The sequence below is a fragment of the Pseudomonas sp. 30_B genome, from assembly GCF_017491605.1.
Lineage (GTDB): Bacteria > Pseudomonadota > Gammaproteobacteria > Pseudomonadales > Pseudomonadaceae > Pseudomonas.
This window is the reverse complement of record NZ_JAFGYY010000014.1, coordinates 1-115,343: the sequence shown is the minus strand read 5'-3', so window position 1 is coordinate 115,343 and position 115,343 is coordinate 1. Positions and strand designations below refer to the sequence as shown.

General features: G+C 65.1%; 92 protein-coding genes, 4 tRNA genes, 1 other RNA gene and 1 pseudogene (1 of these 98 running past the window's edge). 45 read left to right on the top strand and 53 right to left on the bottom strand.

The features are described 5' to 3' along the window. Both J5M67_RS16950 and ftrA read right to left on the bottom strand, forming a co-directional pair. Positions 1 to 1,128, bottom strand: partial view of an acyl-CoA dehydrogenase family protein gene (locus J5M67_RS16950; RefSeq protein ID WP_207886499.1) — the 5' portion only. The gene continues 12 nt to the left of window position 1, outside the view; only the first 1,128 of its 1,140 coding nucleotides appear in the window; its start codon is at positions 1,126 to 1,128; its stop codon lies off the left edge, out of view. Between the two features lie 76 nt (positions 1,129 to 1,204). Then, on the bottom strand, positions 1,205 to 2,173 hold the full coding sequence (gene ftrA / locus J5M67_RS16945) for a transcriptional regulator FtrA (protein WP_207886498.1): 969 nt from the start codon (positions 2,171 to 2,173) through the stop codon (positions 1,205 to 1,207). Positions 2,174 to 2,266: 93 nt separating this feature from the next. Between ftrA and J5M67_RS16940 the strand changes: the two genes are divergently transcribed. Together J5M67_RS16940 and J5M67_RS16935 are read left to right on the top strand one after the other, a co-directional pair. After that, a complete protein-coding gene (locus J5M67_RS16940; protein ID WP_207886497.1) occupies positions 2,267 to 2,710 on the top strand; it encodes a rhodanese-like domain-containing protein in 444 nt (147 codons plus the stop codon). Then, positions 2,698 to 3,177, top strand: a complete 480-nt coding sequence (locus J5M67_RS16935) for a GNAT family N-acetyltransferase (protein WP_207886496.1) — start codon at positions 2,698 to 2,700, stop codon at positions 3,175 to 3,177. Before J5M67_RS16940 ends, J5M67_RS16935 begins: the two co-directional genes overlap by 13 nt. On the opposite strand, the gene recR is transcribed toward J5M67_RS16935, so the two are convergent. The 3 genes from recR to dnaX all read right to left on the bottom strand — a co-directional run bounded on the left by recR (position 3,174) and on the right by dnaX (position 6,507). Beyond that, entirely contained in the window at positions 3,174 to 3,773 is a 600-nt protein-coding gene (gene recR / locus J5M67_RS16930; RefSeq protein WP_015477774.1) for a recombination mediator RecR, read from the bottom strand. The genes J5M67_RS16935 and recR overlap by 4 nt on opposite strands. 220 nt (positions 3,774 to 3,993) lie before the next feature. Continuing rightward, the gene (locus J5M67_RS16925) at positions 3,994 to 4,320 is read right to left on the bottom strand and encodes a YbaB/EbfC family nucleoid-associated protein (RefSeq protein WP_017516839.1); all 327 of its coding nucleotides are present in this window, start codon (positions 4,318 to 4,320) and stop codon (positions 3,994 to 3,996) included. A 39-nt stretch (positions 4,321 to 4,359) separates the two neighbouring features. Next, positions 4,360 to 6,507 (bottom strand): DNA polymerase III subunit gamma/tau, encoded by a 2,148-nt coding sequence (gene dnaX / locus J5M67_RS16920; protein WP_207886495.1) that lies wholly within the window; start codon positions 6,505 to 6,507, stop codon positions 4,360 to 4,362. A gap of 153 nt (positions 6,508 to 6,660) precedes the next feature. Here dnaX and J5M67_RS16915 point away from each other — a divergent pair, with 153 nt between their 5' ends. Then, complete coding sequence (locus J5M67_RS16915; RefSeq protein ID WP_207886494.1) at positions 6,661 to 7,383, top strand: ABC transporter substrate-binding protein; 723 nt, start codon at positions 6,661 to 6,663, stop codon at positions 7,381 to 7,383. A gap of 110 nt (positions 7,384 to 7,493) precedes the next feature. On the opposite strand, the gene ffs is transcribed toward J5M67_RS16915, so the two are convergent. From ffs to J5M67_RS16880, 7 genes are all read right to left on the bottom strand, one after another. Next, positions 7,494 to 7,590: signal recognition particle sRNA small type (gene ffs / locus J5M67_RS16910), an RNA gene on the bottom strand. A 107-nt stretch (positions 7,591 to 7,697) separates the two neighbouring features. Further along, on the bottom strand, positions 7,698 to 8,075 hold the full coding sequence (locus J5M67_RS16905; protein WP_207886493.1) for a hypothetical protein: 378 nt from the start codon (positions 8,073 to 8,075) through the stop codon (positions 7,698 to 7,700). A 70-nt stretch (positions 8,076 to 8,145) separates the two neighbouring features. Continuing rightward, a complete protein-coding gene (locus J5M67_RS16900) occupies positions 8,146 to 8,448 on the bottom strand; it encodes an HU family DNA-binding protein (RefSeq protein ID WP_368735937.1) in 303 nt (100 codons plus the stop codon). A 29-nt stretch (positions 8,449 to 8,477) separates the two neighbouring features. Further along, positions 8,478 to 10,871: an NAD-dependent DNA ligase LigA gene (gene ligA / locus J5M67_RS16895; protein WP_207886491.1), complete on the bottom strand. Its 2,394-nt coding sequence runs from the start codon at positions 10,869 to 10,871 to the stop codon at positions 8,478 to 8,480. An 87-nt stretch (positions 10,872 to 10,958) separates the two neighbouring features. Continuing rightward, a complete protein-coding gene (gene zipA / locus J5M67_RS16890) occupies positions 10,959 to 11,852 on the bottom strand; it encodes a cell division protein ZipA (RefSeq protein WP_207886490.1) in 894 nt (297 codons plus the stop codon). A 296-nt stretch (positions 11,853 to 12,148) separates the two neighbouring features. Beyond that, positions 12,149 to 15,637 (bottom strand): chromosome segregation protein SMC, encoded by a 3,489-nt coding sequence (smc, locus tag J5M67_RS16885; RefSeq protein ID WP_207886489.1) that lies wholly within the window; start codon positions 15,635 to 15,637, stop codon positions 12,149 to 12,151. Positions 15,638 to 15,655: 18 nt separating this feature from the next. Then, positions 15,656 to 16,315 (bottom strand): GntR family transcriptional regulator, encoded by a 660-nt coding sequence (locus tag J5M67_RS16880; protein ID WP_207886488.1) that lies wholly within the window; start codon positions 16,313 to 16,315, stop codon positions 15,656 to 15,658. 182 nt (positions 16,316 to 16,497) lie between these two features. Here J5M67_RS16880 and J5M67_RS16875 point away from each other — a divergent pair, with 182 nt between their 5' ends. The 5 genes from J5M67_RS16875 (at position 16,498) to guaD (ending at position 24,313) form a co-directional block, all read left to right on the top strand. Beyond that, a complete protein-coding gene (locus J5M67_RS16875; protein ID WP_207886487.1) occupies positions 16,498 to 17,631 on the top strand; it encodes an alkane 1-monooxygenase in 1,134 nt (377 codons plus the stop codon). A gap of 368 nt (positions 17,632 to 17,999) precedes the next feature. Further along, on the top strand, positions 18,000 to 19,463 hold the full coding sequence (gene xdhA, locus J5M67_RS16870; RefSeq protein WP_207886486.1) for a xanthine dehydrogenase small subunit: 1,464 nt from the start codon (positions 18,000 to 18,002) through the stop codon (positions 19,461 to 19,463). Continuing rightward, the gene (gene xdhB, locus J5M67_RS16865; RefSeq protein ID WP_207886485.1) at positions 19,456 to 21,846 is read left to right on the top strand and encodes a xanthine dehydrogenase molybdopterin binding subunit; all 2,391 of its coding nucleotides are present in this window, start codon (positions 19,456 to 19,458) and stop codon (positions 21,844 to 21,846) included. Before xdhA ends, xdhB begins: the two co-directional genes overlap by 8 nt. 227 nt (positions 21,847 to 22,073) lie before the next feature. After that, entirely contained in the window at positions 22,074 to 22,925 is an 852-nt protein-coding gene (xdhC, locus tag J5M67_RS16860) for a xanthine dehydrogenase accessory protein XdhC (protein ID WP_207886484.1), read from the top strand. Between the two features lie 83 nt (positions 22,926 to 23,008). Then, on the top strand, positions 23,009 to 24,313 hold the full coding sequence (gene guaD, locus J5M67_RS16855) for a guanine deaminase (protein WP_207886483.1): 1,305 nt from the start codon (positions 23,009 to 23,011) through the stop codon (positions 24,311 to 24,313). A 314-nt stretch (positions 24,314 to 24,627) separates the two neighbouring features. Here the strand turns inward: guaD and J5M67_RS16850 are convergent, their stop codons facing one another. After that, entirely contained in the window at positions 24,628 to 25,404 is a 777-nt protein-coding gene (locus J5M67_RS16850; RefSeq protein ID WP_152224415.1) for a GntR family transcriptional regulator, read from the bottom strand. A 398-nt stretch (positions 25,405 to 25,802) separates the two neighbouring features. Between J5M67_RS16850 and J5M67_RS16845 the strand changes: the two genes are divergently transcribed. After that, positions 25,803 to 27,149, top strand: coding sequence for an NCS2 family permease (locus J5M67_RS16845; RefSeq protein WP_207886482.1), 1,347 nt, complete (start codon positions 25,803 to 25,805; stop codon positions 27,147 to 27,149). Positions 27,150 to 27,247: 98 nt separating this feature from the next. Here the strand turns inward: J5M67_RS16845 and J5M67_RS16840 are convergent, their stop codons facing one another. Both J5M67_RS16840 and uraH read right to left on the bottom strand, forming a co-directional pair. Continuing rightward, positions 27,248 to 29,041, bottom strand: coding sequence for an ATP-binding protein (locus J5M67_RS16840; RefSeq protein WP_207886481.1), 1,794 nt, complete (start codon positions 29,039 to 29,041; stop codon positions 27,248 to 27,250). Positions 29,042 to 29,203: 162 nt separating this feature from the next. After that, positions 29,204 to 29,557: a hydroxyisourate hydrolase gene (gene uraH / locus J5M67_RS16835; RefSeq protein WP_152224418.1), complete on the bottom strand. Its 354-nt coding sequence runs from the start codon at positions 29,555 to 29,557 to the stop codon at positions 29,204 to 29,206. 410 nt (positions 29,558 to 29,967) lie between these two features. Between uraH and puuE the strand changes: the two genes are divergently transcribed. From puuE to J5M67_RS16810, 5 genes are all read left to right on the top strand, one after another. Beyond that, on the top strand, positions 29,968 to 30,903 hold the full coding sequence (puuE, locus tag J5M67_RS16830) for an allantoinase PuuE (protein ID WP_207886480.1): 936 nt from the start codon (positions 29,968 to 29,970) through the stop codon (positions 30,901 to 30,903). Further along, the gene (gene uraD / locus J5M67_RS16825; RefSeq protein WP_207886479.1) at positions 30,900 to 31,415 is read left to right on the top strand and encodes a 2-oxo-4-hydroxy-4-carboxy-5-ureidoimidazoline decarboxylase; all 516 of its coding nucleotides are present in this window, start codon (positions 30,900 to 30,902) and stop codon (positions 31,413 to 31,415) included. The genes puuE and uraD overlap by 4 nt, the downstream gene beginning before the upstream one ends. Positions 31,416 to 31,496: 81 nt before the next feature. Then, positions 31,497 to 32,003, top strand: a complete 507-nt coding sequence (locus J5M67_RS16820) for an ureidoglycolate lyase (RefSeq protein ID WP_207886478.1) — start codon at positions 31,497 to 31,499, stop codon at positions 32,001 to 32,003. Positions 32,004 to 32,055: 52 nt separating this feature from the next. After that, positions 32,056 to 33,381, top strand: coding sequence for a urate hydroxylase PuuD (locus tag J5M67_RS16815; RefSeq protein ID WP_207886477.1), 1,326 nt, complete (start codon positions 32,056 to 32,058; stop codon positions 33,379 to 33,381). A gap of 437 nt (positions 33,382 to 33,818) precedes the next feature. Then, positions 33,819 to 35,165, top strand: coding sequence for a nucleobase:cation symporter-2 family protein (locus J5M67_RS16810; RefSeq protein WP_207886476.1), 1,347 nt, complete (start codon positions 33,819 to 33,821; stop codon positions 35,163 to 35,165). A gap of 244 nt (positions 35,166 to 35,409) precedes the next feature. Here J5M67_RS16810 and J5M67_RS16805 read toward each other — a convergent pair whose 3' ends face one another. After that, positions 35,410 to 36,969 carry a methyl-accepting chemotaxis protein gene (locus J5M67_RS16805; RefSeq protein ID WP_207886475.1) on the bottom strand — a complete coding sequence of 520 codons (1,560 nt, stop codon included), beginning with the start codon at positions 36,967 to 36,969 and terminating at the stop codon, positions 35,410 to 35,412. Positions 36,970 to 37,226: 257 nt separating this feature from the next. Here J5M67_RS16805 and dusA point away from each other — a divergent pair, with 257 nt between their 5' ends. Together dusA and tal are read left to right on the top strand one after the other, a co-directional pair. Then, the gene (gene dusA / locus J5M67_RS16800) at positions 37,227 to 38,231 is read left to right on the top strand and encodes a tRNA dihydrouridine(20/20a) synthase DusA (RefSeq protein ID WP_207886474.1); all 1,005 of its coding nucleotides are present in this window, start codon (positions 37,227 to 37,229) and stop codon (positions 38,229 to 38,231) included. Between the two features lie 62 nt (positions 38,232 to 38,293). Next, on the top strand, positions 38,294 to 39,214 hold the full coding sequence (tal, locus tag J5M67_RS16795) for a transaldolase (RefSeq protein ID WP_207886473.1): 921 nt from the start codon (positions 38,294 to 38,296) through the stop codon (positions 39,212 to 39,214). A 61-nt stretch (positions 39,215 to 39,275) separates the two neighbouring features. Here the strand turns inward: tal and rssC are convergent, their stop codons facing one another. The 4 genes from rssC to J5M67_RS16775 form a co-directional block, all read right to left on the bottom strand. After that, the gene (rssC, locus tag J5M67_RS16790) at positions 39,276 to 39,758 is read right to left on the bottom strand and encodes an anti-sigma factor antagonist RssC (protein WP_207886472.1); all 483 of its coding nucleotides are present in this window, start codon (positions 39,756 to 39,758) and stop codon (positions 39,276 to 39,278) included. After that, positions 39,755 to 40,939, bottom strand: a complete 1,185-nt coding sequence (gene rssB, locus J5M67_RS16785) for a two-component system response regulator RssB (protein ID WP_207886471.1) — start codon at positions 40,937 to 40,939, stop codon at positions 39,755 to 39,757. The genes rssC and rssB overlap by 4 nt, the downstream gene beginning before the upstream one ends. A 182-nt stretch (positions 40,940 to 41,121) precedes the next feature. Further along, positions 41,122 to 41,826: a VacJ family lipoprotein gene (locus J5M67_RS16780; RefSeq protein WP_207886470.1), complete on the bottom strand. Its 705-nt coding sequence runs from the start codon at positions 41,824 to 41,826 to the stop codon at positions 41,122 to 41,124. Positions 41,827 to 41,996: 170 nt separating this feature from the next. Next, entirely contained in the window at positions 41,997 to 42,713 is a 717-nt protein-coding gene (locus J5M67_RS16775) for a UTRA domain-containing protein (RefSeq protein WP_207886469.1), read from the bottom strand. A 112-nt stretch (positions 42,714 to 42,825) separates the two neighbouring features. On the opposite strand from J5M67_RS16775, the gene J5M67_RS16770 reads away from it, so the two are divergent. The 3 genes from J5M67_RS16770 (at position 42,826) to J5M67_RS16760 (ending at position 44,487) form a co-directional block, all read left to right on the top strand. Continuing rightward, complete coding sequence (locus J5M67_RS16770; protein ID WP_207886468.1) at positions 42,826 to 43,569, top strand: HAD family phosphatase; 744 nt, start codon at positions 42,826 to 42,828, stop codon at positions 43,567 to 43,569. Beyond that, positions 43,566 to 44,147 carry a phosphonate degradation HD-domain oxygenase gene (locus tag J5M67_RS16765; RefSeq protein WP_207886467.1) on the top strand — a complete coding sequence of 194 codons (582 nt, stop codon included), beginning with the start codon at positions 43,566 to 43,568 and terminating at the stop codon, positions 44,145 to 44,147. The genes J5M67_RS16770 and J5M67_RS16765 overlap by 4 nt, the downstream gene beginning before the upstream one ends. A gap of 76 nt (positions 44,148 to 44,223) precedes the next feature. Continuing rightward, a complete protein-coding gene (locus tag J5M67_RS16760; RefSeq protein ID WP_207886466.1) occupies positions 44,224 to 44,487 on the top strand; it encodes a DUF4404 family protein in 264 nt (87 codons plus the stop codon). Between the two features lie 82 nt (positions 44,488 to 44,569). Here J5M67_RS16760 and queF read toward each other — a convergent pair whose 3' ends face one another. The 4 genes from queF to J5M67_RS16740 all read right to left on the bottom strand — a co-directional run bounded on the left by queF (position 44,570) and on the right by J5M67_RS16740 (position 48,912). Then, positions 44,570 to 45,400, bottom strand: coding sequence for an NADPH-dependent 7-cyano-7-deazaguanine reductase QueF (gene queF, locus J5M67_RS16755; protein ID WP_207886465.1), 831 nt, complete (start codon positions 45,398 to 45,400; stop codon positions 44,570 to 44,572). A 518-nt stretch (positions 45,401 to 45,918) separates the two neighbouring features. Further along, positions 45,919 to 46,626, bottom strand: a complete 708-nt coding sequence (locus tag J5M67_RS16750) for a copper resistance protein B (RefSeq protein ID WP_207886464.1) — start codon at positions 46,624 to 46,626, stop codon at positions 45,919 to 45,921. 9 nt (positions 46,627 to 46,635) lie between these two features. Further along, positions 46,636 to 48,345: a copper resistance system multicopper oxidase gene (locus J5M67_RS16745; protein WP_207886463.1), complete on the bottom strand. Its 1,710-nt coding sequence runs from the start codon at positions 48,343 to 48,345 to the stop codon at positions 46,636 to 46,638. 15 nt (positions 48,346 to 48,360) lie between these two features. Then, the gene (locus J5M67_RS16740) at positions 48,361 to 48,912 is read right to left on the bottom strand and encodes a plastocyanin/azurin family copper-binding protein (RefSeq protein ID WP_207886462.1); all 552 of its coding nucleotides are present in this window, start codon (positions 48,910 to 48,912) and stop codon (positions 48,361 to 48,363) included. 262 nt (positions 48,913 to 49,174) lie between these two features. On the opposite strand from J5M67_RS16740, the gene J5M67_RS16735 reads away from it, so the two are divergent. Together J5M67_RS16735 and J5M67_RS16730 are read left to right on the top strand one after the other, a co-directional pair. Next, the gene (locus J5M67_RS16735) at positions 49,175 to 49,858 is read left to right on the top strand and encodes a heavy metal response regulator transcription factor (protein WP_207886461.1); all 684 of its coding nucleotides are present in this window, start codon (positions 49,175 to 49,177) and stop codon (positions 49,856 to 49,858) included. Further along, positions 49,852 to 51,168 carry a heavy metal sensor histidine kinase gene (locus J5M67_RS16730; RefSeq protein ID WP_207886460.1) on the top strand — a complete coding sequence of 439 codons (1,317 nt, stop codon included), beginning with the start codon at positions 49,852 to 49,854 and terminating at the stop codon, positions 51,166 to 51,168. Before J5M67_RS16735 ends, J5M67_RS16730 begins: the two co-directional genes overlap by 7 nt. 182 nt (positions 51,169 to 51,350) lie before the next feature. Here J5M67_RS16730 and J5M67_RS16725 read toward each other — a convergent pair whose 3' ends face one another. The 4 genes from J5M67_RS16725 to J5M67_RS16710 form a co-directional block, all read right to left on the bottom strand. Further along, a complete protein-coding gene (locus J5M67_RS16725; protein WP_207886459.1) occupies positions 51,351 to 52,130 on the bottom strand; it encodes an ABC transporter permease in 780 nt (259 codons plus the stop codon). Next, positions 52,127 to 53,059: an ABC transporter ATP-binding protein gene (locus J5M67_RS16720; RefSeq protein ID WP_207886458.1), complete on the bottom strand. Its 933-nt coding sequence runs from the start codon at positions 53,057 to 53,059 to the stop codon at positions 52,127 to 52,129. Before J5M67_RS16720 ends, J5M67_RS16725 begins: the two co-directional genes overlap by 4 nt. A gap of 106 nt (positions 53,060 to 53,165) precedes the next feature. Then, positions 53,166 to 53,783 (bottom strand): glutathione S-transferase family protein, encoded by a 618-nt coding sequence (locus tag J5M67_RS16715; RefSeq protein ID WP_207886457.1) that lies wholly within the window; start codon positions 53,781 to 53,783, stop codon positions 53,166 to 53,168. A gap of 115 nt (positions 53,784 to 53,898) precedes the next feature. Then, positions 53,899 to 54,570 carry a transglutaminase family protein gene (locus J5M67_RS16710; RefSeq protein ID WP_207886456.1) on the bottom strand — a complete coding sequence of 224 codons (672 nt, stop codon included), beginning with the start codon at positions 54,568 to 54,570 and terminating at the stop codon, positions 53,899 to 53,901. Between the two features lie 232 nt (positions 54,571 to 54,802). Here J5M67_RS16710 and J5M67_RS16705 point away from each other — a divergent pair, with 232 nt between their 5' ends. The 3 genes from J5M67_RS16705 (at position 54,803) to J5M67_RS16695 (ending at position 58,426) form a co-directional block, all read left to right on the top strand. Then, complete coding sequence (locus J5M67_RS16705) at positions 54,803 to 57,238, top strand: acyl-CoA dehydrogenase (RefSeq protein ID WP_207886455.1); 2,436 nt, start codon at positions 54,803 to 54,805, stop codon at positions 57,236 to 57,238. Positions 57,239 to 57,365: 127 nt separating this feature from the next. After that, on the top strand, positions 57,366 to 57,806 hold the full coding sequence (locus tag J5M67_RS16700; RefSeq protein ID WP_207886454.1) for a PA2816 family glutamine-rich protein: 441 nt from the start codon (positions 57,366 to 57,368) through the stop codon (positions 57,804 to 57,806). A 209-nt stretch (positions 57,807 to 58,015) separates the two neighbouring features. Next, positions 58,016 to 58,426 (top strand): PA2817 family protein, encoded by a 411-nt coding sequence (locus J5M67_RS16695; protein WP_207886453.1) that lies wholly within the window; start codon positions 58,016 to 58,018, stop codon positions 58,424 to 58,426. Between the two features lie 67 nt (positions 58,427 to 58,493). Here the strand turns inward: J5M67_RS16695 and J5M67_RS16690 are convergent, their stop codons facing one another. Both J5M67_RS16690 and J5M67_RS16685 read right to left on the bottom strand, forming a co-directional pair. Then, on the bottom strand, positions 58,494 to 59,534 hold the full coding sequence (locus J5M67_RS16690; RefSeq protein ID WP_207886452.1) for a TerC/Alx family metal homeostasis membrane protein: 1,041 nt from the start codon (positions 59,532 to 59,534) through the stop codon (positions 58,494 to 58,496). A 54-nt stretch (positions 59,535 to 59,588) separates the two neighbouring features. Further along, positions 59,589 to 60,257, bottom strand: a complete 669-nt coding sequence (locus tag J5M67_RS16685; protein WP_207886451.1) for an HAD-IB family phosphatase — start codon at positions 60,255 to 60,257, stop codon at positions 59,589 to 59,591. 463 nt (positions 60,258 to 60,720) lie between these two features. Here J5M67_RS16685 and J5M67_RS16680 point away from each other — a divergent pair, with 463 nt between their 5' ends. Further along, positions 60,721 to 67,131: a DUF5801 repeats-in-toxin domain-containing protein gene (locus J5M67_RS16680; protein WP_207886450.1), complete on the top strand. Its 6,411-nt coding sequence runs from the start codon at positions 60,721 to 60,723 to the stop codon at positions 67,129 to 67,131. 280 nt (positions 67,132 to 67,411) lie between these two features. Further along, the gene (locus J5M67_RS16675; RefSeq protein WP_207886449.1) at positions 67,412 to 73,747 is read left to right on the top strand and encodes a hypothetical protein; all 6,336 of its coding nucleotides are present in this window, start codon (positions 67,412 to 67,414) and stop codon (positions 73,745 to 73,747) included. Between the two features lie 75 nt (positions 73,748 to 73,822). Here J5M67_RS16675 and J5M67_RS16670 read toward each other — a convergent pair whose 3' ends face one another. From J5M67_RS16670 to J5M67_RS16640, 7 genes are all read right to left on the bottom strand, one after another. Then, positions 73,823 to 74,596 carry a response regulator transcription factor gene (locus tag J5M67_RS16670; protein ID WP_207886448.1) on the bottom strand — a complete coding sequence of 258 codons (774 nt, stop codon included), beginning with the start codon at positions 74,594 to 74,596 and terminating at the stop codon, positions 73,823 to 73,825. Between the two features lie 627 nt (positions 74,597 to 75,223). Further along, positions 75,224 to 76,603 carry a TolC family protein gene (locus tag J5M67_RS16665; RefSeq protein WP_207886447.1) on the bottom strand — a complete coding sequence of 460 codons (1,380 nt, stop codon included), beginning with the start codon at positions 76,601 to 76,603 and terminating at the stop codon, positions 75,224 to 75,226. 2 nt (positions 76,604 to 76,605) lie between these two features. Next, the gene (locus J5M67_RS16660; RefSeq protein WP_207886446.1) at positions 76,606 to 77,919 is read right to left on the bottom strand and encodes an HlyD family type I secretion periplasmic adaptor subunit; all 1,314 of its coding nucleotides are present in this window, start codon (positions 77,917 to 77,919) and stop codon (positions 76,606 to 76,608) included. After that, positions 77,900 to 79,717, bottom strand: coding sequence for a type I secretion system permease/ATPase (locus J5M67_RS16655; protein ID WP_207886445.1), 1,818 nt, complete (start codon positions 79,715 to 79,717; stop codon positions 77,900 to 77,902). Before J5M67_RS16655 ends, J5M67_RS16660 begins: the two co-directional genes overlap by 20 nt. Before the next feature lie 260 nt (positions 79,718 to 79,977). Beyond that, positions 79,978 to 80,053 (bottom strand) — tRNA-Gly (locus J5M67_RS16650). Positions 80,054 to 80,139: 86 nt separating this feature from the next. Beyond that, a tRNA-Gly gene (locus J5M67_RS16645) sits at positions 80,140 to 80,215 on the bottom strand. Positions 80,216 to 80,217: 2 nt separating this feature from the next. Beyond that, positions 80,218 to 80,293 (bottom strand) — tRNA-Glu (locus J5M67_RS16640). A gap of 215 nt (positions 80,294 to 80,508) precedes the next feature. Between J5M67_RS16640 and J5M67_RS16635 the strand changes: the two genes are divergently transcribed. Together J5M67_RS16635 and J5M67_RS16630 are read left to right on the top strand one after the other, a co-directional pair. Continuing rightward, entirely contained in the window at positions 80,509 to 81,282 is a 774-nt protein-coding gene (locus tag J5M67_RS16635; protein WP_207886444.1) for a hypothetical protein, read from the top strand. 46 nt (positions 81,283 to 81,328) lie between these two features. After that, positions 81,329 to 81,991 carry a glutathione S-transferase family protein gene (locus J5M67_RS16630; protein ID WP_207886443.1) on the top strand — a complete coding sequence of 221 codons (663 nt, stop codon included), beginning with the start codon at positions 81,329 to 81,331 and terminating at the stop codon, positions 81,989 to 81,991. A 385-nt stretch (positions 81,992 to 82,376) separates the two neighbouring features. Here the strand turns inward: J5M67_RS16630 and J5M67_RS16625 are convergent, their stop codons facing one another. Both J5M67_RS16625 and J5M67_RS16620 read right to left on the bottom strand, forming a co-directional pair. Further along, on the bottom strand, positions 82,377 to 82,859 hold the full coding sequence (locus J5M67_RS16625) for a GAF domain-containing protein (RefSeq protein ID WP_207886442.1): 483 nt from the start codon (positions 82,857 to 82,859) through the stop codon (positions 82,377 to 82,379). Beyond that, positions 82,856 to 83,752, bottom strand: coding sequence for an ATP-binding protein (locus J5M67_RS16620; protein ID WP_207886441.1), 897 nt, complete (start codon positions 83,750 to 83,752; stop codon positions 82,856 to 82,858). Before J5M67_RS16620 ends, J5M67_RS16625 begins: the two co-directional genes overlap by 4 nt. 110 nt (positions 83,753 to 83,862) lie before the next feature. Here J5M67_RS16620 and J5M67_RS16615 point away from each other — a divergent pair, with 110 nt between their 5' ends. Then, positions 83,863 to 86,184 (top strand): ATP-binding protein, encoded by a 2,322-nt coding sequence (locus tag J5M67_RS16615; RefSeq protein ID WP_207886440.1) that lies wholly within the window; start codon positions 83,863 to 83,865, stop codon positions 86,182 to 86,184. Positions 86,185 to 86,186: 2 nt separating this feature from the next. On the opposite strand, the gene J5M67_RS16610 is transcribed toward J5M67_RS16615, so the two are convergent. The 3 genes from J5M67_RS16610 to msrB all read right to left on the bottom strand — a co-directional run bounded on the left by J5M67_RS16610 (position 86,187) and on the right by msrB (position 87,773). Beyond that, positions 86,187 to 86,657, bottom strand: a complete 471-nt coding sequence (locus tag J5M67_RS16610; protein ID WP_207886439.1) for a MarR family winged helix-turn-helix transcriptional regulator — start codon at positions 86,655 to 86,657, stop codon at positions 86,187 to 86,189. After that, on the bottom strand, positions 86,657 to 87,139 hold the full coding sequence (locus J5M67_RS16605) for a glutathione peroxidase (RefSeq protein ID WP_207886438.1): 483 nt from the start codon (positions 87,137 to 87,139) through the stop codon (positions 86,657 to 86,659). The genes J5M67_RS16610 and J5M67_RS16605 overlap by 1 nt, the downstream gene beginning before the upstream one ends. A 238-nt stretch (positions 87,140 to 87,377) precedes the next feature. Next, entirely contained in the window at positions 87,378 to 87,773 is a 396-nt protein-coding gene (gene msrB, locus J5M67_RS16600) for a peptide-methionine (R)-S-oxide reductase MsrB (protein ID WP_017516978.1), read from the bottom strand. Positions 87,774 to 88,084: 311 nt separating this feature from the next. Between msrB and J5M67_RS16595 the strand changes: the two genes are divergently transcribed. From J5M67_RS16595 to htpX, 3 genes are all read left to right on the top strand, one after another. Continuing rightward, positions 88,085 to 89,296, top strand: a complete 1,212-nt coding sequence (locus J5M67_RS16595) for a pyridoxal phosphate-dependent aminotransferase (protein ID WP_024766955.1) — start codon at positions 88,085 to 88,087, stop codon at positions 89,294 to 89,296. Positions 89,297 to 89,324: 28 nt separating this feature from the next. Beyond that, the gene (locus tag J5M67_RS16590; RefSeq protein ID WP_207886437.1) at positions 89,325 to 89,777 is read left to right on the top strand and encodes a hypothetical protein; all 453 of its coding nucleotides are present in this window, start codon (positions 89,325 to 89,327) and stop codon (positions 89,775 to 89,777) included. Between the two features lie 150 nt (positions 89,778 to 89,927). Next, positions 89,928 to 90,803 (top strand): protease HtpX, encoded by an 876-nt coding sequence (gene htpX, locus J5M67_RS16585; RefSeq protein WP_207886436.1) that lies wholly within the window; start codon positions 89,928 to 89,930, stop codon positions 90,801 to 90,803. Between the two features lie 58 nt (positions 90,804 to 90,861). Here the strand turns inward: htpX and J5M67_RS16580 are convergent, their stop codons facing one another. After that, a complete protein-coding gene (locus tag J5M67_RS16580) occupies positions 90,862 to 91,518 on the bottom strand; it encodes a thiopurine S-methyltransferase (RefSeq protein ID WP_207886435.1) in 657 nt (218 codons plus the stop codon). 407 nt (positions 91,519 to 91,925) lie between these two features. Between J5M67_RS16580 and J5M67_RS16575 the strand changes: the two genes are divergently transcribed. Beyond that, positions 91,926 to 92,696, top strand: a complete 771-nt coding sequence (locus J5M67_RS16575) for a class III extradiol ring-cleavage dioxygenase (RefSeq protein ID WP_207886434.1) — start codon at positions 91,926 to 91,928, stop codon at positions 92,694 to 92,696. Between the two features lie 134 nt (positions 92,697 to 92,830). Here J5M67_RS16575 and J5M67_RS16570 read toward each other — a convergent pair. Then, a pseudogene (locus J5M67_RS16570) lies at positions 92,831 to 94,563 on the bottom strand (DEAD/DEAH box helicase). 303 nt (positions 94,564 to 94,866) lie between these two features. On the opposite strand from J5M67_RS16570, the gene J5M67_RS16565 reads away from it, so the two are divergent. From J5M67_RS16565 to J5M67_RS16555, 3 genes are all read left to right on the top strand, one after another. Next, positions 94,867 to 95,658, top strand: coding sequence for a crotonase/enoyl-CoA hydratase family protein (locus J5M67_RS16565; protein WP_207886432.1), 792 nt, complete (start codon positions 94,867 to 94,869; stop codon positions 95,656 to 95,658). A 255-nt stretch (positions 95,659 to 95,913) separates the two neighbouring features. Further along, positions 95,914 to 97,458, top strand: coding sequence for a collagen-like triple helix repeat-containing protein (locus J5M67_RS16560; RefSeq protein ID WP_207886431.1), 1,545 nt, complete (start codon positions 95,914 to 95,916; stop codon positions 97,456 to 97,458). Between the two features lie 80 nt (positions 97,459 to 97,538). Beyond that, positions 97,539 to 99,206 carry a ShlB/FhaC/HecB family hemolysin secretion/activation protein gene (locus J5M67_RS16555; protein ID WP_207886430.1) on the top strand — a complete coding sequence of 556 codons (1,668 nt, stop codon included), beginning with the start codon at positions 97,539 to 97,541 and terminating at the stop codon, positions 99,204 to 99,206. 215 nt (positions 99,207 to 99,421) lie between these two features. On the opposite strand, the gene J5M67_RS16550 is transcribed toward J5M67_RS16555, so the two are convergent. Beyond that, a complete protein-coding gene (locus J5M67_RS16550) occupies positions 99,422 to 100,168 on the bottom strand; it encodes a spermidine synthase (protein ID WP_207886429.1) in 747 nt (248 codons plus the stop codon). A 193-nt stretch (positions 100,169 to 100,361) separates the two neighbouring features. Here J5M67_RS16550 and J5M67_RS16545 point away from each other — a divergent pair, with 193 nt between their 5' ends. Further along, positions 100,362 to 101,702 (top strand): NAD(P)/FAD-dependent oxidoreductase, encoded by a 1,341-nt coding sequence (locus J5M67_RS16545; protein ID WP_207886428.1) that lies wholly within the window; start codon positions 100,362 to 100,364, stop codon positions 101,700 to 101,702. 42 nt (positions 101,703 to 101,744) lie between these two features. Next, entirely contained in the window at positions 101,745 to 103,091 is a 1,347-nt protein-coding gene (locus J5M67_RS16540; protein ID WP_207886427.1) for a class II 3-deoxy-7-phosphoheptulonate synthase, read from the top strand. 36 nt (positions 103,092 to 103,127) lie between these two features. Here J5M67_RS16540 and J5M67_RS16535 read toward each other — a convergent pair whose 3' ends face one another. The 3 genes from J5M67_RS16535 to J5M67_RS16525 form a co-directional block, all read right to left on the bottom strand. Continuing rightward, entirely contained in the window at positions 103,128 to 104,348 is a 1,221-nt protein-coding gene (locus tag J5M67_RS16535; protein WP_207886426.1) for a winged helix-turn-helix domain-containing protein, read from the bottom strand. A gap of 60 nt (positions 104,349 to 104,408) precedes the next feature. Beyond that, positions 104,409 to 104,879: a DUF3291 domain-containing protein gene (locus J5M67_RS16530; protein ID WP_207886425.1), complete on the bottom strand. Its 471-nt coding sequence runs from the start codon at positions 104,877 to 104,879 to the stop codon at positions 104,409 to 104,411. A gap of 73 nt (positions 104,880 to 104,952) precedes the next feature. Beyond that, positions 104,953 to 105,183, bottom strand: a complete 231-nt coding sequence (locus tag J5M67_RS16525; protein WP_207886424.1) for a DUF1127 domain-containing protein — start codon at positions 105,181 to 105,183, stop codon at positions 104,953 to 104,955. A 97-nt stretch (positions 105,184 to 105,280) separates the two neighbouring features. On the opposite strand from J5M67_RS16525, the gene J5M67_RS16520 reads away from it, so the two are divergent. From J5M67_RS16520 to J5M67_RS16510, 3 genes are all read left to right on the top strand, one after another. Continuing rightward, positions 105,281 to 106,132, top strand: coding sequence for a LysR substrate-binding domain-containing protein (locus J5M67_RS16520; protein WP_207886423.1), 852 nt, complete (start codon positions 105,281 to 105,283; stop codon positions 106,130 to 106,132). A 151-nt stretch (positions 106,133 to 106,283) separates the two neighbouring features. Next, the gene (locus tag J5M67_RS16515; RefSeq protein WP_207886422.1) at positions 106,284 to 106,733 is read left to right on the top strand and encodes a MarR family winged helix-turn-helix transcriptional regulator; all 450 of its coding nucleotides are present in this window, start codon (positions 106,284 to 106,286) and stop codon (positions 106,731 to 106,733) included. Between the two features lie 147 nt (positions 106,734 to 106,880). After that, positions 106,881 to 107,309, top strand: a complete 429-nt coding sequence (locus J5M67_RS16510) for an organic hydroperoxide resistance protein (RefSeq protein WP_207886421.1) — start codon at positions 106,881 to 106,883, stop codon at positions 107,307 to 107,309. A gap of 71 nt (positions 107,310 to 107,380) precedes the next feature. On the opposite strand, the gene efp is transcribed toward J5M67_RS16510, so the two are convergent. Both efp and earP read right to left on the bottom strand, forming a co-directional pair. Next, positions 107,381 to 107,947 carry an elongation factor P gene (gene efp, locus J5M67_RS16505; protein WP_017517001.1) on the bottom strand — a complete coding sequence of 189 codons (567 nt, stop codon included), beginning with the start codon at positions 107,945 to 107,947 and terminating at the stop codon, positions 107,381 to 107,383. A gap of 42 nt (positions 107,948 to 107,989) precedes the next feature. Next, positions 107,990 to 109,117: an elongation factor P maturation arginine rhamnosyltransferase EarP gene (earP, locus tag J5M67_RS16500; protein WP_207886420.1), complete on the bottom strand. Its 1,128-nt coding sequence runs from the start codon at positions 109,115 to 109,117 to the stop codon at positions 107,990 to 107,992. A gap of 164 nt (positions 109,118 to 109,281) precedes the next feature. Between earP and J5M67_RS16495 the strand changes: the two genes are divergently transcribed. Both J5M67_RS16495 and oprI read left to right on the top strand, forming a co-directional pair. Then, positions 109,282 to 109,371, top strand: a tRNA-Ser gene (locus J5M67_RS16495). Positions 109,372 to 109,775: 404 nt separating this feature from the next. Beyond that, the gene (gene oprI, locus J5M67_RS16490) at positions 109,776 to 110,027 is read left to right on the top strand and encodes an outer membrane lipoprotei OprI (protein ID WP_017517003.1); all 252 of its coding nucleotides are present in this window, start codon (positions 109,776 to 109,778) and stop codon (positions 110,025 to 110,027) included. Positions 110,028 to 110,173: 146 nt separating this feature from the next. Here the strand turns inward: oprI and J5M67_RS16485 are convergent, their stop codons facing one another. The 3 genes from J5M67_RS16485 to J5M67_RS16475 all read right to left on the bottom strand — a co-directional run bounded on the left by J5M67_RS16485 (position 110,174) and on the right by J5M67_RS16475 (position 112,184). Beyond that, positions 110,174 to 111,157: a L,D-transpeptidase family protein gene (locus J5M67_RS16485; protein WP_207886419.1), complete on the bottom strand. Its 984-nt coding sequence runs from the start codon at positions 111,155 to 111,157 to the stop codon at positions 110,174 to 110,176. A 73-nt stretch (positions 111,158 to 111,230) separates the two neighbouring features. Beyond that, the gene (locus J5M67_RS16480) at positions 111,231 to 111,509 is read right to left on the bottom strand and encodes a hypothetical protein (protein ID WP_207886418.1); all 279 of its coding nucleotides are present in this window, start codon (positions 111,507 to 111,509) and stop codon (positions 111,231 to 111,233) included. Between the two features lie 69 nt (positions 111,510 to 111,578). Then, complete coding sequence (locus J5M67_RS16475; protein WP_207886417.1) at positions 111,579 to 112,184, bottom strand: arylesterase; 606 nt, start codon at positions 112,182 to 112,184, stop codon at positions 111,579 to 111,581. A 10-nt stretch (positions 112,185 to 112,194) separates the two neighbouring features. Between J5M67_RS16475 and J5M67_RS16470 the strand changes: the two genes are divergently transcribed. After that, complete coding sequence (locus tag J5M67_RS16470) at positions 112,195 to 112,878, top strand: ABC transporter ATP-binding protein (protein WP_207886416.1); 684 nt, start codon at positions 112,195 to 112,197, stop codon at positions 112,876 to 112,878. A 13-nt stretch (positions 112,879 to 112,891) separates the two neighbouring features. Next, on the top strand, positions 112,892 to 115,343 hold a 2,452-nt coding region (locus J5M67_RS16465), incomplete at its 3' end, for an ABC transporter permease (RefSeq protein WP_207886415.1).

Sequence of the window (115,343 nt, the reverse complement as noted above, 5' to 3'; positions counted from 1 at the left end):
CTGCTTGGCGATGATCTCGTTCATGATCTCCCGCGTGCCGCCGCCGATGGAGAGGATTCGGTTGTCGCGATACAGCCGTTCCACCAGGCTCTCGCGCATGTAGCCCATGCCACCCAGCAGCTGCACCGCATCGTAGGTCACCCGGTCGGCGACATCCGTGGCGAAGTTCTTGGCCATGGAGATTTCCTTGATCACGCTCTTGCCGGCGGCCATCTTCGCCGCCTGGCGATAGGTGAACTCGCGGGAGACCTCCACCTGCGTGGCCATCTCCGCCAGCCGGTGCTTGAGCACCTGGAACTTGCCGATGGGCTTGCCGAATGCCTCGCGCTCGCGGCACCAGGCCAGTGCCTCCTCCAGCGCCAGCTGCGCGGTCATGTTGGCCATGATCGCCAGCGCCAGGCGCTCGCTCTGGAAGTTCGCCATGATGCAGGCGAAACCCATGTTCTCGGCGCCGATCAGGTTCTCCACCGGCACCTTGCAGTCGTCGAAGAACAGCTCGGCGGTGTCGGACGCCCACCAGCCCATCTTCTTCAACTTGCGGCTGACGGTGAAGCCCGGCGTGCCCTTCTCCACCAGCAGCAGGCTGACGCCGCCGAAACCATCGCCGCCGGTGCGCACGGCCACGGTGTAGTAGTCGGCGCGCACGCCGCTGGTGATGAAGGTCTTGCTGCCGCTCACGCGGTAATGGTCGCCATCGCGCACGGCGCGGGTCCTCAGGCTGGCCACGTCGGAACCGCCGGACGGCTCGGTGACCGCCAGCGCCATGATCTTCTCGCCGGCCAGTACCTGCGGCGCGATGCGCTCGCGCAACTCCGGACGGCCCCACTTGATCAGCGGCGGCAGGCCGATGTCCAGCGAGCCCAGCCCGGCGACCAGGCCGCCGGAGCCCGAGCGCATCAGCTCTTCGCTGGCCGCCACCTTGGCGAACAGGTCGCCTTCGTGGCTGCCGCCCAGCGCCTCGGGGTAGCCGATGCCGAGAATGCCGGCCTCGCCCGCCTTGCGGTACAGCTCGCGGGGAAACTCCTCGGCTTCCTCCCAGTCGGCGACGTGGGGCAGGATTTCCCGCTCGACAAAGCGCCTTACGCTATCGCGGACCAGGCGGTGGCTGTCATTGAAGTACTCGGACATGGCAAGGCTCCAGACGATTTGCCTGAAAACTTACCGAGCGCTTGCTTGGTTTACAAGGCGAGACACCCGCCATCGGCTAGGACAGATGCGCCGCCCCGAACCGTTCCCGATAGGCCGAGGGCGCCACACCCGCCGCATTACGGAAGGCATTGCGGAAGCTTTCCACGGTGCCGAAGCCGCACTGTTCGGCGATCCGCTCGACACTGTCGCCGCTGCTCTCCAGCAGTTCGCGGGCGCGCAGCATGCGCTCGTGCTGCAGCCAGGCCTTGGGCGTCATGCCGGTCGCCTCGCTGAAACGGCGCAGGAAGGTGCGCTCGCTCATGGCCACGCGGCTCGCCAGCTCACCGACGGAGATCGACCGGTCCAATCGTTGCCGGGCCCAGTCCAGCAGCCCCGCCAGGTCATGCCGGGGCGCCTGTGCGACCGGTGCGGGAATGAATTGCGCCTGGCCGCCACCACGCTGCGGCGACATCACCAGGCGCCGCGCCACGGTATTGGCAACCTGCGTACCGAAGTCCCGCGCCACCAGGTGCAGGCAGGCGTCGATACCCGCTGCGCTGCCGGCGGAGGTGATCAGTTGCCCGGCGTCCACGTAGAGCACCTGGGCATCGACTTCGATGGCGGGAAAGCGCGTCGCCAATTCCTCGGCGTAGCGCCAGTGGGTGGTCGCCCGCCGGCCGTCGAGCAACCCGCTGGCGGCCAGGACGAAGACACCGGAGCAGATCGACAGCAGCCGCGCGCCTTCGTCGCGAGCCTTGCACAGCGCCCGCACCAGTTCGGCGGACGGCGCCTCGGCACGGTCGCGCCAGCCGGGCACGATGATGGTGCCGGCCTTGTCGAGCGCCTCCAGCCCGCCATCGACCAGAACCTGAATGCCGCCCATGGCACGCATCGGCCCGGCATCGACAGCAACGACGCGATGGCGATACCAGGGGAAATCGAACTCGGGGCGCGGCAGTCCGAAGATCTCCACGGCGATACCGAATTCGAAGGTACACAGGCCGTCGTAGGCGAGCACGGCCACTTCCAGGGGATTGCGCAGCATTTGGCGGAAAACTTCCGATCACTGTCCAGGCCGCCACTGTAGCCGACTCGGATGGCGACATACAGTGCCCCCAACTTCCACAGGAGCCCTGCCATGCCCAGCCTCGTCAGCCAGTTCCCCGCCGCCCTGCCCGCCGACGCCCTCGCCCACTTCAGCCATCGGCTGGCCTTCGAGACCGATTGCTCGGACGTCAACCACGCCCTGCAGAACGGCGAGCAGGATTTCGTCCTGCTCGACGTGCGCAACGCCGCCGCCTTTGCCCGTGGACACGTACCCGGAGCGCTGAACCTGCCGAGCCGCGAGATCGATGCACGGCGCATGGCGCAGTACCCGCCGGGCACCCTGTTCGTCGTCTACTGCGCCGGGCCGCATTGCAACGGCGTGCACCGCGCCGCCGCGAAGCTCGCCGCGCTGGGCTTGCCGGTGAAGGAGATGATCGGCGGGGTGACCGGCTGGCTCGACGAAGGACTGACGCTGGTCGGTGCCGAGGGCGATGAGCAGTGCAGCCAGGCAGAAGGCATCTCGTGCGCCTGCTGACCATTCGCGAAGCACGGCCGGACGATGTCCCGGCCGTGCTGGAGCTGATGCGCGCACTGGCGGAGTTCGAAGGCTATCTCGATGACTTCGCGGTGGACGCCGACGCCCTGCTCAACCGCGCCTTCGGCGCGGCAGCGCAATGCCAGGTGTTCGTCGCCCAGACCGAGTCACTCTGCGGTTACGCCGTCATCCAGAGCCTTCCCTTCACCTTCGACCTGCGCCCGAGCGTTCGACTCAAGGAGCTGTATGTCGTCCAGGGACAGCGCAGCAACGGCGTAGGCGAACAGCTGCTGCGGCGCGTAGCGCACTGGGCGCTGGAGCAAGGCGCGGGCCGCCTGCTGTGGGACGTGCTGGCCGGCAATGACGCGGCAGAGCGCTTCTATTCGCGCCTGGGCGGCCGGCGTGAAAGCAAATGGATTGCCTATGGGATGGATGACCGGGCGCTGTTGCGCCTTGCCGGCCGTTAGCCGCTGATGGGCCGGCGCCCCGCCAGGGCGTGGGCCAGGGTGCCGCCGTCCACCAGCTCCAGCTCGCCGCCCAGCGGTACGCCGTGGGCGATGCGCGACAGCACCAGGTCGCCGCCACCGAGCAGCTGGGCGATGTAGTGGGCGGTCGCCTCGCCTTCCACCGTGGGGTTGGTGGCGAGGATGATCTCGCTGAAGTTGCCGGCCTTGATCCGCGCTTCCAGCTCGGGAATGCCGATGGCCTCCGGGCCGAGCCCATCCAGCGGCGACAGGTGCCCCTTGAGCACGAAATAACGGCCGCGATAGCCGGTCTGCTCGACGGCGAACACGTCCAGCGGACCTTCAACCACGCACAGCAGGCTGTCGTCACGGCGCGGATCGGAACACTGCGGGCAGAACTCGTCCTCGGACAGCGTGCGGCACTGTTTGCAGTGGCCAACGCCTTCCATCGCCTGGGTCAGCGCCTGGGCCAGGCGCAGGCCGCCGCTGCGGTCACGCTCCAGCAGCTGCAGCGCCATGCGCTGGGCACTCTTCTGCCCCACTCCGGGCAGGGTGCGCAGGGCGTCGATCAGTTGGCGGATCAGCGGGCTGAAGCTCATGGGACGGTCTCAGGATATTTTTCGAGGGTTGGAACGACTGTAGGAGCGAGCGGGCTCGCGAACCCAAAAACAGGGAGAGAAGAAATCGGGCAACGGGCCGCTCAGGCCCAAGCAGGGCAAGGCGCCGTCGGGTGAGGAACCGGAGTGTGCTGTAGCACATGAGGATTCCGAACCCGACGGCAACGCCGCCATGCGCCAGGCATGGGCGGCCCGAACGAACTCAGAAAGGCATCTTGAAGCCGGGCGGGAGCTGCATGCCGGCGGTCATGCCGGACATCTTCTCCTGGTTGTTCTGCTCGATCTTGCGCACGGCGTCGTTCACCGCAGCGGCGATCAGGTCTTCGAGGATTTCCTTGTCTTCCTGCATCAGGCTGTCATCCAGGGAGACGCGCTTGACGTCGTGGCGACCGGTCATCACCACGCTCACCAGGCCGGCGCCGGATTGACCGGTCACTTCGGCGTTGGCCAGCTCTTCCTGCATCTTCTGCATCTTTTCCTGCATCTGCTGGGCCTGCTTCATCAAGCCGGCCATGCCACCTTTCATCATGTCGAGTTCCTCGATTCGTTCAGTCGTAGGCGCAGGCTGTCACGCCTTTGCTTCCAGGGGTTCGATAGTACCGTCGCGGACGACCGCGGCGAACTGTTGTTTCATCTGCAGCACATAGGGGTCGGCGGCGATGGACGCCTCGGCCTGGCGCTGGCGCTCGGCACGCTTGCGTGCGGCGGCCTGGGCCGGGGTTTCCTGCTCGGGCTTCTGCACGGTCACCTGCAGGGCCAGGGTACGGCCATGGAACTGGTTCAGCGCATCGTTCAGGCGCCGCTGCTGGTTGGGGTTGAACAGCGCGCTCTGCCCCGGGTCCAGGTGCAGGTGCCAGCGGTCGCCGTCCACCTCCACCAGGGTGCAGTTGGCGCCGATGCTGGCGGTCAGGCCGGCCAGGCCCAGGCGCGGGAACAGCTCCAGCCACTCGGCGGCCAGCCCGGTCGCGGGCATGGCGGCGGGCTCGGGTTCCGGCTCGGCGGCTTCCTGCTGCGCTTCGTTCTCCAGGTAGCCGTAGGACTCCATGTCGACTTCGTAGTAGTCCTCGGCGGGCGGCGGTTCTTCGTCCCGGTCGTCGTCCTCGGCCGGGGCTTCGGGCACGACCGCAGCCGCTGCTGCGGCTTGTACCGGAGCAGGCGCTGCAACTACGGGGGCAAGCGCAGGTGCAGCAGGCTCGACTGGCGCGGGGGCGGCGGCGACCGGCGCAGCAGGTTCGTCCCACGGCAGGTCGACCGGCGCTTCGGCAACCGGCGGCAGCACTTCGACGGCCGGAGCGGCAGGCTCTGCCGTGGCGACCACTTCCGGCTGCGGCTCGACCGGAGCCGGGGCCGCTTCGACCACCGGCGCGGGAGCAGTAACAGGCGCTGCCTCCACGACCGGAGCCGGAGCCGGAGCCGGAGCCGGAGCCGCCTGAGACTGGGGCGCAGCAACAGCCGGCGCAACCTCAGCGGCCGGCGCTACAGGAGCGACCGGCGCAGGTACTACGGGCGGCGGAGCAATGGATGCAACCGGCGCCGCAACGGCGGCGCCGGCCACTGGGTTCGGGTTGGAATCAGCCGTGGCCTTGCTGATCCCCAGCTCCTTTAGTGGCGACCTGGGCGCGCCCTCGGCATCGGCCGGGCGGAAAGCCAGCATCCGCAGCAGCACCATCTCGAAGCCGCCACGGGGGTCGGGCGCCAGCGGCAGGTCGCGGCGGCCGATCAGGCCCATCTGGTAGTAGAACTGCACGTCCTCGGCGGGCAACGCCTGAGCCAGCGCCAACACGCGATCGCGGTCGCCCTGGCCGTTGTCCACCGCCTCGGGAAGCGCCTGGGCGATGGCCACGCGGTGCAGCACATTGAGCATTTCAGCCAGCACGCCGCCCCAGTCGGGGCCCTGCTCGGCCAGGTGGCGCACGGCTTCGAGCAGCGCACGGGCGTCGCCTTCCAACAGCGCATGGAGCACGCCGTAGACCTGGCCATGATCCAGGGTACCAAGCATGGCGCGCACGTCGGCGGCCAGTACCTTGCCCTCACCGAAGGCAATGGCCTGGTCGGTGAGGCTCATGGCATCACGCATGGAGCCGTCGGCGGCACGGCCGAGCAGCCACAGGGCGTCTTCCTCGAAGGGCACGTTCTCGGCGCCCAGGACGTGGGTCAGGTGCTCCACCACCCGCTCCGGCGGCATGTTCTTCAGGGAGAACTGCAGGCAGCGCGAGAGGATGGTGACCGGCAGCTTCTGCGGGTCGGTGGTGGCCAGCAGGAATTTCACGTGGGGCGGCGGCTCTTCCAGGGTCTTCAACAGGGCGTTGAAGCTGTGGCTGGAGAGCATGTGCACTTCGTCGATCAGGTAGACCTTGTAGCGACCGCGGGTCGGCGAGTACTGCACGTTGTCGAGCAGCTCGCGGGTGTCCTCGACCTTGGTGCGGCTGGCGGCGTCGACTTCGATCAGGTCGACGAAACGGCCTTCATCGATCTCGCGACACACCGAGCACTGCCCGCACGGCGTCGAGCTGACACCTGTCTCGCAGTTCAGGCACTTGGCCAGGATGCGCGCAATAGTGGTCTTGCCCACGCCACGGGTACCGGTGAACAGGTAGGCGTGGTGCAGGCGCTGGTTGTCCAGCGCGTTGATCAGGGCCTTGAGCACATGGGTCTGGCCGACCATTTCGCGGAACGAACGCGGACGCCATTTGCGGGCAAGAACCTGATAACTCATTGATATCCATCGCGACAGGTGAGCAGAAGTGGGCTAATCCTAGCGAAGCGGACCGTAAATTGCACCCGATGTCGGCTCTGGCCGTTGGTACATCTTGGCAAGGCCCGATCCGTACAGGCATTGTGTCGCCACTACGCCGCCATCGGAGCCTTGATGCGCCTGCTCGCCATCGTCCTGCTGTTCAGCTCTGCCGTCACCCTCGCCGAGGATCGCCCCCTGCGCTTCTCGGTGGTCGACAGCTGGGCAATGCCCCTGGCCCGAATCGAAGACGGCAGGCTGACCGGCGGTATTCTCTACGAACTGTTCACCGAAACCGCCCGCCAGGCGCATCGCGAGCCGGTCTTCCATCTCCTGCCGCGCGCTCGCGTGGAACAGGCCCTGCTCAGCCACCAGATCGACGTGCGTTGCTATGTCGCGCCGGCCTGGACCGAACACGAATTCCACGATTACCGCTGGAGCGTGCCACTGATGACGCAGCGCGACCTGCTGGTCAGCCGCGACGGCCTCAAGGGCGACCTGCAGAGCCTTTCCGGCCAGGCCATCGGCACTGTGCTCGGCTATCACTACCCGCGCCTGCAGCCGGTGCTGGACAGCGACCGGGCAACCCGCGACGAAGCGCGCAACCAGGAACTGGTGCTGAAAAAGCTGCAGATTGGCCGCTATCAGTACGCCATCAGCAGCGAAATCGCCCTGGACTGGTTCAACCGGGCGCTCCCCCAGAACCAGCGCCTGACGATTGCCAGCATCATCGAGGAAACCCCGCTGTCCTGCCTGGTGCTGGACAGCCCGGACGCCCCCGCCGACGAGGTTCTCTCGGCCCTCGCGGCGCTGAAGGCTTCTGGAGAGATCGAGCGAATCCTCAGCCACTATCGTTGAAGTGACGGCCGCTGAGGCGCTGGACACTGGCGGGATGCAGCCTGAAGGAAGGGGCCGGAGCTCGAAGCCGGAACGACGGAGCGACTTTCCTGTCCCTGAAATGGAGGCGGCCCCGCCAGCCACACCCCGGCACACGATGTTCCCGCTGTGGCTGCTTCCTTCCGGACCTGACCAGGTTAACGGGTAATCATTGCGGGGGGACCGACAGGGCCACCATTGCAAATCTCGCCAGTTCGGCGAGCCGCGCCATTGTAGCGGCTTGTTCGCAAGTTACAAGCACTTCAAGCACTTAGCTACGAACTTCGGCCGCCGGACTATTGCGCCTGGATCAGCCCTTCGGGCCGAGGCTGGGTGGAGACTTCCAGGTTCGGCCCGATGAACAGGTCCATCTTGCTGTAGCCCGGACGGGTGCTGAAGGTGGAATAGCGCTCCGCGCCCTGGTGGAACTGGAAGGCCACGCGGTATTCGCCCGAGCGCCACAGCCGCAGCGGGAATACCCGTGCCTCGCCAGGCTTGATCTCGCCAGCGAGCGTTTCCTCGCCATTTTCCTTGAAGCTGTAGCTCATCGACGGCCCGCCCTGCCCTTCGTAATGCAGGACGATCTGCGGACGCTCGGTCCAGGCCACGTAGCCCCCGAACATCAGCACCAGCGCCGCCACGCCGAGCAGGCGCTGCTTTCTAGCCTTGTCCATCTCGCTCTCCGTAAACGGACGGCCCGCCCCACCCTGTCTCGCAACGCACAGGACGGAGCGGGCCTGCCGATCAGTTCAGGCTGTCGACCAGGGCCTTGGCCGGCACCAGGCGAACCGACTTCTTCGCGGCGATCTGGATGGTCTTGCCGGTCTGCGGGTTGCGGCCGGTGCGGGCGGCGCGCTCGCTGACCTTGAGCTTGCCGATACCCGGCAGGGTCAGCTCACCGTCGTTCTCCAGGGAATCCTGGGCGATCTGCGCCAGTTGCTCGAACACGCCGCGCACGGCGGCCTGGGTCAGGTCGAGGGATTCGGCGATGTCGCGAACCAGTTGGTCCTTGGTCATGGGCATGGAGTAGCTCCTTGATGCATTGATCGTGATTCTTTGATCGGAAGAAAGGCGTGTCAGGCGCCGATGCCGTGCTCGGCCAGCAGCTTGACCAGCTGCTCTTCGTCCATCACGGCGACGCCAAGTTCCTGGGCCTTGGCCAACTTTGAACCCGCCCCCGGTCCGGCCACGACGCAATGGGTCTTGGCCGAGACAGAGCCGGCCACCTTGGCGCCCAGGCTTTCGAGTTTTTCCTTGGCGACGTCGCGGCTCATGGCCTCCAGGGTGCCGGTCAGCACCCAGGTCTGGCCCGCCAGCGGCAGGCCTTCGACCACCTTGCGCTCGCTGCGCCAGTGCATGCCGAACTCCAGCAGCTGCGCTTCGACTGCCTTGGCACGTTCGACGCGCGCGGCGTCGGCGAAGTATTCGCGCACCGACTGCTTGGCTTTCTCGTTCACCCCCTTCAGGGTGCTGAGGTCCAGCCAGTCCTGGCTGAGGCTGATCAGCGCGTCGAGGCTGCCGGTCTTGTCGGCCAGTTTCTCGGCGCCGGTGGCAGCGATGAAGGGGATGTTCAGTTTGTCGATGAACCCGGCCAGGGTCGCGCAGGCGGCGAACTCGGCGGAAACCTCGCCCTCCTCCTGCAACTGGACGCCGTGCTGCGGATCGAGCAGCTCGTCGATGACACTGCGGTTGTGCTCGTCATCGAAGAAGTTGTGGATCTCATAGGCCACTTCCGCGCCCACGTCCGGCAGGTAGGTCAGCACTTCCGGCAGCGCCTTCTGGATACGCGCCAGCGAACCCAGTGAGCGCGCCAGCAGCTTGGCGGTCTCCTCGCCCACGTCGGGGATGCCCAGGGCGAAGACGAAGCGCGCCAGGCTCGGCGTGCGACTCTCGGCAATGGAGCCCAGCAGGTTGCGCGTGGAAACCTCGGCGAAACCTTCCAGCTCGATGACCTGTTCATAGGTCAGGGTGTAGAGGTCGGCGGGCGACTTCACCAGCCCCTTGTCCACCAGTTGCTCGACGATCTTGTCGCCGAGGCCGTCGATATCCATGGCGCGGCGCGAGACGAAGTGGATGATCGCCTGCTTGAGCTGCGCCTGGCAGAACAGCCGGCCGACGCAACGATAGATGGCGCCTTCGCTGACCGACTCCTTGCCCTTGCTGCGCTTGACCAGCTGGGTGCGCTCGACCTGCGAACCACACACCGGGCACTGGGTGGGGATTTCCACCGGGCGCGCATCCGCCGGACGCCGCTCGGTGACCACCTGCATGACCTGCGGGATCACGTCGCCGGCGCGGCGGATGATCACCGTATCGCCGATCATCAGGCCCAGGCGGGCCACCTCGTCCATGTTGTGCAGGGTGGCGTTGGACACGGTCACGCCAGCCACCTGTACCGGCTTCAGGCGCGCGACGGGAGTCACGGCGCCGGTGCGGCCGACCTGGAATTCCACATCGAGCAGTTCGGTCAGCTCTTCACGCGCCGGGAACTTGTGGGCAATGGCCCAACGCGGTTCGCGGGCGCGGAAGCCCAGTTCGCGCTGGAAGTCGATACGGTTGACCTTGAACACCACGCCATCGATCTCGTAGGCGAGGCTGTCGCGGCGGGCGCCGATGTCTTCGTAATAGGCGCGGCAGCCCTCGACGCCCTTGGCCATCTTCAGCTCGCGACTGATCGGGATACCCCAGCCCTTGAGAGCCTCGAGGATGCCGACCTGGGTGCCGAGCAGCGTGCCGCCCTCGACGCGACCGAAACCGTAGCAGCAGAACTCCAGCGGGCGACTCGCGGTGATCTTCGAATCCAGTTGGCGCAGGCTGCCCGCCGCAGCGTTGCGTGGGTTGGCGAAGGTCTTGCCGCCGGCTTCCATCTGCCGCTGGTTGAGCGCCTCGAAACCGGCCTTGGACATGAACACCTCGCCGCGCACCTCCAGCACCGCCGGCCAGCCCTCGCCTTTCAGGCGCAGCGGCACGTTGCGGATGGTACGGACGTTGACGCTGATGTCTTCGCCGGTGGTGCCATCGCCACGGGTGGCGCCACGGGTGAGCAGGCCGTTCTCGTACAGCAGGCTGACAGCCAGGCCGTCGAGCTTCGGCTCGCAGCTGTATTCCACCTCGGCGCCGCCGCCGAACAGGTCGGCGGACGGCAGCTGGTCCGCCAGGCCCTCGCGCACGCGGCGATCGAAGTCGTTCAGGTCCTGCTCTTCGAAGGCGTTGCCCAGGCTCAGCATCGGCACTTCATGGCGCACCTCGCCGAAGGCCGAGGCCGCCGCGCCGCCGACGCGCTGGGTGGGCGACTCGGGCGTGATCAGCTCGGGATGTTCGGTCTCCAGCGCCTTCAGCTCGAGGAACAGGCGGTCGTACTCGGCGTCCGGCACGCTCGGCTCGTCGAGCACGTAGTAGCGGTAGTTGTGGTCGTCGAGCTCGCTGCGCAGCTGGGCGATGCGTTCGGCAGCGGTCTGGGAGTCGGTCATGCGGGAATCTCGGGCGGCTTTTCTGCTTGAGGTAGAAATACGAAGCCCCAAGGGTCGCTTGGGGCTTCTGTGCAGCGTGCGGGAAGCTTAGCGCTTCTGCTGGGTCAGGGCGCGCCGTTCGAAATCGATGATGCGCTGGCGGTAGTGCTCGATGGTCTGCGCGGTCATCACGCTGCGCTGCTCGTCCTTCAGCTCGCCGTTGAGCTCCTGGGCCAGCTTGCGGGCGGCGGCGATCATCACGTCGAACGCCTGCTTGGGATGGCGCGGGCCCGGCAGGCCGAGGAAGAAGCTCACGGCGCGGGTGCTGAACTGGTCGATGTTGTCCAGATCGAAGGTACCCGGCTTGACTGCATTGGCCATGGAGAACAGCACTTCGCCGTTGCCGGCCATGCTCTCGTGGCGGTGGAAGATGTCCATTTCGCCGTAACGCAGGCCGCTTTCCAGGATGTTCTGCAGCAGCGCCGGGCCCTTGAAGCCGTTCTCGTCGCGGCTGATGACGTTGATGATCAGCACTTCCTCGACCGGAGCCAGGGGCGCGGAAGCAGCGGCGGCCGGGGCAGCGGCGCGCTCCTTGTCCTTCTTGCGCTCTTTCTTCGGCTTTTCCTTCTCCAGCGGGGCTTCGTCCAGCGGGTTGGGGAAGTCTTCCTCGTCCAGCGGGCCGAGCAGGTTCGGCGCCGGGTCGTCCAGGTTCAGGTCGCCCTGGCGCGGTTCGCCACGGCGCTTGCCGCGCGACTCCTTGGCGCTGACCTTGGGCAGGTCTTCCTCGTCGAGCGCCGGCTCGCGGTACTCGACTACGCGGGACGGCCCGAGCAGTTCAGGGTTGCTGTCATCCCCATCGTCAGGCTGGTTGGCGAAGTGGCGATCCAGTTTGAAGCGCAACTTGCCCTTGCCACCCCGCATACGACGCCAGCCGTCGAACAGAATGCCGGCGATCACGATAAGCCCAATGACGATCAGCCATTCGCGCAGACCGATATCCATCTAATCCCGTAGCCCCTGAACAAAAAATGATGATGAAGAAAAGGACATCCTATCCCTTGAAAACGTGGAGCCAACTTCATGTTCTGACTGATGTTTTCCACGCGATACAAAAGTGGGCGTTAAGCTAACACGCTCGCACGCAACTTTACACTGCTTGTGGCGACACTCCGCCTGGTCTTTGCAACTTTTCACAGCCTATCGCGAGCGCGTCCGTGGCGCGATGGCTATCTCAATATAATCAATGCCTTACAAGAGTAGCTCAGTATTTCCAAAGCGCCTTGCAAGTTGTATCCAAATCAGGCTTCGGCCAGCGCCACCGCCTCCTCGACATCCACTGCCACCAGTCGCGAACACCCCGGTTCGTGCATCGTCACACCCATCAGTTGATCGGCCATCTCCATGGCGATCTTGTTGTGGGTGATATAGATGAACTGCACTTTCTCCGACATCTCCTTCACCAGCCGCGCATAACGGCCGACGTTGGCATCGTCCAGCGGCGCATCGACTTCGTCGAGCATGCAGAACGGTGCCGGGTTCAGCTGGAAGATCGCAAATACCAGCGCCAGAGCGGTCAGGGCCTTCTCGCCACCGGACAGCAGATGGATGGTGCTGTTCTTCTTGCCCGGCGGCCTCGCCATGATCGCCACCCCGGTATCGAGTAGATCCTCGCCGGTAAGTTCCAGATAAGCGTGGCCGCCGCCGAAAACCTTGGGGAACAATGCCTGAAGGCCAGCATTGATCTGGTCGAAGGTTTCCTTGAAGCGGTTGCGCGTTTCCTTGTCGATCTTGCGGATCACGTTTTCCAGGGTTTCCAGCGCTTCCACCAGGTCGTCGTTCTGGTCGTCCAGGTAGCGTTTGCGCTCGGATTGCTGCTGGTATTCCTCGATGGCCGCCAGGTTGATCGGGCCCAGCCGGCCGATGCGCGCGGCCAGTTCTTCCAGGCGGGTTTCCCAGATTTTCTCGGCGGCATCGTGCGGCAGGGTCGCCAGCACGCCATGCAGGTCGTAGCCGTCCTCGTGGAGCTGCTCCTGCAACGCCTTGCGCCGCACGCTCAGGGCCTGCCACTCCATGCGCTGCTGCTCCAGCTGGCCACGCAGCAGTTGCGACTGCTGCTCCGCCTGGCTGCGGCGCTTCTCGGCGTCGCGCAGCTGGCGGTCGGCATCTTCCAGGGCCAGGCGCGCGTGCTTGAGTTCATCTTCCACCGCCATGCGCCGGTCGAGCAGCTCTTCCAGGCGCATGCGCAGCTCTTCCAGCGGCGCGGCGCCCTCCTCCAGGTTGAGGTTGAGCTGCTCGCAGCGCTCGACCAGGCGCACGGCTTGGCTGTCCAGGCGCTCCAGCGCCTGGCGGGTGGATTCGTGCTGGGCGCGCAGGGAGCCGACGCGCACGGCCAACTGGTGAGCATGGTCCTTGTGCTGGCGGGATTCCTGGCGGATGCGGTCGAGCTTCTCGCGCATGCCGTCGCGCTCGGCCAGCAGCGATTCGCGGCGCTCGGTGTCCACCGCCATGGCGTCCAGGGCTTCCTGCAGGCTCAGGCGGGCTTCGCCCAGTTGTTCCTGCTCGATGGCGTGCTGCTCGGCCAGTTCCGCCAGCTCCTCGTCCAGACGGCGGCGGCGCAGGGTCAACTGCTCGACCTTGGCCTGCTGCGCTGACAATTGAGCCTTCAATTCGCCCTGGCGGCGGCCTTCGTCCTGCAGACGCCGGCGCACCTGGTCGCGGCCTTCTTCGGCCTGGCGCTGCTCGTCGCGAAGGCGTACCAGTTGCTCGTCGATTTCAGCCAGGCGCTGCTCCAGCGTCTCGCGCTCGATATAGAGGCGCTCCAGCTCCTGGCCGCGCGCCAGCACGCCACCATCGGCGGATTCGCCCCGACGCACGCGCAGGAAGTTGCGGCCGACCCAATACCCGTCACGGCTGATCAGGCTTTCGCCGTCACCCAGCGAAGCGCGCTGGGCCAGTGCCTGGTCGAGGGTTTCCACCGGGCGCACGCGGCCCAGCCAGTAGCTCAGGTCGACATTCGTCTCGACCTTGTCCAGCAAGCTGCCGGGACGGGAAACGGCGCCGGCGGCCAGATCGAGCAAGCGCAGCTCGCCCTTTTCCAGCGTGTCAAACGGCAGCCCTTTCACATCATCCAGCAGCACGCCATGCAGATCGGCGCCGAGCACGGTTTCCACCGCCAGCTCCCAGCCCGGCTGCACGCGCAGGCCTTCGGCGAGACGCGGGCGCTGCTCCAGGCCCTGCTGGCGTAACCATTGCGCAGTGCCGTCGCCCGGATCGAGCGCGGCCTGCTGCAACGCTTCCAGCGAGGCGATGCGGCCATTCAGGCGCTGCAACTCGCCCTGCGCCTGGTGCTGTGCGGCGGTGCTTTCCTGCAGGGACTGGCGCACGCGCTCCAGGCGCTCGGCCAGTTCCTGTTCTTCGATCTGTGACTCTTCCAGCAGCAGCTCGATGGCGGCGACCTGCTCGCTCAGTTCGAGGATCGCGGCATCTTCCGGATCGGCCGCCAGTTGTGCACGCTCGTCGTTCAGGCGGCGCTGGCGCTCGCCCTGGCGCTCCAGGCTCTGCTCCAGGTGCTGGATGCGCGACTGCTGGACTTCCGCCTCGCGACGCGGCTCGGCGCTCTGCTGGTTGAAGGCGTCCCAGCGCTGCTGCCAGTCCTGCATGCGCTGCTCGGCCTCTTCCAGGCCGACGGTGGCCTCCTCGGCAGCGGCGGCGCTGATTTCCTGTTCCGGGGCCAGCTGCTCCAGCTCTTCGGCCAGGGTGGCCAACAGGGTACGGTCGTGGCCCAGGTGGGATTCGGTTTCCTGGCGGGACTTCTCCGCCTCGCGCAGGTCGTCCTGCAACTGGCGCAGGCGCTGCTGGCCGTGCTGGATACTCTGCTCGACGCGGGCAATGTCGCCGCCCACGGAATAGAAGCGCCCCTGCACCTGATTGAAGGTTTCCGACAGCTCGTGGTGGCCGTCGCGCAGGCGCTCGATGCTGGCGTCGGCGCTGCGCTGCTCGGCGACAAGGGCCTCGAAGGCCACTTCCTGGTCGCCGATCACCTTTTCCTTCTGCCCGGTCTGCTCGTTCAGGTCGCGCCAGCGCAGGGCGCCGAGCTGGGCCTTGAGGGTGCGCTCCTCGGCCTTGAACTCCTGGTACTTCTCCGCCGACTGGGCCTGGCGGTGCAGGCGTTCCAGCTGGCGCTCCAGCTCTTCGCGCAGGTCGGTCAGGCGCGCGAGGTTTTCCTGGGTGCGGCGGATGCGGTTCTCGGTCTCGCGGCGGCGCTCCTTGTACTTGGAGATGCCGGCGGCTTCCTCGATGAAGTTGCGCAGGTCCTCGGGCTTGGCCTCGATCAGCTTGGAGATCATGCCCTGTTCGATGATCGAGTAGCTGCGCGGCCCCAGGCCGGTGCCGAGGAAGATGTCGGTGATGTCGCGGCGCCGGCACTTGGTGCCGTTGAGGAAGTAGGTGTTCTGGCCGTCGCGGGTGACGCGGCGGCGGATGGAAATCTCGGTGTAACTGGCGTATTCGCCCAGCAGGGTCTGGTCGGAGTTGTCGAACACCAGTTCGATGGACGCCTGGGTCACCGGCTTGCGCGTGTTGGAGCCGTTGAAGATGACGTCGGTCATCGACTCGCCACGGAGGTTCTTCGCCGAACTCTCGCCCATCACCCAGCGAACGGCGTCGATGATGTTGGATTTTCCGCAACCGTTGGGACCGACCACGGCCGCCATGTTGCTCGGGAAACTGACCGTCGTCGGGTCGACGAAGGACTTGAAGCCCGCCAGCTTGATGCACTTGAGCCGCATGCGCCCTCCCCCGGATGCTTAACGTTCGGCCAGCGCGGCCAGGACCAGTTGGCTGTTGCGCCGACTGTAGTCGAGCAGCACCTCGCGGATCGCCGCCTCGTCACGTCCGACCACGGCGCGAAGCAATTGCTCGAAGCTGCCGATGAACTGGCTCATTTCGCCTTTGCGGCGTTCCAGGGCCAGATGATAGGTGCGGCTGATGGCCGGCAGGAGGTTGTCCACGGTTTCCTGCAGGTAGGGGTTGGCGGCGAACGGGAAGGCGGCACGCATGATGTCGAAACTGGATTCGACGAAAGCATTGATGTCGCCGCGTTCGAGATTGTCCAGCAGGCGCTGCTGGATCGCCAGGAACGGCTGCAGGTCGCCCTCTTCGCGCCAGCGCCGGGCCACGCTGCTGGCGAGCATGATGTACAGCTCAGTGACCAGCGAATACAGGCTCTCGACGTGCGCCGCGGACAGCTCGGAGACCTGCGCACCACGGCGCGGCAGGATCACCACCAGGTGGCGGCGCTCGAGGATCAGCAACGCCTCGCGGACCGAACCGCGGCTGACGTTGAGGGTCTGGGTGACCTTCTGCTCCTGGATGCGCTCGCGCTCCTTGAGTTCGCCCCGGATGATGCGTTCGGCAAGGTGGTGCGCGATCTGCTCAGCCAGGCTGTCCGGGGCCTTGAACGTCATGGTTGTCCTTAAGAATCGAGGCGCTTTCGATGGGGTGCTGCGGCCGTGCAGTGTAACACAGGGTGTTACCGCACCATCCCCTCCGGCGGGTCGACGACAGAACGAAGGTTGGTGCATCCAACGGGAAGAACGGGCGCAGGATTGTCTGACAATCCTACATAAAGACGTTTCGGGAGTCGCCCATGTTCGCCTTCCTTTCCCCTGCCTGGATGCTGCGCCTGAAAAAGGCCGGTTACTGGATCTGGCTGGTGCCGGTGTTCGGCATTCCGCTCAGTTACTGGTGGTCGTACGGCAGCAACTACCCCAATGCCTGGGCCTGGCTGGTGATCACCGTGGTGTTCGGGGTGATCCCGCTGCTGGACTTCGTGGTCGGCCGCGACCCGGCCAACCCGGACGAGCTGGAGGAAGTCCCGCCCATGGAGCGCGAGGGCTACTACCGCTTCCTCAGCCTGCTGACCGTACCGCTGCTGCTGGGCATGCTGGTCTATGGCGGCTGGGTGCTGGCCACTTATGACGCCTGGAACTGGGTCGGCCAGCTCGGCTGGATTCTCTCGGTCGGCACAGTGATGGGCGCCATCGGCATCACCGTCTCCCACGAGCTGATCCACAAGGACCCGCAACTGGAGCAGAACGCCGGCGGCCTGCTGCTGGCGGCAGTGTGCTACGCGGGGTTCAAGGTCGAACATGTGCGCGGGCACCATGTGCATGTCTCCACACCCGAGGACGCCTCGTCCTCGCGCTACGGCCAGAGCCTGTATGAATTCCTGCCCCACGCCTACAAGCACAACTTCCTCAACGCCTGGAAGCTGGAGAGCGAGCGCCTCAAGCGCAAGGGCCTGCCCGCACTGCACTGGCGCAACGAGTTGATCGGGTGGTACGCAATCAGCGCGCTGTTCCTGGTCGGCTTCAGCGTCGCCTTCGGCTGGATTGGCGCGCTCTACTTCATCGGTCAGTCGGTGATGGCCTTCACCCTGCTGGAGATCGTCAACTACGTCGAACATTACGGCCTGCACCGTCGCCGCCTGGAAACCGGGCGCTACGAGCGGACCACCCACGAGCATTCCTGGAACAGCAACTTCCTGCTGACCAACCTGTTCCTCTTCCACCTGCAACGGCACTCCGACCACCACGCCAACGCCAAGCGCCGCTACCAGGTGCTGCGGCACTTCGAGGAAAGCCCGCAATTGCCCAACGGCTATGCCGGGATGATCGTCCTCGCGCTGTTCCCGCCGCTCTGGCGCGCGGTGATGAACCCACGGGTGCGTGCCTACTACGCCGGCGAGGAATACCAGCTGAGCGCCACCCAGCAAGCCTGACCAAAGCGTTCCACACCTTGGCGGCAAGCCCTACCCCGGCTTGCCGCCTTTTTTCTTTCTGCCACCTGGTCGCGACTGTGCTGCGCTCTCGTAGGATGGAGTGGAGCGAGGCGATACCCATCGATCAACGATCCAGCATGGGTATCGCCTAGGCTCCACCCATCCTACGGCCGCCCCCTGCAGGAGCGAGCCATGCCCGCGATCGCGCGCATGGCGCGCTCCTACACAAAACCCAACCACGTCACTCTTCACCCACAGAGAAACTTTCTGACCACTTGGACAGAATTTTTATTGACTCAAAAGTCAGCTTTTCATAAATTCATCATCCAGTGCCCTACCAAAAACAAGAACCCGCCTGGAGGCCAGCCTTGATCAGGTTCCTGCTCAACCGCGAGCTGCGCGTCGAAGACCGCCTCGACCCCAACCTCACCGTGCTCAACTACCTGCGCCAGACCCTGGGCAAGACCGGAACCAAGGAGGGCTGCGCCTCCGGTGACTGCGGCGCCTGCACCGTGGTCGTCGGCGAACTGGTCGGCGAAGAAGGCGTCGAGCGCATCCGCTACCGCACCCTCAACTCCTGCCTGACCTTCGTCTCCTCGCTGCACGGCAAGCAGCTGATCAGCGTCGACGACCTCAAGCACCGTGGCGAACTGCACGGCGTGCAGCAGGCCATGGTCGACTGCCACGGTTCGCAGTGCGGCTTCTGCACCCCCGGCTTCGTCATGTCGCTGTTCGCCCTGCAGAAGAACAGCGCAGGCGAGACTGCCGAAGATCGCAAGGCCGAAGCCCATGAAGCGCTGGCCGGCAACCTCTGCCGCTGCACCGGCTATCGCCCGATCCTGGAGGCCGCCGAGCAGTCCTGTTGCCAGAAGCAGCCGGACCAGTTCGACGCCGCCCAGCCGGAAATCATCGCCCAGCTCAAGGCCATCGCCCCGCGCGAAACCGCCGAGCTCAACAGCGGCGACAAGCGCTGCCTGCTGCCGCTGACCATCGCCGACCTGGCCGACATCTATACCGCCAACCCGCAGGCCCGCCTGCTGGCCGGCGGCACCGACCTGGCCCTGGAAGTCACCCAGTTCCACCGCGAACTGCCGGTGATGATCTACGTCGGCCATGTCGAGGAAATGAAGCGCGTCGAAGTCTTCGACGACCGCATCGAGATCGGCGCCGCGACTCCGCTGACCGACTGCTACGAAGCCCTGTCCCGCGATTACCCGGACTTCGGCGAGTTGCTGCACCGCTTCGCCTCGCTGCAGATCCGCAACCAGGGCACCCTGGGCGGCAACATCGGCAACGCCTCCCCCATCGGTGATTCGCCGCCGCTGCTGATCGCCCTCGGCGCACGCCTGGTGCTGCGCAAGGGCAGCGAACGCCGCGAGCTGCCGATCGATGAATACTTCATCGACTACAAGGTCACCGCGCGCCAGGAGGGCGAATTCATCGAGCAGGTGATCATCCCGCGTCCGCAGGCCAACCAGGCGTTCCGCGCCTACAAGGTCTCCAAGCGCCTGGACGACGACATTTCCGCCGTCTGCGCCGCGTTCCAGCTCACCGTGGAAGACGGCCGGATCTCCGCCGTGCGCACCGGTTTCGGCGGTATGGCCGCCATCCCGAAACGCGCCACCGCCTGCGAAGCCGCGCTGCTCGGCCAGCCCTTCAACAGCGCCACCTTCGAGCGTGCCGCGCAAGCACTGAGCGAGGACTTCACCCCGCTCACCGACTTCCGTGCGAGCAAGGAATACCGCCTGCTCACCGCACAGAACCTGCTGCGCAAGTGCTTCCTGGAACTGGAAGCCCCTCAGGCCGTAACCCGGGTGACCCACTATGCATAAGCCTCAGAAGAGCCAGGAAGAACTCGCCGAACTGTTCCGCGCCGACCTCACCACTGGCGTGGGCCGTAGCGTCAAGCACGAGAGCGCGCCCAAGCACGTCAGCGGCGAGGCGATCTACATCGACGACCGCCTCGAGTTCCCCAACCAGCTGCACGTCTATGCCCGCATGAGCGACCGCGCCCATGCGCGCATCACCAAGCTGGACGTGAGCCCCTGCTACCAGTTCCCCGGTGTGGCCATCGCTATCACCAAGGACGACGTGCCCGGCCAGCTAGACATCGGCCCGGTGGTCGCCGGTGACCCGCTGCTGGCGGACGGCAAAGTCGAGTACGTCGGCCAGATGGTCATCGCGGTGGCCGCCGACAGCCTGGAAACCGCTCGCAAGGCGGCCATGGCCGCAATCATCGAATACGAAGACCTGGAACCGGTGCTCGACGTGGTCGAAGCGCTGCGCAAGAAGCACTTCGTGCTCGACAGCCACCAGCACAAGATCGGCGACTCCGAAGGCAAGCTCGCCACCGCGCCGAACCGCATCCAGGGCACCCTGCACATCGGTGGCCAGGAGCACTTCTACCTGGAGACGCAGATCTCCTCGGTGATGCCCACCGAAGACGGCGGCGTGATCGTCTACACCTCGACGCAGAACCCCACCGAAGTGCAGAAGCTCGTCGCCGAAGTGCTGGGCATCTCCTTCAACAAGGTGGTCATCGACATGCGCCGCATGGGCGGCGGCTTCGGCGGCAAGGAAACCCAGGCGGCCGCTCCGGCCTGCCTGTGCGCGGTGATCGCGCGCCTCACCGGTCGCCCGGCGAAGATGCGCCTGCCGCGCGTCGAAGACATGCAGATGACCGGCAAGCGCCACCCCTTCTATGTCGAATACGACGTGGGCTTCGACGACGACGGCCTGCTGCACGGCATCAACATCGACCTGGCCGGCAACTGCGGTTACTCGCCGGACCTCTCCGGCTCCATCGTCGACCGCGCGATGTTCCACTCGGACAACGCCTACTTCCTCGGCAACGCCACGGTGAACGGTCACCGCTGCAAGACCAACACCGCCTCGAACACCGCCTATCGCGGCTTCGGCGGCCCGCAGGGCATGGTCGCCATCGAGGAGATCATGGACGCGGTCGCGCGCCACCTGGGAAAGGACCCGCTGGACGTGCGCAAGCGCAACTACTACGGCAAGGACGAGCGCAACGTCACCCACTACTACCAGCAGGTGGAACACAACCTGCTGCAGGAAATGACCGAGGAGCTGGAGGCCAGCGCCGAGTACGCCAAGCGCCGCGCCGAGATCCGCGCCTTCAACGCCAGCAGTCCGGTGCTGAAGAAAGGCCTGGCGCTGACCCCGGTGAAGTTCGGCATCAGCTTCACCGCCACCTTCCTCAACCAGGCCGGCGCGCTGATCCACATCTACACCGACGGCAGCATCCACCTGAACCATGGCGGCACCGAGATGGGCCAGGGCCTGAACACCAAGGTTGCCCAGGTGGTCGCCGAGGTCTTCCAGGTCGACATCGACCGCGTGCAGATCACCGCGACCAACACCGACAAGGTGCCCAACACCTCGCCGACCGCTGCCTCGTCGGGCGCCGACCTGAACGGCAAGGCCGCGCAGAACGCCGCCGAAACCCTCAAGCAGCGCCTGGTGGAGTTCGCCGCCAAGCACTGGAAAGTGACCGAGGAAGACATCGAGTTCCGCAACAACCAGGTGCGCGTGCGCGATCTGATCGTGCCCTTCGAGGAACTGGTGCAGCAGGCCTACTTCGGCCAGGTGTCGCTCTCCTCCACCGGCTTCTACCGCACGCCGAAGATCTACTACGACCGCAGCCAGGCGCGTGGCCGGCCGTTCTACTACTTCGCCTACGGCGTGTCCTGCTCGGAGGTGATCGTCGACACCCTCACCGGCGAGTACAAGATGCTGCGCAGCGACATCCTCCACGACGTCGGCGCCTCGCTGAACCCGGCCATCGACATCGGCCAGGTGGAAGGCGGCTTCGTCCAGGGCATGGGCTGGCTGACCATGGAAGAGCTGGTCTGGAACGCCAAGGGCAAGCTGATGACCAACGGCCCGGCGAGCTACAAGATTCCGGCCGTCGCCGACATGCCGATCGACCTGCGGGTGAAGCTGGTGGAAAACCGCAAGAACCCGGAGCAGACGGTGTTCCACTCCAAGGCCGTCGGCGAGCCGCCGTTCATGCTGGGCATCTCGGTGTTCTGCGCGATCAAGGACGCCGTGGCGAGCCTGGCCGACTACCGCGCCCAGCCGCAGATCGACGCCCCCGCCACCCCCGAGCGCGTACTCTGGGGCGTGGAGCAGATGCGCAAGCTGAAGCTGGCCCAGGCGGACAAGGCGCAGGCTCAGGTCGAGCCGGCGTGATGCAGTGACCATGGGGAGCCGCTGGCACGGGAAGACGTCCCCAATCCCGTCCTCCCCCGGGCCAGCGGCGCCCCACCCTTTCAAGAACCGTGGAACGCCGAATGCGCCCCACGAAATGACAGACAACCGTAGGAGCGGACTCCGTCCGCGATAGGTCCGCATCGTGCCGGATGCCATCGCGGACAGAGTCCGCTCCTACGAGAAGCCCACCCTTGAGGTTCGCAACGATGAACTGGATCAGTGCCCTCGCCGACCTGCAACAGCGCGCCGAAGCCAGCGTGCTGGTGACCATCATCGAAGAGCGCGGCTCGACCCCGCGCAATGCCGGCTCGAAGATGGTGGTCAGCGCCGACAAGGCCTACGACACCATCGGCGGCGGCCACCTCGAATTCAAGGCCATGGCCATCGCCCGCGAGATGCTGCTGAACCGTGAGCGCGAACCGAAGCTCGAGCGCTTCAGCCTTGGCGCCAGCCTCGGTCAGTGCTGCGGCGGCGCCACCGTGCTGCTGTTCGAACCCATGGGCCAGCCCCAGGCGCACATCGCCGTGTTCGGCGCCGGACACGTCGGCCGTGCCCTGGTGCCGCTGCTCGCCAGCCTGCCGTGCAAGGTGCGCTGGATCGACTCGCGGGAGGCCGAATTCCCCGGCTACATCCCCGACGGCGTGACCCGCGTGATCAACGAGGACGTGATCGACGAAATCGATGAAATGCCCGCCGGCAGCTACTTCATCGTCATGACCCACAACCACGCGCTTGACCTGGAGCTGACCGCGAAGATCCTCGAACGCAATGACTTCACCTACTTCGGCCTGATCGGCTCGGACACCAAGCGCGCCAAGTTCGAACACCGCCTGCGCGACCGTGGCTTCGCCGCCGACACCGTGCAGCGCATGCGCTGCCCCATGGGCATCAGCGAGGTGAAAGGCAAGCTGCCGGTGGAGATCGCCGTGTCCATCGCCGGCGAAGTGATCGCCACCTACAACGCCACCTTCGGTCAGGAGACCGCCAAGGGCGAGAACACCGTGGCCAAACTGTTACCCACGAGCCGCCGCGCCCGCACCGCCGAAAGCGGCGCCTGAAATTTCCGTAGCATGGGCGCATGCCCATCCCGCCCCGGCGCCTGCGAGCGCCCCGGCCCCGAGACACGACTGAAGAGAGATCGATGAGCACTCAAGCCAAAGCCTACCGCGCCAGCATCCTGCACAGCGTCGCCGACCCGGCCGAAGTCGGTGTGGAGAAGTCCTACCAGTACTTCGAGGACGGCATCCTGCTGGTGGAAGACGGCAAGGTTGCCCGCGTCGGCCACGCGGCCGAACTGCTGCCACAACTGGGCGGCGTCGACGTGGTGGAGTACCGCGACGCACTGATCACCCCCGGCTTCATCGACACCCACATCCACTACCCGCAGACCGGCATGATCGCCTCCTACGGCGAGCAACTGCTGGACTGGCTGAACACCTACACCTTCCCCACCGAGAAGCAGTTCGCCGACCCGGCCCATGCCGCCGATGTCGCCGGCATCTTCCTCAAGGAACTGCTGCGCGCCGGCACCACCACCGCACTGGTGTTCGGCACCGTGCACCCGCAGTCGGTGGACGCATTGTTCGGCGCCGCGCAGAAGCTCGACCTGCGCCTGATCGCCGGCAAGGTGATGATGGACCGCAACGCGCCGGACTACCTGACCGACACCGCCGAGAGCAGCTACGCCGAGAGCAAGGCGCTGATCGAGCGCTGGCACGGCAAGGGCCGCCTGCTCTACGCGGTGACCCCGCGCTTCGCTCCCACCAGTACCCCGGAACAACTGGACGCCGCCGGACGCCTGCTCAAGGAGCACCCGGGCGTATACATGCACACGCACCTGTCGGAAAACCTCAAGGAAATCGAGTGGGTCAAGGAACTGTTCCCGGAGCGCAAGGGCTACCTGGACGTCTACGACCACCACGGCCTGCTCGGCCCGCGCTCGGTGTTCGCCCATGGCGTGCACCTGTGCGACGGCGAATGCCAGCGCCTGTCGGAAACCGGCTCGGCCGTGGCGTTCTGCCCGACCTCCAACCTGTTCCTCGGTAGCGGCCTGTTCGACCTGGCCAAGCTGGAAAAACACAAGGTCAAGGTCGGCCTGGGCACTGACGTCGGCGCCGGCACCAGCTTCTCTCAGCTGCAATCGCTGAACGAGGCCTACAAGGTGATGCAGCTGCAGGGCATCAAGCTCGACCCGTTCAAGTCGCTGTACCTGGCCACCCTCGGCGGCGCCCGCGCGCTGGAGCTGGAAGACAAGGTCGGCAGCTTCGCCCAGGGCAACGAGGCCGACTTCGTGGTCCTCGACTACAAGGCCACCCCGCTGCTGGACTACCGCCTGCAGCAGGCCAAGACCCTGGAGGAAAAACTCTTCGCACTGGTCATCCTCGGCGACGACCGTACCGTGAAGGAAACCTTCGCGCACGGCCGCAACGTGCATCGTCGCGGTTGACCCCTTACGGTTCCGGCGCCGGGTCCTCGCTCAGGACCAACCCGGCGCCGGGGCCGCTTTTCTTTCTGCCCACCCCGGCGCATGCCGCGCGAATACCCCTCTGCAGGAGCAACTGTCTTTGGGCTATTCGCTGCGCTCACCCTTCGGGCCGCACTGAAGTGCGTTCAGCGCAAGCGCTGTCCCGCGTTCGCGGGAGTGACGGGGGAGATTCGCGCCCCTCTGCGTCATCCCCGCGAACGCGGGGACCCAAAAGAGCTGTTCCTGCGAAAACGAAAAAGCCCCGCAACTGCGGGGCTTTTTTTCTGCTTCGGCGATCAGGCCGCCGAGTCGGCATCCGCCTTGCTGCGGCGCGGCTTCTTCTTGCCGGCCAGCAGGTGCGAGAACACCGCGTGCAGGTCGCCGGAGGCGCCGTCCACATCCAGGTTCAGCTTGTCATCGATGTGCGCCATGTGGTGCATCATCAGGGTCACGGCCTTTTCCTTGTCGCCCTTCTCGATGGCATCGAGGATCTCGTTGTGCTCGTCGAACGAGCAGTGCGAGCGGCCGCCGCTTTCGTACTGGGCGATGATCAGCGAGGTCTGCGACACCAGGCTGCGCTGGAAGACCACCAGCGGCGCATTCTTCGCCATCTCCGCGAGCTTCAGGTGGAACTCGCCGGAGAGGCGGATGCCGGCGCCACGGTCGCCACGGGCGAAGCTGGACTGCTCCTGCTTCACCATGTCGCGCAGTTCGGCGAGGGTTTCGCCGCTGGCGTTGTCCACGGCCAGTTCGGTGATCGCGCGCTCGACGGTGCGGCGGGCGAAGAGTATCTGCCGGGCCTCGTCGATGCTCGGGCTGGCTACCACCGCGCCACGGTTCGGGCGCAGCAGGACGACCTGCTCATGGGCCAGGCGCGACAGCGCACGACGGATGATGGTGCGGCTGACGCCGAAGATTTCGCCGAGTGCCTCTTCGCTCAGCTTGGTGCCGGGTGCGAGGCGCTGCTCAAGGATCGCGTCGAAGATGTGCGCGTAGACGATCTCGTCCTGAGTGCCGCTGCGGCTCTTGCCATTGCGCGGCTGCTTCCTGATCTGTTGCAACTGGTCGGTCATGGGTGTCGAACCTTGATCAGCCGGAGTAGGACCGGCGCGAAATCCGAGGGGGCTGGCGAAGAGCTGGCGTCGGCCAGGTATTGGGCAACAGTGTACACAAAATGGCCACTATCGTGCAGCCATCCCGAGCGAGTCGTGATTGACACCAATGGCGCGCTGCCCGGCGAACACGTCCGACATCGTCCTGCGACCATTCCGAGCCTTTGCTTGTAAAAAACTTTCACTCAGGCACTAAACATTATTTGAAGTTTTTGTACACAACTGCATAATCGCGGCGTGACTTCCTGACTCAAGGGTCAACTAATCACACCCTCACAACTCTTTCCGTTAGCGCAAGGGACGCAGGTGAACCGGCCGACGGCAAGGGACCAACAACAAGAGCGTTGAGGAGTACCGCTGTGGAAAGCACCAAACAAGAACAACAAGCCTTTGTATCAAGCCCGCCTGCCAGCGGCCTGCTCGAACGTCTGTTCAAGCTCAGCCAGCATGGCACTACCGTGAAGACCGAACTCGCCGCGGGCCTCACGACCTTCATCACCATGGCGTACATCATCTTCGTCAATCCCAACATCATGGCCGACGCCGGTATCGACCACGGCGCCGCCTTCGTCGCGACTTGCCTTGCCGCGGCGCTGGGTTGCTTCCTGATGGGCCTGTATGCCAACTGGCCGGTGGGCCTGGCGCCGGGCATGGGCCTCAACGCCTTCTTCACCTACACCGTGGTCAAGACCATGAACTACAGCTGGGAGATCGCGCTGGGCGCGGTGTTCATCTCCGGCATCGCCTTTATGATCCTGACCTTCTCGCGCATCCGCGAATGGCTGCTCAACAGCATTCCGGTGAGCCTGCGCTTCGCCATGGGCGCCGGCGTCGGCCTGTTCCTCGGCCTGATCGGCCTGAAGACCGCCGGCATCGTGGTCGCCAGCCCCGCCACCCTGGTCCACCTGGGCGACCTGACCAGCCCCGGCCCGCTGCTCGCCGCCATCTGCTTCCTGATGATCGCGGTCCTGGAATACCGCCGTGTGTTCGGCGGCATCCTGATCAGCATTCTCACCGTCACCGTGGCCGGCATCGCCCTGGGCATCGTCCAGTTCGGCGGCGTGTTCTCCATGCCGCCGAGCCTGGCACCGACCTTCCTGGCGATGGACATCTCCGGCGCGTTCAACGTGACCATGATCAGCGTGATCCTGGCCTTCCTCTTCGTGCACATGTTCGACACCGCCGGCACCCTGATGGGCGTTGCCCAGCGCGCACACTTGGTGCGTGAGGACGGCCGCATCGAGAACCTGTCCAAAGCCATGAAGGCCGACAGCACCTCCAGCGCCTTCGGCGCGGTGCTCGGCGTGCCGCCGGTGACCAGCTACGTGGAAAGCGCCGCGGGCGTCGCCGCCGGCGGCCGCACCGGCCTGACCGCCGTGGTGGTGGGCATCCTGTTCGTCGCCGCGATGTTCTTCGCCCCGCTGGCCGGCATGATCCCCGCCTACGCCACCGCCGGCGCGCTGATCTACGTCGCCATGCTGATGATGGGCGGCATGGCCCACATCGACTGGAACGAGCACACCGAGACCATCCCGGCCATCGTCACCGTGATCATGATGCCGCTGACCTTCTCGGTCGCCGACGGTATCGCCCTGGGCTTCGTGACCTACGTGGCGATGAAGGTCTTCACCGGCCGCCACAAGGACGTGACCATCAGCCTGTATGCACTGTGCGCCATCTTCGTGGCCAAGTTCATCTTCCTCTGATCAGGCTGCGCAAGCTGTAAAAACAAGGCCCCGGCATCGCCGGGGCCTTTCGTTTCCATCGGCCGCTGGGAGACCGACAAGAATGTGCTGGCTGCCTCTCACGCGTCGGCGGCAGGCAATTCCAGCTGAATGCTGAATTCGCTGCCAACGCCCGGGCTGCTGCTGACATCGAGCTCGCCCCCCATTGCCCAGATCAGCTTGCGCGACAGCGCCAACCCCAGACTGCTCCCACCCCGTCGAATCTGCTGGCCGTCCAACGGTTGGGTGAAGGGATCGAACAGTCCGGGCTGGTCTTCCAATGCAATACCGACCCCCGTGTCAACCACGTCGATCCGGACACCGACCATGCCCTGCCCCTGTCCTCGCGCCTGAAGACGCAACAGGATCCGCCCCTGTGCGGTGAACTTCAGAGCGTTGTCCAGCAGGTTGCCCAGGGCCAGTCGCAGCGGCTGGGGATCGCACCAGACGCGATCATGCAAAGCCAGCTTGAAGTCGGCCTCCAACGCCAAGCCCTTGGCCTCGGCTGGCTCACGCACACTCTCCAGCGTCTGCTCCAGCAGTACGCGCAGGTCGACGACTTCCGGAGTCAGTTGCAGCCGGCCCGACTCCGCGCGGCTGAGCATCTGCAGATCACCCAGCATGTGCAGAAGGTTCTCGGTCAATGTGCGCGCCACCGTCAAAGGCTCGCGCCGACGCTCCGGGTCACCTTGATTCAGGGCCAGATCGAGCATTGCCATAATATTCTGCAATGGCCCCTGCAGTTCACTGCCCATGCTGGCAAGAAACTGGCTCTTGCCCCGACTGATCGACTCTACGCGCGCATTCGTGTTTCGCAGCATGCGAATCAGGTCGTCGCGCTGGGAGATGTCCACAGCACCTGTGATGGCGCCAACCAACTCTCCTTGACTGCTGTGGTAGGGGCGCGACCAGAAGTGCACGACCCGTCGCCCATTGCTCGTCTGGAACTCCACATCCTTATCGATCGGCTCGCCACGACCAATGACGGCAAGAAACCGCTCCCCAAGCATCTTGCCTTCATGGCTGTTGGCGAAGACTCCCATGTCAGCCAGGGTGCTGCCGATCACTTCCTCCCGGGTTTTGCCGGGGATGGTGTAGGCGGCCTTGTTGCAATAACGGATCCGACCGTCCAGGCCACGCAGGCTGATCGGGTGCGGCAGCGCCTCCAGCATGCTGCGCAGCAGATCGAACTCGACGCGCTCTTCCTCGCCAAACCCCGGCGCCTGCGCCTCCTCATCCTTTGCGCCACCCTCGACCAGACCATGCCGGCGGCCGATATCGATCAGCTCCACCAGCGACTTGGCATGCAGCTTCTGCATCAGGCGCACCTTGTAGGTGCTCACCGTCTTGTCGCTGATCGCCAACTGGTCGGCGATGGCGATGTTGCTCAGGCCTCGGGCCAGCAGTTGCAGGACGCTCAACTCGCGCACCGACAGCCCCTTGATCAGCTCGCCATGCCCCGCCTCTTCGGCCGCACTGACGCTACCCAACGCATGACTGGGGAAATAGCTGTGGCCCTGGGCGATGGCGCGCACCGCTTCGCGGACGGCCTGCGGGTCTTCCTGCTTGCTGACGAAGCCGGCCGCGCCGGCAGTCAGGCAGCGCCCGGCGAAGTATTCGGAGTCCTGCGAGGTCAGTACCAGCACCTTCACCGGCGATTCCTGCGCCACCAGGCGCTGCAGGACTTCCAGCCCACCCAGGCGCGGAATCGACAGCTCGAGGATCATCAGGTCCGGCTTGCACTGGCGCACCTGGAGCAAGGCATCGGGGCCGTTGTCCGCCTCGCCGACCACCTCGTGCCGGTCGGCCTCCATCATCAGCCGCAGCGCATGACGGGTCACCGGTTGCTCATCGACGATAAGAATCCTGCTCATACCACTCCTCGAAACAGATTTTTCCCCACTCCTTCTAGTCCAATTACTCTCAGTACGCCCGGGATTCCTACGCATTTCCCTAAACGGCGGGCAAAAAAAAGCCCGCAGTGTGGGCGGGCTGAGGAAGACTCCACGAAGAGTCCGGGAAGGTCTTTCGAACGACTAGCTACCGCGATAAGTGGAGTAGCTGTAGGGGGAAATCAGCAGCGGCACGTGGTAATGGTCGGCTTCGGAGGCGATGCCGAAACGCAGCACGACCTGGTCGAGGAATGCCGGCTTGGGCAGCTCGACACCACGGGCGCGGTAGTAGTCGCCGGCGTTGAACAGTAGCTGGTAGACGCCGGCGCGGAAGTCCTCGCCCTGCAGCAGCGGCTCGTCGCAACGGCCGTCATCATTGGTCACGCGGGTGGCGATCAGCTCCAGCTGCTGGCCTTCGACGCGGTACAGCTCGATCTTGATGCCATGGCCGGGGCAGCCGTGGGCGGAATCCAGTACGTGAGTGGTCAAGCGTCCCATGGGCTTCTCGATGTCTCCGGCGTCGCCGGCGGACACCTTCCTCCTCTGTCTTGTTGATTCGAATTCGGCGGGCTGTCGCACGGACAGCCGGCAAGTGCGTTTGCGCGGAACCGAATATACCCAGCAACGCGATCAATTGTATACAAAAAAGTGATCCATCCTTGCAAAAGCCATCTCTCGGCAACCCCTGTACACGAGCGCCAGACGCCTGCCGACCGGGCTGCAGACACCGAAAGACGCGGTCAGACGGGGTTACCCCGGCGATTCGTGCATCTATAGGAAAGTGAAACGACTGTTGTGCAGATTGTATTTACAGATCACCAAACATTTTGTATACAATGCACCCATCATCGGCAGCGCCTGGTCCATCGACTCCGCGCAGACCGCCAACCACAAGAAGGAACACTGCAGTGAGCGCCGACTACCCACGCGACCTGATCGGTTACGGCAACAACATTCCCCACCCCCAATGGCCGAACGATGCCCGCATCGCCCTGTCCTTCGTCCTCAACTACGAGGAAGGCGGCGAGCGTTGCATCCTGCACGGAGACAAGGAGTCCGAGGCCTTCCTCTCCGAGATGGTGGCCGCACAGCCGCTCAAGGGCGAGCGCAACATGTGCATGGAATCACTGTACGAGTACGGTAGCCGCGCGGGCGTATGGCGCTTGCTCAAGCTGTTCAAGAAGTACGACCTGCCGATGACCATCTTCGCCGTGGCCATGGCCGCCCAGCGCCACCCCGAGGCGATCCGCCAGATGGTCGCCGACGGCCACGAGATCTGCAGCCACGGCTACCGCTGGATCGACTATCAGTACATGGACGAGGCGCAGGAGCGCGAGCACATGCTCGAAGCCATCCGCATCCTCACCGAGCTGACCGGCCAGCGCCCGCAGGGCTGGTACACCGGACGCCTGGGCCCGAACACCCGCCGCATCGTGCGCGAGGAAGGCAACTTCCTCTACGACTCCGACACCTACGATGACGACCTGCCCTACTGGGACCCGGCGAGCACCGCCGAGAAGCCGCACCTGGTGATCCCCTACACCCTGGACACCAACGACATGCGCTTCACCCAGGTCCAGGGCTTCAACAAGGGCGACGACTTCTTCGAATACCTCAAGGACGCGTTCGACGTGCTCTACGCCGAAGGTGCCGAAGGCGCGCCGAAGATGCTCTCCATCGGCATGCATTGCCGCCTGCTCGGTCGTCCGGCACGCATGGCCTCGCTGGAACGCTTCATCCAGTACGTGAAGGGCCACGAGAAGGTGTGGATCACCCGCCGCGTCGACATCGCCAAACACTGGCACGAAAAACATCCGTTCAAAGCCCAGGAGAACAAGGCATGAGCCGCTTCCAGACCCTGACTCCGGCCAGCCTCGACCGCGCTGCCTTCGTCGCTGCCTTCGCCGATATCTACGAGCACTCCCCGTGGGTTGCCGAAAAGGCCTATGACCTGGGCGTCGACGACAGCCTGAACGACATCGAACTGCTGCAGCAGCGCATGGCCGACATCCTCCTGTCCGCCAGCCACGACGCGCAGCTGGCCCTGATCAACGCGCACCCGGACCTCGCCGGCAAGGCCGCCATCCGTGGCGAGCTGACCGCATCCAGCACCGCCGAACAGGCCGGGGCCGGCATCCAGGATTGCACCGCCGAGGAGTTCACCCGCTTCACCGAACTCAACGACGCCTACAAGGCCAAGTTCGGCTTCCCCTTCATCAAGGCGGTGAAGGGCAGCAATCGCCACCAGATCCTGGCTGCGTTCGAAGAGCGCATCCACAACACGCCGGAGCAGGAATTCCAGACCGCCCTGGCGGAGATCAACAAGATCGCGATGTTCCGCCTGCAGCAGCTCTGAGCGAGCGGACCTTCACACCCCTTCCCTGCGACGCAATCAAGGTGAAGGGATCCATGCGAACAACGAATAAGTAGGCCAGCCATGCGTACCCTGAAGATCGAGCCGTTGACCAAGGAAGCCTTCGCACCGTTCGGTGATGTCATCGAAACCGAAGGCAGCGATTTCTTCATGATCAACAACGGCTCCACCCGCCGTTATCACAAGCTCGCCACCGTCGAAACGGCGCAGCCCGATGACAAGGCGATCATCAGCATCTTCAGCGCCGAATCCCTGGAGATGCCCTTGCGCATCCGCATGCTGGAGCGCCATCCGCTGGGCAGCCAGGCGTTCATTCCGCTGCTCGGCAACCCCTTTCTGATCGTGGTCGCGCCAGTTGGCGATGTACCTGTATCGGGCCTCGTCCGCGCTTTCCTGTCCAACGGCAAGCAGGGCGTCAATTACCACCGCGGCGTCTGGCACCACCCGGTGCTGACGATCGAAAAGCGGGATGACTTCCTGGTGGTCGATCGCAGCGGTTCTGGCAACAACTGCGACGAGCATTTCTTCACCGAGGACGAACAGCTCCTCCTCGACCCCCAACTAAACTAATAAGAGAGGCCCATGCACCGCGAAAGCGGCGTCCGGGCAAGAGGTAATGACAGTGGAAGCACATCTCATCGAATGGGCGAACCTGCTGGTTCGCTGGGTACACATGATCGTCGGCATCGCCTGGATCGGTGCCTCGTTCTACTTCGTCTGGCTGGAGAACAACCTGAACCGCGCCAACCCGCGCGAGGGCCTCTCCGGTGATCTCTGGGCGATCCACGGTGGCGGCATCTACCACCTGGAGAAGTACAAGCTCGCCCCGCCGAAAATGCCGGACAACCTGCACTGGTTCAAATGGGAGGCCTACTCCACCTGGCTGTCGGGCGTCTGCCTGCTGACCATCGTGTTCTACCTGAACCCGACCCTGTATCTGATCGCTCCGGGCAGTGACCTGGCTCCGGCCGCCGCCATCGCCATCGGCATCGGCTCGCTGGTCGCAGGCTGGTTCATCTACAGCACCCTGTGCGACTCCCCGCTGGGCAAGACCCCTGCCCTGCTCGGCGCCATCCTGTTCGCCCTGATCGTCCTCGCCGCCTACCTGCTGAGCCAGGTGTTCAGCGGCCGCGGTGCGTACCTGCACGTCGGCGCCATCATCGGCACCATCATGGTGGGTAACGTATTCCGCGTGATCATGCCGGCTCAGCGCGCGCTGGTTAAGGCCATCGAGGAAAACCGCGAGCCCGATTCGGTGCTGCCGGCCAAGGGTCTGCTGCGTTCGCGCCACAACAACTACTTCACCCTGCCGGTGCTGTTCATCATGATCAGCAACCACTTCCCGAGCACCTACGGCAGCCACTACAACTGGCTGATCCTGGCGTGCATCGCGGGCCTGGCAGTGATCGTGCGTCACTACTTCAACACCCGCCACGAAGGCAACGGCATGGCCTGGGCCCTGCCCGCCGGCGCTGTCGGCATGATCGCCCTGGCCTTCGTCACCGGCCCGAACTTCCCCAGCAGCGACAGCGCCGCCAGCGCCCAGCCTGCCAAGGTGGAGTACCAGCCGCTGCCGGAAACCGCCATCGGCGGCAAGACCCCGGCCGAGCGCGCCAAGGAAGAAGCAGCCAAGCCCGCCGCGGCTGAAGCCCCGGCACAGGCACAAGCCTCTGCAGCTGGCAGCGACGCTGGTTTCGACAAGGTGCATCACGTGATCCAGGAACGCTGCGCCGTCTGCCACTCGGCCAAGCCGACCAGCAACATGTTCAGCACCGCTCCGGCTGGCGTGATGTTCGATACCCCGCAGCAGATCCAGCAGCTCGCCCCGCGCATCCAGGCGCAGGCCGTAGCCTCGCAGGTCATGCCGCTGGGCAACATCACCCAGATGACCCCGGAAGAGCGCAAGCTCGTTGGCGACTGGATCGCCAAGGGTGCCCAGGTTAATTGAGCCTGCGGCACGGCCAGAAGAACCGCACCTTCGGGTGCGGTTTTTTTATGCCCGCGAAAGGCCTTCCGCCCACCTCGGCGCATGCATCAGATCGGAGTCCACTCCTACACCAGGTTCACGCATTTGCGTAGGAGCGGACTCCGTCCGCAATTGCTTTCCACCGGCACAAACGCAACAAAAATGTAGTCCATTCGACGTATGGCTACATTTTCCTACAGGCCAGTACACATGCGACCTAGAGCCTTCCGACACCGTCGAGACGAAACGTGACCGACGAGTTGTATACAAAAATCGATTGAACCTAATACATATCGCAAGTATAAAGTCCCGCACCGCTTCACCCGCTCGGCCCCGGGGGTGAATGATGGCCAGTATCTCCCGGCTGCCGCGCCCGTCCGGCAGCCTGTGACTGACAACAATAAAAACCGAGGTGTTGCATGTCCGTGGTATCTGAACGCCGCATTCCCGGCTCGCCTGTCGATCAGCGTCTGCCCTTGCTGCAGCTGCTGCTGGTCGGGTTCCAGCACGTTCTCCTGATGTATGGCGGCGCCGTTGCCGTCCCCCTGATCGTCGGCCAGGCCGCCGGTCTCTCCCGTGAAGAAATCGCCTTCCTGATCAACGCCGACCTGCTGGTCGCCGGTATCGCCACGCTCGTGCAATCGCTGGGCATCGGCCCGGTGGGTATTCGCATGCCGGTGATGATGGGCGCCAGCTTCGCCGCCGTCGGCAGCATGGTCGCCATGGCCGGCATGCCCGGCGTGGGCCTCAACGGCATCTTCGGCGCCACCATCGCCGGGGGCTTCTTCGGCATGCTCATTGCGCCCTTCATGAGCCGCATCGTGCGTTTCTTCCCACCGCTGGTGACCGGCACCGTGATCACCTCGATCGGCATGTGCCTGTTCCCAGTGGCGATCAACTGGGCCGGTGGCGGCGAAGGCGCGGCCAACTTCGGCGCCGTCGAATACCTCGCCCTGTCCTCCTTCGTGCTGGCCGTCATCCTGCTGATCAACCGTTTCCTGAAAGGCTTCTGGGTCAACGTTTCGGTGCTGATCGGCATGCTGCTGGGCTACATCATCGGCGCCAGCATGGGCATGGTCAGCCTGGACGGCATGGAACAGCGCCCCTGGTTCGACGTGGTCACCCCGCTGCACTTCGGCGTACCGGAGTTCCACCTGGCACCCGTGCTCTCCATGTGCCTGGTGGTGGTGATCATCTTCGTCGAGTCCACCGGCATGTTCCTCGCCCTGGGCAAGGTCACCGAGACCGAGATCTGCCCCAACCGCCTGCGCCGCGGCCTTCTGTGCGATGCCAGCGCGTCGTTCTTCGCCGGTTTCATGAACACCTTCACCCACTCCTCGTTCGCCCAGAACATCGGCCTGGTGCAGATGACCGGCGTGCGCAGCCGCTACGTCACCGCTGCCGCCGCAGTATTCCTGATCATCCTGAGCCTGCTGCCCAAGGCCGCCTTCGTGGTCGCCTCGATTCCGCCGGCCGTACTGGGTGGCGCAGGTATCGCCATGTTCGGCATGGTCGCCGCCAGTGGCATCCGCATCCTTCACGAAGCGGACATCGTCGACCGCCGCAACCAGTTGCTGGTGGCGGTGAGCATCGGCATGGGCATGGTGCCGGTGGTGCGACCGGACTTCTTCGCCGCCCTGCCCCAGTGGATGGAGCCGATCACCCATAGCGGCATCGCCATGACGTCGATCTGGGCCGTGGTGCTGAACATCCTGTTCAACATCCTTGGCGAACATGGCCGGGATGCCCTCTGCGGGCATCACTGAGTCCCTTTCGCGGGCGCTTCCCGGGCGCCCGCTTCCCAGCCGCGCCCCACTCCTGCGCGGCTTTTTTTCGTCTGCGCGGGACCCTCTCCGTCTTGTAGGAGCGAGCCGACTCCCGCACGGGCCTCTAACTCGGCAGTTCGGTAGAAACCGAGCCTGGCACTGGCCCCGCTATCTGCCACAGCCCCCCCGGGGGCGCCCCCTTAACGCAGTCATGCCAAAGCGCAGCACATCGTGAACAAGCCGCTCAGGCCTCCGGACGGTAGCCCAGGCGCAACCCGCCCCATTGCCGGCCGCCAATGACGATCGGCACCGACAGGTCATGCATCAGCTCGCCGGTATCGCGGCAATAGGTCTGCAGCAGCATCGGCTGGCTGTGGCTGCCGCAACGCAGACCGGTACGGTCATTGAACAAGCGTTTGCTGCGGCTCTTGAGCATGTCGACCTGGACATCCCCGCTGGGCGGATGATTGAAGGCCTGGTTGTGGGTCGGCACGTAGCCTTCGGCGGTGCAGGCAATCGCGAAGACCAGCCCCTCGTGGCGCTGCAGCAGATCCTCCTGAATGCGCGGCAGGACCTCGTCGGTATAACGGTCGAAGCGCGTGCGGTACTTCTGCGGGCGGGTACCCGGCACCGGTTGGTAGTCTCGGTCGAACAGATCGCCAAGGGCGATGCGACCGGCCTCCAGGTCCGCCTCGAAACGCGCGGCAATGGCCTGCGCGCCTTCCCGGGCCAGGTCATAGACGCGCTGGTGATAGTCGTCCAGGGCGACCTGGGCCAGGCGCTCGCTGACCGTCTCGGCCTGGGTTTCCAGTTGCAGCGCTGCTTCCGCCAGGCGATGGGTCTGCTCGTCGCTCGCGCGCAGGTCGCCACGCACCTGCTCGACGGCGGCGAACAGGCTGTCCAGCTGGTTGCGGTTGATCTCGGCGCCCTCGGCGATCTCGGTGATCTGGGTTTCCACGGTGGCGGCCAGGCCGGCGATGTCCTGCAGTTGCCGCCCGGTGCCTTCCACCTGGCCGACACCCTGCACCAGGTCGTCGGCCAACTGGCGGATCTGCTCCACCACCTCGCTGGTCTGGCGCTGGATATCCTCGACCATCTGCCCCACCTCATCGGTCGCCTCGGCAGTGCGCCCGGCGAGCCCGCGCACCTCCTCCGCCACCACCGCGAAGCCGCGCCCGTGCTCACCGGCGCGCGCCGCCTCGATGGCCGCATTGAGCGCCAGTAGGTTGGTCTGGCTGGCGATGGACTGGATCACCTGGGTTACCCGCGCAATCTCCTCGCTGCGTGCATTCAGCGTCTCGATCAGCGCCCGGCTGGCATTGGCGCGCTCGCTGAGCTGGTGCATGCAATTGATGGCCGACTGCAACTCGCCACGCCCCAGGTCGCTGCCGGCCCGCGCACGGGTCGCGGCATCCATCGCCTGGCGAGCCAGGTTGGAGGTGGCGCGCTCGGTATGGATCATCACCTCGGCACTGCCGACGATCTGCTCGGCGGCCACCACCTGGGACTCGAGCTTCTCCACCAGACGCTGCACCGAGTAGGACACGCCCGCAGCAGACAAGGCGTTGCGACTGGTCCCCCGCGACAGCTCCCGGGTCAGCTCGGCGACATCCGGCAACACCGCCAGCGCGCTGGCCGGCGCAGCGCCCCGACGGATGAACCATGGCCCCCAGAGCAGGGCCGCGGCGAGCAACAGGCACAGTGAGAGCGGCCAGCCGCCCAGCGCCTGCGCAATGAACAGCAGCACCAGGCCGCAAGTCTGCAGAGTAAGGATGAGGACGATACGCGGACGCGCGATATCCATGGCGGCAACTCTCTTCTGGCGGGCCCTCGACCGGGATGTCGCGAGGATAGGCCGGGAGCCCTGATTGTTCTTGTCAGGGCCATTAGGCCGTCTGCATCGGGCCGCGGCTATCGTTCCTTAGTGGTAGAGGGCCGTACTAAAGACAGCGACCGTCCGCCGGTTTCCGTGCGCTCGACCGGCAAGACCGGTAAAATCTTCGCCCTTTCCGCCGGCGCGAGCGATTTCGCGTCCCTTGCGAAGCCAGATACGACGTACCGATGACCACTGCCGCAACCACCGCCGCCGTCCGCCCCGAGCCTTCCCGCCGCTTTTCCGTTGCGCCGATGATGGATTGGACTGACAGACATTGCAGATTCTTCCTGCGCCAGCTGTCCAGCCATGCCCTGCTCTACACGGAGATGGTCACCACCGGCGCACTGCTGCACGGCGATGCTGCGCGCTTCCTGCGCCATGACGCGTGCGAGCACCCGCTGGCGCTGCAACTGGGCGGCAGCAATCCGGCGGACCTGGCAGCGGCGGCGAAACTCGCCGAGGCTGCCGGCTACGACGAGGTCAATCTGAACGTCGGCTGCCCCAGCGACCGCGTGCAGAACAACATGATCGGTGCCTGCCTGATGGGCCACCCGGCGCTGGTGGCCGACTGCGTGAAGGCCATGCGCGACGCAGTATCGATCCCGGTGACGGTCAAGCACCGCATCGGCATCAACGGCCGCGACAGCTACGAGGAACTCTGCGACTTCGTCGGCCAGGTACGCGACGCCGGCTGCCGCAGCTTCACCGTGCACGCACGCATCGCCATTCTCGAAGGCCTTTCGCCCAAGGAGAACCGCGAGATTCCGCCGCTGCGCTACGACATCGCCGCGCAGGTCAAGCGTGATTTCCCGGACCTGGAAATCATCCTCAACGGCGGCATCAAGACCCTGGAAGAGTGCCGCGCGCATCTGCAGGTGTTCGACGGCGTGATGCTCGGCCGCGAGGCGTATCACAATCCCTACCTGCTGGCCCAAGTGGATGCCGCGCTGTATGGCTCGCAAGAGCCGGCCATTACCCGCGCCGACGCCCTGGCGCGGATGCGTCCCTACATCGAGCGACACATCGCCGAGGGCGGCGCGATGCACCACGTGACCCGCCACGTCCTCGGCCTGGCCCAGGGTTTCCCGGGGGCACGGCGCTTCCGCCAATTGCTCTCGGTCGACGTCCACAAGACCAAGGATTCCCTTGGGCTGCTCGATCAGGCCAGAGAACTTCTCTCCGGTCATTGAGTCCCGTTGAGCGGCGCATCGGCCTCGGGTAAGGTCGATGCATCGTCCACGGAAAACTCGCCATGACCTCCAAGCTCGAACAACTCAAGCAATACACCACGGTCGTTGCCGATACTGGCGACTTCGACGCCATTGCCCGCCTGAAGCCGGTGGATGCCACCACCAATCCCTCCCTGCTGCTGAAAGCCGCCGCCCTGCCCCGCTATGCCGAGCACCTGGCCCGCGCCACCGAAGGCGCCCAGGGCGATGCCGGCCTGGCCTGCGACCGCTTCGCCGTCGCCGTCGGCAAGGACATTCTCGGGGTCATTCCGGGGCGCATCTCCACCGAAGTGGACGCCCGCCTCTCCTTCGATACCGAAGCCACCCTGGAGCGCGCCCGCCGCCTGATCGGCCTGTACGACGAGCACGGCGTGGGCCGCGAGCGCGTGCTGATCAAGATCGCCTCCACCTGGGAAGGCATCCGCGCCGCCGAGCAGCTGGAGCGCGAAGGTATCCAGACCAACCTGACCCTGCTGTTCTCCTTCGCCCAGGCCGCCGCCTGCGCCGATGCCGGCGTATTCCTGATCTCGCCCTTCGTCGGCCGCATCTACGACTGGTACAAGAAGGCCAACGGTCGCGACTATGTGGGCGCCGAGGACCCCGGCGTACAGTCCGTCTCGCGCATCTACCGCTACTACAAGGCCAATGGCTATGAAACCGTGGTCATGGGCGCGAGCTTCCGCAACCTCGGCCAGATCGAACAGCTCGCCGGCTGCGATCGCCTGACCATCAGCCCGGACCTGCTGCAGCAATTGGCCGACGCCCAGGGCGAACTGCCCCGCGTGCTGCAACCCGGCGGCGGCGAAGCGCGCCAGGTGCTGGACGAAAGCGCCTTCCGCTGGCAGATGAACGAGGACGCCATGGGCACCGAGAAACTGGCCGAAGGCATCCGCCTGTTCGCCCGCGACCAGGAAAGGCTCGAAGCGCTGCTCTCCGGCCGGTGAGCCACGCGCGCAAACGCAAACCGGCGCCCAGGGCGCCGGTTTTCATTTGCGGATCACTGGATCAGTGGCGCTCGAGGGCGCTCACCAGGTCGTGGAAGGCCTCGCGATTGGACTCGTTGAGCCCCATCAGGATGCGGTGGGCTTCCAGCACCTTGCTGCGCACCACGTCCTCGGACTGGTCCTGCGGCGGCAGATCGGTGAGGCAATCGGTGCACGGAATCGGACGATCGACGATGTTGAACACCTGATCGAAGCCCATCGACTGCAGCAGACGGGTGATGTCCGGGTTGGTGGTCACCAGCGTGGGCAACAACCCGACCTTCTGCCGCGACAGGATCGACAGCTTGGCCAACAGGCCCAGCGTGGTGCTGTCGATGCTCTGGGTTTCCGTGAGATCGATGATGATCGCCGAGAAATTCAGCGCGGCGAAGATTTTTTCAATGGTGGCATCCAGCGCCGAACACAGGGTCAGTCGGACTTCGCCCACGAACTTCAGGACAAATGAGCCATCCTGCTCGGCGAACTGGATTTTACCGGTACTCATGCAAGGTTCCTGCTCAACACCAGCAAGGCAATATCATCCGGCATCTCGGACAACTTGGCCAGTCCGAAGACCTGGCGCAGGCCATCCAGCGTTCCGCCGGCGGCGACGACCTGCTGTGGCAGGGCCGTCTCCTTTTCTTTCAGGGTAGCTCCCGGCAGCACATCGAGGATGCCGTCGGAGAACAGCGAAAGGCTGAAGGACTTGGGCAGATCGAGGACATGATCCTCGTAGGTCGCTTCGTCAAACAGCCCTACCGGCAGGCCACGGCCTTCCAGGTAGCGGGCTTCGCCATCGACATAGAGTACCGGCAGCGGCAAGTGGCCGCCGATGCTGTAGGTCAGGCGATCGGTATCCAGGTCGATGACACCGCCAAGCATGGTCACGTGCTTGCCCAGCTTGCAGTTGATCAGGCCACGGTTGATGTGCGCGAGCACGTCGGATGGCCTGAACGCCGGCAGCTTGCCATTGCGCCGCGACTCATAGAGCAGACGCGTGGTCATGAACTTCAGCAGCACGGTAACGAATGCCGAGGAAGCACCATGGCCGGACACGTCGGCCAGGTAGAAGCCGATGCGGCGGGCATCGACGCGGAAGTAGTCGACGAAATCACCCGACAGGTACAGCGAAGGGATGATCTGGTGGGAAAACACCAGGCCGTCGGACTCCCACGGCGTTTCCGGCAGCATGTTCATCTGCACCTGGCGACCGGCGTTCTGGTCTTCCTGGAGCAGGTTCAGGCTGGCCTGCAGCTCGCGGTTGGCCGTTTCCAGCTTCTCGCGATAGCGGCGGTTTTCCGAGCGCAGGTAGGCCCGATCCAGGGCACGGCGAACCGAATGTTCCAGGACGGCGAGGTCTTCCAGCGGCTTGATCAGGTAGTCGGCGGCACCCAGGCGCAAGGCCTCGACCGCATCGCTCATGACACCGGCCCCGGAAAGCACGATCACCGGGGTTTCCACCGCCATTTCGGTGACGCGACGGATCAGCTCCAGGCCGTCCATCTGCGGCATGCGCAGATCGCAGATCACAAGATCGGGCAGCTCGTGCTCGAATACCTGCAGGCCCTGCTGGCCATTGGTGGCCTGCCGGACGGTGAATCCGCTGTCTTCCAGGTAGGCGGCGAGGCTTTCGCGAACGACGTCGTCGTCATCGATGATCAGCAGCGAGGCACTGGGTTTGTGCATGGGTCATCCAGGCAAACGGCGCCGGAGGTGGTGGTGGGGCGCCCATTCAAGGGAACAACGGCGCGGGTCGGGTGCGACAAGGCGCAGACACTACTCCCATCTGCCCGAGGGTTCAAGCGGGCGCCGCCCGCGACCGGGGCTGCCGGACGCGGGGGCCTGTGCCTGCGGGGCGCCAGGGCAGATCAGAAGTCGTCTTCGACCTGGCCGTCCTTGACCTTGAACTCGCGGTTCTGCAGGTAGGCGTTACGGATAAAGGTGTACTTGTCGCCGCTGATCAGCTTCTCGGACTTCAGCAGGTCGGCGCGGGTATCGACGATGTCCAGGCCGTGGATGCTGTTACGCACCGGCACGTTGTCGATGTACGGATAGGGACCGGTGTAGGAGTCCGGGATCAGCGACGGCGCGTCGCGCAGGGTGCTCGGGCCGAGCAGCGGCAGCATCACGTAGGGGCCGCTGCCCACGCCGTAATGGCCGAGGGTCTGGCCGAAGTCTTCGTCGTTGCGGCGCAGGCCCATGTGGGTGGCGACGTCGATGAAACCGGCCAGGCCGAAGGTGGTGTTGAACAGCAGGCGGCTGGTGTCGACGCCGGCGCTCTGGAACTTCAGCTGCAGCAGGTCGTTGACCAGGTTCTTCACGTCACCGATGTTGCCGAAGAAGTTGTGCACGCCATCCTGCACGAAGTTCGGCGTGACGTACTGGTAACCCTGCGCCAGCGGCTTGAGCGCATAGGTGTCGAGGGTATCGTTGAAGGTGAAGATCGGGCGGTTGACGCTCTCCCACGGGTCATCCTCGCTCTCGGCCTGGGCCAGGAAGGGAACAGTCGCCAGGCAGGTAGCGGCGAGCAGGCCAAGGCAGCGTTTCGTCCATTGGACGCCTGATGGGCGCATCGATGATTCTCCAGTAAATGACATTCCGGGCTGACCTGAGCAGACCCGCTATGCGGGCGGATTATATAGAACGACGAGCATTTTGATGACAAGCAGGAGGGATCGGCGGACTTCGAAATATTCACCGTCGACGACCAATTCCCCCTTTATACAGAAAGCATAGTGCCACTTCAGTCCGGGAAACGTGCGTCGATGACAATTTCCAGCGCATCGGAACGCCAGAACTCCTGATCCCACTCCACCAGCCGCCCATCCGCGACATAGTTGCAGCGCTCCACATACAGGCCAGGCGAACCCGGCGTGAGTTGCAGCGGCTCGGCCTGGGACTCGACCAGCGCCGTGGGATGCATCGCCAGTTCGCAGCGCGACAGCGCCAGCCCCAGGCGCTCGCGCAGGACCTGGGTCAACGACCTGTCCAGCGCCTCGTCGAGCAGGCCGGGACACCAGCTGGCGTCCAGCGTGATCTCCTCCAGCATCACCGGGCGCTCATCGACCCAGCGACGGCGACGCACCCGGAACACCTCGGCGTCATCCGCCAGCCCCATGCGCAGGGCCAGCGCCGGGCCGGCCACGCAGCATTCGGCGGACAGCACCTCGGTGCGTGGCGTGCGCCCCTGGGCCTGGACGTAATCCATGAACCCCGTGGTGCGGGTCGGGTTGTAGCGAATCCGCGGCGGCGAGACGAACCAGCCACGGCGATTCTCGCGGTACAGCACGCCCTCGGTTTCCAACTGCTGCAGCGCCTCGCGCAAGGTCACCCGGGTGCAGCCGAAGCGTTCGGCCAGCTCGCGCTCGGGCGGCAGGCGCGGGCCCAGGGCCGACCCGGCAACGTCCCGTGCCAGTTGGTCGCGGATACGCAGGTAGTGGGGAATGGGTTCGACCGGCATGCGGCTGTCTCCGAAAAATGCGCGGCGATTATAACGGCAGCGGTGGCGACTTCATCGGAGCGTCACATTGCTCCGCTAGCGTGGCCTAGACCAATTATTAGAAAACCTCGCCATGCCTGCCACTGCCGACCTTCCACGCTTCACGACCCTGCTGTTCGGACTGTCCGGCGATCTGGTGGACTTCGGCGCAAGGACGCTGCCGGTTGCGTTGCAGCGCACCTGTCCCGACTGCCCACCCGAGCGCCTGGCCGACGCCCTCGCCCTGCCGCCGCAGCAGGCCCTCGACCACGCACTGGGCTACTGTGCCGACACGCAGGCGCGCAGCCACTTCCAGTCCGCCCTGGACGAAGCCGCCCTGGCCCACGCCGAAGCCACGCCCGGCGCCCTCGACGCCCTGCACACGCTGCACAAGCACGGCGTGCCCTGCGCCTGGCTCGACGAACTGCCATCGCCCACCGCGCTGCAACTGGCCACCGCGCTCGACAGTCAAATGGTCACCGGCCTGGAGGTCGGCGGTCGCCACTGGCCGGCGCCGGATGCCTGCTGGCAGGCGCTGATGCAGCTTGGCCGTCAATCCCTGGACGGCTGCGTGCTGGTCAGCGGCCAGCCGAGACTGTTGCAGGCCGGCCTGAACGCCGGACTGTGGACCATTGGCCTGGCCGCCAGCGGCCCCCTGTGCGGCCAGGCGCCGGGCGACTGGGATGCCCTGGAGAACCTTGCGCGCGACCGCCTGCGGGCCCAGGCGACCCTCGGCCTGTACCGCCTTGGCGTGCATTCGGTCATCGATCACCTGGGCGAGCTGGACTCCTGCCTGCAGGACATCGCCAGCCGCCGTCTGAAAGGAGAGAAACCATGAGGCACGTCCGCCACCGCTTCATCGACGATCTGGCCGAACGCTTCGCCAGCCATGGCGCCGAGCCCTACGGCGAGGCCATCAGCCAGGCCGAGCACGCCCTGCAATGCGCGACCCTGGCAGAACGCGCCGGTTGCGCCGACAGCCTGGTGATTGCCGCCCTGCTCCACGATATTGGCCACCTCTACGAAGACCCGGCCGTACTGGAGACCCGCGACCTGCGCCACGAGGAGTTCGGCGCCAACCTGCTGCGCGAGCTGCTGCCCGAATCGGTCTGGCAACCGGTGCGCCTGCACGTCGCCGCCAAGCGCTACCTGTGCGCCGTGGACCCGGCCTACCAGGCCAGCCTGTCCTGGGCCTCGCGGCAGAGCCTGGCATTGCAGGGCGGCGCCTTTGACGAGCGCGCCGCCAGGGCGTTCATCGCCGCGCCCCACGCGCAGGACGCCGTCACCCTGCGTCGCCTGGACGACCTGGGCAAGGACCCGTCCATGCGCACCCCGGAACTGGAACACTTCTTCCCGCTGCTCGAGCGCCTGTTGCGGGTTGATCGGCATCAGGCAAGCATACGCGCGGCGAGTTAAGCTCAATGGCATGGCGATGGATCTTCAGCCCAGCGGCAAGGTCCATCTTGGGTACGTATTGCAGAAGGACACCACCATGCCGACACAACGCCTCCAGCAAGAACTCCAGGCCCTGCGCGAGCAACTGGAGCGCCAGTCGCCGTTGACCGAGGAAGACCGCGTCGCACTGCGGGCGCTGATCAAGGACATCGAGATGCAGCTGGCCAACGAAGAGGCGCTGGCGGACGAGACCCTGACCGACAGCATCAACCTGGCTGTGGAGCGCTTCGAGACGCGCCACCCGACCCTGGCCGGGGCGCTGCGCTCGATCATGCAGAGCCTGGCGAACATGGGCATCTGAGTCCTGCTTCCCCAGCTCCAGATACGAAAAACCCGGCCAAGGCCGGGTTTTTCGTATCTGCGTTTTACTGACGCGCTGTTGCTTACTGACGCACCAGCCGGCGGTTGTCCGGCTGCACGGCGGCGCTGCTGCGGTAGGGATTGATGTCCAGCCCGCCACGGCGCACGTAGCGCGCGTAGACGGTCAGATGGGCCGGCTGCAGCAGGCGCTGCAGGTCGAGGTAGATGCGCTCGACGCACTGCTCGTGGAAGTCCTGGTGCTGGCGGAAGGAAACCACGTAGGCCAGCAGGCTCGCGGCATCCAGCGCCGGGCCGCTGTACTCGACCACCAGCGTGCCCCAGTCCGGCTGGCCGGTGACCGGGCAGTTGGATTTCAGCAGGTGGCTGTAGAGCACTTCGTCGACACGGCGGGTGTCGTCGCAGCGCAGCAGCTCCGGGCGTGGATGGTCGTAGCTCTCTACCGCGACGTCCAGATCGTCGACGCAGGTGCCTTCGATGACGGCCACGCCCTCGTTCGCCACCTCATCCAGGCTACGCACACGCACACCCACCTGCGCGCCAGCGGCGGCGGACAGGTCGCGCTCCATCACCGCGCGCACGGCATCGGCGCTGTCGAAGGCGGTCTGGTTCAGCGAGTTGAGGTAGAGCTTGAAGGACTTGGATTCGATGATGTTCGGCGACTGCGCCGGAATCGCGAACTCGCCGATGGCCACCACCGGCTTGCCCGAGGCCGTCAGCCAGGACAGCTCGTAGCAGTTCCACAGGTCAACCCCCTGGTACGGCAGGGTATCTGCGGTCAGGCCCAGTTCCGCCCACTTGGTGGTGCGGGAGATCGGGAACAGCAGCTCCGGCGCATAGGTGGAGACGTATTCGCTGGATTTGCCCAGCGGCGAGTGTTCGGCGGGATGGTGCATGTGAGGGACCTGCTGGATCGGCGATGCGGGCAGTGGCGCGAGGCGGCGAGTGTATACAAATTCGCCGGTCCTTTCAGCAGGCGGCGGACGAGCCGGGTGCCGCACCTGCCGCCGCGTCAGGTGATTTCCCGTAGGAGCGGACTCCGTCCTCGATCGTTTAACCGCCGCTCCAGCCAACCAGGGAGCACGGCCAGCCAATCGCGGACAGAGTCCGCTCCTACAAGAGCAAGCGTGCTCCATGCCCCTGCAGAGGCGGACCTTGTCCGCGAATGGCACCGGCCTAATCGGCCGGATCGCGGAAAAGATCCGCTCCCACCTGTGAGTTCCGCTCCCTGATCGGCCCTCACCCTAACCCTCTCCCAAGGGGAGAGGGGACCGTTCGGTGCAGGATGAAACCATGGCGTCAACCGGCACAATCTGCCCCCTCTCCCTGAGGGAGAGGGCTGGGGTGAGGGGGAAGCACAAGCACAGGCTTATCCAGGAAAAGACAGTTGCTCCTACGGGAGCGAGACCGCGCATCAGAACCACATCCGCACACCCGCGACCCAGTAGCCCTCCTCGTCGACCTCGCCTTCCGCGCGGGCGATGTCGCCGCTGCGGCCGTAGGTCTTGTTCCAGACGTAGCCGACATAGGGCGCGAACTCCCGGCGCACCTCGTAACGCAGGCGCAATCCGGCTTCCAACTCGCTGCCGCCGGCCCCCACGCCGATGTCCCGGTCATCGGCCAGCGCCAGGTTGTACTCCAGCGATGGCTGCAGGATCAGTTGCTGGGTGAGCAGCAGCTCGTACTCGGTCTCCAGCCGCAGCGACGGATCACCGCGCTCGCTGAGGAACAGGTTGGCATCCACCTCGAACCACTGCGGCGCCAGCCCCTGGAAACCGAGGACCGCGTAGGTGCGCGACGGCCCCGGCTGGTCGTCGTAGCGCACACCCGCCTGCCAGTCCCAGAAGTCGCCGATCAGGCGCTGAAAGACCAGCTGCATTTCGTTGTCGGTGGTCGGGCCGCCGGCGTCACGCTCACCCTCCAGTTTCAGGCGCAACTTCTGGTAATCGGTGCCGTACCAACCCTGGGCCTCCCAGCCCAGCGCCTGGTCGTTGCCGTGGAAGCGGCTTTCCAGGCGCTGGATCAGCAGCGAGCCCATGGGCATGTCGTCCATCTCGGCACTTTCAGCGGGCAAGGCCAGGCCCAGGGTCGCCGCGCAGGCCACCGTTGCTATGCGTTTCATGGCAGTTCCTCAGAGGCTGGCGCTGGCGGGTGCCGGCTCGACGACGACCTTGCGCATCATGCCGGCGGCCATGTGGTAGATCAGGTGGCAGTGGAAGGCCCACTCCCCCAGCGCGTCGGCGGGCACATCGACGTCCAGGGTGCTGCCCGGCGCCACGCTGACCACGTGCTTGAGCGGGTTGAAGCGGCCGTTGCCCTTGTCCAGCTGCATCCACATGCCGTGCAGGTGCATGGGGTGGGTCATCATGGTGTCGTTGACGAAGCGGATGCGCACCCGCTCGCCATAGGTCAGGCGGACCGGCTCGGCCTCGGAGTACTTCTTGCCGTCGATGGACCAGAAGTAGCGCTCCATGTTGCCGGTCAGGCGGAACTCAATGGTGCGGTCCGGCGCGCGGTAGTCGGCGTAGGGGCGCATGGCTTTCAGGTCCGCGTAGACCAGCAGGCGGTTGCCCGGCTCGGCCGGTTGCGGCGTCAGGCCGCTGCCGGGGGCGTAGTCGGACCTCAGCGCGGCCATGGCCGAGTGATCCATGCCGGCCATCTGCGAATGGTCCATACCCTGCATCTTCGAGTGATCCATTCCCGCCATGCTGGAGTGATCCATCCCGGCCATGCCCGACGCTTTCGAATCAGCACCCTGCCCCGGCATCGCCATGCTGCTGTGATCCATGCCTTCATGGTTCATCCCCATGTCCGCCATGGTCAGCAGCGGCCGTTCGCGCAGCGGCGGAATCTCGCCCTGCATGCCGGCACGCGGCGCCAGGGTGGCACGGGCGTAGCCGCTGCGGTCCATGGCCTCGGCGAAGAAGGTGTAGGCGCGGTCTTCCTGCGGCTGCACGATCACGTCGTAGGTCTCGGCCACCGCGATGCGCAACTCGTCCACCGTCACCGGCTGCACGTCGTTGCCGTCAGCCTGCACCACGGTCATCTTCAGGCCGGGGATGCGCAGGTCGAAGTAGCTCATGCCCGAACCGTTGATGATCCGCAGGCGCACCCGCTCGCCCGGCTTGAACAGCCCGCTCCAGTTCTGCTCGGGGTCCTGGCCGTTGACCAGGAAGCGGAAGCCGGCGATGTCGGCGATGTCCGTCGGCGCCATGCGCATGCCGCCCCAGTCCAGGCGGTCGCGCAGGGTCGCCATGAAGCCATTGGCGCTGGAGTCGGCGATGAAGTCGCCAAGGGTGCGCTGGTTGCGGTTGTAGTAGTCGCTCTGCTTCTTCAGGTTGGCGAACACGGTTTCCGGCCTGGTGTCGTGCCAATCCGCCAGCAGCAGGGTGTATTCGCGGTCGTAGCGGTACGGCTCGCGCGCTTTCGGCTCGATCACCAGCGGGCCGTACAACCCCTCGATTTCCTGGAAGTCGCTGTGGGCGTGGTACCAGTAGGTGCCCGACTGCTTCACCGTGAAGCGGTAGGTGAAGGTCTGGCCGGGCTTGATGCCGGGGAAGCTGATGCCCGGCACGCCATCCTGGGTATAGGGCAGGATCAGCCCGTGCCAATGCAGCGAGGTATCGCGGTCGAGGGTGTTGGTGACGCGCAGCTCGACGTCCTCGCCCTCCTTGAAGCGCAGCTCCGGCGCGGGCGTCCGGCCGTTCACCGTGAGCGCCTTGCGGGGCCCGTCGGACAGCTTCAGCTCGCCCTCGCCGATCGTCAGTTCATACACGCCCGCCTGCACCGCCAGCGGTGCGAGCAGCAGCGCCCCCAGCGCCCAACTCCTTGCGCGGATCATCGCGACTCTCCCGGCTCAGGGCTTGACGGTCAGCTTGCCGACCATGCCGGCCTGGTAGTGGCCCGGAATGTTGCAGGCGAACTCCAGGCTGGCGGCCTTGCTGAAGGTCCAGGTCAGTTCGGCGGTCTTGCCCGGCTCGACCAGCACGGTGTTGGGGTCGTCGTGCTTCATCATCTGGCCCATCGGCATGTCGCCGTGGCCCATCTTGCTGTGGTCCATCTTGCTCATGTCGTGCTGCATGCCGGTGGGGGTGAGCATCCCGGAGTCCATCATCTGCTGCATTTCCTTCTGGTGGGCAGCATGCATCGCCGCGCTGCCCAGGTTGAATTCATGCAGCAGGCTGCCCGTGTTGCGGATGACGAAGCGCACGGTTTCGCCGGCCTTGACCTCGACGCTGTCCGGCTCGAAGAACATGTCCCCCAGCTTGATCTCAACGGTACGGCTGGCCTGGGCGGCCTTGGCTGGCTTGCCGAAGTCGAAGCCATGTGCGGCGTCGGCCAGGACCGGCAGGCTGAAGCTCGCGGCGAGGGCCATGGCGGAAGCGCAGAACAGAAGACGCAGGGACATATCGCAATTCCTCGATTGGGTTTTACCCATCCTCGCTTTCCACGCCTGCCGCCTGGCTGTCGGGAAGATTACAGTTCTGTCAGCTTCGCACCCTTTCCGGCTGGCCGGTTTATAAAGGCGACGAAGAAAGCCCGCCGCGTGGCGGCAACGGCGGCGGGCGGTGAATGAACCCGCAGTCAGCGCGGCCCCGGCTGTCAGCGCGCGGACACAGTGATTACCCTGTCGACAGCGGCGCCATTGGCGCATGAATGGATACCCCGAGATGAAACTCCTGATCGTCGAAGACGAACCCCGCATCGGCCAGTACCTGCAGCAGGGCCTGAGCGAAGCCGGCTTCGCCGTGGACCTCTGCCAGGACGGCGACGACGGCCTGCAACTGGCACTCTCCGGCGAGCATGACCTGCTGATCCTCGATGTGATGCTGCCCGGCCGCGACGGCTGGCAGATCCTCCAGGCCGTGCGCCAGACCGGCAGCGCGGTGCCGGTGCTGTTCCTCACCGCGCGCGACTCGGTGGAAGACCGCGTGCGCGGCCTGGAGCAAGGCGCCGACGATTACCTGGTGAAGCCCTTCGCCTTCGTCGAACTGCTGGCGCGGGTGCGCACCCTGCTGCGCCGCGGCGGCCAGCAGTTGCAGGAAACCACCCTGCAACTGGCCGACCTAGAGCTGGACCTGCTGCGTCGCCGCGTCCAGCGCGCCGGCAAGCGCATCGACCTGACCGCCAAGGAGTTCGCCCTGCTGGAACTGCTGCTGCGCCGCAGCGGCGAGGTGCTGCCCAAGTCGCTGATCGCCTCCCAGGTGTGGGACATGAACTTCGACAGCGATACCAACGTCATCGAAGTCGCCATCCGCCGCCTGCGCGCCAAGGTCGACGACGACTTCCCGCAACGCCTGATCCACACCGTGCGCGGCATGGGCTACGTGCTGGAGGAACGCGACCCATGCTGAGCGCCCGCCTCTCCCTGGGCGTACGCCTGAGCCTGCTGTTCGCCGCCTGCACCGCCGCCGTCTCGCTGCTGGCGGGGATCGTTTTCAGTCGCGCCAGCGAGGCGCACTTCGTCGAACTGGACCTCCAGGTAATGTCTGGCAAGCTGGCGATCTTCCGCGACACCCTCGCCGACGTGACCAGCCCCACGCAGTTGCAGCCGCATGTCGCCGAGCTGCGCCGGGAACTGGAGCGCCACCCCGACCTGGGTCTGCGCCTGAAGGGCGCCGACGGCCAGCCGTGGTTCGAGCAGATGCCGGCGATGGTCATGCCCGAGAGCCCGCCCGCCTTCCGCGAACTTCAGGCGCCGCTGGGCGCCCGGCTGCCGAACGGCCCGCAGCTGACCCTGGTGCTGGACATCACCCACCACCAGCACTTCCTGCAACGCATGCAGCAGCTGATCTGGCTGACCATGAGCCTCTCGGCGCTGGCCACCGCGCTGCTCGGTGCCTGGGCGGCGCGCAGCAGCCTGCGTCCGTTGCGGCGCATGAGCGAAGTCGCCGCAAAGGTCTCGGCGCACTCGCTGACCACCCGTCTGGACGCCGAGCAGATGCCCCAGGAGCTGCGCGGCCTCGCCGGCGAGCTGAATGCCATGCTGGCGCGGCTGGAGGAAGCCTTCCAGCGGCTGTCGGCCTTCTCCGCCGATATCGCCCATGAGCTGCGCACCCCGCTGACCGGGCTGCTGACCCAGACCCAGGTGGTGCTGTCGCGCTCGCGCGGCCTGGAAGAGTACCGCGAGGCGTTGCACGGCAACCTGGAAGAGCTGGAGCGGCTGACCGCGATGGTCAATGACATGCTGTTCCTGGCCAAGGCCGACCACGGCCTGCTCACCCCCAGCAGCCAACCACTGGAGCTGGCCGCTGAAGTGGACCAGTTGCTGGAGTTCTACGGGCCGCTCGCGGAGGAAAACGCGATCCGCCTGGAGCGCAGCGGCGAGCTTCGGGTACAGGGCGACCGTGCCCTGCTGCGGCGGGTGCTGGCCAATCTGCTGGACAACGCCCTGCGCTTTACGCCGGAGGGCGAGCAGATTCGCGTGCGTCTGGAGCCTGGGCGCCTGAGCGTGGAAAACCCCGGCCGGGAAATTCCCGCCGAGCGCCTGTCGCGCCTTTTCGATCGTTTCTACCGCGCCGACCCGGCCCGCCGCGAAGGCCAAGGCGAACATGCCGGGTTGGGGCTGGCGATCTGCAGGTCGATCGTGCGGGCCCACGGCGGGGAGATTCGTTGCGAGTCGGCGGATGGGTGGACGCGGTTCATCATCGAGTTTCCGCAATAGCGCTTTTCGTAGGAGCGAGGGGGACGCCCAGTTCTTGCTCGCGAACGGACTCGCCGACAGCTCCGGCGTTGGGCGGTTCGCGAGCAAGCTCGCTCCTACAGGGGGACTCACCCGCCGCGAAATACCAGAAAAGAAAAAGGCCCCAACCGGGGCCTTCTCTCTTCATCAGCGGAACACGGCCATCACTGCCGCATCCCCCGCCCGCTCACCAACAGGCGCACGCAGAAGAAATACAGCACCACGGTCGCCACCAGCATGAAGACCACCGCCGTACCGATGCGGATGTCGGACACGCCAAGGATGCCGTAACGGAAGGCATTGACCATGTGCAGGATCGGGTTGGCCAGCGACACGGTCTGCCAGAACGGCGGCAGCAGGGTGATCGAGTAGAACACCCCGCCCAGGTAGGTCAGCGGCGTCAGCACGAAGGTCGGGATGATCGAGATGTCGTCGAAATTGCGCGCGAACACCGCGTTGACGAAGCCGCCCATGGAGAAGATCGCCGCCGTCAGCAGCACCACCAGCACGGTGATGCCGATGTGATGGACCTGCAGGTCGGTGAAGAACAGCGACAGCAGGGTGACGATCAGGCCCACCGCCAGCCCGCGCAGCACGCCGCCGGCGACGAAGCCCAGGAGGATGGTGTGCGGCGACACCGGCGACACCAGCAGCTCCTCGATGTTGCGCTGGAACTTGCTGCCGAAGAAGCTCGACACCACGTTGCCGTAGGAGTTGGTGATCACCGACATCATGATCAGGCCGGGCACGATGTACTGCATGTAGGTGAAGCCGCCCATGTCGCCGATCTGCCGGCCGATCAGATTGCCGAAGATGACGAAGTACAGAACCATGGTGATCGCCGGCGGCAGCAGGGTCTGCGGCCAGATACGCAGGAAACGGCGGACTTCGCGGTAGACGATGGTGTTGAGGGCGACCCAGTTGGCGCGCAGTTCGCTGCTCATACGGCCACCTTCGACAGATTCTTCTCCACCAGCGACACGAACAGCTCCTCCAGGCGATTGCTCTTGTTGCGCAGGCTCAGCACTTCCAGGCCCTGGGCGTTGAGCTGGGCGAACAGGCCGTTGATGCCCATGGCCTTGTCCACCTGCACTTCCAGGGTGTGGTCATCCACCAGGCGCACGGGGTAGCCGTCAAGCTTCGGCGCTTCGGCCAGCGTGGCCTTCAGGTCGAGGTAGAAGGTTTCCACGTGCAGCTTGTTCAACAGCTTGCGCATGCTGGTGTTCTCCACGATGGTGCCGTGGTCGATGATCGCGATGTTGCGGCACAGCTGCTCGGCCTCCTCCAGGTAGTGCGTGGTGAGGATGATGCTGATGCCTTCGCCGTTGAGCTCGGTGAGGAAGTTCCACATCGAGCGGCGCAATTCGATGTCCACGCCGGCGGTGGGTTCGTCGAGGATCAACAGGCGCGGCTCGTGCACCAGCGCGCGGGCGATCATCAGGCGGCGCTTCATGCCGCCGGAGAGTTCGCGGGAGGCGGAATTGCGCTTGTCCCACAGGCCCAGCTGGGTCAGGTACTTCTCGGCGCGCCCCTTGGCCACGCTCATGGGGATGCCGTAGTAGCCGGCCTGGGTGACGACGATGTCGAACACCTTCTCGAACTGGTTGAAGTTGAATTCCTGGGGCACCACGCCCAGGCAGCGCTTCAGGCCGTACGGATCCTTGTCCAGGTCATGGCCGAACACGTTGACCGTGCCGCTGGTCTTGTTCACCAGGGTGGAGAGGATGCCGATGGTGGTGGATTTGCCGGCGCCGTTGGGGCCCAGCAGGGCGAAGAAATCGCCTTCGGCGACGTCCAGATCGATGCCCTTGAGGGCCTGGAAGCCGTTGCCGTAAGTCTTCGTCAGTTGACGGATGGACAGCGCGGAACTCATGGGTATTCCCGTTGCAAGTCGGTGGAAAGACGCATGTCTTTGAAAAAAGGCCTGCTTGATAAGGGCACGCGGCGAGGATTGCAACCTCCGGGGCACGCGCAAGCGTTCAGGTCAGGTCGGTCATCACGGCGTCGCGGTAGGCCGGGCGCGCCTTCAGGCGTTCGTACCAGGCTTTGAGATGCGGCTGCGCCGGGCGTTCGATGGGCATTTCGAACCAAGCATAGATGAAGCTGCCCAGCGGAATGTCACCCATGCCGAATTGTTCGCCGGTGAGGTACGGCTGTTTCGCCAGCGTCGCCTCGGGGATCGCCAGAAGGCTCACGCAGGTATCGATGGCGGCCTGGATGGCGGCGGCGTCGCGCTGCTCCGGCGGGGTGCGCAGGGTGCCCCAGAACACGGTGCGGAACGGCGCGGCGAAGGACGAGGTCGTCCAGTCCATCCACTTTTCCGCGCTGGCGCGGGCCTGCAGGTCCTGCGGGTACAGGTCCGGCGCGTAGCGCGCGGCCAGGTAGCGGACGATGGTGTTGGACTCCCAGAGGATGAAGCCGTCGTCGTCCAGGGTCGGCACCACGCCATTGGGGTTCAGGGCGCGGTACGGTGCCTCGTTGACCAGGCCGAAGGCGCCACCGGCGTCGATCCGTTCGTACGCCAGGCCCGCCTCCTCCGCGCACCAGAGCGCCTTGCGCACGTTGGAGGAATTCTTCCGGCCCCAGATCTTGAGCATGCTGCGCCTCTCTTGTTGTCGTCATCGTTTGTCACGCGCCGTCCGGGCGCGATTTCGGATGACGGCACCCTACCGGCTTGGGCGCCAGGAAAAAAGGCGTCTGCACTGATGATGACTATCGACTGCGTTCATGCTTCGCCGCTTCGGCGCGCAGATCGCCGGCCAGCGGGGTCTCGCCGCCGGCGAACAAGTGCGGGTAGCACTGCTGCAGGTAGCCGAAGAAGAATTCCTCCGGCACGTCGGCGAACTGACCGTGGTCGCGCAGGTATTCCATGTGCCGTTCGCCGTCACGATTGAACGGGTGGAACACACTGTCGGTGCGGCCGTCGAACTCCAGCGGCAGCACGCCGAAGGCCTCGCACAGGCCGAGATCGAAGGCCGGCGTGGCCTTGACCCAACGCCCTTCGAGGAATAGCTCGGTATAGCCGTGCATGGCGAACACCTCGCTGCGCAGCATCTCCAGCAGGCGCGGCGTGGCCAGGTGGTTCTTCACGTCGGCCAGGCCGATCCGCGCGGGAATCCCGCAATGCCGGGCACAGGCCGCCAGCAGCGTGGCCTTGGGTACGCAGTAGGACTGCCCGGCCTGCAGCGCGTGGCTGCCCTTGAGCGTCTGTGGGTCGAGGCTGAACACGTAGGGGTTGTAGCGAATCCGGTCGCGCACCGCGTAATAGAGCGCCACCGCCTGCTCCAGCGGGGTGCCGCCCTGGCCCCGGTGATTTTCCGCGAACTCGATCACCCCGGGGTGGTCACTATCCACGAAGCGGCTGGGCTTCAAGTAATCCTGCATGGCGCTGTCTCCGCGATCCCTGTCGTTGATGGCCCGGCCAGTCTAACCAGCGGGCGCACCCGGCAGGCACGGCGATCCGGCCAAGCTGTCCGGCCATGCGGCCAATGGTCATGTGCGGCGGTCTAAGCTTGCGGAACATTGCGGCAGGCCGGCTCCCCTGCCCGCGCCCCTTTCGTCACCAAGCCCGCCGCGGCCTGTTGCCTTTGCGGCGGACTGTCATGGAGGAATCCCCATGCTGTTCATCTGGTTGCTCGTCCTGATTCTCGGCGTCGCCTGGTTCGCGCACCGCCGTGCCGCGCCGCTCAAGGCGCTCGGGATCACCGCCGTGTACCTGGTGCTGATGAGCCTGTTCAGCCACGCCCACGGCTGGATGGTGCTGTTCTGGCTGCTCTGGGCGGTGGTGGCGATGACCGTGCTCGCCGCCGACCTGCGCCGCAGCCTGTTCACCTCACGGCTGTTCGCCTGGTTCAAGCAGACCCTGCCGCCGATGTCGGACACCGAGCGCGAGGCCATCGAAGCCGGCACCGTCTGGTGGGACGGCCAGCTGTTCAGCGGCCGTCCGGACTGGAACACCCTGCTCGGCTATCCCCGGGCGCAGTTGACCGAGGAGGAACAGGCCTTCGTCGACGGTCCCACCGAACAGCTCTGCGCCATGGTCAGCGACCATGACATCGCCCAGCGCATGGACCTGCCGCCCGAAGCCTGGGCCTTCATCAAGGCGCAGGGCTTCTTCGGCCTGATCATCCCGAAGGAATACGGCGGCAAGGGCTTCTCCGCCCTCGCCCACTCCCAGGTGGTGATGAAGCTCGCCAGCCGCAGCGGCGACCTCGCCTCCACCGTGATGGTGCCCAACTCCCTGGGCCCGGCCGAACTGCTGCTGCACTACGGCACCGACGAGCAGCGCCAGCGCTACCTGCCGCGCCTGGCGACCGGCGAGGAAATCCCCTGCTTCGCCCTCACCAGCCCGCAGGCCGGTTCCGACGCCGGCGGCATGACCGACACCGGCATCGTCTGCAAGGGCCAGTGGAACGGCGAGGAAGTGCTCGGCCTGCGCCTGAACTGGGAAAAGCGCTACATCACCCTCGGCCCAGTGGCCACCCTCCTCGGCCTGGCCTTCAAGTGCCATGACCCGGACCACCTGCTGGGCGAGGAAGAGGACCTGGGCATTACCCTGGCGCTGATCCCCACCGACACCCCCGGCATGCAGATCGGCCGCCGCCACGTACCGCTGGGCGCGGCCTTCATGAACGGGCCGAATTCGGGCAAGGACGTGTTCGTGCCGCTGGACGCCATCATTGGCGGAGAACCGATGATCGGCAAAGGCTGGATGATGCTGATGAACTGCCTGTCGGTAGGCCGCTCCATCTCCCTGCCGGCGGTGGGCACCAGCGTGGCCAAGACCGGCAGCTACGTCAGCGGCCGCTATGCGCGCATCCGCGAGCAGTTCAACGTCCCGCTGGCGGCCTTCGAAGGCATCCAGGAAGCCCTGGCGCGCATCGGCGGCAACGCCTGGATGATGGACAGCGCGCGCATCCTGACCGCCAATGCGGTGGACCTGGGCGAGAAACCCTCGGTGCTCTCGGCCATCCTCAAGTACCACCTCACCGAGCGCGGCCGCGAATGCATCGGCCATGCCATGGATATCCATGGCGGCAAGGGCATCATCATGGGCCCGAACAACTACCTGGGGCGCGCCTGGCAGTCGGCGCCGATCTTCATCACCGTCGAGGGCGCCAACATCCTCTCGCGCAACCTGATGATCTTCGGCCAGGGCGCCATCCGCTGCCATCCATACGTGCTCAGGGAAATGGAGCTGGCACGCCGTGATGACCAGGACCAGGCCGAGCGCGAATTCGATGAACTGCTGCTGAGCCATATCGGCTTCGCCGTCAGCAACGCCGCCAGCAGCCTGCTGCTGGGCCTCGGCCTGGGCAGCTTCGACCCGGTGCCGGGCGACCGCGTCAGCCGTCCGTACTACCGCGCGCTGAACCGCCTGGCCGCGGCCTTCGCCCTGCTCGCCGACGTCAGCATGATGCTGCTGGGCGGCGAGCTGAAACGCCGCGAACGCCTGTCGGCGCGCCTGGGCGATGCGCTCAGCCACCTGTACCTGGGCTCCGCGGCGCTCAAGCGCTACCACGACCTGGACAATCCCGAATACCTGCAACCGCTGCTGCGCTGGGCGCTGGAAGAAAACCTGGAAAAAGCCGAGGCGGCGCTGGCCGGGCTGATCGACAACTTCCCCAACCGCGCCTTCGCCTGCCTGCTGCGCGTGCTGGTGCTGCCGCTGGGCCGCCGCCATCGCGGCCCGGGCGACAAGCTCGACGCCGAGGTCGCCGCCATCCTTGGCGCTCCGCTGCAGGACCCGGCGCTGCAAGCCATCCTCGCTGGCGCCTTCCTGCCCGGCGACCCGCAGGACCCGGTCGGCAAGCTCGGCGTCGCCTACGAGCAACTCGCCGCAGTGGCCCCGCTGCAGGAAAAACTGCACCAGGCGCTGCGCGATGGCCGGGTCAGCCCTGCCGCCGGCCAGTCGCCCATCGACGCCGCACGCGATGCCGGGGTGCTCGAAGGCAGCGAGGCCGAAGCCCTGCATGAAGCCGAGCGGGCACGCCGCGCCGTGATCGACGTGGACGACTTCGCCCAGGAGGAGCTGGGCAACAAGGCCGGCTGAAGCACCCGCCACGGATTCGAGGGCGCCTGCGGGCGCCCTTTCCTTTTGCGGCCTTACCGACGCACAGCAGTGCCACCCGTGGTCACAGGGTGCACACTGGACCTATTCCCGTCATGGAGAACGCGCCATGCACCCAAGCCTCCCCCTGCTGCTGACGCTACTACTCGCCAGCGGCGCCCAGGCAGACTCCTGGCTCTACCCCAGCCGGCCGCAGCCGGTTGCGCCCCCCACGCCGGTCATCGACCCCATCCAGCAACAGCAGAACGACCTGCGCCTGCAACGCGAGATGCGCCAATACGAGCAGGACCGCCAGCGCCTGCAGTACGAAAGCCAGCGCCTGGAAATCCAGCAGGACAGTCTCCAGCGCCAGCAGGACGACCTCCAGCGCCAGAAGGACAGCCAGCGCCTGCGCGACATGCAACGCCAGCAGAGCGACCAGATGATCCAGCGGCAGAAGATCGAGCTTCAGCAACAACAATTGCAGCAACAGCAACGCCTGCTCGACCAGCAGCAGATGCAGATCGACAACCGCCGCCGGCAGATCCAGTCGCGACCGTTCCGCCCATAGAGCCTGTTCACGATCTCGCGAGCTAGAGCAGAACAAGGCAAAAACAGGCGAGGACGCGGAGTTTACGAGCTGTAAATGAGCAGTCCGAGCCTGTTTTTAACGCAGTTATGCCGACGCACAGCGGATCGTGGACAGGCTCTCAGCGCGGCAGAGGCGGTGAAACGCTATATACTCCGCAGCCGTTTCAACGCTGTCCCAGAGGAAGCACCATGGCCAACGCCTATCTCGACCACCACCTTGCCCTGCTCAACCACCTGCGCATGATCCTCGGCGCCCTGGGCGAAGCCGAGCAGGTGCCGGAAGACAACCACGGCCTGTTCCTCGAGCGCTTCGACGAGCTGATGGCCGAACTGCCACTTGACCCGGAAGGCGCCCAGTACCTGGGTCAGGACCTGATCAGCCAGGTTTTCCACCGCTACCCGCAGATTGCCCACCTGGTCCCGCGCGACCTGCTGTGGTTCTTCGGTGGCGACTGCCTGCACTTCATGCCCGACGAAGAACTGCAGATGTACCAGCAGCTCGACGAGCGCCGCTTCGAAGCCGAAGAGAACGGCGAGCCCTTCGACTGGAACCGCGAGAAGCAGCTGCTCGCCCTGCCGGACGATACGCCCAAGCACTGATTCGCCGTTCGCTTGAACGAGAAAGCCCGCATCGCGCGGGCTTTCTCGTTTCAGGCACCGGGTGGTCTCAATGGTCAGAGACTTCGCCCGCCACCTCTTCCTCTGCCGGGAACAGCAGGCTGGCCACAATCCCTACCCCCAGAACGGCCAGGACGATGATCAGGCTGGTGTTGGCATCGATGCTGTAGCCGTGGTGGAACAGGTGATCGGTGGCATTCAGGCCCAGCTTGGCGGCGATGAAGAACAACAGCACCACGACCGCCTTCTCCAGGTGGACCAGGTAACGCTTGAGCGCTTCGAGGACGAAGTAGAGCGTCCGCAGGCCCAGGATCGCGAACAGCATGGCGGAGTAGACGATCAGTGGCTCACGGCTCACCGCGATCACCGCCGGCACCGAGTCGAAGGCGAACAGCACATCGGAAACCTCCACCACGACCAGGCAGAGGAACAGCGGGGTGGCAAACAGCGCCCCCTTGGCGGCCAGGCTCAGGTCCTTGTTCTCGGTTCTATGGGCTTCCACTTCGAGCGTCCGGCGAGCCACGAAGAAATGGCGCCCGTAGAGTTTTGGCCAGACCGGAAAGAGCCTGCTGGCGAATCGATAGGCCAGGTGCCGGGAGTAATCCTCCTCTTCATCGTCGCCACCGCCGCCCGCGAGCATCATCACGGCAGTCCAGGCGACGATCAGCGCGAACATGATCTCGACCCAGGGGCCGAGGGCCAACAGGCCGGTGCCGATGGCCACGAAGATGCCACGGAAGACGATGGCGCCAAGGATGCCCCAGTACAGTACGCGATGACGCAGCCCGTCCGGCACCTTGAACCAGGCGAAGATCGCCATGAACACGAACAGATTATCGACGCTCAGCACCTTTTCCAGGGCATAGCCGGTCAGGAACAGGCTGGCCGCCTGCGCGCCGTGCTGGACATAGAGGAAACCGGCGAAAGCCAGGGAAATCCCGACCCAGAAGATCGACCAGCCCGCCGCCCGTGCCAGGGAAATGGGCCGGTCGTCACGATGCGTCACCATGTCCAGCAACAGGGCGGCCAGTGCCAACCCAACGAAAACCGCCAGGGTCAGCGGGGGAAAGCCCAAGGGTGTCAGTTCCACGATTGCATTTCTCCGGATGGGAGTTCAGCCGGACTATCCCGGCGATGGATTGAGTCAGATGGCCGGCCGGGGTGGGCCGGGAATGCGCCGCCATGGCGGATGGAAAGCCCGCCAGTGCGGGTCCTGGGCTGCGCGCAGCAAGGCGTGGTCGCCCCGGGTGTCGCCCCAGGCGCGCAACCGGTAGAAGCTCAGCGGGCCGTAGACGGCCACCAGGCGCAGGACCTTGTTCTCGCAGCGGCAGTTGCCGCCGAGGATGCGGCCGCTCAGCCGGCCGCCCTGCACTTCCAGCTCGGTGCCGATCAGCCCGACGCCCAGCCGCTCGGCAAACGGCTGCAGGAGCAAGGTCGGCGACGCCGAGCACAAGGTGACTTCGGCGCCTGACTCAAGTTCAGCCTCAACGCAGCGCAAGCCCGCCGAACGCAGCAGATAAGGCCAGACAGACCGGCAGTAGGCCTCGGCCCGCGCGGACAACCAGGCCGCCTCGACGCCGCTGAGATAAGTCGCGATCAGACAGGCCTTGAGCTCGTCGCGGCCCAGTCGGCCGAACACGAATTTCAGGCACGGCGCAGCGAGCCGGGGCAGACGCCGAAGGAATGTGGCGCTACCGAAGGCAAACCAGAGGAACGGAACGAAGCTGTCATGCCGGGTCAGCGTGCCGTCAAAATCGAATACCGACAGCACCCTCGTTTCTCTGCGAGGCGCCATGATCGTGCGCGCCGTCATCTCGGCAACTCCACGTCGGCGCCCGCCAAGACCTGGAACGGGAAGCGGACAGCCCGGGGGCCTGGAATCGACAGGTTGGGGAAAGGCACCAGCCACAGCATGAGCGTCGAAGCCTCGAACGAACGCCTTCAGGAATTCCCGCTCAGCCCGCTCGCAGCGGGATGAACGGAGCCACCGCGATTGCACCGCAATCGGGCGAAGGCATTCTCAGGCGGCACCCCAAACCGAAGAACGGGATTCATCCCAAGGCAATGTCAGATTCTTCTTTTATGCGAGCGAGCAATGGACCTGGCAGCACGCCCTGGATTCGCCACGCGCTCCTTTCCCGAGTAGTCCGAAACTCCTATCCCGCCTGGGAGTATCCGCCGATGCGTATCCCCCCTGCGCTTCCCCATAGTGATGGCATCTAGCCGTACAGGGCCTACGGCCCGCCCCAACGATGGAAATTGCGCGGGAGAACACCATGACTACCCATAAGAAAAATGCATCGCCCATGAGCGACGCATCTGTCAGCACTGATCAGCAAGACTATGCACCCGGTAGCACGGCCACCATCACGGCCAGCGGCTTTGCCGCCGGCAGCACCGTGACCTTCCAGGTGCAGCACGTCACGGACGCCGGCCCGGATGGCATCTGGGGCACGCCCGATGACGTGATCGAAATCACCACCGGCGCGGGACACGATCCGTGGTCCGTGACCGACGGCGGCCCCGGCGACCTCGACGGCGAGGTCAACGGCAGCATCACCACCTCGTGGTACGTGAACCCCGATGACTCCGAAGGCGCGACATTCCTGCTCACCGCGGCGTCCGGTGAGATCATGGCGACAGCCTCCTTTACCGACAGTCCGCTGATCGAGACGACCGGTGTGACCGTTACCCTGGACGAAACCGCCGGGCTGCAGAACCACACCGCCACACCAACTCCTGCGGGAGATGATGACGACAATGACACTCTGCTGACCTTGCCCTCGGCCTTCTCCACCCGTTTGACCGCGCTACAGGCCGGTACCGTCACGGGCGAGGCGTTGAGCGGCTATACCGGCGCGGTCGGCAACACCGGCAGCAAGGCGTTCAACATCAACGCTGCCGCCGGAGGAACCATCCAGGACATCAGTTTCACCGATATCGATGGCAAATTGCTGTTTCACGTGGACAGCGGACTGAAAACACTGGATGGCACCACCATCTTTCTCTATACGGATACCACCGACAACAACGTCCTTGTGGGGCGGGCCGGGGGCGACAATGGCGCGATAGTATTTGCGGCCTACATCGAACAAGTCCCAGCCACGCCGCTGCAGCCCGAGGGTGGCAAGATATGGACCGTTGAGTTCCAACCGCTCCAGCATCCGCTCACCAATAACCCCGACGATGCTCTCAATCTGGACGGCAAGGTATTCATCGGAACCAGCCAAGACCTGACCTTCAGCCTGGCCAACGCCCCCTCCGGGCAGAACCTGTTCCTGATGTTCACCACAGCCAACCCGCAAACGGTCACCGACGCCAATAATGTCGTGCGTATTTCGGGCCCCTCCATTATCGCCACCGGCAAGGACCCTGCGGACCAGTCGAGCGGTGCCAACATCACGACGGGCGACACGATCAACACCAGCCAGGCGGGCGGCCCGACCACTTTCGGCACCAACAACCAGATGATCGTGGAACAGGAAGGTATCCGGTTCACCTTCGTCAGCGGTGCCCGGCAGGATGTGACCATCCCCAACCTGGACCAGAATGAAGCGGACCTGGAATCCAATATCGACTTTACCGCCATGTTCGGGGCGAGAACGGCCAGTTTCGATGTCGTGCAGCTGCAAAGCGGCAAGAGTGCGGTTGTGAAGATCAGTGCGTTTAGCACGGCGGCTGAAACGGGCGTGAACTTCATCAACGGCTATGCCGGAGATGCAACGAAGGACATATCCAACGTTCGCGTCATCAACATCAGCACCGGGCAGGTCGTCGAAAACTCGGATGGCTCGGCAAATGATCCAGGCGTCGTCATCACCATTAATGGCGCAGTTGCAACAATCACCGGCGTCCTGGCCGGCTACAGGATCGAATACACCACGAGTCAGGACCACAACCGCGTGCTCGTCGAGAACGGCGCCGCCGTGGACGCCAAGGGTAACAACCACGCCGACTTCGATGTGGGGGGGTTCAAGCTGCTCCAGGTTTCTACCGCGACGGCGGAAGTCGGCTCGAAGATGATCTTCGAGGATGACGGGCCGTCGATCAGCGGCACCCTGACTGCGGTGCCCACCCTGACCACCGATGACACCGACATCCCGGACACCGCTGGCCCGACCAGCTTTGCCAACCTGTTCACCGCGGCCTTCGGCCAGGACGGCTTCAAGGACGCCGATCACAACCATGTGCAGGACGCCGATGCGATCACCTACGCGCTCGGCGTGAGCGCCTCGGGTGGCGTGGACAGCGGGCTGGTCGATACCCTGTCAGGCGACAAGATCTATCTGTTCCTGGAAAGCGGCTCGGTCGTGGGCCGGGTCGGAACCGCTGGCGGCCTGGCCGATCCGGCCGGGGCCATCGCACTGACGATCTCGGTCAACGCCAATACCGGCGCCGTGACCCTGGTGCAAAGCCACTCGGTGGTGCACAACGATCCGAACGATCCGGTTGAAAGCGGCGCCTCCGCAGCCGGTCTGGCGGCCGCCAACCTGGTAACGCTGACCGCCACCGCTACCGATGGCGACGGCGACACCGCCTCGGCAACCCGCAACATCGGTGATGCCTTCAAGTTCGAGGATGACGGGCCGTCGATCAGCGGTAACCTGACTACGGCACCCACCCTGACCACCGACGATACCGACATCCCGGACACCGCCGGCCCCACCAGCTTCGCCGGCCTGTTCACCTCGGACTTCGGCAAGGATGGCTTCAAGGATACCGACGACAATAACGTCCAGGACGCCAACGCGATCACCTACGCACTCGGCGTGAGCGCCTCGGGTGGAGTCGACAGCGGTCTGGTCGATACCTTGTCCGGCGACAAGATCTACCTGTTCCTGGAAGGTGGCTCAGTGGTAGGCCGGGTCGGCACCGCTGGCGGCCTGGCCGATCCGGCCGGGGCCATCGCACTGACGATCTCGGTCGCCGCCAATGCCGGCGCCGTAACCCTGGTCCAGAGCCACTCGGTGGTACACAACGATCCGAACGATCCGGTTGAAAGCGGCGCCTCCGCGGCGGGTCTGGCGGCTGCCGGCCTGGTGACCCTGACGGCCACCATCACTGATGGCGACGGCGATACCGCCTCGGCGACCCGTAACATCGGCAACGCCTTCAAGTTCGAGGATGACGGACCGTCGATCAGCGGCAACCTGACCGCTGCGCCCACCCTGACCACCGACGACACCGACATCCCGGACACCGCCGGCCCGACCAGCTTTGCCGGTCTGTTCAACGCGCCAGTCTTCGGCAACGACGGCTTCAAGGACAGCGACGACAATAATGTCCAGGACGCCAACGCGGTCACCTATGCCCTCGGCGTGAGCGCCTCGGGCGGCGTGGACAGCGGCCTGGTGGACACCCTGTCGGGCGACAAGATCTATCTGTTCCTGGAAAGCGGCTCGGTCGTGGGCCGGGTCGGAGCCGCTGGCGGCCTGGCCGATCCGGCCGGCGCCATCGCGCTGACGATCTCGGTCGCTGCCAACACCGGCGCCGTGACCCTGGTGCAAAGCCACTCGGTGGTGCACAACGATCCGAACGATCCGGTTGAAAGTGGCGCCTCCGCAGCCGGTCTGGCGACCGCCAATCTGGTGACCCTGACGGCCACCGTTACCGATGGCGACGGCGACACCGCCTCGGCCACCCGCAACATCGGTGATGCCTTCAAGTTCGAGGATGACGGGCCGTCGATCAGCGGTAACCTGACTGCGGCACCCACCCTGACCACCGACGACACCGACATCCCGGACACCGCCGGCCCCACCAGCTTCGCCGGCCTGTTCACCTCGGACTTCGGCAAGGATGGCTTCAAGGATACCGACGACAACAACGTCCAGGACGCCAACGCGATCACCTACGCACTCGGCGTGAGCGCCTCGGGCGGCGTGGACAGCGGCCTGGTCGATACCTTGTCGGGCGACAAGATCTATCTGTTCCTGGAAAGTGGCTCGGTCGTGGGTCGTGTCGGAACCGCTGGCGGTCTGGCCGATCCAGTCGGGGCCATCGCACTGACAATCTCGGTCGCCGCCAATACCGGCGCCGTCACCCTGGTGCAAAGCCATTCGGTAGTACACAACGACCCGAACGATCCGGTTGAAAGCGGCGCCTCCGCGGCGGGCCTGGCGGCCGCCGGCCTGGTGACCCTGACCGCCACCATCACTGATGGCGACGGCGATACCGCCTCGGCGACCCGTAACATCGGCAACGCCTTCAAGTTCGAGGATGACGGCCCGTCGATCAGCGGGAACCTGACTGCGGTGCCCACCCTGACCACCGATGACACCGACATCCCGGATACCGCCGGCCCCACCAGCTTCGCCGGCCTGTTCACCTCGGACTTCGGCAAGGACGGCTTCAAGGACGCCGACGACAACAACATCCAGGACGCCAATGCCATCACCTACGCGCTCGGCGTAAGCGCCTCGGGCGGCGTGGACAGCGGTCTGGTCGATACCTTGTCGGGCGACAAGATCTTCCTGTTCCTGGAAAGCGGCTCGGTCGTAGGCCGGGTCGGTACTGCCGGCGGTCTGGCCGATGCGGCCGGGGCCATTGCGCTGACGATCTCGGTCGCTGCCAACACCGGCGCCGTGACCCTGGTCCAGAGCCATTCGGTGGTACACAACGATCCGACCGATCCGGTTGAGAGCGGCGCGTCCGCGGCTACCCTGGCGGCAGCCAACCTGGTCACCCTGACCGCCACCATCACTGACGGAGACGGCGATACCGCCTCGGCAACACGCAATATCGGCGCCGCCTTCAAGTTCGAGGATGACGGCCCGACGATCAGTGGCAACCAGACGGCAGTGCCCCCGATGGTCACCGATGATACCGACATTCCGGACACCGCCGGCCCCACCAGCTTCTCCGGCCTGTTCACCTCGGACTTCGGCAAGGACGGCTTCAAGGACGCCGATGACAACAATGTCCAGGACGCGGATGCGATCACCTATGCGCTCGGCGTGAGCGCCGCCGGTGGCGTGGACAGCGGCCTGGTGGACTCGCTGTCGGGCAACAAGATCTTCCTGTTCCTGCAGAGCGGCTCGGTCGTGGGCCGGGTCGGCACCGCCGGCGGCTTGGCCGATGCGGCTGGAGCCATCGCACTGACGATCTCGGTCAACGCCAACACCGGCGCCGTGACCTTGGTCCAGAGCCATTCGGTGATCCACAACGACCCGCTCGACCCGGTTGAGAGCGGCGCTTCCGCGGCTACTCTGGCGGCAGCCAACCTGATAACGCTGACCGCCACCATCACCGACGGCGATGGCGACACCGCCTCCGCAACCCGCGACATCGGGGGCGCCTTCAAGTTCGAGGACGACGGCCCGAGCCTGGCGTTCGGCAATCTGGTCGGCACCGGCAGCATCCTTCCGCAGACCGGGTACTGGGACCACTCGTTCGGAACCGACGGAGCGGGAACGGCCGGTCTGGATATCACCTTGGTGAATGACCAGTTCACCCTGGTCAGACCCGGCGGCGCGACCACCACCGGAAGCGGCACGCTCACCGAGCAGTCGCCCTCGCCAGATGCCAATGGCGCATTCCACTTTGCCGGGACCCTGACCGGTGACTTCGACAATAACGCCGGCACGCCCAATACCAGCGTCGACTACACACTGACCGCCTTTGCCGATGGCAGCTACCAGCTGGATCTGGTGCAGGGCTTCAGCTCGACGCTGGTCCTCAGCAGTGCCAACGGCTCGCTGGATGCCGGCGGCCCGGACCCGGTACGTACCCTGACGATCGGTACCGAGCAGATCGTCTTCTTCAACGCAGTTCCGACAGCTCCGCAGATCGGTACCCCCCCGAATCCGAATCCGGACCCGACCTCCATTCTGAGCGGCGTAGGGATCGGGGCGCCTGATCCCACCGAAGCGCAACTGCAGACCAATCCTCTGCCGTCGTATATCGGTACGGGTGCCTTGAACGTCAGCACCTCGGGCATCGGCGTCAACAACAACAACCTGGATGGCAATACCACGGCGGGGATCAATACCGGTGACGAGAGCTTCGTCATCAATCCCAAGACCTTGTTGACGGGCATGAAGGTCTATATCGATAACTCGGTGGGCGGCTACGACCCCGCCTCGGAAGAGCTGTACTTCACGATCTACTACGACAATGGCACGACCTCGGGCGCGCCCACCAAAGTGCTGGCCTCCGACCTGCACGCGGAAGCGGGGGGGCAGAAGTCCTTCACGGTCAACTGGGACGGCACGCATCTGATTGACGCGGTCCAGCTCACGATGGGCAAGGGCACGGTCAAGATCCCTGTAATCGAGTTCATCAAGCAGACTGAAAACCTGGCCAGCGACGTCCAGCTGTCGTTCAACGCCACGGTGACCGACAAGGATGGTGACTCGGCGACCAGTGCATTTACCGCCAACCTGTTCGCCAACAAGGCTGCCGGCTCGATCTTCGACTACCAGCTGGTTGGCGTGACCGGTGCGCGCGATGCCTTCAACGTCGATCTGTCGCGGCCCGAGAACAAGTACCAGGTCACCGGCTTCGATGTGACCGCCGGCCACCACGACGCCATCGTGCTCAATGGCGACCCGGCCTCCACGTTCTCGATCAACAACAGCACCAACGACAGCGTCGTGACGGTCAACGAAAGCGGCGGGCAGGTCACGACCATCACCGTGGTCGGCGTCGATCTGCTCAATACTGACATCGTGCATGGCGCAGCCTGATTCATCGCGCGCCTGATAGAACGAGGGTGGTATGGAAAACCACCCTCGCCTTTTCCGCAGCAGGACAAAGTCCGCACGCCCCATCCGCAATGAACGCTCCCGCGCCGCGCGGCCTTCGGAGCGACGCCTTCGCTCGTCCGTCAGCTAGGCCGAATCTCCCATCCCGCCTGGGAGTATCGGCCTCTGCCCAATCTCCGGTACTTCGCCATAGTGGTGGTATGTGGCAGTGAAGGGCCACCGTCTTGGCCTGCCTGTTGGTACTACTGCCCAGGAGAGCGCCATGACCACCCGCACGAAACACGCGTCGCCCACCGTCACCACCGACCAGCAGGACTACCCACCCGGTAGCACCGCCACCATCACGGCCAGCGGCTTCGCTGCCGGCAGCACGCTGAGGTTCCAGGTGCAACATGCCTCAGGCGCGGGTGCGGATGGCATCTGGGGTACGCCCGACGACGTGATCGTCATCACCTCCGGCGCGGGCCACGATCCCTGGTACGTGACCGACGGCGGCCCCGACGATCTCGACGGCCAGGCCAACGGCAGCGTCACCACCTCGTGGTACGTGAACCCCGACGACTCGGCCGGCGCGACCTTCCTGCTCACCGCGACCGCCGCTGACGGGGCCGTGGCGACAGCCTCCTTCACCGACTCCCCGGTGGTTGTGGCCACCGGCGTGACCGTCACCGAGGACGAAACCGACGGGCTGCAGAACGCCACAGCCACGCCAGCTCCTCCGAGCGATGCCGACGACAACGACATCCTGCTGGCCGCACTGCCCACGGCCTTCTCCGACCGGCTGACCGCACTGGGGGCTGGCACCGCCACGGGCGCCGCCCTGAGTGGTTATACCGGCGCCATCGGTGACAACGGCAGCGATGCGTTCAACCTCAACCCACTGCCCGGCGGCAGCATCACCGATGTCCGCTTCGCCGATAGCGGCGGCGCGGCGCTCAATGGCCTGGACAGCGGACTGCAGACCCTCGATGGCACCCACATCCTTCTCTATACGGATACGACCAACAACAACGTCCTTGTGGGCCGGGCCGGTAGCGCGAACGGCGCGATAGTGCTCGCGGCCTATATCCAGGAAACCGGATCGCCGCCCACCGGCGGCAAGATCTGGACCGTGGAATACCAGCCGCTCAAGCATCCGGACGCCACTAATCCCGACGATGCCGTCAACCTGCTGAACAAGGTCTTCATCGGCACCAGCCAGGACCTGACCTTCAGCCTGGAGAACGCGCCCTCCGGACAGAACCTGTTCCTGATGTTCACCTCGGCGAATCCGGACACCTATACCGACGCCAGTAACGTCGTGCGTATATCGACACCGACCATCATCGCCACCGGCGAGGACCCGGCGGACCAGTCGTCCGGCGCCAACATCAATACCGGTGACACCATCAATACCAGCCAGGGTGGCGGCCCCACCACCTTCGGCACCAACAACCAGATGATCGTGGAACAGGAAGGCATACGGTTTTCGTTCGTCACCGGTGCCCGGCAGGACGTGACCGTCCCCAACCTGGACCAGAACGAAGCGGACGTTGAGGCCAACATCGATTTCACCGACGTGCTCAATACGAAGAAGGCCGCCTTCGACATCGTGCAGTTGCAGGGCGGCAAGAGTGCGGTGGTCACCATCAGCGCGTTCAGCACCGCGGTGGAATCGGGCGTGAATTTCATCAACGGCTATGGCAACGACACCGCGATCGCCATCAGCAATGTGCGTGTCATCAACATCAGCACCGGGCAGGTCATCGAGAACTCGGATGGTTCGGTGAATGATCCGAGCATTGCCATCAGCTTCAACGGCGGGGTTGCAACAGTCACCGGCGTCCTGGCCGGCTACTCGATCGAATACACCACGCTGCTGGATCACAACCGCGTGCTGGTGCAGAACGGGGCCCCCGTCGACGCGTCGGGCAATGACCACGCCGACTTCGACGTCGGCGGCTTCCGGCTGCTCCAGGTCGCCACGGCGACCGGCGAGATCGGCTCAAAGATGAGCTTCGAGGACGATGGCCCGACAGCAGCCGGCACCCCGGCGACCGGCACCGTCGACGAAGACGGCCTGCCCAGTGGTATTCCCGGTGGCGTCGGCGACGTTCCCGGCGAGGCTACCGTCGCCAGCGGCAGCGTGACCGGTATCTTCCACTCCGGGGCCGATGCTCCGCTGACCTACAGCATGTCCAGCGATACCAGCGGCCTGCAGGCGCTGAGCTCCGGCGGTACCGCGCTGGTCTACAGCGTCGTGGGCAACACCCTCACCGCCACCGCAGGGGTGGGCGGCGCCACCGTGTTCACCTTCAGCCTGACCTCGGCAGGCGCCTATACCTTCACCCTGCTCGGCCCGCTGGATCATCCGGCCGGCAACAATGAAAACGACCTCACCCTCAACCTGGGCACCCTGCTGCAAGCCACCGACAAGGACGGCGACACGGTAACGGCCGCAGCCGAGAAACTGGCCATCACCGTCGATGACGACACGCCGAACGCCACGGGGGCCGCTGCGACCGGCACCGTCGACGAAGACGGCTTGCCCAATGGTATCGCCGGAGGTGTTGGCGACGTTCCCGGCGAGGCTACCGTCGCCAGCGGCAGCGTGGCTGGCATCTTCCACTCGGGCGCCGACGTGCCGCTGACCTACTCCATGGCCAGTGATACCAGCGGCCTGCAGGCGCTGAGCTCCGGCGGTACCGCGCTGGTCTACAGCGTCGTGGGCAACACCCTCACCGCCACGGCGGGGGTCGGCGGCGCCACCGTGTTCACCTTCAGCCTGACCTCGGCAGGCGCCTATACCTTCACCCTGCTCGGCCCGCTGGATCACCCAGCTGGCAATGACGAGAACGACCTCACCCTCAACCTGGGCACGCTACTGCAGGCCACCGACAAGGACGGCGACACGGTGACGGCCGCAGCCGAGAAGCTGGTCATCACCGTCGATGACGATACCCCGACAGCAACGGGTACACCCGCGACCGGAACGGTCGATGAAGACGGTCTACCCAATGGCATCGCCGGCGGTGTTGGCGACGTTCCCGGCGAGGCTACCGTGGCCAGCGGCAGCGTGACCGGTATCTTCCACTCCGGCGCCGATGTGCCGCTGACCTACAGCCTGTCCAGCGATACCAGCGGACTGCAGGCACTGAGCTCAGGCGGCACGGCGCTGGTCTACGGCGTCGTGGGCAACACCCTCACCGCCACCGCAGGGGTCGGCGGTGCCACGGTGTTCACCTTCAGCCTCACCTCGGCAGGCGCCTATACCTTCACCCTGCTCGGCCCGCTGGATCATCCGGCCGGCAACAATGAAAACGACATCAACATCAACCTCGGCACCCTGCTGCAAGCCACCGACAAGGACGGCGACACGGTGACGGCCGCAGCCGAGAAACTGGCCATCACCGTCGACGACGACACGCCGAACGCCACGGGAGCCGCTGCGACCGGCACCGTCGACGAAGACGGCTTGCCCAATGGCATCGCCGGCGGAGTTGGCGATGTTCCCGGCGAGGCTACCGTGGCCAGCGGCAGCGTGACCGGTATCTTCCACTCCGGCGCCGACGTGCCGCTGACCTACAGCATGTCCAGCGATACCAGCGGCCTGCAGGCACTGAGTTCCGGCGGCACGGCGCTGGTCTACGGCGTCGCGGGCAACACCCTCACCGCCACCGCAGGGGTCGGCGGTGCCACCGTGTTTACCTTCAGCCTGACCTCGGCAGGCACCTATACCTTCACCCTGCTCGGCCCGCTGGATCACCCCGCTGGCAACAATGAAAACGACATCATCGTCAATCTCGGCACGCTTCTGCAGGCCACCGACAAGGACGGCGACACGGTGACGGCCGCAGCCGAGAAACTGGCCATCACCGTCGACGACGACACGCCGAACGCAACCGGCAGCCCGGTGACCGGTACGGTCGACGAAGACGGCCTGCCCAACGGCATCGCCGGCGGAGTTGGCGATGTTCCCGGCGAGGCCACAGTCGCCAGCGGCAGCGTGGCCGGCATCTTCCACTCTGGCGCCGATGTGCCGCTGACTTACAGCCTGTCCAGCGATACCAGCGGCCTGCAGGCACTGAGTTCAGGCGGTACCGCTCTGGTCTATAGCGTCGTGGGCAACACCCTCACCGCCACCGCCGGTGTGGGCGGCACCAGCGTCTTCACCTTCAGCCTCAGCTCGGCAGGCGCCTATACCTTCACCCTGCTCAAGCCACTGGATCACCCCGCCGGCAACAATGAGAACGACATCAACATCAACCTCGGCTCGCTGCTGCAAGCCACCGACAAGGACGGTGACACGGTAACGGCCGCAGGTGGAAAACTGGTCATCACCGTCGATGACGACACGCCGGACGCCACAGGAACCGCTGCGACCGGCACCGTCGATGAAGACGGCCTACCCAACGGCATTGCCGGCGGCATCGGCGACGTCCCCGGCGTGGCCACAGTCGCCAGCGGCAGCGTGACCGGCATCTTCCACTCCGGCGCCGATGTGCCGCTGACCTACTCCATGGCCAGCGATACCAGTGCTCTGCAGGCCTTGAGCTCGGGCGGCACGGCGCTGGTCTACGGCGTCGTAGGCAACACCCTCACCGCCACGGCTGGGGTGGGCGGTGCCACGGTGTTCACCTTCAGCCTCAGCTCGGCAGGCGCCTACGCGTTCACCCTGCTCAAGCCGCTGGATCACCCGGCCGGCAACAACGAGAACGACATCAACATCAACCTCGGCACCCTGCTGCAAGCCACCGACAAGGACGGTGACAAGGTCACCGCCGCAGCCGAGAAACTGGTCATCACCGTCGATGACGACACCCCGACCGCGACCGGCACCCCGGTGACCGGCATCGTCGACGAAGACGGCCTGCCCGGTGGCATCCCCGGCGGCATCGGCGACGTGGCCGGCCAGGCTACAGTGGCCAGCGGCAGCGTGACCGGGATCTTCCAGTCCGGTGCCGACGTGCCGCTGACCTATAGCCTGTCCAGCGACACCAGTGCCCTGCAGGCGCTGAGCTCCGGTGGCACGGCGCTGACCTACAGCGTCTCGGGCAGCACACTCACCGCCAAGGCCGGCGCGATCAATGTATTCACGCTGAGCCTGACCGCAGCAGGTGCCTACACCTTCACCCTGCTCAAGCCGCTGGATCACCCGAGCGGCAACAACGAGAACGACATCAACATCAACCTCGGCACCCTGCTGCAAGCCACTGACAAGGATGGCGACACGGTTACCGCCGCGGCCGAGAAACTGGTCATCACCGTCGATGACGACACGCCGACTCTCGCCTTCGGCAACCTGATCGGCACCGGCAGCATCCTTCCGCAGACCGGATACTGGGACAAGGCATATGGCGCCGACGGGCTGGGTGCGGCCGGTCTGGATATTGCGTTGACCGGGTTCACCCTGGTCAGGCCGGATAACTCGACCACCCCCGGGACCGGCACGCTCACCGAGCAGTCGCCGTCGCCTGACGCCAATGGCGCGTTCCACTTTGCAGGGAAGCTGACCGGTGACTTCGACAATAACGCCGCCACCGCGAACACCAGCGTCGACTACACGCTGACCGCCTTTGCCGATGGCCATTACACACTGGACCTGGTACAGGGCTTCATCTCGACGCTGGTGCTCAGCAGTGCCAACGGCTCGCTGGATGCCGGCGGGCCGGACCCGGTGCGCACGCTGACGATCGGCACCGAACAGGTCGTCTTCTTCGGCGCCAACCCGCTGGCTCCGCAGACCGGGGCCAACAGTATCCTGACCGGTATCGGACTCGGGGCGACCGATCCCACCGAAGCGCAACTGCAAACCAACCCCCTGCCGTCGTACATCGGCTCGGCAGCCATGAACGTCAGCACCTCCGGCATCGGTATCGCCAACAACAACCTGGAGGGCAACAACACGGCGGGCATCAATGCCGGTGACGAAAGCTTTGTCGTCAATCCCAAGACCTTGCTGACAGCCATGAAGGTCTATATCGACAACTCGGTGCAGGGCTACGACCCCACCACGGAAGAGCTGTATTACACGGCCTACTACAACGACGGCACGACGTCCGGCACCCCCATCAAGGTGCAAGCCGCCGATCTGCACGCGGAAGCGGGGGGACAGAAGTCCTTCACCGTGCAGACGGTCGGCAGCAAGCTGATCGATGCCGTCCAACTCATCATGGGCAAGGGCACGATCAAGGTGCCGACGATCGAGTTCATCAAGCAGGTCGAAAGCCTGGCCAGCGACGTCAAGCTGACATTCAACGCCACGGTCACGGACAAGGACGGAGACCCGGCGAGCAGCTCGTTCGCCGCCAACCTGTTTGCCAACGATGGGGCCGGTGCGACCTTCCAGTACACGCTGGCGGGCACTGCCGGGGCGCGCGACGCCTTCAACGTCGACCTGGTACGCCCGGAAAACACCTACCAGGTCACCGGCTTCGATGTGACCGTGGGCCACCGGGACGCAATCGTGCTCAATGGCGACCTGGCTTCCACCTTCACGATCGACAACACCGGCGCCAACAGCATCGTCGCGGTTCATGAGACGGGCGGACAAACCACCACCATCACCGTGGTCGGGGTCGACCTGCTGAATACCGACATCGTGCACGGCAGCGCCTGACCGTTCGCGCATAAAAAAGCGAGGGTGGTGTGGAAACCACCCTCGCTTTTTCTTTGCCGCTCGCAGGAGCGAGGTTCAACGAGAGACGCCCTGGGCGCCTTGAAGAGGCTGGGCATCCGGCCGTGATGAACCACGATCCAGCTCCACCCAGGATGACTCGGGCGGCAACTCGCTGTCGGTGAGCCCGTGCTTGAGCGCATACATCAGCAAGTCCATGCGGTTGATCAGATGCAGCTTCTGATAAATGCTGCTGAGGTGGTTATGCACGGTGTGTTCGCTGATGCCCAGGTGCTCGGCGATGCTCATGTATTTGGCGGACGGGTCTTCCACGATGGCGCGGATCAGCTCCTTCTCGCGCACCGTCAGCCGCGCCTGCCTCGGCTGTTCCGGATTGCATTTCAGGTGCATATGCCCGTTCGCGGCATAGCTGGACAGCCCGCCAGCCCAGGCCCTGTCCAGCCCGATGTCGCGATGATGGACATTGATGATGGCCTGCACGATCGACTCCGTCGGGTCTTCCGCCAGCACCACGCCACGTGCGCCCGCCTGTATCGCCTGGGCAACCGGGACCGATTCATACAGCCCCTTGAGCACCAGCACTTTCATTGCGGCGCTACGAGCGAGCTCCGCGACAACCTCCAGCGGGCTCAGCGCATCCGGAAAGAAACTGAAGAAGATCACATCGGGACTCAACTGGTCGGCGAGATCCAGCGCGTAGGCATAGGTACTGGCCTGGCCACCCACTTCCATCTGCGGCCGTCTGCCGTCGATGAGGTCGTGAAGCCCCATGAGAACCAGGGGACGGCAGTCAATCAGCATCACACGTATGGTCTTTGTACGGTCAGGCATTTTCTTTCTGACCTCCTGAAGGATAAACCATGGCCTACACCCACGGACTTTTCGGAATCAGCGATTCGTCCACCCGTCCACCGCGCTTGGCAGACGGATGCGAGAACCGACAAGCCTTGGCGGGGCTCGCTCGGGTGTGGACAACAAGGGGGACTGGCTCTGGGTAGCCGTCCATTCGCTGCATCAGTAGCAGTTGCGGACGCATCCAGGAACCGGGGGGGCCGTCGAGATGACACAGATGGGGAATAGCTACCGCAAGCCCAGGATCTCGTTCTCCTCGACTGGTCAACAGAGTCTAGGTCAGCCTTTGCGTCCATCGCAGAGCCAAGGCAAGGGTGACAAGTCCGCCGGATATCCCCCAGAAATCGTAAATAGCTGTACTTAATCAATGAGTTAAATCAGCGCCAGGCAACTGACGGCCCCATTCTTGCGCGGACCAAAGCGTCAATTTTCCGACAAAAGGCGCACAAAAAACGGAAAAATGATAATTACGTCAAATTATCGTCGAAGCCCCATTCAGGTGGCACACGGCCAGCGATGCGAATTACCCGGACACCCCGGCGGTGCCCGCGTCGAGTCACGACCGGAGGATTGCTCGGCCAGTCGAACAGGCAGCTATCGGCTGGGTCAGGGGCGCATGATGTCGGTGGCAGAACGGTCGGCACTCAGCCAGCCATTCACGCTCTGGACGCTTTCAACCGGCGCTTTCCCCGCCCAGCGATTGAGCGTGAACACGTTGCTGAGGAATTCATATTGCGTCTTGAGCAGATCACGCCGGGCGCGGAATTCGTTGCGCACCGCGGCCAGCACATCGACGGCGTTGACCATGCCGTAGGTCAGCCCTTTCTCCGCCGCCACCCGGGACAGCTGCGCCGACGACAGCGCCACCCGGCTCGCCTCGATCTTCTCGCCATTCGAATTGGCGGTCAGGTAGGCGCTGGTGATCTCCTTGACCACCCGACGCCGAATCTCCTCCCGTTGCTCCTCGGCGACCACCTGGTCCTGGTAGAGCCCACGGACCCGCGCCGAGGTCGACCCGCCGCTGTAGATCGGCACCTGAACGCCGACGCCGGCCACGTAGCTGTCGGTGCGAGGCGCCAGGGAGTTGTTGTAGCCCTCGTTGGTCTGTTGTGCGCTGAGGCTCAGGCTCACGGTCGGATAGTGCCCGCCCTTGCCACTGCGCAACGCCGCTTCCGCGGCTTCGACGCCGCTTTCGCTGGCCTTGAGCGCCGGGTTCTGCGCTATCCCCTCGCGGACCCAGTTCTCCAGGCTCTGCCCCGATACCTGCATGTGCACGTCGTCGCGAACCCGGCTGAGCCGCTCCTTCACGGGCCGGCCGACAATCTCCGCCAGCGACTCCCGGCTGATGGTGGCCTGGTTGCTGGCCTCCAGTTCCTGCGCCGCGAGCAGGTCCACCCGGGCCTTGAGGTCGAGCTGATCGGTCACCAGTGCCAACTGCTTTTCGTAGAGCGCAGTGACCCGGTCCAGGCTTTCCTGCGTGGTTCGACGCTCCGCCTTCACCAGCTCCAGTTCATCCTCGGCCGCCAGGGCGGTGAAATACCGCCGCGCCAGCTCCACGGTGGCCTCCGCCTGGGCGTCCTGGGCCTCGGATTCGGTCTGCTTGGCAAGGCTCTGGAACTTCTTGTAGTTCTCCCACGCGGCCTTGTTGTAGAGGTACTGACGCAACACCAGGCTGTAGGTTTCGGCGTCGTAACTGTCCTGGATAATGTCGTTTTCCTGGCGAATCTGGTTCACCCCGGCGTTCAGCGACACCTGTGGCAACAGCGTGCCCAGGGCTTCGCGCTGATGCTCCTGCCCCGCCTTGGCCTGGGCGAAGGAGGCCAGGACCTTCGGGTCCTCCAGCCGCGCCTCGCGATACAACTGCATCAGGTCGCTGGAAAGCGTCGATGCGCTGGCCCCGGCCGAGGTTGTCGCGGCCGATTGCGCAAGGGCGCCGCCCGCCGCCAGCATGAACATCCCCGCCAACAGAACTGCCGACGTGTCCATGGTCATTCCTCGATCATCGATTGCGCCAGGGCGTTGCGGGCCGGCTGCATCAGGTACTGCAGCAGCGTGCGCTGCCCCGTGATGATCAACACGTCCGCCGGCATCCCCGGCACCAGCTTGCGCTCGCCCAGCGTATGCACACCGTGCTCGGTTACCCGGACCCGCGCCAGGTAGTAGGGTGTCCCGTTCTTTTCATTGACCAGGCGGTCTGCCGACACACTGCTGACCTCGCCTTCGATTACCGGCGTGGTCGCGGAATTGAACGCACTGAAACGGATATCGGCGCGCTTGCCGATGGCGATGCGGTCGATATCCACGGGCGGCACCTGCGCCTCGATGATCAGCTCGGAAACCGAGGGAACGATGTCCAGCAGCGGCGTCCCCGGATGCACCACACCGCCCACGGTGTGCACCGTCATGCCGATCACCATGCCCGCGTCGGGTGCGCGGATGACGATGCGGTTGAGCCGGTCCTCCAGGGATGAGGTCTTCTCCCGCAGGTCGTAGATCTTGGTCTGGACTTCGGCCAACTGCTTGGCGACCTCGGAATTGAAGTCCTTGTCGACCTGCAGGATCTGCAGTTGCGTTTCGTTGATCTGCAGGCGCGCCCGGTTGATCGTGGCGCGGTGGTCCGCCACCTCGGACTTGAGCATCCCCAGCTTGCGCTCCTGCTCGACCAGGCGCTGCTTGTCGACGAAGCCCTGCTTGAGCAGGTCGGACAGCTCGCCGATTTCACCACTGTAGGATTTCGCCAGCTGCAGCTTGGCGTCGATCACCGATTCGAGCCCGCCGATCTGCTGATTCAACTGGCCGATGCGCTCGCGCAGCACCGCAATCTGCCCCTGCCGTGAGCCCTGGCGGGCGCTGAATACCTGGGTTTCGTTCTGGCGCGCCTCCACGACTCGCGGGCTGGTGCTCCCGGTCATCTCGCCAAAGTCGATCGCAGACAGGGAGTCGCGTTCGGCCTTGAGCCTGGCCTCCATGGCCTTGGCCGCAATCAGCTGGCTGCGCGTCATCTCGTACTCGAAGCGCAACTGGGCGTCATCGAGAACGATCAGCGGATCATCCCGTTTGACGATGTCGCCGTCGTGCACCAGGACCTCCTTGACGATGCCGCCTTCCAGGTGCTGGACCGTCTTGCGGTAGGTCTGCACGGTGACCACCCCCGGCGCGTAAACGGCCCCGTCGAGCGGCGCGAAGGCCGCCCAGGTGCCGAACAGGCCGAAGGTCACCCCGACGATGGCGAGGCCCAGGCGGCGAATCTTGCGATCCGATACCGGCAGGTCAGCGAAGCTTTCAATTTGACGACTGGGCATCGTGGTCGTCCTTGCCGGTATCCACCGGAGCAATGCTGGCGCCTGCGGGCATGGCACGCTGGTGTACCTGCTGAACCTGTTGCTGTGCCTGCTGTTGGGCTTGCTGCTGCGCCTGCAACTGCTTGGCATTGAGTTCGGCCAGCACCTGATCGCGCGGCCCGTAGAGCGTGATGATCCCGTCGTTCATCAGCATGAGCCGGTCAAGTTGCGAGACCAGGTTGGTGCGATGGGTAATGATGAACACCGTCGCGCCGGTCTGCTTGAGCTGCTGGATCGCCGCCGCCAGGGCGCGGTCACCGACATCGTCGAGATTGGAATTGGGCTCGTCGAGCACGATCAGCCGCGGATTGCCGTACAGGGCGCGGGCAAGCCCGATGCGCTGGCGCTGCCCTCCCGAGAGCATGACGCCCTCGCTGCCGATAACGGTGTCGTAGCCATCGGGCAGCAGCAGGATCATTTCGTGGACGCCCGCCATCCTGGCTGCCTGGATGACCTTTTCCGAATCGACGTCGGTGAAGCGGGCGATGTTCTCGCCAACGCTGCCTTCGAACAGCTCGATGTCCTGGGGCAGGTAACCGATATGCGGCCCGAGCGCATGTTTGTCCCAGGTGCTGATGTCCGCGCCGTCCAGCCGGACCACGCCATGCTGTGCCGCCCACACGCCCATCAGCGCCCTGACCAGGGTCGACTTGCCGGCGGCACTGGGACCGATGATGCCCACTACGCAGCCGGCGGGCACACTGAAGCTGATGTTCTTGAGGATCGGCGTCTTCGAGCCGGGCGCGGTGACCACCAGATTCTCCACCTGCACATGGCCCTGCGGCGCCGGCAACGGCATCCGCTCGGGTTGCGACTGCAGTTTTTCGAGGACGCCATTCAAGCGGCTGTACTGCGAACGGGCCGAGATGAAGCCCTTCCAACTGCCGATGAGCAGATCGATCGGGGCCAGCGCACGCCCCAGCAACACGGCCCCGGCGAACACCATGCCCGCCCCGACCTGGTGATCCACCGCCAGGTACGCCCCCAGCCCCAGCACCAGGGATTGCACCAGGAGCCGGAAGGTGCGGGAAAGCGTACTGACCATGACGCCCTTGTCGCTCGCCAGGGACTGCAGCAGCAGCACGTTCCTCTGCCGATGCCCCCAACGGTCCATCAGGGTTTCCAGCATGCCCATGGACTCGATGACTTCAGCGTTGCGCAGGTTCTTGGTGGTATAGAGCGTCGCCCCGATATGTTCCTTGTTGGCCTGGGCCAGTGCCGGGGCGGTCAGCTTCTCGTTGACGTAGGCCAGCAGCAACAACAACAGGGCACTACCCGTTGCCACCCAGCCGAACCAGGGATGGAACAGGAACATCACCGCAACATAGATAGGCAGCCAGGGCGCGTCGAAAAAAGCGAACAGGCCGCTGCCGGTGAGGAATTGTCGCAAGCCGGTCAGGTCATTGAGCGACTGGGCCGAGGCATCCATGCCGCCGCTGTCTAGGGCCCGTCTGAAACTGGCCTTGTACACCTGACGGCTGAGCAGCACGTCCAGCCGGGTACTGACCCGCACCATGATCCGTGAGCGAACCCATTCCAGGGAGCCGAGCGTGATCACCAGCACGGTCATGATCAGCGTCAGCATGGCCAGGGTCGTCAGGCTGCCACTGGTAATCACCCGCCCATACACCTGAAGCATATAGAAGGTGGGAACAAGCATAAGCGCGTTGATGAATAAGCTGAAAAAGCCGACGGACAGGAAGCTCTCGCGGCAAGCTTTCAACGCGCTCTTGAGGTTTTCCTCGGGGGTGACTCGCATGGGAACCTCGGCTCGAGAGGCCGACTTTTCTGGAGCTTAGATCACGCCGAAAGGCTCCGTGTAGCAAATGGCCATTTGCCAGGAATTACGTAGACGTCCCGGCATCGCCAAGGACTCGAACGACCGCAGGGAAGGCGCATCGGCAGCGACGAGCGGAAACGAAAAAAGCCCGCAGGAGGCGGGCTTTTCATGGGGCGGGTGCAGATATTTTTCGAACGCACAAACGAAAACACCGCCCCATGGGGGCGGTGTTTCGATTTTGGAGCGGGAAACGAGACTCGAACTCGCGACCCCGACCTTGGCAAGGTCGTGCTCTACCAACTGAGCTATTCCCGCATCAACTTGTTGCAACCTTCAGCTTTCGCCAAAGGGTAACGCCATTTCATCTTTCGCTTACCGCCGTTCGGCGATAAGCGAGAATTTGGAGCGGGAAACGAGACTCGAACTCGCGACCCCGACCTTGGCAAGGTCGTGCTCTACCAACTGAGCTATTCCCGCAATGGCGTCCCCTAGGGGACTCGAACCCCTGTTACCGCCGTGAAAGGGCGGTGTCCTAGGCCACTAGACGAAGGGGACGCGGCCCGGAACTTACAACATCTTTCCGACTTCTTCGCTTTGCATTTCTGCGTTTCGCGTCGAAGTGGCGCGCATTCTATGGACCCTTTGAGGGGTCGTCAACCCTTCAGAGAAAATTTTTTTAAATCAAAGACTTCTGGGTAAAAACCGAGCTGCCGCTATCAGCGGTATCACTAAGACATTACACTCGCGAAAAAACCTTCGGGAGCGTTCAGGTGTCGCCACTCGTCATTACCGTCCTGGTTCTCGTCGGCATCGCCCTGGTGATTGCCATCGGCTACATCAACCATTCGGTCGAGAACCGCAAGCTGGAACGGGCCCGCCAGAAGGCCGACCTGCTCGACCGTTCCCGGCGCTGCTCGGACATTTCCGAGTCGATGCCCGGCCAGTTCATGTCCCCGGCGCTGAAACTGCTGCTCGGCCGTATCGAGCTCGCCCTGGGCGAACGCCTGCTGGCGGTCGACAAGCAGAATACCCAGATAAAGGAACGCATCGCCGAGCTGCGTCCGCTCATTGCCCAAGGCGAGTCCATTCCGGTTCGCAATGCGCCGCAGCCTATCGTCACCGAGGCCAAGGCCAAGGACGTGCGCTTCCTCTTCGAAGCCCTCCACGCTCAAATCACCCGCTGCGCCCAGGACGGCCTGCTGCCACGCAACGAAGCCCAGCAGTGGGTGAAGGAAATCCGCCACCTGCTCACCCTTCTGCATATTGAGTTCTTCGGCAACCTCGGCCAGCAGGCCCTGCAACAGGGGCAGCCGGGGCAGGCGCGACTGGCCTTCGAGCGCGGCGTGCAGTACCTGCACAAGCAGCAGGACGCCGGCCGCTACCAGGCGCAACTGCAGCAGCTTGAGAACCAGCTGGCCCGCGCCAATGCAATGGTGCTGGAGAACGCCCAACCCGTCGCCGACCAGAACAGCGCGTTGAACGAGGGCCTCAAGGCCCTCGATGACGACGATCTGTGGAAGAAGAAGAACCTTTACGACGATTGACGCGTCGAACCTGCATATCCGGCCATCTACGCCCCAGGAGCCCTCCATGAGCCTCGTAGTCTTCGGCGCCCCGCTCTCCCCGTTCGTCCGCAAGGTCCGCCTGTTCTGCGCCGAGAAAGGCCTGGACTACCAGTTGGAGAACGTCAATCCGTTCAACCAGCCCGACTGGTACCGCGAGCTCAACCCGCTGCGCCGCGTGCCGGCGATCCGCGACGGTGACTTCACCCTCGCCGACTCCAGCGTCATCTGCCATTACCTGGAAGAGCGCGATCCGCAACGTGCGCCCCTGTGCGGCGAGACGCCCCAGACGAAGGCGCGCATCCGCTGGCTGGAAAAGTACGCCGACTACGAAGTTGCGCCACTGGCCACCTTCACCGTGTTCCGCAACCGCCTGCTCAAGCCGCTGATGGGCAAGCTCTGCGATGAAGACGCAGTAAAAGGCGCCATGCAGGAAAAACTTCCGGAGCATTTCGACTACCTGGAGAAATGCCTGGGCGCGAACCACTACTTCGTCGACAACCGCTTCAGCCTTGCCGACATCGCCATTGCCAGCCAACTGGTGAACATGCGCCACGGCGGTGAAGCGCTGGACAAGCAGCGCTGGCCATCGCTCGCCGCTCACTTCGAACGCATCGCCAACCGCCCCACCCTGGCTGCAATCCTCGAAGGCGAACAGCAGATCATCGCCAAGATCATGGCCAAGCGCTGATTCGCCCGAAGCCCCGCTCCTGAGGACGACGCGCTCTTGTAGGAGCGGATTTATCCGCGATCCGGCCGGCAGGCCGGTAGAAGAGCATCGCGGACGGAGTCCGCTCCTACGTTGTTTTCTGGGTGATACCCCTTCGGGCCAGCGCAAGCGCTGTTCGCGATGGAGCCGCGTCCCGCGTTCGCGGGGATGACGCAGGGGAACGCGAATCCCCCGTCACTCCCGCGAACGCGGGACAGCGCTTGCGCTGAACGCACTTCAGTGCGGCCCGAAGGGTGAGTAAAAGACAGTTGCTCCTACGAAAAGACAAGACTCCAGCGCACTGTCGTCCCTACGAAGAACCATGAAAAAGCCCCGCATCGGCGGGGCTTTTTCATGGGGCTATGAATCAGCAGTCAGTCAGGCGCAGGAAGATCGCCACCAGCCGCTCGATGCCAGCCTGGTCGACTTCGCTGAAGCGACCGACGCTGGGGCTGTCCAGGTCCAGCACGCCGATCAGGCGGCCTTCCTTCACCAGCGGCACCACCAGCTCGCTATTGGAAGCGCTGTCACAGGCGATGTGGCCGGGGAAGGCATGCACGTCTTCGACCCGCTGCGTTTCACGGGTACGCGCCGCCGCACCGCACACCCCCTTGGTGAAGGGAATGCGCACGCAGGCGACCTTGCCCTGGAACGGGCCGAGCACCAGCTCCTCGTTGCGATTGAGATAGAAGCCGGCCCAGTTCAGGTCCGGCAGCTCGTTGAACAGGAATGCCGAGAACTGTGCGGCGTTGGCGATGAAGTCGCGCTCGTCGGCGAACAGCGACTCCGCCTGCGCGGCCAGCAGGGCATAGCCATCCAGGCCGGCACCGGCCTGTTGCAGATCGATCATGGGGTTTCTCCTTCCAGCAGTTGGCGGCCCACCCAGTAGCGGGCGAATTGGTAGGCGCAGCGGCCATTGCGATTGCCGCGCCCGAGAGCCCAGCGAATGGCCTCTTTCTCCAGCGCTTCGTCCCAGCTCCAGCGGGTCAGGCCGGATCTGCGCGCCAGCGCCTCGATCCAGTGGCGAACCACGCTGAGGAAATGTTCCTGGGTGAAGGGATAGAAAGACAGCCAAAGTCCGAAGCGGTCGGACAGGGCGATCTTGTCCTCCACCGCTTCGTTGGGATGCAGTTCGCCGTCCACCATCTGCCAGTTCTCGTTGTCGCTCTGCCTTTCCGAGACCAGATGGCGGCGATTGGAAGTGGCATACAGCAGCACGTTGTCCGGCGCCTGTTCCAGCGAGCCATCGAGCACGCTCTTGAGCACGCGGTAGTCGCCTTCGCCGGCGTCGAACGAGAGGTCGTCGCAGAACAGCACGAAGCGCTGCGGCAGGCCGTGCAGTTGCTCGACCACGCGTGGCAGGTCGGCCAGTTGGTCGCGCTCGATCTCGATCAGGCGCAGCCCCTCGCCGGCCAGCTCGGCCAGCAGCGCACGCACCAGCGAGGATTTTCCGGTGCCCCGCGCGCCCCAGAGCAAGGCGTGGTTGGCCGGCTTGCCGGCAACGAACTGGCGGGTATTGCGTGCCAACTGGTCACGCTGGGTGTCGACACCCAGCAGGTCGTCCAGGCGCAGGTCGAGGTTGACCTCCAGCGCCTGCAGGTAACCGCTGCGCCCATCGCGATGCCAGCACGCGGCCAGGCTGCGCTGCCAGTCGACGGGCGCACGCAATGCCGGCAGCAAAGGCTCCAGGCGCGTCAGCACCGACTCGGCGCGCGCGAGAAAATCATTCAGACGGGAATCCATGCGGGTCTCCACGGATCGTTCGGGTTCGGCTTCGGGCTATGCCGACAGGCGGTTCTGATGGGCTATGCTACGCCGCAGAAAAGCTTTCGCGAGGCGATGCTACGCACTCCATGGATATTGCGCTCACCCATCGCCTCTCGTTCAAGCAGGCCAGCCTCACCGTACTGGTGGCGTTCCTGCTGGGGACGCTGCTCAGCCTCATCCAGGTTGCCGTCGATTATGCCAGCCAGGACGCCTCCATCAACCGCGAAGTGCGCGCCCTGCTGGACGTCAGCCACAACCCCGCCGCGCGTATCGCCTACAACATCGACGCCGAACTGGCCCAGGAGCTGGTGGTCGGCCTGCTGCGCTCGCCGGCGGTGATCCGTGCCGAGATCATCGACAACGCCGGCACGCCGCTGGCCAGCGCCAACCGGCCACCGGCGGAAAGCCATATGCGCCGCCTCAGCGACTTCCTCTTCGGCGAGCAGCGCAGTTACGAAGAGCCGCTATTCGTCGATCACGCCCCCAGCGAATCCCTCGGCGTGCTGCGCCTGGAAATCGACACCTTCGTCTTCGGCAACGACTTCCTGCGCCGCGCCGGCGTGACCCTCATCTCCGGCTTCATCCGCAGCCTGTTGCTGTCGCTGATCCTGCTGGTGCTGTTCTACGGGCTGCTGACCAAGCCGCTGGTGAGCCTGATCGACGCCCTCAGCCGCCACGACCCGCGCTCGCCCTCGCGCCTGCGTCTGCCCTGCCCGGACGGTCACGAGCGCGACGAAATCGGTGTGCTGGTGGATGTCACCAACCGCCAGCTGAACCGCATCTCTGTAGAAATGGAGCAGCGCCGCGAAGCCGAGGACCGGCTGACCCAGTACCTGGAAGAACTGGAAAGCATCGTCGCCGCCCGCACCGCCGAGCTGAAGGCAGCGAACGCGCGCCTCACCCTGTCCAACCAGGAGCTGGAACTCGCCCGGCAGACCGCCCTGACCATGGCCCAGGCACGCGGCAGCTTCCTGGCCAACATGAGCCACGAGATCCGCACCCCGCTCAATGGCCTGCTGGGGATGCTCGGCCTGGCCCTGGACGGTCCGCTGACCACCGAGCAGCGCCAGCAACTGTCCATCGCCCATGACTCGGGCAAGGTGCTGCTGGAATTGCTCAACGATGTGCTCGACCTGTCCAAGTTCGAGGCCGGCCAGCTTGAACTGGAGCAAATCCCATTCGACCTCGGCACCCTGGTGGAAGACACCGCCAGCCTGCTGTCGCAGAACGCCGCGCCCGCGGTGGAACTCACCTGCCTGATCAGCCCGCAGTTGCCGGCACAGGTCGCCGGGGACCCGACGCGGGTGCGCCAGGTGGTGAGCAACCTGCTGTCCAACGCCCTGAAGTTCACCCGCCTGGGGCGCGTCGATGTCCGCGTCGAGCCGCAGGGCAATGGCGTGCGCATCAGCGTTCGCGACACCGGTATTGGCATCGCACCCGAGGCCTTGCAGAAAATCTTCCAGCCATTCACCCAGGCTGACGCCGGCATCGCCCGCCAGTACGGCGGCACCGGGCTGGGCCTGGCACTGACGCGCAAGCTGTGCGAAGCGATGAAGGGCGAGCTGGTGGTCAAGTCCGAACCCGGATTCGGCAGCGAATTCGTCGCCACCCTGCCCCTCCCCGCGCTGGAACCGGCACCGACGCCGCTGCCGCTCAATGGCCGGCTGATCGTGCAATGCGCAGCCAGCAGCGGTCTGGCGGCCCTGCTGGAACAGTGGCTGCCGCACTGGAGTGTCGACTACCGACGCCTGGACATCGACGCGAGCCTGGCCGGCGTGGAGCTGGATGCCCTGCTCTCGGACTGCCCGGACTGCCTGATCACCCTGCGCCGGCATTTGGCCAAGCCCGTCCTGCTGGTCACCGCCTACGGCAACTTCCTCGAACCGCCGCTGGCCCAGCACCTGGCGCCCTTGCGCCAGTTGGCCCGGCCGCTGTCACGGGCGCTGCTGTACCAGGCGCTCAAGCAAGCGTTCGAGCACCAACCGCAGCCGGCCCCCGCGGACGCCGGCAGTGCGCAGGCAGAGCGTTTCTCGGCGCGGGTGCTGCTGGTGGAGGACAACCCGGTCAACCAACTGGTGGCCAAGGGGCTGCTGCAGAAACTCGGCTGCATCGTGGCCGTCGCCGCCAACGGAGAAGAAGCCCTCGCGCAGCTGGGCGACGGCGCCTTCGACCTGGTGCTGATGGACTGCAACATGCCGGTGATGGACGGCTACCAGGCCACCCAGGCGATCCGTGAAAGCGGGCGCTGGCCGGGCCTTCCGGTCATCGCCCTGACCGCCAACGTGCTGCCGGACGAACGCGAGCGCTGCCGCTCCGCCGGCATGGACGACTACCTGGCCAAACCCTTCCACCGCGACGAACTGGCGGCGATCCTGGAGCGCTGGGTGGATCACCGCCCGCGCGGCTGAGCTCAGCCTTCCAGGCTCCTCAGCTGCGACAGCAGCGAATCCAGTTGCTCACGCAGGCCATCGGTGACGCTCAGGTCCAGGCCGCTGCGGCACAGCAGGTCCTCGCGCAACGGCAGCACCCTGTCGCGCAGCGCGAGGCCCGACGGGGTCAACCCGAGGTGTACTTCCCGCTCGTCATGCCGCGCCCGCCGGCGCTCGACCAGCCCCAGCTGTTCCAGGCGCTTGAGCAACGGCGTCAGGGTGCCGGAGTCGAGCATCAGCCGCTCACCCAGCGCCTTCACCGACGGCTGCTCCGGCCGTTCGGCCTGCCACTCCCATAGCACCAGCATCGCCAGGTACTGCGGGTAGGTCAGGCCGAGCGCATCGAGCATCGGCCGGTAACCACGGATCACCGCGCGGGATACGGCATACAGGCGAAAGCACAGCTGGTTGTCCAGTTGCAGCTCCGCCGGCAGGGACAGAGCGTCATTCATCACAGCAGCGCTTCGATCTCGGCGGAGAGTTGCTCGGGCTTGGTGGTCGGAGCGAAGCGCTTGACCACCTTGCCGTCCTGGCCGATCAGGAACTTGGTGAAGTTCCACTTGATGCCCTGGCTGCCCAGCAGGCCCGGTGCGCGCTTCTTCAGCTGCACGTAGAGCGGATGCGCCTCGGCGCCATTGACGTCGATCTTCTTGAACAGCGGAAAGCTGACGCCGAAATTCAGCTCGCAGAACTGGGTAATCTCCCCTTCGCTGCCCGGCTCCTGCTTGCCGAACTGGTTGCAGGGGAACCCCAGCACCACCAGCCCCTTGTCCTTGTACTGCCGCCACAGCGTTTCCAGCCCCTTGTACTGCGGGGTGAAGCCGCACTGGCTGGCGGTGTTCACCACCAGCAGCGCCTTGCCGCCGAAATCGGCGAGGGTCTTCTGTTCGCCCTTGATGGTGGTCACGGGGATGTTCAGCAGTGCGTCGCTCATCGGGTATGGCTCCGGCGGTAAGTGGGAAATCAAAGGATAGCGATCAATTCAATTGCGAACAATTTAATTGATTGCAAATCATCCAGTGAATGACCTGCCATCAGGATTTACCTGTAGGAGCGAGCTTGCTCGCGAACGGATTTTCCGGCGGCAACCGAGTCGGGCAGGTTCGCGAGCAAGCTCGCTCCTACGAAAGCCACGCCCAAAGAAAAGGCCCGCTCGGTGGCGGGCCTTGAGGTCACTCTTTCGGCACCAGCTTCAACGATGCCGAATTGATGCAGTAGCGCAGCCCAGTCGGCCGCGGGCCGTCGGGGAAGACGTGGCCCAGGTGCGCGTCGCACTTGCCGCAGCGCACTTCGATGCGGTGCATGCCGTGGCTGAAGTCTTCCAGTTCCTTGACCACCTCGCCGTTCACCGGCTGGAAGTAGCTCGGCCAGCCGCTGCCCGAGTCGTACTTGGCGTCGGAGTCGAACAGCGCGGTGCCGCAGCATACGCAGTGGTAGATACCGGGAGTCTTGGTGTCGTGGTATTCGCCGGTGAAGGCACGCTCGGTGCCGCCCAGACGGCAGATGTGGAACTGCTCGTCGGTGAGTTCGTCACGCCAGGAATCCAGGGGCTTTTCCAGCTTTTCCATCGATCTGCCTCCATAAACGAAAAAATGCCCAATCCCGCTCTTTTCCGCGAATCGGGCCGCACGTATGATGCGCGTGGTTAACATCAGGTTCAGAATCTGCCGCACAGAGCCTTTGCCGCGATAAAAAAGCCTTAAAATCGCTGTTTTTTCGAGCAATCCACTGTTTTCCTGTCGATTTTCAGGATCGACACCAGGGAAAAGCACTTCCGAACCGATCATTTGACGCCAGTCTGTCACCCGCGTTACAGCCTGCCAAGTCGAGCGCCCGACGCGCTCCTCCCCCGGCCGCGGACTATTTCGGAATCCAGATCATGCAGGTCACCAAATCGAACAAGCTCGCCAACGTCTGCTACGACATTCGCGGGCCCGTGCTCAAGCACGCCAAACGCCTGGAAGAGGAAGGCCACCGCATCCTCAAGCTGAACATCGGCAACCCGGCGCCGTTCGGTTTCGAAGCGCCGGACGAGATTCTCCAGGACGTCATCCGCAACCTGCCCACCGCCCAGGGCTACAGCGACTCCAAGGGCCTGTTCAGCGCGCGCAAGGCGGTGATGCAGTACTACCAGCAGAAGCAGGTGGAAGGCGTCGGCATCGAGGACATTTACCTGGGCAACGGCGTCTCCGAGCTGATCGTCATGGCGCTGCAGGCGCTGCTCAACAACGGTGACGAGGTGCTGATCCCGGCGCCCGACTACCCGCTGTGGACCGCCTCGGTCGCCCTCTCCGGCGGCAAGCCGGTGCATTACCTGTGCGACGAGCAGGCCGGCTGGTTCCCCGACGTCGCCGACATGAAGGCGAAGATCACCAGCAACACCAAGGCCCTGGTGCTGATCAACCCGAACAACCCCACCGGCGCGGTCTACTCGAAGGAAGTGCTGCTGGACATCGTCGAACTGGCGCGCCAGCACAACCTGGTGATCTTCTCCGACGAGATCTACGACAAGATCCTCTACGACGAGGCCCAGCACATCTCCACCGCCTCCCTGGCGCCGGACGTGCTCTGCCTGACCTTCAACGGCCTCTCCAAGTCCTACCGCGTGGCCGGCTTCCGTTCCGGCTGGATCGCCATTTCCGGTCCCAAGCACAAGGCGCAGAGCTACATCGAGGGCCTGGATATCCTGGCCAACATGCGCCTGTGCGCCAACGTGCCGAGCCAGCACGCGATCCAGACCGCGCTGGGCGGCTACCAGAGCATCAACGACCTGGTCCTGCCGGGCGGGCGCCTGCTGGAGCAGCGCAACCGCGCCTGGGAACTGCTCAACGACATTCCCGGCGTCAGCTGCGTGAAGCCCATGGGCGCGCTCTATGCCTTCCCGCGCATCGACCCGAAGGTCTGCCCGATCCACAACGACGAGAAATTCGTCCTCGACCTGCTGCTGTCCGAGAAGCTGCTCATCGTTCAGGGCACCGCCTTCAACTGGCCCTGGCCGGATCACTTCCGGGTGGTTACCCTGCCCCGTCTCGATGACCTGGAACAGGCCATCGGGCGCATCGGCAACTTCCTGAAAAGCTATCGCCAATAAATCATCGCCAGTGAATCCCAGCGCATAAATGGACCTGCAGATCGACGACTTCTACAAGGACTGCGCCTGCGGCCTGCTGACGCTCTACCAGGCCTTCCCGCGCAAGATCGCCCTCTACGTCGAGGACCTGATCGGCCGGGAAGAGCCTGATGAGTTCGGCCTGCCCAGCACCCGCCACCAGAGCTGCCTGGGCGCGCTGCTGTGGCTGGCCGATGAAGGCTATCTGCGCTTCGAGACGACCATTCGTTACGAAGCACTGGACCAGGCGGTGCTCAGCGAAAAGGCCTTCATGCGCCTGACTCGCATCATCCCCCACGCGGTGCGCGACGGCGGCGACCTGCCGCCCAGCGTGCGCCGCGAGCAAGCCTCCCTGGCCAACCAGCTGCGCGAAGCACTGGCCAGCCGTCATAGTGACCGCATTGCACGCCTGACCCGTCTACTCTTCGAGAGTGACCTCGGACGCCCAAGCGACACAGTTTGAAATAGTCCCCGAGTTGAATCACCTCGGGGGCAACCGTATATACCCCGCATACTATTCAGCGATCCCGGGTCCTGCTGTGCCCGGCGATCCGGAAAGCCGCGCTCCCAAGCGGTTTTCCCCTAATCCAGCCGTGAGGAGAAGCTTTACGCCATGATGCGCATCTTGTTGTTCCTGGCCACCAACCTGGCAGTTCTGGTGATCGCCAGCATCACCCTGAAACTGCTCGGCGTGGACCGATTCACCGGCCAGAATTACGGTAGCCTTCTGATCTTCTGTGCCGTGTTCGGCTTCGCCGGCTCCCTGGTTTCGCTGTTCATCTCCAAGTGGATGGCGAAGATGAGCACCGGCACCGAGATCATCAGCCAGCCGCGCACCCGCCACGAACAGTGGCTGCTGCAGACTGTGGAAGAACTCTCCCGCGAAGCCGGCATCAAGATGCCGGAAGTGGGCATCTTCCCCGCCTATGAAGCCAACGCCTTTGCCACCGGCTGGAACCGCAACGACGCACTTGTCGCGGTCAGCCAGGGCCTGCTGGAGCGCTTCTCGCCTGAAGAAGTGAAAGCCGTGCTGGCCCACGAAATCGGCCACGTAGCCAACGGCGACATGGTCACCCTGGCACTGATCCAGGGCGTGGTGAACACCTTCGTGATGTTCTTCGCGCGCATCTTCGGCAACTTCGTCGACAAGGCCATCCTGAAGAACGAAGACGGCCCGGGCATCGGCTACTTCGTCGCGACCATCTTCGCCGAACTGGTCCTGGGCATCCTCGCCAGCATCATCGTCATGTGGTTCTCGCGCAAACGCGAATACCGCGCAGACGAAGCCGGCGCCCGCCTGGCCAGCACCGGTGCGATGATCGCTGCCCTGCAACGCCTGCGCGCCGAACAGGGCGTGCCAGTGCAGATGCCCGACACGCTGCAGGCCTTCGGCATCAACGGCAACCTCAAGAATGGCCTCGCCGGCCTGCTCATGAGCCACCCGCCGCTGGAAGACCGCATCGAAGCCCTGCGCGCCGCCGCTCGCTAAGGTTCGACACGAAACGAAAAAGGGCGACCCTCGGGTCGCCCTTTTTCATGCCGGCGAATCAGCCGCGACGCAGCGCGAACACCACCTCGTCGAGCCGGGTGACGCCACTCTTGAGGAACTTGGGACTCTCGGCCAATACATCGACGCGCTCCAGCTCCTCGACCTGCCAAGCTTCGGCGAAGTGCCGGCGCACCTCCTCACCCAGCACCGCGAAGGGCGGCCCGTCCATCTCGTCCTGCGGATACTCCAGGGTCACCAGCAGCCCACGCACCTGATTCGGCAGGATGCGTTGCAGATGGGCCGAGTAGTCGAAGCGCATGTCCTCCGGTAACGCGATCAGCGCCGCGCGATCGTACAGGGCACAGCAGTCGGCTACCTGCTCGGCGGTGACATCGAAGATGTCGCCCTGGAGAATCTCCAGGCGCTCACAGCGATAGCGGCGCAGCGGGCCTTCCTGGGTAATTTCCGGCTCGACGCCCAGCTCGGCGAAGAAGTCGACGGCCGCGCGCTCCGCCAGTTCGACGCCCAGCACGCGATAGCCCCATTGCGCCAGCCAGAGCATGTCCAGACTCTTGCCGCACATCGGCACCAGCACCTGCGATTCCTCCGGGATCCCCAGGGTGCCCCACTGACGATCCAGACCCGGATTCACCTTCTGCTGGTGGAAGCCGATTTCGTTGCGCGCCCAGCGCGCCTGCCAGAATTCATGTTGCATGAAGCACCTGCTCTAATGCTGCGCCACGCGAGGAGACCAGCCGCGCCGACCGGCACCGCGCCTCTCGCGCCCTGCCCTCAGTTTCGACGCACTCGGCCGTACGGGCCACCCCAGGTTCGACACGATTGGACGCACGGACCTGGCCTACCTGCTGCACGACCGAAAACGTCTCCACTTCGGAAATTTCCACAAACTCTACCGTATTGACCGACAGACATCCCTTTAAAGCACCCATCGACAGCCCTTCCAACCGATCTGCAACTCAGTTGGCATTTCAAACCTCTCCACGGATGGCTGGCAGGAACGGTAAAAACATCTCTGGAGTCGATCATTTCGGTCAAAAACCCATACTGGTTTTCGATCTGTCCCAGCGAGAAGATAGTGTCATTCCTGTAGCGAGGTTCACCATGCTGCCTACCCTGTTCATCTCCCACGGCTCCCCCATGCTGGCCCTGGACCCCGGCGCCAGCGACGCTCCGCTCAAGCGCCTGGCCCGCGAGCTGCCCAGGCCGAAGGCGATCCTGGTGGTCTCAGCCCACTGGGAAACCCCGGACCTGCGCGTCACCGCCGCCACCCAGCCGGAGACCTGGCACGACTTCTACGGCTTCCCGGCCGAGCTCTACGCCGTGCAGTACCCAGCCCCCGGCTCGCCGGAACTGGCGGCACGCGTCGTCGAGCTGCTGGCGATGGATGGCCTGCCCGCCACCCTCGATGCGGAACGCCCACTGAACCACGGCACCTGGGTGCCCCTGAGCCTAATGTACCCGCAGGCCGACATTCCGGTGGTGCAGCTGTCGCTGCCCAGCCGCCTCGGCCCGCAGATGCAGGACCGCGTCGGCAAGGCGCTGCGCGCACTGCGCGAGGAAGGCATCCTGCTGATCGGTTCGGGCAGCATCACCCACAACCTGGGCGAGCTGAACTGGCGCGCCGGGCCGGAAGTCATCGAGCCCTGGGCCAAGGCCTTCCGCGACTGGATGGCCGAACACCTGGCCGCCGACGATGAGGCCGCACTGTTCGACTACCGCCGGCAGGCGCCCTCGGCCGCGCGCAATCATCCCAGCGATGAGCACCTGTTGCCGCTGTACTTTGCCCGTGGCGCCGGTGGCACGCCGATGACCGTGGAGCACGCCGGCTTCACCCTTGGCGCGCTGGGGATGGACATCTACCGCTTCGGCTGAGTGCAATCCGTAGGAGCGGGCCATGCGCGCGATCGCGGGCATGGCCCGCTCCTACAGGGGAAAATCTCCCAGACACTGGAAACGAAAAAGCCCCGCCAATGGCGGGGCTTTTTCATGGGCGGGAGACTGACGGATCAGTCTTCGCGGTAACGGCGCAGGCGCAGGGCCTTGCCGGCGACGCGGGTGTCCTTGAGCTTGGTCAGCAGGCGGTCGAGGTTCTCTTCCGGCAGCTCGATCAGGCTGAAGGTCTCGCGGATCTGGATGCGGCCGATGGCCTCGCGGGACAGGCCGCCCTCGTTGAGGATGGCACCCAGCAGGTTCTTCGCCTGCACGCCGTCACGGGCGCCCAGGGCAGTACGGCAGCGGGACTTGCCTTCCGACGGCGGAGCCATCGGGCGACGCTCGCCGCTGCGCTCCGGACGGTCGCCGCGCTCGGGGCGATCGCCACGTTCGCTACGCTCGTAACGGTCGCTGCGCTCACGCGGGGCGGCCGGGGTCAGCGGCTGTTCGCGGCGGACCGATTCCAGGTCCAGCGCCTTGCCTTCGGTCAGCTTGGCCAGCAGCACGGCGGCCAGGGTGTCCATGTCGGTACCCAGGCGACGGCACAGCTCGTCACGCACGGCACCACGGCTGGCAACGGCGTTGGCCAGCAGCGGCTGCAGGCCGGTGGCCAGGCGGTTCAGGCGCGCTTCCAGCACGGTGTCGGCGTCCGGCAGGCGAACTTCACCGACCTTCTGACCGGTCACGCGCTCGATCACCTGCAGCATGCGGCGCTCACGCGGAGTCACCAGCAGCAGGGCGCGGCCTTCGCGGCCGGCACGGCCGGTACGGCCGATACGGTGTACGTAGGATTCCGGATCGTAGGGCATGTCCACGTTCAGAACGTGGGTGATGCGCGCCACGTCGAGGCCGCGGGCGGCGACGTCGGTGGCGATGACGATGTCCAGCGAGCCGTCCTTCAGGGACTCGATCACGCGCTCACGCTGGGCCTGCGGCATGTCGCCGTTCAGCGCGGCGGCACGGTAGCCCTGGCGCTCGAGCAGCTCGGCGATGTCCAGGGTGGCCTGCTTGGTGCGGACGAAGCCGATCAGCGCGTCGAACTGCTCGACCTCCAGCAGACGCAGGATCGAGGCCGGCTTCTGGTCGGCGTGGACCATCAGGTGCACCTGCTCGATGCGGGCGACGGTCTGGGTCTTGGCGGCGATACGGACGTGCTTGGGCTCTTTCAGGTGACGCTCGGCGATGCTGCGGATCGAGGCCGGCAGGGTCGCGGAGAACAGCACGGTCTGGCGGCTGGCCGGCATGGCTTCGAAGATCACTTCGAGGTCATCCATGAAGCCGAGCTTGAGCATCTCGTCCGCTTCGTCGAGGACCAGGCGCTCGACGGTGGACAGCAGGTTCTCGTCGCGACGCAGGTGGTCGCACAGACGGCCGGGAGTGGCGACCAGAACCTGGGCGCCCTGGCGCAGGGCCTTCAGCTGCGGGCCCATGGGGGCACCGCCGTAGACGGCCACGACACCGACGCCCGGCATCTGCTTGGAGTAGGTTTCGCACGCGGTAGCGACCTGCAGAGCCAGCTCGCGGGTCGGTACCAGTACCAGTACCTGCGGCACGCGGCGCGCCGGGTCGATCTTCGACAGCAGCGGCAGCGCGAAGGCGGCGGTCTTGCCGGTACCAGTCTGGGCCTGGCCGATCATGTCGTGGCCTTCGAGGATCACCGGGATCGACTGGGCCTGGATCGGCGACGGCTCTTCATAACCGACAGCGGCGATGGCAGCGAGAATACTGGGGTGAATACCGAGCGCGGCGAAGCCGGCGGTTTCCTGGGTCATGGGTTTTGCCTCTAAGTACATCCGCAAAGACCCAATAGCCGAGCTGCGCATGCCCTGTACGACAATGAAGTCACCCAGGCAGCTGGAAGCGGGGATTTGCGAAATGAAGATTGGAAGAATACGTCAAGGAAGTCCGCACAGCGGACGCACAGACAGCGCGTGAATGCACCGAAAAATGCGGGATCCGAAACGGGGCCTTAGCTTGGCCGGCGCGCATCATACCGGAAAATCGTCCGTCATGTGCGTCTTTTCGGACAAGGACCGGCAAACGGTCGCGCCTGGACGAGCCCGGCAAGGCCGACTATACCGAGCTGGCCCCTCCCCGCCGGATGCCATCGATGAAGCCCAGCAGCGAGCCCCGCATCACCCGCGAACGCCACGATCATGTCCTGCTGCTTGGCCTGAACCGGGTCGACAAGCGCAATGCCTTCGACCTGGACATGCTCAACCAGCTGGTGCTCGCCCTGGGCGAGTACGAGCGTGACGATGAACTGCGCTGTGCCCTGGTGTTCGCCCACGGCGACCACTTCACCGCCGGGCTGGACCTGGGCGATGTCAGCGAAACCTTCCGCACCGGCTGGCAACTGCCCAAGGGCGCGGTGGATCCCTGGGGCACCTTCGGCGGGCCACGCCTGACCAAGCCGCTGATGGTCGCTGCCCAGGGCTACTGCTTCACCCTCGGCATCGAGTTGATGCTGGCGGCGGATATCAACCTCTGCGCCAGCAACGCACGCTTCGCCCAACTGGAGGTGCAGCGCGGCATCTTCCCCTTCGGCGGTGCAACGCTGCGCCTGCATCAGGTGGCTGGCTGGGGTAACGCCATGCGCTGGCTGCTCACCGGAGACCAGTTCGATGCCCACGAAGCTTGCCGCCTGGGCCTGGTGCAGGAAGTCACCGCCCCCGAGGAACTGATGCCCCGCGCGCTGTGGATGGCCCAGCGGGTCGCCGCCCAGGCACCACTGGGCATTCGCGCCACCCTGGCGTCGGCGCGCCAGTGCCTGGACGAGGGGGAACGGGCCGCCGCGCGCGAACTGCCGGCGATGGCCAGCCGCCTGTTGTCCAGCGAAGACGCCCAGGAAGGTTTCAGGGCCATGCAGGAAAAGCGCGAAGGCAACTTCCGTGGAAAATGAACGAGCGCTGAAATTCGCGCTGGGGCGCGCGTAGAAAGCGCTATATCCAAGGTATTAAAAACGCTTCGAGCAGCGATATAACTACAAATATTTTCCTTTTAAATCATGTAGTTAAATACAACAAAACGACTATATACAAGTTCCAATTACGCGCCTGGAAACAAATCTCTACAACTGACATCGAGCGCAGCGCAGTGACTCGCCGGACATGCCGTTCGAGCCGCGCTGGATTTAGTCCTTCATGGAGGAACTCGCATGTCAGGCCCGATTCGTGTCTTCGCACTTTCCCTTCTGGTCGTTGCCCTGTCGCTGCAGGGATGCAGCAGCCACGGCGGCGGCAGTCATCATAGTTCCGGCAGCAGCGGCGACAGCGCCACAGGTACTGGCGACGGAGGCTCGGGCGGCAGCGGCGACGGCGGTACCGATGGCGGCACTGGCGGCACGGGCGGCGGCACCGGCGGGACGGGCGGCGGCACCGGCGGCACGGGAGGCGGCACGGGCGGCGGCATCGGTGGGACTGGCGGTGGTACCGGCGGCACGGGCGGCGGCGACGGCGGCACCGGTGGCGGTTCGACCCTTCCCAACCCCACCACCAGCAATATCCTGAGCGAAACCGGCCAGGTCGTTTCCGGCGTCGGCGGTACCTTGGGCACCGTGGGCGGTGTGGTCCAGAATGTCGATGTTCCGCTGGCCGGCAGCGGCGTGACCGAGGGTACCGGCGGTGTCATCCAGCAGGTTGCAGCGGGCGTGGACCACGTCGGCGACGGTATTACCGACGGCCTGGGCAACCTGGCCAACAACCCCAACGCCATCGGCACGACCCTGGCGGGCCCGACCAACCTGGTCAGCCACACCGGCGAGGCAGTCAGCAGCCTCGGCGGGACGGTAGCCGCCGTCGGCGACGCCCCAGTGCTGGCCAGTACCCCGCTCAACGGCGTCACGAATCAGGTGGGTGCGGCAGTGGACGGCATCGGCGGCCAGATCACCATGCTCGGTGACTCTCTCACCGGCGCAGTCACTACCGGCCCGCTGAGCCAGCTGACCACCCAACTCAGCGGCACCACCGCCAACCTGGTGGGTACGGTGGAGAACACTACCAGGACCGTCGGAACAACCACCGGCCTCGGAGCGCCGACGAACAATCTGTTGACCACGGTCGGCACAGCAGTGACCCAGAGCGGTGATCAACTGACCAGCCAGAGTCCGGCGCTGGCTCCGGTCGGCGATGTCGTCAGCAATACCGGGCAGATCGTCACCGATGCCGGCGGCCTGGTCAGCGGCAGCACGACGGGCACCAACAATCCGGTGGGTGGGCTGATCGGCGGCGTCACCAGCACAGCGGGCACCGTTACCGGCACCCTGGGCGGCACCACCGGTACCAGCGACCCGGTGGGCGGACTGGTCGGCGGCGTCACCAGCACGGTAGGCACCGTTACCGGCACCCTGGGCAGCGCCACGGGCACCAGCAATCCGGTGGGTGGGCTGGTCGGTGGCGTCACCAGCACGGTGGGCACCGTTACCGGCGATCTGGGTGGCACGACAGGCACTCCCAGCCCAACGGGCGGCCTGCTCAGCGGGGTCACCAACACGGTCAGCGGGGTGACGGGTACCGGCGGGCTGGTAGCAGGCGCCGGGGTCAGCACCGGCAGCACCAGCGGGAGTACCGAGGTTGCCGCGGGCGCCGGTGTCGGCACCACCAGCGGCACCACTACCCAGAGCGGCCTGCTGGGTACGGTCGGCAGCACGCTCGGCGGCCTGGGCGCCGGGCTGGGAGTTGGCGTGGTGGCTCCGAAGCAATAAACAGCCCCGCCCAAACGGTAGTAGCCAGGAGCCCTTGACGGCTCCTGGCCCTCGCTGAAGTCGGCCCATGGAGGAGCCAGATGCGCAAACTCGCCACCTTGACCCTGTTGTTGGCCAGCCCCCTCGTCTGGGCTGAACGTCCGATCCAGCTCCCCGGCTCCGATATCGAACAGACCCTGCCCCGTCCCAACCTGCCTGGCGGAGAGCTGCGGCCGACGGCCCCCAAGGTCAGCGCACCCGCGCCAGAGGCCGAACAACCCGGCCAGATCCTGCAGAAACGCATCCAGCTCAAGCGCATCGAGATCGCCGGCGGTGGCCACTACCCGCTCAGCACCTGGCGCCCGCTGCTGGAACCGCTGACCCGCAAGCCGATCCAGGTGAGCGAGCTGGTGGCGGCAGCCAAGGCCATCACCCAGCGCTACCAGAGTGACGGCTTCTTTATTTCCTTCGCCTACGTGCCGAACCAGGATTTCCGTGGCGGCGTGGCGCGCATCGTGCTGGTCGAAGGCCATATCAAGGAGGTGCGCAGCAGCGGCGACCTGGGCGTGCACCAGGCGCGCGTGGACCGCTGGATAGCCCGCCTGAAAAGCGAGAGGCCGCTGACCCGCGAAAGCTTCGAGCGCTTCAGCGTGCTGATGAGCCGTGTTCCAGGGCTGCAACTGGCAATGGCGCTCAATCCACCCACCACCCGTGACGGCGGCGCGGTGCTGGAACTGGCCGGCCAGAGCAAGCGCTTCAATACCGGGGCCAACCTGGACACGCGCCATGGCGACAAGCGCGGCCTGCTCTCCGCCGACGTGAAGTCGCTGCTCGGCTGGGGCGAACAACTGCAATTCAGCTACCTCTACCCACCGGGCGACGACCAGGAGTACTACCGCGCCTGGAACTACAGCCAGTTGCTGGGCGACAACGGCCTGCAGCTGACCACCGGCTACAGCCACTACCACTCCAGCCCGGAAGAGAATCTGTATCTGGCCAACGGCCTGGTGTTCGCCCGCAAGCGAGAGAATGAACGGGTCAATGCGGGGCTCGGCATTCCGCTGGTTCTACGCCGCGACCTGACCTGGGACCTGAACCTGCGCGGCTACACGGTGAACGACACCAGCCGTTATGACCTGGTAAAACCGAACATCCCCTACAGCGTCGAGCAGAAAAGCAAGCTGCGTGTCGTCGGCGTGGACACCTCAGTCCAGCAGTTCGCCGCCAAGCGCGTGCGTGCCGGGAGCCTGGCGATCTACCAGGGCCTGAACGGCCTGGGCGCGCAGACCGAGAAACCGGTGCGCAAGGACTTCACCCGCGTGCTGGGCTACGGCGCCCAGCAGGATCAGTTCACCGACGCCTGGCAAGGCGTGGCCAGCGCCGGCTTCCAGTGGACCGACGATGTGCTGCCCGACTCGGAGCAGGTCACCTACGGCGGCGGCAACTTCGGCCGCGGCTATCCTGACGACCAGGCCAGCGGTGATAAGGGCTGGGGTGCGGCCTACGAAGTGAACTACTCGTTCCGGCGCCAGAGCGTGGTGCTCAACCAGATCCAGCCCTACGCGGTGGTGGATACCGCCCGCACCCACTACACCCTCGATGGGCTGCCCGACGCCAATCTCGGCTCGGCGGCTGTCGGCGTGCGTCTGACCAACCGCAAGCACTACCTGGTGTCGATGGAAGTCGCCAAGCCCTTCGGTGACCGCGCGCTGGACAACAACGAGCGCACCCCGCGCCTGAACTTCGCCTTCAGCTACCAGATCCCTTGAGAACCTGTTTACGATCTGCTGCGCGTCGGCATAACTGCGTTAAAAACAGGCTCGGACTGCTCATTTACAGCTCGTAAACTCCGTGTCCTCGCCTGTTTGATTCGCTGGCGCTCACCCTTCGGGCCAGCCTTCGGCTGTTACTCCCGTTGGTCGTTGCGCCTTGTTCTGCTCTAGCTCGCGAGATCGTAAACAGGTTCTGAGAACGCTTGCCCGGCTCACTGCGCCGGGCACAGCGAATCGATGTAGCCGCGCAGCGAGTAACCGAGCTTCGGTTCGAGGCTCGCCACGCGCCTCTTCAGCGCCCGCAGGTCGAGCTCCTGGTCCAGTTCGGCGGGCACGAAGACGATCACGTTGCCCTCCGGCACCGAGCACTCCCAGTAGTGGCGATGGAAGCGCCCGCGCAACAGCGCCGCCCCCAGCGGCCGGCCATCGTCGGTGCTCCACTGGTTGATCACCAGCCAGCCGCCGGGACGCAGGCGCTCGCGGCAGGCGCCGAGGAAATCCCAGGCGATGTGCGCCGGCGCGGGACCGGTATCGGTGTAGAGGTCGAGGAAGATCAGGTCCGCCGGTTCGCAGCCCTCCAGCTCCTCCACCGCATCGCCGACACGCAGGTTCAGGCGCGGATCATCGCCCAACCCCAGGTGCTCGCGGGCCAGCCGGGGAATCGATGGGCGCAGCTCGATGGCCTCCACCTCTTCCAGCGGCAGGTATTTCAGGCAGGCCTGGGTCAAGCTGCCGGCACCAAAGCCCAGGAACAGGGCCCGACGCGGACTCGCGTGGCACAGCGCGCCGAGCAGCATGGCCCGCGAGTAGTCGTACTCCAGCCAGCTGGGGTCCTGCATCAGCACGCAGCTCTGCTCGACCTCGTCACCGAACTCCAAGTAGCGGAAGTCGCCGCTCTCCACGACCCGGATCACGCCGAAGGCATCGCGCTCCTCGACGATCAGGCGCTCCTCGCTCATGCGCGCTCCCCCCGGAAGGCGACTGTGACATTGCGGTCCGCCAGGATGCACAGACGGCGCGGTTTGCCATTGAACTGCGAGGGCTGAAGCACGTGATAATCCTTCAAAAACAGGCGTGGATCGCCGAGCAGCCAGGAACCGGCTGCCAGGCTCGAAAGCCGCAAGAATAACAGCCCAAGAGGCACAACCGAGCATGTATGCCATTATCGGCGCGGGTCCGGCCGGCCTCGCCGCCGCCCGCCAACTGCAGAAGTACGGCATCCCCTTCACCGGTTTCGAACTGCACGGCGACGTTGGCGGCCTGTGGGACATCGACAACCCCCACAGCACCCTGTACCACTCCGCCCACCTGATTTCCTCCAAGGGCACGACTCAGTTCGACGATTTCCCCATGGACATGGACGTCCCCCCTTATCCGCATCACACCCAGGTGCTGAGCTATCTCCAGGCCTACGCACGGCAGTTCGGCCTGCACCGGCACTACCGCTTCAACACCCGGGTCACCGCCCTGCTCCGCCAGGAGCGCGGCTGGCGGCTGCGCTGCGAGCGCAACGGCGAAGTGCAGGAAGGGCTGTTCGATGGCGTGCTGATCGCCAACGGCACCCTGCACACGCCCAACCGGCCGGAACTGCCCGGCGAGTTCAGCGGCGAAATCCTCCACGCCAGCCAGTACCGCAGCGCCGACTGCTTCGAAGGCAAGCGGGTACTGATCGTCGGCTGCGGCAACTCCGCCTGCGACATCGCGGTGGACGCCGTGCACCGCGCACGCTCGGTGGACCTCTCGGTGCGCCGCGGCTACCACTTCCTGCCCAAGTTCTGCCTGGGCCGGCCGATCGACACCTTCGGCAACCGGGTGCGCCTGCCGCGCCCGCTCAAGCAGCGGCTCGATGCGGCACTGCTGCGCCTGCTGATCGGACGCCCGTCGGACTACGGCCTGCCCGATCCCGACCACCGCCTGTACGAATCGCATCCGGTGGTGAACTCGCTGGTGCTGCACCACCTCGCCCACGGCGACATCCGCGCCCGCCGCGACGTGCGCAACCTGGAAGGGCTGCGCGTGGTGTTCAGCGATGGCGAGCGCCAGGACTACGACCTGATCCTGCTCGCCACCGGCTATCACCTGGACTACCCCTTCATCGACCGGGCGCTGCTCAACTGGCCACGGGACTGCGCCGCCCCGCAGCTTTACCTCAATGCCTTCCACCCGCAGTACGACGACCTGTTCGTGCTCGGCATGCTCGAAGCCTCCGGCCTGGGCTGGCAGGGACGCGCCGAGCAGGCCGAGCTGGTCGCCCTGTATATCCGCCAGTTGGCGGCGGGCAACCCGGCCGCCGAGCGCTTCCGCCAGTTGAAACGGATGCTCGCCGGACAGCGCATCGATGGCGGCTACCGGTACCTGCCGCTGGAACGCATGGCCCATTACGTGGACAAGGCCAGCTATCGGCGCAGCGTGCGCGAGCACATCGCCGAGCTGCGCCGCGACCTGCCGCGCACCGCCCCGCTGCAACCGCTGCCGGCGCACGGGGCGAGCTGATACCATGGCCCCTCACCGCCCATAGCCGCGAACGAGCCACCGATGAGCCTGCCCTGGAGTCCCGACAGCTGGAGAAGCAAGCCGATCCAGCAACAACCCGTCTACCCGGACGCCGCGCGCCTGAGCGACGTCGAGCGCACCCTGGCCGGTTTCCCGCCGCTGGTGTTCGCCGGCGAGGCCCGTGAGCTGCGCCGGCAGTTCGCCGAGGTCACCGCCGGACGCGCCTTCCTGCTGCAGGGCGGCGACTGCGCCGAGAGCTTCGCCGAATTCTCGGCGGCGAAGATCCGCGACACCTTCAAGGTGCTGCTGCAGATGGCCGTGGTGATGACCTTCGCCGCCGGCTGCCCGGTGGTGAAGGTCGGGCGCATGGCCGGCCAGTTCGCCAAGCCGCGTTCTTCCGGCGAGGAAACCCTCGACGGCGTGACCCTGCCCGCTTACCGCGGCGACATCGTCAACGGCATCGGCTTCGACGAGAAAAGCCGCGTGCCGGACCCGGAGCGCCTGCTGCAGGCCTACCACCAGTCCACCGCCTCGCTGAACCTGTTGCGCGCCTTCGCCGGCGGCGGCTTCGCCGACCTGCACCAGGTGCACCAGTGGAACCTGGACTTCATCGCCAACTCGGCGCTGTCCGAGCGCTACCAGCAGCTCGCCGACCGCATCGACGAAACCCTCGCCTTCATGCGCGCCTGCGGCCTGGACACCGCACCGCAGCTGCGCGAAACCAGCTTCTTCACCGCCCACGAAGCGCTGCTGCTGAACTATGAGGAAGCCTTCATTCGCCGCGACAGCCTGACCGGCGACTGGTACGACTGCTCGGCGCACATGCTGTGGATCGGCGACCGCACCCGCCAGCTCGACGGCGCCCATGTGGAAATGCTGCGCGGCGTCGGCAACCCCATCGGCGTGAAGGTCGGCCCGAGCATGGACAGCGAGGAGCTGATCCGCCTGATCGACATCCTCAACCCGGACAACGACCCCGGCCGCCTCAATCTCATCGTGCGCATGGGTGCCGACAAGGTCGGCGACGGCCTGCCCCGCCTGATCCAGACCGTGCAGCGCGAAGGCAAGCAGGTGCTGTGGAGCTCCGACCCCATGCACGGCAACACCATCAAGGCCTCCAGCGGCTACAAGACCCGCGACTTCGCGCGCGTGCTCACCGAGGTGCGGCAGTTCTTCGAAGTGCACCAGGCCGAGGGCAGCTACGCCGGCGGCATCCACATCGAGATGACCGGGCAGAACGTCACCGAATGCATTGGCGGCGCCCGCCCGATCACCGAGGCCGGGCTGAGCGATCGCTATCACACCCACTGCGACCCGCGCCTGAATGCCGACCAGTCCCTGGAATTGGCCTTCCTGATTGCGGAAACCCTGAAGCAGGTACGTCGCTGAAGCCCCGGCGAGCCTCCTTGCGGGGCTCGCTTTCTTTCAGACTCTCGCCAGTAATCCTTGCAGCAGCACGCCCGACGGCCGCCGACAGTTCACCTCCACGCGCTCCAGCCCCAGCCAGTTCGCCATCTCGTCCAGCTGCCGTGCCAGTGCGATCCAGCCCTCCTCGCCCGGCCCCTTCGCCTCCTCGTGAACGGCGTGCACCACCAGTTTTCCCGCCGCGCGATCGGAGCGCAGGTCAACCCGCGCCGCCAGGTGCTCGTCGAACAGGAAAGGCAGCACGTAGTAGCCGTAGACGCGCTTGTGCTGCGGCGTGTAGATCTCCAGACGATAGCGGAAATCGAACAGGCGCTCGGTGCGCGCGCGCTCCCAGACCAGCGAATCGAAGGGCGAGAGCAAGGCGCTGGCGCGCACCTTGCGCGGAATGACCGCATCGGCCGGGCAGTAACCTGGCGCCTGCCAGCCCTGCACCTGCACCGCCATCAGGTCGCCCGCCTCCACCAGCTCGGCCAGGCGCGCCTTGCTGTCGGCCGGCTCCAGGCGGAAGTAATCGCGCAGGTCCTTCTCGGTGGCAACGCCCAATGCCTGCGCCGAATGCAGCAGCAACCGGCGCTGTGCCTCGGCTTCCTCGAGGTCGGGTTGATCGAGGACGGCGGACGGCAGGACCCGCTCCGGCAGGTCGTACAGCCGCTCGAAGCCACGGCGTCCGGCCACCGTCACCTCGCCTGCGGCGAACAGCCATTCCAGCGCATGCTTTTCATCGCTCCAGTCCCACCAGGAGCCGGCGCGTTCCTCGCGGGTGGTGAGGCTGCCGGCGCCCAGCGCGCCCTGCTCGCGCACGGCGCTCAACACGCGCTGGATCACCGGCTGCTGCTCTCGACCGAAGCGCGCCAACTGCTGATAGATGCCGCGACCTTCGGCGGCGCGACGCATGCGCCAGCGCATCAGCGGATAGAGTTCCAGTGGCAGGAGCGAGGCTTCATGGCCCCAGTACTCGAACAACCGCCGATGGCGCCCGGCGCTCCAGGCCGCTTCTTCCAGCAGGGTTTGCGAGTAATTGCCCAGGCGCGAGAACAACGGCAGGTAGTGCGAGCGCACCAGCGCATTCACCGAGTCGATCTGCAGTACACCCAGGCGCTCCAGCAGGCCACGCACATGGCGGCGCTGCACCTCCCCACTCGGCCTGCGCAGGGTGAAGCCCTGGGCGGCCAGGGCCAGGCGGCGGGCCTGCCTGAGGGACAGCGAGTCGGCTATCGGCATCGGTGGATTCCAGGACTGAAGAGTCCTAGAGCCTAGCGCCAAACACGCGCCTTGACCGCATCAAGCTGGTTCGCCAACGCGGCCGGGCATCGGGAACGGCCGGGCAAAGGTGAACACCTCCGGCGACGCCCCCTGTGCCTGCAACAGCTCCAGCTTGCGCCGCGCCATGCGCACGTCGGGCAACTCCCCCGCCGGCAGCCACCACAGCGCCAGGCTTGGCGTCGGCAGCTTCTCCATCCAGTCGCGCTTCTGGCGCAGCACGGCCAGGTGCTCACCGCCATAGACGTACTCGCGCAGCGCCTCGACGGACTCCCATAGCGACAGGTTGACGATGATCAGCGGGTCATCGAAGGCGCGAATGGCGGTGGCATCGCCCTCGTCGGTCTGCAGGCGCCAGACGAACCCGGGGCTGGACTCGGCCAGCCGGTTGATGTGATCCAGCTGATCGACGAAGCCTTTCATCACGGGGTGATCCAGCGGTGCGCGGGCCTTGGCGATATTGACCTGGGCGAGATGGTAGTTCGAAGACATGGGGCATTCCCTGGCAAGGTGATGTGTCCGGTACAACGGCGGGCGGCACGCTCCCGCGTGCCGCCCGTGCAGATTAGCGCCTGAAGTGATCGATCCAGAACGGACGCTCGATTTCCTCCTGGATATCGGCACGGCTCAAGCCGATATCCTTGAGCGCCTCATCGCTCATGCTGGCCAGCACGCGGCGCTGGCGGGCCAGCTCCTGCCACTGTAGCAACCGCTGCAGGGCTCGTTTCCACAGCGGTGCGGCCGGCGTCTTGTGGGTGTGATAGGACATCGATACGAAACCCAGTTGACCTTTCATCGTGATTCCCTCCGTGTGGGCCTGGATGCAGTCTCGCGCCGGCGCTAAGATCAATCCAACGAATCATTCTTATGCGACCCATCTCGGAGATTGATGAATGAGCAGCTTCCCGAGTATCGACAGCGAACTGCTGCGCACCTTTGTCGCCATCGCCGATCACGGCGGCTTCACCCGCGCCGCCGAGGTGGTCAACCGCACCCAGTCGGCGGTGAGCATGCAGATGAAGCGCCTGGAAGAGGACGTACTGGAGCGCGCACTGTTCGAGCGCGACGGACGCCAGGTGCGCCTGACGCCGGAGGGCCAGGTGCTGCTGGGCTTTGCCCGGCGCATCCTTCGCCTGCAGGGCGAGGTGTTCAATACCTTCCGCCAGCCGCACATGGTCGGCGCGGTGAAGATCGGCACGCCGGATGACTACGTGATGCGCTTCCTGCCGGAGATTCTCTCGCGCTTCGCCGAGGCCTATCCGCTGGTCCAGGTGGAAGTGCACTGCGAATCCTCGGCGCAACTGCTGCTGCGCAACGATCTGGACCTGTCCATCGTGACCCGCGAACCTGGCACCGAGATCGGCCAGTTGCTGCGCCAGGAACCCTTCGTCTGGATGGCCGCCGAGAGTTTCTGCCCGCAGGACCAGCGCCCACTGCCGCTGGCGATGTTCAACACCGCCTGCTTCTGCCGCGCCTGGGCCTGCAACGCGCTGGAAGCCATGGAAGTGGATTACCGCATTGCCTACAGCAGCCCGAGCCTGTCAGCCCTGTTCGCCGTGGCCAGCGCGGGGCTTGCGGTGACCGCGCAACTGCGCAGCCTGCTCACTGGCAACCTGCGCATCCTGGGCGAGGAAGAAGGGCTGCCGCAGCTGCCCAACGCCAGCATCGTGCTGTTGCGGGGGGCGAAGATGACGCCGGTCACCGACAAGCTGGCGGAGTACATCGTCGAAGGCTTCCAGGCCTGACGGCAGGCCAGAGCGGCGCTCGTAGCCAGGAGACGCTGTTCAACAAATAGCCATCGCGCTAAATTAATGCGCAATTGCCTGTTCATCCCGGACGCTCTCCCAGGGCGTCTACCCAGGCTCTCTATCCCGGCACTCATCCAGGAGATGTGCGATGGCCCAGCCAGACCCTACCTGCGAAGCCCTCAAGCTCGACAACCAGCTGTGCTTCGCCCTCTATTCCACCTCCCTGCAGATGACCAAGGTCTACAAGCCGCTGCTGCAGGCGCTGGGACTCACCTATCCGCAATACATCGCCATGCTGGTGCTGTGGGAGGGCGACGGCATCACCGTCGGTGAGATCAGCTCGCGAATGCTCACCGACCCCGGCTCCCTCACCCCCCTGCTCAAGCGCCTGGAGGCCGAAGGCCTGATCACCCGCACCCGCAGCCAGGCCGACGAGCGCGTGGTGCAGCTGCGCCTGACCGACAAGGGCCGCGAGCTGCGCCGACAGGCGGAGAGCATTCCGGGCTGCATCCTCGCCAGCAGCCGTCTAACGTTGGAAAAGCTCCAGCGACTTCAACAGGAATTGGTGGAGCTGCGCGAACAGCTGCAAGCCCCGTAATCCGGGGCTTATGCCTGAACGCACCGCTCTTTAGCGCGAAATCTTCCGAAATTTATCTTGCGCACCAAATTAAATCTAACTAACTTTCACCTAACGCACTGATTAGTGCACAAGATATTAACCAGCAAGACAATCGGAGACACCGCCATGCAAACCATCAAAGCCCTCTACACCGCCACCGCTACCGCCACCGGAGGCCGCGACGGCCGCGCCGTTTCCTCCGACGGTATCCTCGACGTGAAACTGAGCACCCCGCGCGAGCTGGGCGGTGCGGGCGGCGAAGCCACCAACCCGGAACAGCTGTTCGCGGCCGGCTACTCCGCCTGCTTCATCGGTGCCATCAAGTTCGTCGCCAGCCAGAGCAAGAAGCAGATCCCGGCAGATGCCTCGATCACCGGCAAGGTCGGTATCGGCCAGATCCCCGGCGGGTTCGGCCTGGAAGTGGAACTGAACATCAACCTGCCGGGCCTGGACCTGGCCGAGGCACAGGATCTGGTCGCCAAGGCCCACCAGGTGTGCCCCTACTCCAACGCCACCCGCGGCAACATCGACGTGCGCCTGAACGTGAGCGTGTGATAGCCCGCAGCCAGACGGCAGAAACGAAAAAGCCCGGCATCAGCCGGGCTTTTTCTTGTCTCGGTTCAGGCTCAGGCCTTGACGCGGGACTTGTACTCGCCAGTGCGGGTATCGATTTCGATCGAGTCGCCGATTTCGCAGAAGGCGGAAACCTGGACTTCAGCACCGTTCTTCAGGCGAGCGGTCTTCATCACTTTACCGGAGGTGTCGCCACGGACAGCCGGCTCGGTGTAGACGATTTCGCGAACGATGGTGGTCGGCAGTTCAACGGAGATGACTTTCTCGTTGTAGAAGACCGCTTCGCAGACGTCGGTCATGCCGTCTTCGATGAAGGTCAGCACGCCTTCCAGATCGTCTTTCTCGATCTCGTACTGGTTGAACTCGGTGTCCATGAAGACATACAGCGGGTCCGCGAAGTAGGAGTAGGTCACTTCCTTACGGTCGAGGATGATCGGCTCCAGCTTGTCGTCGGCCTTGAACACGGTCTCGGTGCCAGCACCGGTCAGCAGGTTCTTCAGCTTCATCTTGACGACCGCGGAGTTACGGCCGGATTTGTTGAACTCGGCCTTCTGGATGACCCAGGGGGCGCCATTGATGTTGGCAACCTGGCCAGCGCGGAACTCTTGTGCGGTTTTCATACGATTATCCGATTGGATTGGAGACAAAAAACAGGGGCCATATCATAGCCAATTTGTATAAAAACGCACCAGCCCCGTCGCAAGATCGGTTTGTTCGGTCAAACGCCGCTGCCAATTGCCAATCCAGGCAGACCACTCCGGGAGCCGCGTTTCCAGCCGCCGCCAGGCCTCGCCGGTGTCGCCGCGCCCGTTCCAGGCCAGCCAGAAATCGCTCAGCGCCTGTCGCAGCGCATCGTCCATGTCCTGGGCGAACAGCGCCAGGAACGCTTCCAGTTTCTCCAGGTGGACGTCCTCGTCCTGCTGGTAGATGTGCCAGACGAAGGGGCGCCCGGCCCATTGCGCGCGAACGAAGGAATCCTCGCCGCGCACCGCATTGATGTCGCAGCTCCACAGCAGCGGGTCGTAATCCTCCTGGCGGACGAACGGCAACACCTGCACCCGCAGTGCGCCGCGCTCGCAGCCCTGCCCTACCCTCAACGACTGCTGCGCCCAGTGCTGGATATCGCCCAGCACCCGACCTTCGGGCACCAGCAACAGGGTTGGCGTCCCCCCCTCGGCCAGGGCATCCAGCCAGCCGGCGAGCCCGGGGTTCTCGTAGGCGAACAGGGAAATGCGCCGCTCCCCGTCGCGCACCTGAACGCCGAGGCTTTCGAGGAAACGGGCACTGTTGCCGGGGTCGGCCTGGAAGGCATCCCGACGCAGGATCAGGTCGCCTTCGCGCAGCAGCCCGCCGGTGAGCGGCGTGAAACCGGGGAAATAGAAGTACTTCTGCAGGCCATTGGGCTGCAGCGACGGCAGGCCATGGCAGGACTCCACCCAGGACTCGGCGCTGAGATACTCCAGGTTCAGCCACAACGACGGCTTGGGCCGTCGCGCCATGGCTTCTATATAGGCAGGCGGCATGGCACAGGCGAAGGCTTCGATCACCACATCCGCCGCCTCGGTATCGAGCCAGGCCTGCGACCAATGCCGAACCTCCACGCCGGACTGCTGCTGCGATTGCGCCTGCACATCGGCTTGGGGACAGATGCGCACGAACGCGGCCAGGTCATCCACCCACAGGCGCACCGCTTGCCCGTGCTCGGTCGCCAGCTGGCGAGCCAGGCGCCAGGTAACGCCGATGTCGCCATAGTTGTCGACCACACTGCAGAAGATATCCCAGCTCGCCATACGCCTGCGCCCAGCTCTTTAGAAGGCGCCAGTGTACCCGCGATCCGGCCCATTCTCCTTAAGCCGATGAATCCGTTGGAAAAAACATGAAAAAAACATTTGCGTTCGGGCAAACCTTTGAGTAAAGTGCGCGCCTCGACAGACACAGCGCTGTCGAGAAATCTGGTGAGGTGTCCGAGCGGTTGAAGGAGCACGCCTGGAAAGTGTGTATACGAGAAATCGTATCGAGGGTTCGAATCCCTCCCTCACCGCCAGATCATGAAAGAAGCCCGGCTAAGCAATTAGCCGGGCTTTTTTCGTTATGCGTTAACACTTTCGTCACCTCTTGCAAGTTGCCACTAGTTGGTCAACTGCATTACGGCGCTTAAACAGTTGTTCGAGCATTGTCGACACTCATCTGACAGCCCGACTCCCCTTCTTCGGAAACGGACTCCCCTCCCGCCTGACGCCCATTGGCAACACTCCTTTGCCAAATTGGACAGTTTTTGCTCAATTCCGCCTCGCACAACTGCAAATACAGGCTCAACATGAAAAAAAAGTGCCGTACTTGCGTCTGGTCAGTTTACTTACTACAAGTAATGGGTACTATGTAGTCCGGCTAATTTCCCAGTCATGGGAGATTGCTTTTAATGGAAATGTCCACCTTAAGGGGAACACGATGAACAACGTTCTGAAATTCTCTGCTCTGGCTCTGGCTGCTGTTCTGGCCACCGGTTGCAGCAGCCACTCGAAAGAAACCGAAGCACGTCTGACCGCTACTGAAGACGCCGCTGCTCGCGCTCAAGCCCGTGCTGACGAAGCCTATCGCAAGGCTGACGAAGCTCTGGCCGCCGCTCAGAAAGCCCAGCAGACCGCTGACGAGGCTAACGAGCGCGCTCTGCGCATGCTGGACAAAGCCAGCCGCAAGTAATAGATCTTCGGATCTGTTAAAAAACCGACCCTTCGGGGTCGGTTTTTTTATGCCCGCGATTTCTTGCCCCACGCAAAGGGAATGCCTGAAGAAAGCGCGCGCAAGAAAAAGCCCGCTCGAAGCGGGCTCTTTCGAAGCAGTACGACTTACTGCAACTGCATGGCGTCCTGGTCGACCGTAGCGGTAACCGGCGCACCCTCGCCTTGCGTCTGAGGCTGGGCAATGGCGACCGGCAGGCCATCTTCGGCAGCCACGACTTCACGCACGACGTTCCAGTCCATCTGCATCTGGCTGGCGATGTCTTCGCGCTTGAGCAGCGCATTGATCACTGCCGTGTGCTTGTCGACCACCGACGGATTGCCGTTGTCGTCGATCGGTGCGTGGGCTTCGAGATAGATCTTGCCTTCGCTGCGACCGAACTTGTAAGGCTCGTTGATGATGCGCACCTTGGTGCCGACCGGAAGCATCGAGAACAACTGGGTCACATCCCAGTTATACATGCGGAAGCAACCGTGGCTGGTACGGGTACCGATACCGAACTTCTTGTTCGAACCATGGATCAGGTAGCCATGGAAGCCCAGGCTCATCTTGTACGGACCCAGCGGGTTGTCCGGACCCGGCGGCACCACGGTGGGCAGCGGATCGCCGTCGGCGGCATGCTCGGCGCGGATCGACGCCGGCGGATACCAGGCCGGGTCCTTGGTCTTGGCAATCACGGTGGTGCTGCCGACCGGCGAGCCCCAACCCTCACGACCGATACCCAGGGCATAGGTGTAGACGACGTTCTTGTCCTTGGGGAAGTAGTACAGGCGGTATTCGGCGAGGTTGATCACCACGCCTTCACGCGGGCCCGCCGGGAGGATGAAGCGGGTCGGAATGATCACTTCGGTGCCCACGCCCGGCAGCCAGGCATCGACGCCCGGGTTGGCAGCAATCATTTCGGAGTAACCGAGGCCATATTTCTCGCCGAGGTCGGCGAAGGTGTCTTCGTACTTGGCCTTGATCACCTGGACCTGACCGACGATATCGTCGCCCGGCGCCGGCAGTGGCAATTCAATGGCGGAAACGGGGCCGGCCGAGAGCAACGCGGCTAAGGACAGCGAGCAGGCGGCAATAACGCGCGACAACATCCGAGAATCCTTGACAAGGGCAATGGGCAAAGGGGTAACAGTTTACCACTGCCAGCCGGATCACTGGGAGATATCAGACGAGCCAGGAAGCCCGCGCGCCGCGCTTTTCCTGTTCCAGTTGTTTCAGGCAGGCGCTGCACACGCGGCGGTCGCGCAGCAGGGGCTTCTCAAGCCCGCGCCAGAGCGGCTGGGCAGGCAGCAGGCTGCCGCAGAGCGTGCGGTCGGCCGGGGTCCCAAGCTCCAGCTGGCGCGCGACAAGATGCACCCGGACCTCGCGGCAGGCGAACAGATCCAGCTGCTCGTCGGGTTCGATCAGCTGGTAGGCGAAGTGAGTCCAGGCGGGGCGCGGCATAGGGGCTCCAGAAGGGTGCGCAAACATAGCCGAAAGGCCGTTCGCGGGGAAGCCTTGATACAGCGGAATTCAGAGTAGCGGCTTGAGCGCCGGCCACAGGTTGTCGAGCAGTTTAGGCTGCGCGGCGACGGCCGGGTGAATACCGTCCGCCTGCATCATCCCCGGCACCCCGCCAACGCCATCGAGGAAGAACGGCACCAGGACGATTTTCTGTTCCTGGGCGACCGCCTCGAACACCCTGGAGAACGCATCGGTGTAGCGCTGCCCATAGTTGGGCGGCAGCTTCATGCCCAGCAGCAGCACCTGGGCACCCGCCTTCCGCGACTGTTCAACCATGCCGCTAAGATTCTGTTGCAATTGTGCCGGCGCCATTCCGCGCAGGCCGTCGTTGCCGCCCAGCTCGATCACCACCAGCTTCGGCTTCTGCTCCGAAAGCAGCGCCGGCAGGCGCGCGAGGCCACCTGCGCTGGTGTCGCCGCTGATGGATGCATTGACCACCTTGTAGGCGAAACCCTGCTCCTTCAGGCGCTTGTCCAGCAGGCTCACCCAACCCTGGCTGGTATCCAGCCCCAAACCGGCGCTGATACTATCGCCGACGACCAACAGCGTCTGCGCCGCGGCCTGCTGCGCAATCAGAAGCAACGCCAGGCAGCCGCCCATTAGCCATGCACGCATCGGATTCTCCATGAGCGAACGCATTCTCACCGCGCGGAACCTTAGCAAGGTTGTTTCCAGCGCGGAAGGCAAGCTGACGATCCTCCACGACCTCTCCCTCGACCTCTCCCGCGGTGACAGCCTGGCCATCGTCGGCAGCTCGGGCTCGGGCAAATCCACCCTCCTCGGCCTGCTCGCCGGGCTCGACCTGCCCTCCGGCGGCGACATCGTCCTGCTCGGCCATGCACTGGACAGCCTCGACGAGGACCAGCGCGCCCGCGTACGCGCCGCCCATGTCGGCTTCGTGTTCCAGTCGTTCCAGTTGCTCGACAGCCTCACTGCCCTGGAAAACGTCATGCTGCCGCTGGAACTCGACGGCCGCGCCGACGCCCGCCAACGTGCCCGCGAGCTGCTGGAACGGGTCGGCCTCGGCCAGCGCCTGACCCACTACCCGCGCCAGCTCTCCGGCGGCGAGCAGCAGCGTGTCGCCATTGCCCGCGCCTTCGCCGCCGAGCCGGACGTGCTGTTCGCCGATGAGCCCACCGGCAACCTCGACACCGCCACCGGCGAGCGCATCAGCGACCTGCTGTTCGAGCTCAACCGCGAACGCGGCACCACCCTGGTGCTGGTAACCCACGACGAGCGCCTGGCCCATCGCTGCCAGCGCCTGATCCGCCTGGAAAGCGGCCACCTGATCGACCACGCCGAACCCTGACGGACGAGAGCCGATGAAGTCATTGTCGCTGCCCAACCTGTTCCGCCTGTCCCTGCGCCAGCTGTGGCGCGAAGGGCGCAGCGGCGAATTGCGCGTGCTGTTCTTCGCCCTGCTGGTGGCGGTGGCGGCCAGCTCCGCCATCGGCTATTTCAGCGCCCGGCTGAATGCGGCGATGCTGGTGCGCGCCGCCGAATTCCTCGGCGCCGACCTAGTGCTCAGCGGCACCCAGCCCGCCAGCCCGCAGCAGATCGACAGCGGCCTCCAGCTGGGCCTGCAGCATGCGCGCAGCGTCGAGTTCTCCAGCGTGGTAGCCACCGACCAGGGCATCCAGCTCAGCAGCGTCAAGGCGGTGGGCGACAGCTATCCCCTGCGCGGCAAACTCAAAAGCGCGCCCGCGCCCCTGCAGCCCGAGATCGAAGGCGGACGGCCGCAGCCGGGGGAGATCTGGGTCGAGTCGCGCCTGCTGGCGAGCCTCGAACTCAAGATTGGCGACAGCGTCGACGTCGGCCGCAAGTCCCTGCGCATCGCCCGCGTGCTGACCTATGAGCCGGACCGCGCCGGCGACTTCTACAGCCTGACGCCCCGGGTACTGATGAACCTGCAGGACCTGGACGCCACCGGCGTGGTCCAGCCCGGCAGCCGCGTGCGCTACCGAGACCTCTGGGGCGGCTCGCCCGAGGCGCTGCAGGCCTATAGAAAGGCAACGCAGGACGGCCTCGCCGCCAACCAGCAACTGCAGGACGCCCACCACGGCAACCGACAGATCGGCGACGCCCTCGGCCGCGCCGAACGCTACCTGAACCTCGCCAGCCTCGCCGCCGTGCTCCTGGCCGGCGTTGCCGTGGCGCTCTCGGCCAACCGCTTCGCCACCCGCCGCTTCGACGCCAGCGCACTGCTGCGCTGCCTCGGCCTGTCGCGCCGGGAAGCCCTGCTTCTATACGGCACCCAACTGCTCACGCTGGGACTGCTTGCCAGCCTCTGCGGCGCCTTCCTCGGCTGGCTCGCCCAGCTTGGCCTGATGCGTCTGCTGGGCGACCTGCTGCCGCCGCAGATTCCCGAAGCCGGGATAGTTCCCGCACTGGCGGGCATGGCCACCGGCCTGGTCGCGCTCGCCGGTTTCGCCCTGCCGCCGCTGGCCGCGCTGGGCCGCGTACCGCCCCTGCGGGTGCTGCGCAGCGACCTGTTGCCGGTACCGATGCGCACCTGGATGGCCTACGCCTGCGCGCTGTTCGCCCTGGGCCTGATCATGTGGCGACTGAGCCTGGACCTGAAATTGACCCTCGCCCTGCTAGGCGGCGGCGCCATCGCCGCGGTGGTCCTTGGCTTCATCCTGCTGCTCGCCCTGCGCGGCCTGCGCAGCGCTCTCCAGGGGGCCAGCCTGCCCTGGCGCCTGGGCGTCGGCCAACTGCTGCGCTACCCATTGGCGGCCGCCGGGCAGAGCCTGGCCTTCGGCCTGATCCTGCTGGCCATGGCGCTCATCGCCCTGCTGCGCGGCGAGCTGCTGGATACCTGGCACGCGCAGTTGCCGGCGAACGCGCCCAATCACTTCGCGCTGAACATCCTGCCCGCCGAGAAGAACAGCTTCGAGCAGCGGGTGAAAAAACTCTCGCCCAACGCCGAAGACCTCTACCCCATGGTGCCCGGCCGCCTGGTAGCGGTGAACGGCCAGCCGGTCCACGCCCTGAGCGAGGACGTGCGCAGCGAGCGCGCCCTGCAGCGCGACCTCGGGCTGACCTGGTCGGCGCGCCTGCCGGCCGGCAACCGGATCGTCGCCGGCCAGTGGTGGCAAGCCGGTGAAAAGAGCGCGCTGCCCGGCGTCTCGGTGGAAGAAAAGCTCGCCGGCAATCTCAGCCTGAAGGTCGGCGACCGCCTGAGCTTCAGCGTCGCCGGCCAGACGCGCGAGGCACAGGTGCGCAGCCTGCGCTCGGTGAAGTGGGACAACTTCCAGCCGAACTTCTTCATGGTCTTCGAGCCCGGCACCCTGACCGACCTGCCGGTGACCTACCTGACCAGCTTCTACCTGCCGGTCAGCCAGGAGCGCGACCTGATCGAACTGGCGCGCGCCTTCCCCACCGTCACCCTGCTGCCGGTGGACGCGCTGCTCGCGCAGCTGCGCAGCATCCTCGACCAGGTGACGCTGGCGGTGGAGTACGTGCTGGTGTTCGTTCTCGCCGCCGGCTTCGTGGTGCTCTTCGCCGGCCTGCAGGCCACCCTCGACGAGCGCCTGCGCCAAGGCGCCCTGCTTCGTGCGCTGGGTGCCGAACGCCAGCTGCTGATGCGCACCCGGCGCAGCGAGTTCGCCCTGCTCGGCGCGGTCAGCGGACTGCTGGCGGCGCTGGGCTGCGAGCTGATCAGCTACCTGCTCTACCGGCTGGTCTTCGACCTGCCGTGGAGCCCGCATCCCTGGCTGCTCGCGCTGCCCGTGCTCGGTGCACTGCTGGTCGGCGGCGCGAGCAGCCAGGGAT

Excerpts from the sequence above, each read along its gene's own strand:
- J5M67_RS16780 (WP_207886470.1), bottom strand. The coding sequence starts at position 41,826 with ATGCGCCCATCAGGCGTCCAATGGACGAAACGCTGCCTTGGCCTGCTC.
- J5M67_RS16695 (WP_207886453.1), top strand. The coding sequence starts at position 58,016 with ATGGCCAACGCCTATCTCGACCACCACCTTGCCCTGCTCAACCACCTG.
- J5M67_RS16725 (WP_207886459.1), bottom strand. The coding sequence starts at position 52,130 with ATGAGCAGCGAACTGCGCGCCAACTGGGTCGCCCTCAACACCATCGTC.
- J5M67_RS16590 (WP_207886437.1), top strand. The coding sequence starts at position 89,325 with ATGGACCTGCAGATCGACGACTTCTACAAGGACTGCGCCTGCGGCCTG.
- J5M67_RS16940 (WP_207886497.1), top strand. The coding sequence starts at position 2,267 with ATGCCCAGCCTCGTCAGCCAGTTCCCCGCCGCCCTGCCCGCCGACGCC.
- queF (WP_207886465.1), bottom strand. The coding sequence starts at position 45,400 with ATGCACCATCCCGCCGAACACTCGCCGCTGGGCAAATCCAGCGAATAC.
- J5M67_RS16905 (WP_207886493.1), bottom strand. The coding sequence starts at position 8,075 with ATGGACAAGGCTAGAAAGCAGCGCCTGCTCGGCGTGGCGGCGCTGGTG.
- J5M67_RS16595 (WP_024766955.1), top strand. The coding sequence starts at position 88,085 with ATGCAGGTCACCAAATCGAACAAGCTCGCCAACGTCTGCTACGACATT.
- J5M67_RS16610 (WP_207886439.1), bottom strand. The coding sequence starts at position 86,657 with ATGAATGACGCTCTGTCCCTGCCGGCGGAGCTGCAACTGGACAACCAG.
- J5M67_RS16540 (WP_207886427.1), top strand. The coding sequence starts at position 101,745 with ATGAGCCTGCCCTGGAGTCCCGACAGCTGGAGAAGCAAGCCGATCCAG.
- J5M67_RS16655 (WP_207886445.1), bottom strand. The coding sequence starts at position 79,717 with ATGCGAGTCACCCCCGAGGAAAACCTCAAGAGCGCGTTGAAAGCTTGC.
- J5M67_RS16810 (WP_207886476.1), top strand. The coding sequence starts at position 33,819 with ATGTCCGTGGTATCTGAACGCCGCATTCCCGGCTCGCCTGTCGATCAG.
- J5M67_RS16720 (WP_207886458.1), bottom strand. The coding sequence starts at position 53,059 with ATGAGTTCCGCGCTGTCCATCCGTCAACTGACGAAGACTTACGGCAAC.
- J5M67_RS16750 (WP_207886464.1), bottom strand. The coding sequence starts at position 46,626 with ATGAAACGCATAGCAACGGTGGCCTGCGCGGCGACCCTGGGCCTGGCC.
- oprI (WP_017517003.1), top strand. The coding sequence starts at position 109,776 with ATGAACAACGTTCTGAAATTCTCTGCTCTGGCTCTGGCTGCTGTTCTG.
- J5M67_RS16475 (WP_207886417.1), bottom strand. The coding sequence starts at position 112,184 with ATGCGTGCATGGCTAATGGGCGGCTGCCTGGCGTTGCTTCTGATTGCG.
- guaD (WP_207886483.1), top strand. The coding sequence starts at position 23,009 with ATGAGCACTCAAGCCAAAGCCTACCGCGCCAGCATCCTGCACAGCGTC.
- J5M67_RS16510 (WP_207886421.1), top strand. The coding sequence starts at position 106,881 with ATGCAAACCATCAAAGCCCTCTACACCGCCACCGCTACCGCCACCGGA.
- J5M67_RS16620 (WP_207886441.1), bottom strand. The coding sequence starts at position 83,752 with ATGGATTCCCGTCTGAATGATTTTCTCGCGCGCGCCGAGTCGGTGCTG.
- J5M67_RS16715 (WP_207886457.1), bottom strand. The coding sequence starts at position 53,783 with ATGCTCAAGATCTGGGGCCGGAAGAATTCCTCCAACGTGCGCAAGGCG.
- J5M67_RS16840 (WP_207886481.1), bottom strand. The coding sequence starts at position 29,041 with ATGAGCAGGATTCTTATCGTCGATGAGCAACCGGTGACCCGTCATGCG.
- J5M67_RS16775 (WP_207886469.1), bottom strand. The coding sequence starts at position 42,713 with ATGCCGGTCGAACCCATTCCCCACTACCTGCGTATCCGCGACCAACTG.
- J5M67_RS16820 (WP_207886478.1), top strand. The coding sequence starts at position 31,497 with ATGCGTACCCTGAAGATCGAGCCGTTGACCAAGGAAGCCTTCGCACCG.
- J5M67_RS16560 (WP_207886431.1), top strand. The coding sequence starts at position 95,914 with ATGTCAGGCCCGATTCGTGTCTTCGCACTTTCCCTTCTGGTCGTTGCC.
- J5M67_RS16705 (WP_207886455.1), top strand. The coding sequence starts at position 54,803 with ATGCTGTTCATCTGGTTGCTCGTCCTGATTCTCGGCGTCGCCTGGTTC.
- uraH (WP_152224418.1), bottom strand. The coding sequence starts at position 29,557 with ATGGGACGCTTGACCACTCACGTACTGGATTCCGCCCACGGCTGCCCC.
- J5M67_RS16710 (WP_207886456.1), bottom strand. The coding sequence starts at position 54,570 with ATGCAGGATTACTTGAAGCCCAGCCGCTTCGTGGATAGTGACCACCCC.
- J5M67_RS16735 (WP_207886461.1), top strand. The coding sequence starts at position 49,175 with ATGAAACTCCTGATCGTCGAAGACGAACCCCGCATCGGCCAGTACCTG.
- J5M67_RS16685 (WP_207886451.1), bottom strand. The coding sequence starts at position 60,257 with ATGACGGCGCGCACGATCATGGCGCCTCGCAGAGAAACGAGGGTGCTG.
- J5M67_RS16555 (WP_207886430.1), top strand. The coding sequence starts at position 97,539 with ATGCGCAAACTCGCCACCTTGACCCTGTTGTTGGCCAGCCCCCTCGTC.
- xdhC (WP_207886484.1), top strand. The coding sequence starts at position 22,074 with ATGAACTGGATCAGTGCCCTCGCCGACCTGCAACAGCGCGCCGAAGCC.
- J5M67_RS16515 (WP_207886422.1), top strand. The coding sequence starts at position 106,284 with ATGGCCCAGCCAGACCCTACCTGCGAAGCCCTCAAGCTCGACAACCAG.
- J5M67_RS16605 (WP_207886438.1), bottom strand. The coding sequence starts at position 87,139 with ATGAGCGACGCACTGCTGAACATCCCCGTGACCACCATCAAGGGCGAA.
- ligA (WP_207886491.1), bottom strand. The coding sequence starts at position 10,871 with ATGACCGACTCCCAGACCGCTGCCGAACGCATCGCCCAGCTGCGCAGC.
- J5M67_RS16760 (WP_207886466.1), top strand. The coding sequence starts at position 44,224 with ATGCCGACACAACGCCTCCAGCAAGAACTCCAGGCCCTGCGCGAGCAA.
- J5M67_RS16730 (WP_207886460.1), top strand. The coding sequence starts at position 49,852 with ATGCTGAGCGCCCGCCTCTCCCTGGGCGTACGCCTGAGCCTGCTGTTC.
- rssC (WP_207886472.1), bottom strand. The coding sequence starts at position 39,758 with ATGAGTACCGGTAAAATCCAGTTCGCCGAGCAGGATGGCTCATTTGTC.
- J5M67_RS16745 (WP_207886463.1), bottom strand. The coding sequence starts at position 48,345 with ATGATCCGCGCAAGGAGTTGGGCGCTGGGGGCGCTGCTGCTCGCACCG.
- uraD (WP_207886479.1), top strand. The coding sequence starts at position 30,900 with ATGAGCCGCTTCCAGACCCTGACTCCGGCCAGCCTCGACCGCGCTGCC.
- J5M67_RS16700 (WP_207886454.1), top strand. The coding sequence starts at position 57,366 with ATGCACCCAAGCCTCCCCCTGCTGCTGACGCTACTACTCGCCAGCGGC.
- J5M67_RS16670 (WP_207886448.1), bottom strand. The coding sequence starts at position 74,596 with ATGCCTGACCGTACAAAGACCATACGTGTGATGCTGATTGACTGCCGT.
- zipA (WP_207886490.1), bottom strand. The coding sequence starts at position 11,852 with ATGGATATCGGTCTGCGCGAATGGCTGATCGTCATTGGGCTTATCGTG.
- earP (WP_207886420.1), bottom strand. The coding sequence starts at position 109,117 with ATGGCGAGCTGGGATATCTTCTGCAGTGTGGTCGACAACTATGGCGAC.
- J5M67_RS16535 (WP_207886426.1), bottom strand. The coding sequence starts at position 104,348 with ATGCCGATAGCCGACTCGCTGTCCCTCAGGCAGGCCCGCCGCCTGGCC.
- J5M67_RS16625 (WP_207886442.1), bottom strand. The coding sequence starts at position 82,859 with ATGATCGATCTGCAACAGGCCGGTGCCGGCCTGGATGGCTATGCCCTG.
- J5M67_RS16470 (WP_207886416.1), top strand. The coding sequence starts at position 112,195 with ATGAGCGAACGCATTCTCACCGCGCGGAACCTTAGCAAGGTTGTTTCC.
- J5M67_RS16525 (WP_207886424.1), bottom strand. The coding sequence starts at position 105,183 with ATGAAAGGTCAACTGGGTTTCGTATCGATGTCCTATCACACCCACAAG.
- J5M67_RS16575 (WP_207886434.1), top strand. The coding sequence starts at position 91,926 with ATGCTGCCTACCCTGTTCATCTCCCACGGCTCCCCCATGCTGGCCCTG.
- J5M67_RS16915 (WP_207886494.1), top strand. The coding sequence starts at position 6,661 with ATGCGCCTGCTCGCCATCGTCCTGCTGTTCAGCTCTGCCGTCACCCTC.
- J5M67_RS16630 (WP_207886443.1), top strand. The coding sequence starts at position 81,329 with ATGAGCCTCGTAGTCTTCGGCGCCCCGCTCTCCCCGTTCGTCCGCAAG.
- J5M67_RS16765 (WP_207886467.1), top strand. The coding sequence starts at position 43,566 with ATGAGGCACGTCCGCCACCGCTTCATCGACGATCTGGCCGAACGCTTC.
- J5M67_RS16675 (WP_207886449.1), top strand. The coding sequence starts at position 67,412 with ATGACCACCCGCACGAAACACGCGTCGCCCACCGTCACCACCGACCAG.
- J5M67_RS16530 (WP_207886425.1), bottom strand. The coding sequence starts at position 104,879 with ATGTCTTCGAACTACCATCTCGCCCAGGTCAATATCGCCAAGGCCCGC.
- recR (WP_015477774.1), bottom strand. The coding sequence starts at position 3,773 with ATGAGCTTCAGCCCGCTGATCCGCCAACTGATCGACGCCCTGCGCACC.
- msrB (WP_017516978.1), bottom strand. The coding sequence starts at position 87,773 with ATGGAAAAGCTGGAAAAGCCCCTGGATTCCTGGCGTGACGAACTCACC.
- J5M67_RS16485 (WP_207886419.1), bottom strand. The coding sequence starts at position 111,157 with ATGTTGTCGCGCGTTATTGCCGCCTGCTCGCTGTCCTTAGCCGCGTTG.
- J5M67_RS16850 (WP_152224415.1), bottom strand. The coding sequence starts at position 25,404 with ATGACCGACCAGTTGCAACAGATCAGGAAGCAGCCGCGCAATGGCAAG.
- J5M67_RS16615 (WP_207886440.1), top strand. The coding sequence starts at position 83,863 with ATGGATATTGCGCTCACCCATCGCCTCTCGTTCAAGCAGGCCAGCCTC.
- J5M67_RS16770 (WP_207886468.1), top strand. The coding sequence starts at position 42,826 with ATGCCTGCCACTGCCGACCTTCCACGCTTCACGACCCTGCTGTTCGGA.
- dnaX (WP_207886495.1), bottom strand. The coding sequence starts at position 6,507 with ATGAGTTATCAGGTTCTTGCCCGCAAATGGCGTCCGCGTTCGTTCCGC.
- J5M67_RS16740 (WP_207886462.1), bottom strand. The coding sequence starts at position 48,912 with ATGTCCCTGCGTCTTCTGTTCTGCGCTTCCGCCATGGCCCTCGCCGCG.
- J5M67_RS16925 (WP_017516839.1), bottom strand. The coding sequence starts at position 4,320 with ATGATGAAAGGTGGCATGGCCGGCTTGATGAAGCAGGCCCAGCAGATG.
- J5M67_RS16520 (WP_207886423.1), top strand. The coding sequence starts at position 105,281 with ATGAGCAGCTTCCCGAGTATCGACAGCGAACTGCTGCGCACCTTTGTC.
- efp (WP_017517001.1), bottom strand. The coding sequence starts at position 107,947 with ATGAAAACCGCACAAGAGTTCCGCGCTGGCCAGGTTGCCAACATCAAT.
- J5M67_RS16660 (WP_207886446.1), bottom strand. The coding sequence starts at position 77,919 with ATGCCCAGTCGTCAAATTGAAAGCTTCGCTGACCTGCCGGTATCGGAT.
- J5M67_RS16875 (WP_207886487.1), top strand. The coding sequence starts at position 16,498 with ATGTTCGCCTTCCTTTCCCCTGCCTGGATGCTGCGCCTGAAAAAGGCC.
- J5M67_RS16565 (WP_207886432.1), top strand. The coding sequence starts at position 94,867 with ATGAAGCCCAGCAGCGAGCCCCGCATCACCCGCGAACGCCACGATCAT.
- ftrA (WP_207886498.1), bottom strand. The coding sequence starts at position 2,173 with ATGCTGCGCAATCCCCTGGAAGTGGCCGTGCTCGCCTACGACGGCCTG.
- J5M67_RS16680 (WP_207886450.1), top strand. The coding sequence starts at position 60,721 with ATGACTACCCATAAGAAAAATGCATCGCCCATGAGCGACGCATCTGTC.
- tal (WP_207886473.1), top strand. The coding sequence starts at position 38,294 with ATGACCTCCAAGCTCGAACAACTCAAGCAATACACCACGGTCGTTGCC.
- J5M67_RS16805 (WP_207886475.1), bottom strand. The coding sequence starts at position 36,969 with ATGGATATCGCGCGTCCGCGTATCGTCCTCATCCTTACTCTGCAGACT.
- htpX (WP_207886436.1), top strand. The coding sequence starts at position 89,928 with ATGATGCGCATCTTGTTGTTCCTGGCCACCAACCTGGCAGTTCTGGTG.
- J5M67_RS16480 (WP_207886418.1), bottom strand. The coding sequence starts at position 111,509 with ATGCCGCGCCCCGCCTGGACTCACTTCGCCTACCAGCTGATCGAACCC.
- J5M67_RS16880 (WP_207886488.1), bottom strand. The coding sequence starts at position 16,315 with ATGACGTTCAAGGCCCCGGACAGCCTGGCTGAGCAGATCGCGCACCAC.
- J5M67_RS16550 (WP_207886429.1), bottom strand. The coding sequence starts at position 100,168 with ATGAGCGAGGAGCGCCTGATCGTCGAGGAGCGCGATGCCTTCGGCGTG.
- xdhB (WP_207886485.1), top strand. The coding sequence starts at position 19,456 with ATGCATAAGCCTCAGAAGAGCCAGGAAGAACTCGCCGAACTGTTCCGC.
- J5M67_RS16545 (WP_207886428.1), top strand. The coding sequence starts at position 100,362 with ATGTATGCCATTATCGGCGCGGGTCCGGCCGGCCTCGCCGCCGCCCGC.
- dusA (WP_207886474.1), top strand. The coding sequence starts at position 37,227 with ATGACCACTGCCGCAACCACCGCCGCCGTCCGCCCCGAGCCTTCCCGC.
- smc (WP_207886489.1), bottom strand. The coding sequence starts at position 15,637 with ATGCGGCTCAAGTGCATCAAGCTGGCGGGCTTCAAGTCCTTCGTCGAC.
- rssB (WP_207886471.1), bottom strand. The coding sequence starts at position 40,939 with ATGCACAAACCCAGTGCCTCGCTGCTGATCATCGATGACGACGACGTC.
- J5M67_RS16665 (WP_207886447.1), bottom strand. The coding sequence starts at position 76,603 with ATGGACACGTCGGCAGTTCTGTTGGCGGGGATGTTCATGCTGGCGGCG.
- J5M67_RS16580 (WP_207886435.1), bottom strand. The coding sequence starts at position 91,518 with ATGCAACATGAATTCTGGCAGGCGCGCTGGGCGCGCAACGAAATCGGC.